General features: G+C 53.8%; 118 protein-coding genes, 1 tRNA gene and 1 CRISPR repeat array (2 of these 120 only partly in view). Of the genes, 52 read left to right on the top strand and 67 right to left on the bottom strand.

Translation table 11 applies throughout. The features are described 5' to 3' along the window. Positions 1–432: the 5' portion of a DUF4197 domain-containing protein gene (locus DTHIO_RS11535; protein WP_244156356.1), read on the bottom strand. 285 nt of this gene lie to the left of the window's left edge; only the first 432 of its 717 coding nucleotides appear in the window; it begins with the start codon at positions 430–432; its stop codon lies beyond the left edge, outside the window. A gap of 264 nt (positions 433–696) precedes the next feature. Here DTHIO_RS11535 and DTHIO_RS21440 point away from each other — a divergent pair, with 264 nt between their 5' ends. Then, positions 697–867: a hypothetical protein gene (locus DTHIO_RS21440; RefSeq protein ID WP_008870476.1), complete on the top strand. Its 171-nt coding sequence runs from the start codon at positions 697–699 to the stop codon at positions 865–867. A 64-nt stretch (positions 868–931) separates the two neighbouring features. Here the strand turns inward: DTHIO_RS21440 and DTHIO_RS11530 are convergent, their stop codons facing one another. Continuing rightward, entirely contained in the window at positions 932–1,687 is a 756-nt protein-coding gene (locus DTHIO_RS11530) for a class I SAM-dependent methyltransferase (protein WP_008870475.1), read from the bottom strand. A 290-nt stretch (positions 1,688–1,977) separates the two neighbouring features. Between DTHIO_RS11530 and rarD the strand changes: the two genes are divergently transcribed. Then, positions 1,978–2,913, top strand: a complete 936-nt coding sequence (gene rarD / locus DTHIO_RS11525; RefSeq protein ID WP_008870474.1) for an EamA family transporter RarD — start codon at positions 1,978–1,980, stop codon at positions 2,911–2,913. Positions 2,914–3,235: 322 nt separating this feature from the next. Here rarD and DTHIO_RS11520 read toward each other — a convergent pair whose 3' ends face one another. The 13 genes from DTHIO_RS11520 to DTHIO_RS21855 form a co-directional block, all read right to left on the bottom strand. Beyond that, the gene (locus DTHIO_RS11520; protein WP_244156368.1) at positions 3,236–3,457 is read right to left on the bottom strand and encodes a type II toxin-antitoxin system RelE family toxin; all 222 of its coding nucleotides are present in this window, start codon (positions 3,455–3,457) and stop codon (positions 3,236–3,238) included. 34 nt (positions 3,458–3,491) lie between these two features. Next, positions 3,492–3,731, bottom strand: a complete 240-nt coding sequence (gene relB / locus DTHIO_RS11515) for a type II toxin-antitoxin system RelB family antitoxin (RefSeq protein WP_008870472.1) — start codon at positions 3,729–3,731, stop codon at positions 3,492–3,494. Positions 3,732–4,290: 559 nt separating this feature from the next. After that, complete coding sequence (locus tag DTHIO_RS11510; protein ID WP_208596405.1) at positions 4,291–4,581, bottom strand: virulence RhuM family protein; 291 nt, start codon at positions 4,579–4,581, stop codon at positions 4,291–4,293. A 348-nt stretch (positions 4,582–4,929) separates the two neighbouring features. Next, positions 4,930–5,034: a type I-E CRISPR-associated protein Cas6/Cse3/CasE gene (locus tag DTHIO_RS22980; protein ID WP_083803977.1), complete on the bottom strand. Its 105-nt coding sequence runs from the start codon at positions 5,032–5,034 to the stop codon at positions 4,930–4,932. A gap of 38 nt (positions 5,035–5,072) precedes the next feature. Continuing rightward, a CRISPR array of direct repeats spans positions 5,073–7,690; the repeat unit is 32 nt; unit sequence GTTTCAATCCACGCCCCCGCGCAGGGGGCGAC. 179 nt (positions 7,691–7,869) lie between these two features. Then, on the bottom strand, positions 7,870–8,163 hold the full coding sequence (gene cas2, locus DTHIO_RS11500; RefSeq protein ID WP_008870471.1) for a CRISPR-associated endonuclease Cas2: 294 nt from the start codon (positions 8,161–8,163) through the stop codon (positions 7,870–7,872). A gap of 3 nt (positions 8,164–8,166) precedes the next feature. Further along, positions 8,167–9,198, bottom strand: coding sequence for a type I-C CRISPR-associated endonuclease Cas1c (gene cas1c / locus DTHIO_RS11495; protein ID WP_008870470.1), 1,032 nt, complete (start codon positions 9,196–9,198; stop codon positions 8,167–8,169). Beyond that, a complete protein-coding gene (gene cas4, locus DTHIO_RS11490; RefSeq protein ID WP_008870469.1) occupies positions 9,195–9,818 on the bottom strand; it encodes a CRISPR-associated protein Cas4 in 624 nt (207 codons plus the stop codon). Before cas4 ends, cas1c begins: the two co-directional genes overlap by 4 nt. Positions 9,819–9,822: 4 nt before the next feature. Continuing rightward, on the bottom strand, positions 9,823–10,392 hold the full coding sequence (locus tag DTHIO_RS11485; protein WP_008870468.1) for a four helix bundle suffix domain-containing protein: 570 nt from the start codon (positions 10,390–10,392) through the stop codon (positions 9,823–9,825). Between the two features lie 21 nt (positions 10,393–10,413). Next, positions 10,414–11,289, bottom strand: coding sequence for a type I-C CRISPR-associated protein Cas7/Csd2 (gene cas7c / locus DTHIO_RS11480; RefSeq protein ID WP_008870467.1), 876 nt, complete (start codon positions 11,287–11,289; stop codon positions 10,414–10,416). Positions 11,290–11,292: 3 nt separating this feature from the next. Further along, positions 11,293–13,032: a type I-C CRISPR-associated protein Cas8c/Csd1 gene (gene cas8c / locus DTHIO_RS11475; RefSeq protein ID WP_008870466.1), complete on the bottom strand. Its 1,740-nt coding sequence runs from the start codon at positions 13,030–13,032 to the stop codon at positions 11,293–11,295. Continuing rightward, positions 13,029–13,685: a type I-C CRISPR-associated protein Cas5c gene (gene cas5c / locus DTHIO_RS11470; RefSeq protein WP_008870465.1), complete on the bottom strand. Its 657-nt coding sequence runs from the start codon at positions 13,683–13,685 to the stop codon at positions 13,029–13,031. Before cas5c ends, cas8c begins: the two co-directional genes overlap by 4 nt. Before the next feature lie 27 nt (positions 13,686–13,712). After that, positions 13,713–15,878, bottom strand: a complete 2,166-nt coding sequence (locus DTHIO_RS11465; RefSeq protein ID WP_008870464.1) for a CRISPR-associated helicase/endonuclease Cas3 — start codon at positions 15,876–15,878, stop codon at positions 13,713–13,715. A gap of 149 nt (positions 15,879–16,027) precedes the next feature. After that, positions 16,028–16,171, bottom strand: coding sequence for a hypothetical protein (locus tag DTHIO_RS21855; protein ID WP_008870463.1), 144 nt, complete (start codon positions 16,169–16,171; stop codon positions 16,028–16,030). 215 nt (positions 16,172–16,386) lie between these two features. Between DTHIO_RS21855 and DTHIO_RS22705 the strand changes: the two genes are divergently transcribed. Together DTHIO_RS22705 and DTHIO_RS11455 are read left to right on the top strand one after the other, a co-directional pair. After that, complete coding sequence (locus DTHIO_RS22705; RefSeq protein WP_279614622.1) at positions 16,387–16,509, top strand: hypothetical protein; 123 nt, start codon at positions 16,387–16,389, stop codon at positions 16,507–16,509. Then, positions 16,509–16,838 (top strand): helix-turn-helix domain-containing protein, encoded by a 330-nt coding sequence (locus DTHIO_RS11455; protein WP_008870462.1) that lies wholly within the window; start codon positions 16,509–16,511, stop codon positions 16,836–16,838. Before DTHIO_RS22705 ends, DTHIO_RS11455 begins: the two co-directional genes overlap by 1 nt. A 62-nt stretch (positions 16,839–16,900) precedes the next feature. Here the strand turns inward: DTHIO_RS11455 and DTHIO_RS11450 are convergent, their stop codons facing one another. Together DTHIO_RS11450 and cbiB are read right to left on the bottom strand one after the other, a co-directional pair. Continuing rightward, complete coding sequence (locus DTHIO_RS11450) at positions 16,901–17,614, bottom strand: helix-turn-helix transcriptional regulator (RefSeq protein WP_144311508.1); 714 nt, start codon at positions 17,612–17,614, stop codon at positions 16,901–16,903. A gap of 278 nt (positions 17,615–17,892) precedes the next feature. Further along, complete coding sequence (gene cbiB / locus DTHIO_RS11445) at positions 17,893–18,882, bottom strand: adenosylcobinamide-phosphate synthase CbiB (protein WP_008870460.1); 990 nt, start codon at positions 18,880–18,882, stop codon at positions 17,893–17,895. Positions 18,883–19,036: 154 nt separating this feature from the next. On the opposite strand from cbiB, the gene fliS reads away from it, so the two are divergent. From fliS to ahbA, 6 genes are all read left to right on the top strand, one after another. Beyond that, on the top strand, positions 19,037–19,420 hold the full coding sequence (gene fliS / locus DTHIO_RS11440) for a flagellar export chaperone FliS (protein WP_008870459.1): 384 nt from the start codon (positions 19,037–19,039) through the stop codon (positions 19,418–19,420). Positions 19,421–19,604: 184 nt separating this feature from the next. Then, the gene (locus DTHIO_RS11435) at positions 19,605–20,537 is read left to right on the top strand and encodes a YIP1 family protein (protein WP_008870458.1); all 933 of its coding nucleotides are present in this window, start codon (positions 19,605–19,607) and stop codon (positions 20,535–20,537) included. Between the two features lie 32 nt (positions 20,538–20,569). After that, positions 20,570–21,754 carry a 12,18-didecarboxysiroheme deacetylase gene (ahbC, locus tag DTHIO_RS11430; protein ID WP_008870457.1) on the top strand — a complete coding sequence of 395 codons (1,185 nt, stop codon included), beginning with the start codon at positions 20,570–20,572 and terminating at the stop codon, positions 21,752–21,754. Then, complete coding sequence (gene hemB / locus DTHIO_RS11425) at positions 21,751–22,740, top strand: porphobilinogen synthase (protein WP_008870456.1); 990 nt, start codon at positions 21,751–21,753, stop codon at positions 22,738–22,740. The genes ahbC and hemB overlap by 4 nt, the downstream gene beginning before the upstream one ends. Further along, positions 22,733–23,815, top strand: a complete 1,083-nt coding sequence (gene ahbD / locus DTHIO_RS11420; RefSeq protein ID WP_008870455.1) for a heme b synthase — start codon at positions 22,733–22,735, stop codon at positions 23,813–23,815. The genes hemB and ahbD overlap by 8 nt, the downstream gene beginning before the upstream one ends. A 20-nt stretch (positions 23,816–23,835) precedes the next feature. Next, positions 23,836–24,282 carry a siroheme decarboxylase subunit alpha gene (gene ahbA, locus DTHIO_RS11415; protein WP_040418570.1) on the top strand — a complete coding sequence of 149 codons (447 nt, stop codon included), beginning with the start codon at positions 23,836–23,838 and terminating at the stop codon, positions 24,280–24,282. A 47-nt stretch (positions 24,283–24,329) separates the two neighbouring features. On the opposite strand, the gene rpiB is transcribed toward ahbA, so the two are convergent. From rpiB to DTHIO_RS11385, 6 genes are read right to left on the bottom strand one after another with little or no spacing between them, the layout of a single operon-like run. Next, positions 24,330–24,764, bottom strand: coding sequence for a ribose 5-phosphate isomerase B (rpiB, locus tag DTHIO_RS11410; protein WP_008870453.1), 435 nt, complete (start codon positions 24,762–24,764; stop codon positions 24,330–24,332). A 26-nt stretch (positions 24,765–24,790) separates the two neighbouring features. Further along, positions 24,791–25,162 (bottom strand): hypothetical protein, encoded by a 372-nt coding sequence (locus DTHIO_RS11405; protein ID WP_008870452.1) that lies wholly within the window; start codon positions 25,160–25,162, stop codon positions 24,791–24,793. A gap of 29 nt (positions 25,163–25,191) precedes the next feature. Continuing rightward, on the bottom strand, positions 25,192–25,947 hold the full coding sequence (locus tag DTHIO_RS11400; protein ID WP_008870451.1) for a hypothetical protein: 756 nt from the start codon (positions 25,945–25,947) through the stop codon (positions 25,192–25,194). Then, on the bottom strand, positions 25,944–27,650 hold the full coding sequence (locus DTHIO_RS11395) for a tetratricopeptide repeat protein (RefSeq protein WP_008870450.1): 1,707 nt from the start codon (positions 27,648–27,650) through the stop codon (positions 25,944–25,946). Before DTHIO_RS11395 ends, DTHIO_RS11400 begins: the two co-directional genes overlap by 4 nt. 3 nt (positions 27,651–27,653) lie before the next feature. Then, positions 27,654–28,427 carry an HD domain-containing protein gene (locus DTHIO_RS11390; protein WP_008870449.1) on the bottom strand — a complete coding sequence of 258 codons (774 nt, stop codon included), beginning with the start codon at positions 28,425–28,427 and terminating at the stop codon, positions 27,654–27,656. Continuing rightward, entirely contained in the window at positions 28,420–29,409 is a 990-nt protein-coding gene (locus tag DTHIO_RS11385; protein WP_040418569.1) for a sigma-70 family RNA polymerase sigma factor, read from the bottom strand. The genes DTHIO_RS11390 and DTHIO_RS11385 overlap by 8 nt, the downstream gene beginning before the upstream one ends. 468 nt (positions 29,410–29,877) lie before the next feature. Between DTHIO_RS11385 and DTHIO_RS11380 the strand changes: the two genes are divergently transcribed. From DTHIO_RS11380 to radA, 7 genes are read left to right on the top strand one after another with little or no spacing between them, the layout of a single operon-like run. After that, positions 29,878–31,779: a homocysteine S-methyltransferase family protein gene (locus DTHIO_RS11380; protein ID WP_337833164.1), complete on the top strand. Its 1,902-nt coding sequence runs from the start codon at positions 29,878–29,880 to the stop codon at positions 31,777–31,779. Next, positions 31,697–32,272 (top strand): cobalamin-dependent protein, encoded by a 576-nt coding sequence (locus DTHIO_RS22800; protein WP_337833166.1) that lies wholly within the window; start codon positions 31,697–31,699, stop codon positions 32,270–32,272. Before DTHIO_RS11380 ends, DTHIO_RS22800 begins: the two co-directional genes overlap by 83 nt. Before the next feature lie 3 nt (positions 32,273–32,275). After that, entirely contained in the window at positions 32,276–32,791 is a 516-nt protein-coding gene (locus DTHIO_RS11375) for a TlpA family protein disulfide reductase (protein WP_008870446.1), read from the top strand. A 1-nt stretch (position 32,792) separates the two neighbouring features. After that, entirely contained in the window at positions 32,793–33,260 is a 468-nt protein-coding gene (locus tag DTHIO_RS11370; protein WP_008870445.1) for an N-acetyltransferase, read from the top strand. Positions 33,261–33,274: 14 nt separating this feature from the next. Then, the gene (gene hpt, locus DTHIO_RS11365) at positions 33,275–33,799 is read left to right on the top strand and encodes a hypoxanthine phosphoribosyltransferase (protein ID WP_008870444.1); all 525 of its coding nucleotides are present in this window, start codon (positions 33,275–33,277) and stop codon (positions 33,797–33,799) included. A gap of 27 nt (positions 33,800–33,826) precedes the next feature. After that, positions 33,827–34,639, top strand: a complete 813-nt coding sequence (locus DTHIO_RS11360; RefSeq protein ID WP_008870443.1) for a DUF3426 domain-containing protein — start codon at positions 33,827–33,829, stop codon at positions 34,637–34,639. A 5-nt stretch (positions 34,640–34,644) separates the two neighbouring features. Next, positions 34,645–35,991 (top strand): DNA repair protein RadA, encoded by a 1,347-nt coding sequence (gene radA / locus DTHIO_RS11355; protein WP_008870442.1) that lies wholly within the window; start codon positions 34,645–34,647, stop codon positions 35,989–35,991. Here radA and DTHIO_RS11350 read toward each other — a convergent pair. Continuing rightward, a complete protein-coding gene (locus tag DTHIO_RS11350) occupies positions 35,952–37,613 on the bottom strand; it encodes an HIT family protein (protein WP_008870441.1) in 1,662 nt (553 codons plus the stop codon). The genes radA and DTHIO_RS11350 overlap by 40 nt on opposite strands. 329 nt (positions 37,614–37,942) lie before the next feature. Between DTHIO_RS11350 and DTHIO_RS11340 the strand changes: the two genes are divergently transcribed. Further along, positions 37,943–39,226, top strand: a complete 1,284-nt coding sequence (locus DTHIO_RS11340; RefSeq protein ID WP_008870440.1) for a response regulator — start codon at positions 37,943–37,945, stop codon at positions 39,224–39,226. Between the two features lie 36 nt (positions 39,227–39,262). Here DTHIO_RS11340 and DTHIO_RS11335 read toward each other — a convergent pair whose 3' ends face one another. The 7 genes from DTHIO_RS11335 to DTHIO_RS11305 all read right to left on the bottom strand — a co-directional run bounded on the left by DTHIO_RS11335 (position 39,263) and on the right by DTHIO_RS11305 (position 46,993). After that, complete coding sequence (locus tag DTHIO_RS11335; protein WP_008870439.1) at positions 39,263–40,465, bottom strand: replication-associated recombination protein A; 1,203 nt, start codon at positions 40,463–40,465, stop codon at positions 39,263–39,265. Between the two features lie 86 nt (positions 40,466–40,551). Next, positions 40,552–42,177: a citramalate synthase gene (gene cimA, locus DTHIO_RS11330; protein WP_008870438.1), complete on the bottom strand. Its 1,626-nt coding sequence runs from the start codon at positions 42,175–42,177 to the stop codon at positions 40,552–40,554. A 153-nt stretch (positions 42,178–42,330) separates the two neighbouring features. Continuing rightward, positions 42,331–43,599, bottom strand: coding sequence for an aspartate kinase (locus DTHIO_RS11325; RefSeq protein WP_008870437.1), 1,269 nt, complete (start codon positions 43,597–43,599; stop codon positions 42,331–42,333). Next, a complete protein-coding gene (gene tsaE, locus DTHIO_RS11320) occupies positions 43,590–44,066 on the bottom strand; it encodes a tRNA (adenosine(37)-N6)-threonylcarbamoyltransferase complex ATPase subunit type 1 TsaE (protein ID WP_208596404.1) in 477 nt (158 codons plus the stop codon). The genes DTHIO_RS11325 and tsaE overlap by 10 nt, the downstream gene beginning before the upstream one ends. Positions 44,067–44,075: 9 nt before the next feature. Continuing rightward, positions 44,076–44,549, bottom strand: coding sequence for a CBS domain-containing protein (locus tag DTHIO_RS11315; protein WP_008870435.1), 474 nt, complete (start codon positions 44,547–44,549; stop codon positions 44,076–44,078). A gap of 27 nt (positions 44,550–44,576) precedes the next feature. Then, positions 44,577–46,154, bottom strand: a complete 1,578-nt coding sequence (locus DTHIO_RS11310; RefSeq protein WP_008870434.1) for a bifunctional ADP-dependent NAD(P)H-hydrate dehydratase/NAD(P)H-hydrate epimerase — start codon at positions 46,152–46,154, stop codon at positions 44,577–44,579. A 113-nt stretch (positions 46,155–46,267) separates the two neighbouring features. After that, positions 46,268–46,993, bottom strand: a complete 726-nt coding sequence (locus DTHIO_RS11305; protein ID WP_008870433.1) for a pyridoxine 5'-phosphate synthase — start codon at positions 46,991–46,993, stop codon at positions 46,268–46,270. A gap of 298 nt (positions 46,994–47,291) precedes the next feature. Between DTHIO_RS11305 and DTHIO_RS11300 the strand changes: the two genes are divergently transcribed. Both DTHIO_RS11300 and DTHIO_RS11295 read left to right on the top strand, forming a co-directional pair. Beyond that, positions 47,292–47,492, top strand: a complete 201-nt coding sequence (locus DTHIO_RS11300; RefSeq protein WP_008870432.1) for a heavy-metal-associated domain-containing protein — start codon at positions 47,292–47,294, stop codon at positions 47,490–47,492. A 69-nt stretch (positions 47,493–47,561) separates the two neighbouring features. After that, positions 47,562–48,068 (top strand): hypothetical protein, encoded by a 507-nt coding sequence (locus DTHIO_RS11295; RefSeq protein ID WP_008870431.1) that lies wholly within the window; start codon positions 47,562–47,564, stop codon positions 48,066–48,068. Between the two features lie 207 nt (positions 48,069–48,275). On the opposite strand, the gene DTHIO_RS11290 is transcribed toward DTHIO_RS11295, so the two are convergent. The 10 genes from DTHIO_RS11290 to DTHIO_RS11245 form a co-directional block, all read right to left on the bottom strand. Beyond that, positions 48,276–48,821 (bottom strand): tetratricopeptide repeat protein, encoded by a 546-nt coding sequence (locus tag DTHIO_RS11290; RefSeq protein ID WP_008870430.1) that lies wholly within the window; start codon positions 48,819–48,821, stop codon positions 48,276–48,278. A gap of 6 nt (positions 48,822–48,827) precedes the next feature. After that, positions 48,828–51,605: a chemotaxis protein CheA gene (locus DTHIO_RS11285; RefSeq protein ID WP_008870429.1), complete on the bottom strand. Its 2,778-nt coding sequence runs from the start codon at positions 51,603–51,605 to the stop codon at positions 48,828–48,830. A gap of 57 nt (positions 51,606–51,662) precedes the next feature. Next, positions 51,663–52,031, bottom strand: coding sequence for a response regulator (locus DTHIO_RS11280; RefSeq protein WP_008870428.1), 369 nt, complete (start codon positions 52,029–52,031; stop codon positions 51,663–51,665). 20 nt (positions 52,032–52,051) lie between these two features. Next, positions 52,052–52,777 carry a chemotaxis protein CheW gene (locus tag DTHIO_RS11275; protein ID WP_008870427.1) on the bottom strand — a complete coding sequence of 242 codons (726 nt, stop codon included), beginning with the start codon at positions 52,775–52,777 and terminating at the stop codon, positions 52,052–52,054. Further along, positions 52,774–53,550: a ParA family protein gene (locus DTHIO_RS11270; RefSeq protein ID WP_008870426.1), complete on the bottom strand. Its 777-nt coding sequence runs from the start codon at positions 53,548–53,550 to the stop codon at positions 52,774–52,776. Before DTHIO_RS11270 ends, DTHIO_RS11275 begins: the two co-directional genes overlap by 4 nt. Positions 53,551–53,592: 42 nt before the next feature. Then, the gene (locus tag DTHIO_RS11265; protein ID WP_008870425.1) at positions 53,593–53,988 is read right to left on the bottom strand and encodes a PilZ domain-containing protein; all 396 of its coding nucleotides are present in this window, start codon (positions 53,986–53,988) and stop codon (positions 53,593–53,595) included. Positions 53,989–54,017: 29 nt separating this feature from the next. Further along, complete coding sequence (locus DTHIO_RS11260) at positions 54,018–54,899, bottom strand: CheR family methyltransferase (RefSeq protein WP_008870424.1); 882 nt, start codon at positions 54,897–54,899, stop codon at positions 54,018–54,020. After that, positions 54,896–56,833, bottom strand: a complete 1,938-nt coding sequence (locus DTHIO_RS11255; protein WP_008870423.1) for a HEAT repeat domain-containing protein — start codon at positions 56,831–56,833, stop codon at positions 54,896–54,898. Before DTHIO_RS11255 ends, DTHIO_RS11260 begins: the two co-directional genes overlap by 4 nt. A 156-nt stretch (positions 56,834–56,989) precedes the next feature. Continuing rightward, positions 56,990–58,051: a protein-glutamate methylesterase/protein-glutamine glutaminase gene (locus DTHIO_RS11250; protein WP_040418555.1), complete on the bottom strand. Its 1,062-nt coding sequence runs from the start codon at positions 58,049–58,051 to the stop codon at positions 56,990–56,992. A gap of 90 nt (positions 58,052–58,141) precedes the next feature. Beyond that, entirely contained in the window at positions 58,142–59,650 is a 1,509-nt protein-coding gene (locus DTHIO_RS11245; RefSeq protein WP_008870421.1) for an HD domain-containing phosphohydrolase, read from the bottom strand. Between the two features lie 143 nt (positions 59,651–59,793). On the opposite strand from DTHIO_RS11245, the gene DTHIO_RS11240 reads away from it, so the two are divergent. After that, positions 59,794–59,871: transfer RNA gene (locus DTHIO_RS11240), tRNA-Pro, on the top strand. Positions 59,872–59,993: 122 nt separating this feature from the next. Here DTHIO_RS11240 and DTHIO_RS11235 read toward each other — a convergent pair. Further along, the gene (locus DTHIO_RS11235; RefSeq protein WP_008870420.1) at positions 59,994–61,373 is read right to left on the bottom strand and encodes a UDP-glucose dehydrogenase family protein; all 1,380 of its coding nucleotides are present in this window, start codon (positions 61,371–61,373) and stop codon (positions 59,994–59,996) included. A gap of 494 nt (positions 61,374–61,867) precedes the next feature. Between DTHIO_RS11235 and bioF the strand changes: the two genes are divergently transcribed. The 3 genes from bioF to DTHIO_RS11220 all read left to right on the top strand — a co-directional run bounded on the left by bioF (position 61,868) and on the right by DTHIO_RS11220 (position 64,236). Continuing rightward, positions 61,868–62,998: an 8-amino-7-oxononanoate synthase gene (gene bioF / locus DTHIO_RS11230; protein WP_144311523.1), complete on the top strand. Its 1,131-nt coding sequence runs from the start codon at positions 61,868–61,870 to the stop codon at positions 62,996–62,998. Then, on the top strand, positions 62,995–63,654 hold the full coding sequence (locus tag DTHIO_RS11225) for a class I SAM-dependent methyltransferase (RefSeq protein ID WP_008870418.1): 660 nt from the start codon (positions 62,995–62,997) through the stop codon (positions 63,652–63,654). Before bioF ends, DTHIO_RS11225 begins: the two co-directional genes overlap by 4 nt. A gap of 63 nt (positions 63,655–63,717) precedes the next feature. Then, complete coding sequence (locus tag DTHIO_RS11220) at positions 63,718–64,236, top strand: ferritin (protein WP_008870417.1); 519 nt, start codon at positions 63,718–63,720, stop codon at positions 64,234–64,236. Positions 64,237–64,807: 571 nt separating this feature from the next. On the opposite strand, the gene DTHIO_RS11215 is transcribed toward DTHIO_RS11220, so the two are convergent. Further along, a complete protein-coding gene (locus DTHIO_RS11215) occupies positions 64,808–65,710 on the bottom strand; it encodes a sensor histidine kinase (protein ID WP_008870416.1) in 903 nt (300 codons plus the stop codon). Positions 65,711–65,988: 278 nt separating this feature from the next. Here DTHIO_RS11215 and DTHIO_RS19825 point away from each other — a divergent pair, with 278 nt between their 5' ends. Both DTHIO_RS19825 and DTHIO_RS11205 read left to right on the top strand, forming a co-directional pair. Next, positions 65,989–67,857, top strand: a complete 1,869-nt coding sequence (locus DTHIO_RS19825) for a response regulator (protein WP_008870415.1) — start codon at positions 65,989–65,991, stop codon at positions 67,855–67,857. Positions 67,858–68,049: 192 nt separating this feature from the next. After that, positions 68,050–68,904 carry a PilZ domain-containing protein gene (locus tag DTHIO_RS11205; RefSeq protein WP_008870414.1) on the top strand — a complete coding sequence of 285 codons (855 nt, stop codon included), beginning with the start codon at positions 68,050–68,052 and terminating at the stop codon, positions 68,902–68,904. 165 nt (positions 68,905–69,069) lie between these two features. Here the strand turns inward: DTHIO_RS11205 and DTHIO_RS11200 are convergent, their stop codons facing one another. Both DTHIO_RS11200 and rpmB read right to left on the bottom strand, forming a co-directional pair. After that, positions 69,070–69,900, bottom strand: a complete 831-nt coding sequence (locus DTHIO_RS11200; RefSeq protein WP_008870413.1) for a DUF169 domain-containing protein — start codon at positions 69,898–69,900, stop codon at positions 69,070–69,072. Positions 69,901–69,911: 11 nt separating this feature from the next. Next, positions 69,912–70,118, bottom strand: a complete 207-nt coding sequence (rpmB, locus tag DTHIO_RS11195) for a 50S ribosomal protein L28 (protein WP_008870412.1) — start codon at positions 70,116–70,118, stop codon at positions 69,912–69,914. 217 nt (positions 70,119–70,335) lie between these two features. On the opposite strand from rpmB, the gene DTHIO_RS11190 reads away from it, so the two are divergent. From DTHIO_RS11190 to lon, 21 genes are all read left to right on the top strand, one after another. Next, complete coding sequence (locus tag DTHIO_RS11190; protein ID WP_008870411.1) at positions 70,336–70,863, top strand: YceD family protein; 528 nt, start codon at positions 70,336–70,338, stop codon at positions 70,861–70,863. 11 nt (positions 70,864–70,874) lie between these two features. Then, positions 70,875–71,063 carry a 50S ribosomal protein L32 gene (gene rpmF / locus DTHIO_RS11185; protein WP_008870410.1) on the top strand — a complete coding sequence of 63 codons (189 nt, stop codon included), beginning with the start codon at positions 70,875–70,877 and terminating at the stop codon, positions 71,061–71,063. Then, the gene (gene plsX, locus DTHIO_RS11180; RefSeq protein WP_008870409.1) at positions 71,050–72,108 is read left to right on the top strand and encodes a phosphate acyltransferase PlsX; all 1,059 of its coding nucleotides are present in this window, start codon (positions 71,050–71,052) and stop codon (positions 72,106–72,108) included. The genes rpmF and plsX overlap by 14 nt, the downstream gene beginning before the upstream one ends. 186 nt (positions 72,109–72,294) lie before the next feature. Then, positions 72,295–73,290 (top strand): beta-ketoacyl-ACP synthase III, encoded by a 996-nt coding sequence (locus DTHIO_RS11175; protein WP_008870408.1) that lies wholly within the window; start codon positions 72,295–72,297, stop codon positions 73,288–73,290. A gap of 19 nt (positions 73,291–73,309) precedes the next feature. Then, positions 73,310–74,053, top strand: coding sequence for a 3-oxoacyl-[acyl-carrier-protein] reductase (fabG, locus tag DTHIO_RS11170; RefSeq protein WP_008870407.1), 744 nt, complete (start codon positions 73,310–73,312; stop codon positions 74,051–74,053). A gap of 315 nt (positions 74,054–74,368) precedes the next feature. After that, entirely contained in the window at positions 74,369–74,599 is a 231-nt protein-coding gene (acpP, locus tag DTHIO_RS11165; protein WP_008870406.1) for an acyl carrier protein, read from the top strand. A gap of 146 nt (positions 74,600–74,745) precedes the next feature. Further along, complete coding sequence (gene fabF / locus DTHIO_RS11160) at positions 74,746–75,984, top strand: beta-ketoacyl-ACP synthase II (RefSeq protein WP_008870405.1); 1,239 nt, start codon at positions 74,746–74,748, stop codon at positions 75,982–75,984. Positions 75,985–76,028: 44 nt separating this feature from the next. Then, a complete protein-coding gene (glyA, locus tag DTHIO_RS11155; protein WP_040418540.1) occupies positions 76,029–77,267 on the top strand; it encodes a serine hydroxymethyltransferase in 1,239 nt (412 codons plus the stop codon). Between the two features lie 107 nt (positions 77,268–77,374). Further along, on the top strand, positions 77,375–77,833 hold the full coding sequence (locus DTHIO_RS11150; RefSeq protein WP_008870403.1) for a deoxycytidylate deaminase: 459 nt from the start codon (positions 77,375–77,377) through the stop codon (positions 77,831–77,833). Positions 77,834–77,853: 20 nt separating this feature from the next. Beyond that, positions 77,854–78,969, top strand: a complete 1,116-nt coding sequence (ribD, locus tag DTHIO_RS11145) for a bifunctional diaminohydroxyphosphoribosylaminopyrimidine deaminase/5-amino-6-(5-phosphoribosylamino)uracil reductase RibD (RefSeq protein ID WP_008870402.1) — start codon at positions 77,854–77,856, stop codon at positions 78,967–78,969. 41 nt (positions 78,970–79,010) lie between these two features. Beyond that, positions 79,011–79,667, top strand: a complete 657-nt coding sequence (locus tag DTHIO_RS11140; RefSeq protein ID WP_008870401.1) for a riboflavin synthase — start codon at positions 79,011–79,013, stop codon at positions 79,665–79,667. A gap of 46 nt (positions 79,668–79,713) precedes the next feature. Next, on the top strand, positions 79,714–80,925 hold the full coding sequence (locus DTHIO_RS11135) for a bifunctional 3,4-dihydroxy-2-butanone-4-phosphate synthase/GTP cyclohydrolase II (RefSeq protein WP_008870400.1): 1,212 nt from the start codon (positions 79,714–79,716) through the stop codon (positions 80,923–80,925). A gap of 23 nt (positions 80,926–80,948) precedes the next feature. Continuing rightward, the gene (gene ribH / locus DTHIO_RS11130) at positions 80,949–81,422 is read left to right on the top strand and encodes a 6,7-dimethyl-8-ribityllumazine synthase (protein ID WP_008870399.1); all 474 of its coding nucleotides are present in this window, start codon (positions 80,949–80,951) and stop codon (positions 81,420–81,422) included. 16 nt (positions 81,423–81,438) lie between these two features. After that, positions 81,439–81,912 (top strand): transcription antitermination factor NusB, encoded by a 474-nt coding sequence (gene nusB, locus DTHIO_RS11125; protein ID WP_008870398.1) that lies wholly within the window; start codon positions 81,439–81,441, stop codon positions 81,910–81,912. Next, a complete protein-coding gene (locus DTHIO_RS11120) occupies positions 81,881–82,426 on the top strand; it encodes a hypothetical protein (protein ID WP_008870397.1) in 546 nt (181 codons plus the stop codon). The genes nusB and DTHIO_RS11120 overlap by 32 nt, the downstream gene beginning before the upstream one ends. Positions 82,427–82,439: 13 nt before the next feature. Next, the gene (gene leuS, locus DTHIO_RS11115; RefSeq protein WP_008870396.1) at positions 82,440–84,944 is read left to right on the top strand and encodes a leucine--tRNA ligase; all 2,505 of its coding nucleotides are present in this window, start codon (positions 82,440–82,442) and stop codon (positions 84,942–84,944) included. 2 nt (positions 84,945–84,946) lie between these two features. Beyond that, positions 84,947–85,471 (top strand): LPS assembly lipoprotein LptE, encoded by a 525-nt coding sequence (lptE, locus tag DTHIO_RS19820; RefSeq protein WP_008870395.1) that lies wholly within the window; start codon positions 84,947–84,949, stop codon positions 85,469–85,471. Between the two features lie 13 nt (positions 85,472–85,484). After that, positions 85,485–86,456: a DNA polymerase III subunit delta gene (holA, locus tag DTHIO_RS11105; protein ID WP_008870394.1), complete on the top strand. Its 972-nt coding sequence runs from the start codon at positions 85,485–85,487 to the stop codon at positions 86,454–86,456. Positions 86,457–86,470: 14 nt separating this feature from the next. Next, on the top strand, positions 86,471–87,169 hold the full coding sequence (gene radC / locus DTHIO_RS11100) for a RadC family protein (protein ID WP_244156355.1): 699 nt from the start codon (positions 86,471–86,473) through the stop codon (positions 87,167–87,169). An 84-nt stretch (positions 87,170–87,253) separates the two neighbouring features. After that, positions 87,254–87,523: an acylphosphatase gene (locus DTHIO_RS11095; RefSeq protein ID WP_008870392.1), complete on the top strand. Its 270-nt coding sequence runs from the start codon at positions 87,254–87,256 to the stop codon at positions 87,521–87,523. 201 nt (positions 87,524–87,724) lie between these two features. Then, positions 87,725–90,142: an endopeptidase La gene (gene lon, locus DTHIO_RS11090; protein ID WP_008870391.1), complete on the top strand. Its 2,418-nt coding sequence runs from the start codon at positions 87,725–87,727 to the stop codon at positions 90,140–90,142. Positions 90,143–90,491: 349 nt separating this feature from the next. Here the strand turns inward: lon and DTHIO_RS11085 are convergent, their stop codons facing one another. From DTHIO_RS11085 to DTHIO_RS11060, 6 genes are all read right to left on the bottom strand, one after another. Continuing rightward, positions 90,492–91,748, bottom strand: coding sequence for an HD domain-containing protein (locus DTHIO_RS11085; protein ID WP_008870390.1), 1,257 nt, complete (start codon positions 91,746–91,748; stop codon positions 90,492–90,494). An 11-nt stretch (positions 91,749–91,759) separates the two neighbouring features. Beyond that, entirely contained in the window at positions 91,760–92,695 is a 936-nt protein-coding gene (locus DTHIO_RS11080) for a DMT family transporter (RefSeq protein WP_008870389.1), read from the bottom strand. 3 nt (positions 92,696–92,698) lie between these two features. Then, a complete protein-coding gene (locus DTHIO_RS11075) occupies positions 92,699–93,388 on the bottom strand; it encodes an ABC transporter permease (RefSeq protein ID WP_008870388.1) in 690 nt (229 codons plus the stop codon). Between the two features lie 7 nt (positions 93,389–93,395). Further along, positions 93,396–94,091, bottom strand: coding sequence for an ABC transporter permease (locus DTHIO_RS11070; protein ID WP_008870387.1), 696 nt, complete (start codon positions 94,089–94,091; stop codon positions 93,396–93,398). A gap of 83 nt (positions 94,092–94,174) precedes the next feature. Then, on the bottom strand, positions 94,175–94,957 hold the full coding sequence (locus tag DTHIO_RS11065; protein ID WP_008870386.1) for an ABC transporter substrate-binding protein: 783 nt from the start codon (positions 94,955–94,957) through the stop codon (positions 94,175–94,177). A gap of 42 nt (positions 94,958–94,999) precedes the next feature. Next, positions 95,000–95,791 (bottom strand): ABC transporter ATP-binding protein, encoded by a 792-nt coding sequence (locus DTHIO_RS11060; protein WP_008870385.1) that lies wholly within the window; start codon positions 95,789–95,791, stop codon positions 95,000–95,002. A 243-nt stretch (positions 95,792–96,034) separates the two neighbouring features. On the opposite strand from DTHIO_RS11060, the gene rplM reads away from it, so the two are divergent. The 5 genes from rplM (at position 96,035) to DTHIO_RS11030 (ending at position 99,619) form a co-directional block, all read left to right on the top strand. Then, on the top strand, positions 96,035–96,463 hold the full coding sequence (rplM, locus tag DTHIO_RS11050; RefSeq protein WP_008870384.1) for a 50S ribosomal protein L13: 429 nt from the start codon (positions 96,035–96,037) through the stop codon (positions 96,461–96,463). Between the two features lie 20 nt (positions 96,464–96,483). Next, on the top strand, positions 96,484–96,876 hold the full coding sequence (rpsI, locus tag DTHIO_RS11045) for a 30S ribosomal protein S9 (RefSeq protein ID WP_008870383.1): 393 nt from the start codon (positions 96,484–96,486) through the stop codon (positions 96,874–96,876). 187 nt (positions 96,877–97,063) lie between these two features. Beyond that, positions 97,064–97,618: a pyruvoyl-dependent arginine decarboxylase gene (locus tag DTHIO_RS11040; RefSeq protein WP_008870382.1), complete on the top strand. Its 555-nt coding sequence runs from the start codon at positions 97,064–97,066 to the stop codon at positions 97,616–97,618. 10 nt (positions 97,619–97,628) lie between these two features. Beyond that, positions 97,629–98,495, top strand: a complete 867-nt coding sequence (gene speB, locus DTHIO_RS11035; protein ID WP_008870381.1) for an agmatinase — start codon at positions 97,629–97,631, stop codon at positions 98,493–98,495. Positions 98,496–98,527: 32 nt separating this feature from the next. Continuing rightward, the gene (locus DTHIO_RS11030) at positions 98,528–99,619 is read left to right on the top strand and encodes a deoxyhypusine synthase family protein (protein ID WP_008870380.1); all 1,092 of its coding nucleotides are present in this window, start codon (positions 98,528–98,530) and stop codon (positions 99,617–99,619) included. Positions 99,620–99,634: 15 nt separating this feature from the next. Here the strand turns inward: DTHIO_RS11030 and hisA are convergent, their stop codons facing one another. The 16 genes from hisA to DTHIO_RS10955 form a co-directional block, all read right to left on the bottom strand. Further along, positions 99,635–100,369, bottom strand: a complete 735-nt coding sequence (gene hisA / locus DTHIO_RS11025; protein WP_008870379.1) for a 1-(5-phosphoribosyl)-5-[(5-phosphoribosylamino)methylideneamino]imidazole-4-carboxamide isomerase — start codon at positions 100,367–100,369, stop codon at positions 99,635–99,637. Further along, complete coding sequence (locus tag DTHIO_RS19815) at positions 100,366–100,998, bottom strand: hypothetical protein (protein WP_008870378.1); 633 nt, start codon at positions 100,996–100,998, stop codon at positions 100,366–100,368. Before DTHIO_RS19815 ends, hisA begins: the two co-directional genes overlap by 4 nt. After that, positions 100,995–101,585, bottom strand: coding sequence for an imidazoleglycerol-phosphate dehydratase HisB (hisB, locus tag DTHIO_RS11015; protein ID WP_008870377.1), 591 nt, complete (start codon positions 101,583–101,585; stop codon positions 100,995–100,997). Before hisB ends, DTHIO_RS19815 begins: the two co-directional genes overlap by 4 nt. A 19-nt stretch (positions 101,586–101,604) precedes the next feature. Next, positions 101,605–102,357, bottom strand: a complete 753-nt coding sequence (gene tatC / locus DTHIO_RS11010; RefSeq protein ID WP_040418535.1) for a twin-arginine translocase subunit TatC — start codon at positions 102,355–102,357, stop codon at positions 101,605–101,607. 53 nt (positions 102,358–102,410) lie between these two features. Then, positions 102,411–102,821 carry a Sec-independent protein translocase protein TatB gene (tatB, locus tag DTHIO_RS11005; protein WP_008870375.1) on the bottom strand — a complete coding sequence of 137 codons (411 nt, stop codon included), beginning with the start codon at positions 102,819–102,821 and terminating at the stop codon, positions 102,411–102,413. A 19-nt stretch (positions 102,822–102,840) separates the two neighbouring features. Beyond that, complete coding sequence (guaA, locus tag DTHIO_RS11000) at positions 102,841–104,391, bottom strand: glutamine-hydrolyzing GMP synthase (RefSeq protein WP_008870374.1); 1,551 nt, start codon at positions 104,389–104,391, stop codon at positions 102,841–102,843. Between the two features lie 75 nt (positions 104,392–104,466). Beyond that, a complete protein-coding gene (gene guaB / locus DTHIO_RS10995) occupies positions 104,467–105,924 on the bottom strand; it encodes an IMP dehydrogenase (protein WP_008870373.1) in 1,458 nt (485 codons plus the stop codon). Between the two features lie 135 nt (positions 105,925–106,059). Next, positions 106,060–106,641 (bottom strand): tetratricopeptide repeat protein, encoded by a 582-nt coding sequence (locus tag DTHIO_RS10990; protein ID WP_008870372.1) that lies wholly within the window; start codon positions 106,639–106,641, stop codon positions 106,060–106,062. Beyond that, on the bottom strand, positions 106,634–106,762 hold the full coding sequence (locus DTHIO_RS20515) for a CcmD family protein (RefSeq protein WP_008870371.1): 129 nt from the start codon (positions 106,760–106,762) through the stop codon (positions 106,634–106,636). Before DTHIO_RS20515 ends, DTHIO_RS10990 begins: the two co-directional genes overlap by 8 nt. A gap of 495 nt (positions 106,763–107,257) precedes the next feature. Further along, positions 107,258–107,944 (bottom strand): cytochrome c biogenesis protein CcsA, encoded by a 687-nt coding sequence (ccsA, locus tag DTHIO_RS10985; RefSeq protein ID WP_008870370.1) that lies wholly within the window; start codon positions 107,942–107,944, stop codon positions 107,258–107,260. A 133-nt stretch (positions 107,945–108,077) separates the two neighbouring features. After that, positions 108,078–108,752, bottom strand: coding sequence for a heme exporter protein CcmB (locus DTHIO_RS10980; protein WP_008870369.1), 675 nt, complete (start codon positions 108,750–108,752; stop codon positions 108,078–108,080). Then, entirely contained in the window at positions 108,749–109,429 is a 681-nt protein-coding gene (locus tag DTHIO_RS10975; RefSeq protein WP_008870368.1) for an ABC transporter ATP-binding protein, read from the bottom strand. The genes DTHIO_RS10980 and DTHIO_RS10975 overlap by 4 nt, the downstream gene beginning before the upstream one ends. A gap of 99 nt (positions 109,430–109,528) precedes the next feature. Continuing rightward, positions 109,529–111,433 (bottom strand): heme lyase CcmF/NrfE family subunit, encoded by a 1,905-nt coding sequence (locus DTHIO_RS10970; protein ID WP_008870367.1) that lies wholly within the window; start codon positions 111,431–111,433, stop codon positions 109,529–109,531. Positions 111,434–111,537: 104 nt separating this feature from the next. Beyond that, entirely contained in the window at positions 111,538–111,948 is a 411-nt protein-coding gene (locus DTHIO_RS10965; RefSeq protein ID WP_008870366.1) for a cytochrome c maturation protein CcmE, read from the bottom strand. 286 nt (positions 111,949–112,234) lie between these two features. Beyond that, positions 112,235–113,299 (bottom strand): hemolysin family protein, encoded by a 1,065-nt coding sequence (locus DTHIO_RS10960; RefSeq protein ID WP_008870365.1) that lies wholly within the window; start codon positions 113,297–113,299, stop codon positions 112,235–112,237. An 81-nt stretch (positions 113,300–113,380) separates the two neighbouring features. Further along, positions 113,381–113,395 carry the 3' end of a BaiN/RdsA family NAD(P)/FAD-dependent oxidoreductase gene (locus DTHIO_RS10955; protein WP_008870364.1) on the bottom strand. 1,260 nt of this gene lie beyond the right edge of the window, so only the last 15 of its 1,275 coding nucleotides appear in the window; its start codon lies beyond the right edge, outside the window — the gene reads right to left on this strand; it ends in the stop codon at positions 113,381–113,383.

The following is a 113,395-nucleotide window of genomic DNA, read 5'->3' as shown; positions in this document are numbered from 1 at the left end:
GGCTGCGTCATCAGGACCGTTGTATATCCCGCGGACATCATCCAGGGTCATCTCGGAAATGGCCTGCACAAACATCTCCCTGGCCCTGGGAGTGGCCTGTTCAGCGGCGCGGTTCATGCGCAGCTCCAGGTCATCAAGCATATGTCCCATCCCGGCCCTCTCCAGAATGTTTTGCACGTTCTGCAGACTTACAGGCAAAGGGATATGGGCTTTAGGGTCCTGGTAATATCCATCCTCCCGGCCCAGGTGACTGATTACGTTTTCACTGCCGATGCGCAGGGCCTCTCTTAAACCTTCGGCAATCTCCGAATCCGCAAGCCCTGATTTTTCTGTTGCATCAGGCTGATCGCGCAAGGCGTCCATACCGCGCTGCAGCCAGTCCTGAGCCCTCAGTTCAGAACCCCCCAGCAAAACAGCCACAAAAAAAGCCATGAACAACCAATACTTTCCCATGTTTTCCCTTTGCGATTTTTTTAATTATTATTTGGGCTCACTTCTTTATACCCGCAAGCAAAGTCAGCGGATATGAACCTGCATCAATAATATACATTTCTTATGCACCGTCCAGTATTTTTTCCTGTATGTCCAGACCGGCATCCCTGAAAGCCTGGCCCCACACTCCTTTGAACATTGTTGTTGATTATTTGGCAGGTACATGTCATACAAAAAGTAAACAGGATTAAAAAGGAGTAAACAATGAAAGAGCTTAAAATAGAGCAGGCTGGAGAGTTCTGGGCGGTATATCGATATTCTAAATCCAAGGGGGAATGGATAATCCTCGGGGAGTGGCCCGAAAAAGACCACGCCCTGCAGGACATGGAGACCTGGAGAAAGTACCTTGAGCGTTGCTCCACGGATGAAAAGTGATGAGATCTTAAGCGCTAATTCAGCTTATCCGGCTGATTAAATGCAAAATCGTAACAGTTTAGAGTCACTTCTTTATACCCGCAAACACGGTCAGCGGATATGAGCCCCCGTCAATAATATACCTTTCGTAGACACCGTGCAGTTTTTTTTCCTGCATGTCCAGACCGGCATCCCTGAAAGCCTGTTCCCAGGTCCTTTTGGAAAAAAGCCCCAGGACATGGTGATCCGTATGTATGGTCAGCTCCCCCTGCTGCCGGATCAGATACACGAACACGGCTTCATAGGTATCATGCCGGTATGGATTTATGTAGTTATTCTCCAGCAGGGTCAGGTGCAGGCCGTCTTTTTCTCCGGTGTAGGAGAAGTTGTTGTTTTGAAAGGTTTCTTTGGGTTTAGCGGTAACCAGCAAGACACCACCTGCTTTGAGATGCTCTACAGCGGTGTTTACGGCCCGGTATAGATCATCCCGGGTAACCAGGTAGTCTGTACTGTCCGGAATGGCCACGGCATCGAACTTCTGGCCCAGGCGAATGCTGCGCATGTCTCCTTTATGATATTGCACATCAGGATTTTTGGCGCGGGCTTTCTCCAGCATGCCCGGACTCAGGTCCACCCCGGTGACCGTGAAATGCCTCTTGAATACGCAGTCGTGCATGCCTGCACCGCTGCCCAGGTGCAGCAGGGTCCGGGGGGTATCACCTTTGGCTGTGCCTTTTATAAGCTCCACGTAGAACCCGGCTTCGTATTCATATTCAGCCGGATCGGCCAGGAGTTCCTCGGTCCAGGCCAGTTCGTTATATGCCGGCCAGTAAAAGCTCATTATTACCTCCATAACACTACGGGACGGATTAATTTCCGGAATTGACTCAAGTCAGTGGGGTGACCCATCAAGGTCCCGCCTGAGTACTGCATATTCACGCCACAATACCTGCCACATCCAAAAGCAACATACAAGCAGAGTTAAATTTATGGCCACAGGACAGACCCAGTTTATTTATTTGACAAAATGCAATTGAACTGCTTCCATTGATACCGGCCTTTCACGGAGTCTTCCAGTCTATAAAAAATATCCGGCCCATATTTTGTTCAATAAAACGAATACCAGTTACCATGCACAAGACTGTATCTTCAGCACCCCTTGCAAACAGACCTGACAATTCCTTCTCGAACAGCTGGGGCGGGCTGCTGGCAGGAATGGGAGCCTTTACCCTCTGGGGAATTCTGCCGGTCTACTGGAAAGGCCTGTCCACCGTTCCAGCCGCGGAAATCCTGTGCCACCGCATTTTATGGTCGTTTGTTTTTGTAGCTGTGTTTTTGACCCTGAGCAGAAGATGGCCGGAAGTTTCCAGCCTGCTGCGCTCCAGAAAGAGCGTGCTCCTGCTGGGGCTCAGCAGCCTTATGCTGTCCATAAACTGGCTCACCTATATCTGGGGGGTCAATGCGGGCTTCGTCATTGAAGCCAGCCTGGGCTATTACATCAATCCCCTGGTCAATGTCCTGCTGGGCTGTCTGGTCTTCAGGGACAGATTGCGTCCTTTGCAGGTCATGGCCATATTACTGGCTGCGGCAGGTGTGTTGAACATTGTCTTCAATTACGGACAGGTACCCTGGATTGCCCTGGTGCTGGCCTTTACCTTCGCCGCTTACGGTCTGATCCGCAAGGTGGTCCGCACCGAGTCCCTGCCCGGTCTCTGGCTGGAAACCGCAATCATAAGCGGTCCCGCTTTGATATTTTTGCTGCTCAGCCCTGGCCGGGGCAGCTTTGCGGCCATGGGGCTGCAGATCGACATACTGCTCATTGGTGCAGGACTGATCACTTCCCTTCCCCTGCTCCTTTTCGCCTTCAGCGCCAGGAGGCTTCGGCTGGTGGAGGTAGGGATACTTCAGTATATCGCCCCCACCATGATGTTTCTTCTGGGGCTGCTGGTATTTAAGGAGCCATTTTCTCCGGCCAGACTGATTTCATTCATCTTCATCTGGGCCGGAATCATAATCTATATGTGCGAAAGCATCTGGTTCCTGAAGAAGTTTAGCCCAAAAATATGAGCATGCCTCAGCACATTGGGGAGCTCGGCCCCGGACAAAGCTCAGGGTGAGGCATATCCGGTTCATCCCCACCGCATGTAAGCGCCAACCTGTATATGTCTTAATTGTGCCGGTTTGAAATTGTTTATATCTTATTCTTGTATCTTCTTTTCTGTCCTTCTTCCTCTTCTTCTGTCTTGCCGTTACTGCCTTCTTTGCCTGTCTGAGGCAAAGAAGGGTAAGTTCTTGGGCCGCAAACAAAGCCAACAACTTGTCTGCCTGCAAGTATAAAGTATTAGCTATGAATATATACAATAACTATTAAATGCTCAGGTTGTCATGATTATGGATCGACAGCAAAATAACTTTTACTTCGATGTACTCTATGGATAACAAGGATAAGCAACTTTTCGTCTTGGATTTTCACCAACACACGGTAATCCTCAACCCGGTACCGCCAAAACTCCCGCAGCTGTCCCTTAAGGACTGTGCCCAACGCTCTGGGGTCCTGAGTTACACGCTCTTTAAGGTATCGAGTAATCCTTTGTGATTCTTGTTTCCCCAACTTCTTAAGTTCTTTTTCCGCCCCTGGAGTAAAGCTAATCTGCCAAGTCAATGTCTCGCTCCACGTCTTCAAGAGATATGGCTTTCTCTTTGCTCTTCAAATACTCTTCGTAGGCGGTTTCAGCCAAATATGCGTCCTCCAGGTCCTCAAGCGTCCTTTCCAAAGCCTCTCGTATGAAGTGGGACTTTGTGCGTTTTGTAGCCTTGGATAAAAGTTTCAGCCTTTGAGATAGACCGACAGGGAGTCTAACAGTGTGCATTTTTGTATTTTCCATAATCTCCCCCCCTTTTGTATTTTTTGTAATACTGCCATGTATCTTAAATTTAGTCAAGTGCAAACATCAGAGTAAAAGACCGTTGACCATGGAACACAAACCTTCTGGCCCTGAACGGAGTAAGGGAAAAGTCTGGCAGCTGCTTAGTTCTTCTCCTATCGCCCCAAGCAGTTTACCAAACCAACACCAAGTGACGACCAACAGCATGGAGTTGGCAAAACCTCCCCTTTCGACAGCTTCTTAAGACAGCTTGCCACCCAGGCACTATGTCCGGATCGGACACCGAGTTTTTATCGCAGTAAAGCAGGGGGGCGGGTGCGGCTCTACTTTTACATCTTTACTTTTCTACTCTTTCCTACTCTTTTCGGCTATCGTAACGGTTCATCCCCACAGGCGTGGGGAACGCTAGCCTGCCGCACATCTTCTGTTTTCAGGCTGACCCTGACCCCATGTCGTGATTCGGGAACAGACAGGCGCTCTTCATCATATTGAAGAAGAAGCTGCCAGGCGCGGGCATAGCGACCGAGCACCTCCTGCACAGCCTGGCCCTTATCAGGGTTTAGCCCCGCACCAGGTGCTCCTTCAAAACCTGCGTGGCCCAGATTCGGAACTGGGTACCGCGTTTGGCGTTCACCCTGTAGCCCACAGCAATGATGACATCCAGGTTATAAAAAGTTGTCCGGTAGGTTTTGCCGACCTCGGCAGTATGTGCAAACTTTGCACATACTGCCTCCCTGTCCAGCTCTCCGCTACGAAAAATGTTGCCAATGTGCTTGGTGACAACACTTCTTTCAGCCTCGAAGAGGGCAGCGATCTGCTTTTGGGTCAACCAGACGGTTTCGTCCTTCAAATGCACATTCAGGTGGTTGTGACAATCGAAAATTGACCACCTCCGGGACGGGAGAACTGCACAAATCATTTGTGCTTCAATGAGGCCGTGGCAAAATGCCACGGATAACAGTTTTTGTCAGCGTCAGCGGCAGTTGTCCGGGATTTCCGGACAACTGCCTGCTCGCTCAACTCGCCCTCCTTGAATACATTTCGGATGTGTTCGGAAATTGTACGCTTGTCCCTCTGGAATAACTCCACCATCTGCGCCTAGGTAAGCCAGACTGTTTCATCCTTTAGAGATACATCAAGGGCGCATTTACCGTCTTCAGGCTGGTACAGAATACTTTCACCAAGATCTGGCTTCATCTTAGCACCTTCTGACCAGCATCAGCCCGCAACCAAATGCCCGGGACCGACCCAGCCCGTTGAACAGGGTTTCTTTAAAGCTATCCGGCTCAGTGACCTCCAGCATGGTGCTTAACGCCTTTCGGCATCAAAGATCCGGTCAGCTGCTCAATCCACGCCCCCGCGCAGGGGGCGACCTCTTATTCCGGCGCCTTTGGCCGATAGCTTAGCGTTTCAATCCACGCCCCCGCGCAGGGGGCGACGCAGGCGAAACGAGAGCCAGACCACGGGTGACCTGGTTTCAATCCACGCCCCCGCGCAGGGGGCGACTTGACGATATAGCCTCATTTCTTGGCATAGACGGTTTCAATCCACGCCCCCGCGCAGGGGGCGACGTGGATGCATCAAGCTCAGACCTGGCGCTGTTGCAGTTTCAATCCACGCCCCCGCGCAGGGGGCGACCTTATTCAGGATTGCTTTCCAAGCTATTCTGTACTGTTTCAATCCACGCCCCCGCGCAGGGGGCGACCTATGCAGGACATGCCCGTACACCATGATCTGCCAGTTTCAATCCACGCCCCCGCGCAGGGGGCGACATCATACGCAGCAGCAACTATTTCCTTTTCTGTTGTTTCAATCCACGCCCCCGCGCAGGGGGCGACCAAAAGTGCTTTAAAGCCTTTACAGCCTTATTCAGTTTCAATCCACGCCCCCGCGCAGGGGGCGACCTGTCCAGTTAGGCCTGTCGATGATAGATCTGTTGTTTCAATCCACGCCCCCGCGCAGGGGGCGACTTTGGGCCGTGCTGGTTGCATATTTTTTATACAGAGTTTCAATCCACGCCCCCGCGCAGGGGGCGACATCCTTCACCGGAACCCCGTTGGTAGAAGCATGAGTTTCAATCCACGCCCCCGCGCAGGGGGCGACCACTCCAGGACCCGAAGGCGGCGGCCAGTAGGCATGTTTCAATCCACGCCCCCGCGCAGGGGGCGACTTTAGAGGATTCTGACTGGTTTATGGCTGAGGCTGTTTCAATCCACGCCCCCGCGCAGGGGGCGACTCACAGCCACGGTGGTCTGTCCCAGAGAACCGGAGTTTCAATCCACGCCCCCGCGCAGGGGGCGACCTCGTCAGCCCGTGGATACGGCGCAACCTGGCAGTTTCAATCCACGCCCCCGCGCAGGGGGCGACCGAGGCGAGTATTGCGGACCTGCTAGCGCAGATGTTTCAATCCACGCCCCCGCGCAGGGGGCGACGCGACGAGTGTGGGAACTATTATATTGACTGGCAGGTTTCAATCCACGCCCCCGCGCAGGGGGCGACTTCTACAAACCGGCAACCTGGATCGGGCACAACGTGTTTCAATCCACGCCCCCGCGCAGGGGGCGACGATTATCAATCCCTCCAAGGGAACTGTGGTCCCTGTTTCAATCCACGCCCCCGCGCAGGGGGCGACTCCAGATAGCGAGGGATCTATGTGGCCTGGAAAGTTTCAATCCACGCCCCCGCGCAGGGGGCGACTCCGGGCGTCTGGACTGCCGATCCCTGGACACCTGTTTCAATCCACGCCCCCGCGCAGGGGGCGACTCGACCGACCAGCCCGGCGAATCCACCCTTGCCCAGTTTCAATCCACGCCCCCGCGCAGGGGGCGACTCCATAAACCGTACCTTTTCCATAGTCACTTTCATGTTTCAATCCACGCCCCCGCGCAGGGGGCGACAGATAAGGTATGGAATGTTTCAATTGCCTCATGGAGTTTCAATCCACGCCCCCGCGCAGGGGGCGACGTTGTTGCCGATTCAGCTTGTAACTCTTGTCCCTGTTTCAATCCACGCCCCCGCGCAGGGGGCGACGGGCACCGTCGCGGATACCTGTCCGGAAAAAATCGTTTCAATCCACGCCCCCGCGCAGGGGGCGACCCGCTGCTCCAGGTGCTCCCGGACTATCCCAGCCTGTTTCAATCCACGCCCCCGCGCAGGGGGCGACACCAGCAATCCAGCAGGCTGCAGCTGAACAATTTGTTTCAATCCACGCCCCCGCGCAGGGGGCGACCTGCAAGGAGCAGTTCTGCGGCAAGACGTATAACGTTTCAATCCACGCCCCCGCGCAGGGGGCGACGTCACGCTCTTTCCTGAGGTTCCTTATGTATTCTTGTTTCAATCCACGCCCCCGCGCAGGGGGCGACCTTGCAGCCGGCCTCTCATGAAACATTCTAGGCAGTTTCAATCCACGCCCCCGCGCAGGGGGCGACTGAGACCTATTGTGTTAATGATCTGAGATTAACCGTTTCAATCCACGCCCCCGCGCAGGGGGCGACATGTTCAGCTCAATTCCGCCCTGGGTACCGACCCCGTTTCAATCCACGCCCCCGCGCAGGGGGCGACGCCTGAATAACCTCCGGGACTCCCTCTTGGAATATGTTTCAATCCACGCCCCCGCGCAGGGGGCGACCAATAATTCTGCCACACTCAGAGTGCTAGAAAAGGTTTCAATCCACGCCCCCGCGCAGGGGGCGACACACAGTTACTGCTGATTCACTTAAGATATGCGTGTTTCAATCCACGCCCCCGCGCAGGGGGCGACGCAATACCTGCTCAGGCTGGCAAGCCGGGCAAAAGTTTCAATCCACGCCCCCGCGCAGGGGGCGACGGGCACCGTCGCGGATACCTGTCCGGAAAAAATCGTTTCAATCCACGCCCCCGCGCAGGGGGCGACCAGCATGAGCTGGGGGTTATCCTCAGCAAAAACTTGTTTCAATCCACGCCCCCGCGCAGGGGGCGACAGTGGCTCTCAAATGCCACGGGGTACATGGGTTCAAGGCCGTTTAGCCGCGAACCCATGATAAAGAATCCTGTTGATTTGAGTTTTGGTGATGCATGTGTTCAACAACTCTCAAAAATAAAAGATCAAAATACGAGTGCGAATACCCCGGCAAAATGCTGAGAGCTTTAGGTTCGCAACTCACAAAATCAGGGCATCATTTTCCGGATCATAGATCTCGCCAACTCCATGATGTTCCACTCTGCGCTGCCAGTTTTTACCCATGAAATAAAAACGAAGACTGTCCTTTTCTTCATCATATTCCTTGAGCAGTCGATCACGGAAGGCTGTCCACTGTACTGGGTCCACCACGCATTCAAACACAGAGTATTGAACTCGCTGCCCAAAGTTTTCGCAAACCTTGGCAATACGGCGCAATCTTTTCTTGCCGCTTGGATCTTCAAAACTCACGTCATAACTTACCAGCACCATCATAACTTACTTCCAGAAAAAAGGCGGATAACCCTCAAGATCCCCTCGAATATAGCGGGCCATCAACCTCGCCTGCAGGTGAAACGCAAGCCCCATGGAAATCCGCTCCTTCAAAAAAGGATGTACAACTTCGTCTGCTTTCCTTTTTTGCCATGCAACAAGGACAGCCTTTCTGGTGTCCTCATCCATAAAAACAGCTCCGCTTTCCTTGACCGTGAATCCTTTTTCACCCACTTCGCCACGATTAATCAGGGAAAGGACCAGGCGATCAGCCAAAAAGGACCGGAACTCCTCCATAATATCCAGGGCCAGTCCCGGCCTGCCCGGCCGATCACGGTGCAGAAACCCTGCCTGAGGGTCCAGGCCCACAGCCTCAATTGCTGAACGAATGTCATGCGCCAGAAGAGTATATACGAAAGAGAGCAGGCAATTCACATTATCTAGGGGCGGTCTGCGGGTTCGGCCCGTAAAGGAGAAGCCGGGGCCTTTCTTTAGAATCAGTTCGCCAAATACTCCGAAGTATGTATTAGCGGCCAGGCCTTCCAAACCCCTGGCCTCATCCAGGCTTACCGGGGTCTTTAAACGGTGGGCGCAACCATCCAGCACCCCGATGGCACCCTGCAAACGCTGTGCATCCACGCGTTCCGCATAATCCCGCAAGCAGCGCCTGAGCACCGCCCTGGAATTGGCAACTTTGCCGGCTACAATGCTCCTTGCGGTAGTTGCAGAACTTTCTTCATCATCCGCCTTGCGGTATTGTTCTCGGCGCAACAAAACATTTCCGCCCTGCGGCCCATGAACCGAAGCCAGATACCGCCCCCGTTCTGTCAAAAAAGACACTGCCAACCCCTTTTCAGCACAATGACCTAGCAGAAAAGGACTACATATGACATTGCCGAAACATACCACCCCGTCCAGGACATGAACCGGGAAACGTTTTTTTGACCCATCCTCAAGGCGAATAACGACACACTCGCCATCCTTGAACAGATAGCTGCCTTGTGAAGTCACATAGAGCGTATTAAGCAGTTTTTTCACTGTTCCAGCCCCTGCAACAAGTATTTTTCCACCTTACGTTGCTTACTCAATTTGGGCATACATACCCGTAGCAAAGAGCAGTTCTTACAATGTCGGCCGTGTTCCGGAGGAGGAGTGACCCCGCCTTCAATCAACGAATGCATTGCCCGGCAGCTCACTTCCACTTTTTCCCTGAGGACATCATCAAAGATAACTTTCTCACGACGACGGGGGCGGCCATAAAAAATAGCTCCCTCCCTTATTGTCAGTTCAAGCATCTCTTCCAGGCACATTGCCTGAGCACACAGTTGCCCCCGGTCCCAGTCCCCCACTTTGGGGCTGCCTCTTTTGTATTCCACCGGATAGGGGATACTGCTGCCTGATGCTCCAGTTCGCATCTCAAGCACATCAGCCACTCCATAAAGGCCCAAGCGTTCACTGCGCACCGGCACAGATCTCTCTTCATCGATACTGCCACGTCTGCCGGCCTCGCCTGCGTCAACCCGTTTATGCAGTAGTCGACCCTCGGCAGTAAACAAGTTTTCCTCCCAGACCATTTCCACATGAATAAGGGCACATTGTCTGGGACAGTACAAATAATGCTGCAATGCCGAGATGGGCAGAGATTCAGTGTCTCTCATACAATCAGCCCTTTCTGCGCGCCTGTGAACGGGTCCGGTAAAGCCGCTCGGTAAAGCCTCCCCCTTCCAGAAATTCTTTCTCCAAAGCCCTTAACTGCTGATCCAGAAGATAGTTGGTCTGATGGATCAGGCAGATCATGGTATTGGCTGCGACCTCCGGCGGGGCGTTTTCAATATATGTCCTATATGTCGCATAGGACCTATCCTTCTTGTAACAAAGCCCACGAACAGTTTTGGATAGTGGATGATCCTTGCCCCAGAGTGAATATCCTTTAAGACGCAGAAAGTCCTGAAAGTCCTGGAGCAGTTCCTCCAGGCTGGCCCTGGCAATCCCGACCAATTTCAATTCTGTCTTTTTGGAAGTACCGGAGGCCATACTGCCCTCAACGATATTCTGCTTGCCGCTTCGAGCGGCCTGGACCATCTGATCATGCGTCCGCGAACGAGGATTAACCAATCGCTGGCAAAACTTGACCGTGCCGTCATATACAAGCTCTGCCATCTGATACGATTTAAGATCCTGATATCCACCGTGAGCCGGGATAAGTTGGGGCGGTTCCTGTTTTGAGGTCACAAGGGGCCTCCTGATAATTTGTTACAGTCTTTGCTCCAAAGTGACCCCTTGGGGGATATTGGCCTGGTCTATTGCTATTGTGTAGTCGGAAAAGGAGCGGGGAGGCTTTTCAGGATCTGTGGCCCGCTCGACTTTGACTAGATCAAAGAGCTTGTGCGCTGGGGCGTTGCCCAACTTGGAGTCATGCTTGAAGATGATTAGCCTGCGAGCATTCATTTTACCTCGAGCGGCGGAATGATCATGATCGAACATATTTTCCATGGCCTGCCACAGAAGATTGAGGTCTGCTTCAGAAAACCCGGTCCCCTTATCACCATCTGCCAGATGTGCGGATATAAATCCTTCTGCACGATACAGAGCATATGGGATTATGTGCTTTCGTCCCATGGTACGCTCTTTTTCAAGATCTCTTTCATTAGTCACTGCCATCCGGGTTATGCTGACCTCTGCCGGGACAATCTCCTCTATGCTTCTGGCAAAAGTGAGTTGAACAGGGCCCCGCACCTGTCCGCAGTTGACTTCAGTGGTCATAACCGCTCCAAAGGTGCGCACATCATAAAAATTATCACACATCCAGCGAGTGACTTTACGGGCGTCCTCCCATTTTTTGGGCAATTTCTTTTTCTCTGGCTTTAAATCCAAGGCTTTGTAAGCCATCTCATTTGTTTGATTTAAAACGGCTTTCTCGGCAATATATATTTTGAATCCAGGCTCATTGTTTTTGACAATATCTACAAAATTTCGGACCTTGCGCTTAAGGCAGACATCAGTCACCAATCCGTACCCTGTTTCCGGGTCAATACGGGGCATATTGCCAGCGTCTGGATCGCCGTTGGGGTTTCCGTTTTCTACGTCAAAAAGATACACGAATTCATAGCGGTTTTGAATGGCTGTCATTGCTTACTCCTCCGTTTTGTCTTCTTGTTTGGTGTACAGGTCCTGCCGTTGATGATAATATCCAAGGACAAACATTCCCTGCTGTTCCAGGGTCATGGTCGCTGGAAAGCCTTTCCTGGGGTCAACATCGCCCAGAATTGTCTGTACTGATTTATCCAAGGTTATTGCCCAACCCGGTTTTTCTTTCCGGATTTTAGCCAGGCTGTGTTGAGCATTTTTCAATATAACTGGAAAGATCCGCCGCGGTGTAGCAGCAGCCGCACCAAAGAAGCGATCGCGAACTGTAACGTTTGCCCCTGGAGCAGCATCATTTTGAATGTAATCAACAACAGCAAATAGCCTCCCCAGCCTGTATCCAATGTTGGTATTCTCCTTGTCCACACCCATAGATATCTCCTTTTGTGCGTTTCGGGTAAGATATGCCTTGATAATACAAGCACGCAAATAGTTGACCTGCCTGTCGGCCCGGATACGTCCCATGACCGTGGTCAGCAGTGTTCTGGGGTAGGGTTGGTTATGCACTATGGCCCGGATGAACTGGCCGCCCAGAAGTGGAGGGATATGCCTGGAGTCCCTTTGGGGGGCCAGCTCCTTTAAAAGCCACCATGGACGGGGATATTCAGGTTCGTTTTCAAAACTGCGCTGCAGGCGAAGCGCCTTGTAGTGATTTCCTATGTTCTCAGCCATCTTGCCCACAGTACCTACATGCCAGAAGCGAACTGAAAGACGGGCGGCGTTCGGGGACAGACCCAGGACATAAAAAGGGGTATCCCTTTTTCCCAGTTCATGAGGGTAATATCCTTTAACAACAGCTCGCAAGTATTGATCTACCTCCTGGGCCATCTCATGGTCTTCTGCTTCTTTTACGCCCACAGACAGGCCGAAAAACTCCTCTGCTACCCCTGGAATATCCGTCCAAAATACTACAGTGGTTTCCCCGAGCTGAACCTTGCGGCGACTGCCTGGAGCTAGCAAGACGTTCAAGGCCGTAGTGTATCCGAAAGCAGCCCGTTCGGAAACCGGGGCATTGTGATTAGAAGTGCCTTTTCCATATGAGCCAAATGCAGGAGCATTGAAAGATACTAATGCAGCCCCAGCAGGTTGTGCTCCGGGTACATTTTTCATTTGTGGATGGGTACTTGGTATTGAACAATCGTGTTGGCCTGTTATAAGACACTGTCCTCTAATTTCAGACTGATTTTTCCTGAGATATTCTTGCCAAGCATTTCTTATTGCCGATCTTTCATGTAAAAAGCCTCTTTGCCCATCAAGCTCAAAACATATAAAGCCAGTACTGAGTAGCTCTTTCGTGGCCCATTCCGGAACCTGTCCAAAGATACGCTGGTCAATAAAATTTAACAGAGCTTTGGCACCGGAGTCCTTATTATCGCCCAGTATTTCACGATGCACTTCTGCAAAGCTATCAAATTGATTTTTAAAGAAAATTTCATTTCCATCACTGTCTAATTCGCATCCCAACACATATTTTGACTTATCCCACATAAAGTAAGAAGGGGCATTTGTCCCTGAACGTTCTTTTGGAAGCTTTGGTACTACAGCTGGTTTTGGAAAAGATCTTTTTCCCTCAAATTGCCTCAAGTCCCTTAACTGCACGACTGAGCCCTGTTCTGACAAAACCAAGGAAAAAGCCAGTTTTTCCTGGCTGAACCCAAAATCAGAAACTTCTGTTTCAGGATCAGCCCGCAATCTTTCATAATAATCATTGAGTGCTTGCAGAATCATTTGGCCACCACCCTTTGATTACGACATTCAATTATGCCGTTTTTCATCACAGGCCGAAAAAAGGTCGTGGTCATGTCAGCCTGGTAATCAATATCAAAAAGCATCCATCCCAGATCCTTTTCGCCGGTCAGCGCAGACTGCGGAATTTCGCCTTGCACAGGTTCAAAAAAGGCGGCAAATTCCCGGCATCCCAGGTAAGGACGATGAAAACACTGTCCCTTGGCTGCACGCCGATTAAATATGTCCAGATGCTTCCCGTCGTTGCGGTCTTCCCCGTTGGTATATTCAAAATGTGCTTCAATGATGTACTCTACATCCCTGAGTACCATGGCTGCCCGTTGTTGACGACTGTCCTCAATATACAGCCTCAAAGGCGTCTTGCTATCCTTCATGGCAGCATTCACCCCTGTTGCGCCCTTTACCGGGATCTTGGACTCCACTTCGTTTCGCCGCACATTGTCGAAAAGAATGGGCTTCATGACGTGGATTCTGTCAACTTTCCAGCAGATGGACGGCTTCCAGTAAATGGCCTCCAGTACTCCCCGAGCAGCAGAAGGCGTCATAACGTCATAACTGACGCGCTCCACCTTCATCTCGGGGCGAGTAAAACAGGCATAATCTCCCCACACCCGCAACTGTACTCCCTGTGCCACGACATACCTCCTTGCCGAATAAAAACGTCAACAAACAAAACCATCAGGTGTCTTTGGTTCTCTTGGAACCTTGAGTCCTTGCTTTGCACTATATAGCTCTTTGTCAATCAATACAGGATACTGCCCGTCCACATATTCAATAGCTCCTGCCTCATCCAGGGCTGCAAGTTCATGCGTATAGATCTGGACAATATAGTGCTGTAGTTTCCTGAGGGTCCCTCCGGCAGCGACAGCAAAGCGTAACCGCTCGATCAGGTTCTCCGCCTCCTCGTTGAAAGAAATAATGACGGGGGACATGAAATTTTCTATCAAGTTGAACCGCTTGGCCACATCCCGAAAGGCCCATTTGGGAGCCGGAGCCCTGAACTCATCCAGAATCTGCTTTTCGTCCAAACGTTGTGCCTGAAGCCAATAAGTTTCAGAAAAAAAATATTCCACAGCATCGGGCGCAAAAGGATCATGTCCGTAATGGCGAAGAGTACTATGTGCGCTGCCGGCGGCTTGACTGAAGGCTGGTGCCAAACCTTCCGATGGGGTAAAGACCGTCACTTTGCCCAGATCATCCAGTTCACCTTCCCGGTTGCAGCGTCCTGCAGCCTGAGCCATGGAATCCAATCCAGCCATTTCCCGAATCACCTCGGGAAAACTTACATCCACGCCGGCTTCCACCAATTGCGTGCTTACAACCCGGCATGGAGCACCATCCATTAAAACTTCCCTGATCTTTTTCAACTCCAGTGAGCGGTGAGCCGGGCACATCAGGGCACTTAAATGCCGCGCTCCAGGCTCATTTTGCACCAGGTCAAACAAGTTTCCAGCACGGGCTCTGGTGTTGACGACACACAATACCTGCTCTTTATCCCGTATAAGATTGGCCACCTCTTCAAGATCAAGCCTTCCGGCATCCTTCAGACGAGTCCGCAAAAATTCCCTATGCATTCGCTTTGGCTCTGGAGCTATTTCCCGCACTCCATCCAGTCCATGTTTAAAATCATCACGTTTGCGGAGTGCCGGCTGTGTGGCTGTACAAAGAACGATGCTGGCCTGATAATTTTCCGCCAGTTCCTCAAGGGCACGCAGACAGGGATTAAGATACTTAACCGGCAACATTTGTGCTTCGTCCAAGATAATAACCGAGCCTGCCAGATTATGCAGCTTGCGGCACCTGGAGGGCTTGGATGCATACAAAGACTCAAAGAACTGGACATTGGTGGTCACCACCACTGGTGCACCCCAGTTTTCACAGGCCAGACGATGGCGAAGGCCCGGACCGAACTGGTCTGCTTCTTCGGGCAGCGATCTTTCATCAAAATTACTGTGATGTTCAATAATTGAGTCAGGCGGGAAAATTTCCCTGAAAACCTGGGCATTTTGTTCAATAATAGATGTATAGGGTATGACGTATATGATGCGGCGGTGCCCATACTTTTGAGAATGCTCCAGGGCAAAGGCCATGGAAGCCAGTGTCTTGCCGCCTCCTGTGGGAACGGTAAGAGTGAATAACCCAGGTTCAAGAGATGCATTTTCCCTGCACCGCTCTAATATCTCCCGGCGCAACAGATTGATTCGTCCTTCGTTGGAAAATCCGGCAAGCTTGGCGTTCAAAGGCTGAAGCAAGTCTGCAAGCGCTGGCCCGGGATTCCTTGCAGCATACTTTTCCGGCTCCATAAACCTTTCAGTATCCAGAAAGTCGGCGTCCACCAAGGCGGAAAAAAGCATGCGTGTGAAAAAGGCGAGCTGAAACGCGGATCTGGGCTGAAAAGGTAAGGACGGCAGTGAAATGTCAGACACAGGATCTGGTGCATGATCCGGCAATACACCAGCCTGTTGCAGGAGGTCCATAAGTGATGTGCTGGTGTCTGTTTGAGAATGGCCGTAGTTGGGAAGCCCGCCATGATGCCCGGCTATACAGTAGCTGACAAGTTTGCCGGGCTGTCCCAGATATTCCCAGGCCAGCCTGGCACCAACACCCTTATGGTCCACCCTGCGGCTGGATTGTTTTTCCAATTTATCCTGAAATTCCTGCCTGTACTTCCCGATATCATGTAATCTACCCAGGATATACCCCCAATCAGAGGCAGAAAATACCCGAGCATGTTTAGCAGTCATCTCTGCAACCTGACGCAAATGCACCTCAAGAAGCTGCCATTCTCTTTGCGGTTTATTTTCAAGCGTATGAGCATAATACTGCATTTTTGCTCCTTGAATTAGTTGCCTCTTAGTACAGCATAACTATCCAGCTTTACTAGACTTCACTAATTTTCCTTCAATAGACAGTAAAAGTTCTGTTTTAATTTTTCTTAAAATATATTTTGGTTAACTTCAATCCCAAATCTAACCCCTCACTTAAAAATCCCCCGAAAGATCCTTCCGGTGGCCTTGCCTGCGGCTCTGCGGCCGATGCGGCGGCCTATGCGGTTTTTGCGCACCGCGTTTATATCCCCCAGAATGCGGGCAAGGAAATACAATATGCTGCGCACTCCCATTTCCGGACCTCCTTGGATTTTGGTTGCAGGTCATGGATAGCACACCCACAACGTCATTTCGTGTCGTTGTGGATAAAAAATTATCATTTTTTATAGATTTTCTTCACCTTCTGGATCTTGGCGGCCACTTTCGATCTTAATTCCTCCTGCTTACCAATTCCACTTCTGCAACGCAGTGTTGACAAGTGGTGACAAATTTGTCATCATCAGTTCTGATGAGCAGCAATACAAGAAAAATCTCTTGGATCAAGGCGGCGCGGAAGGATTTTGAAAAGTTTCCACAGGAAGCGCAGATTGAAATTATGCGGGCGCTGACCGTGGCAGCCGAAGGACACTAATGAACGAAGATATTGAAGTTGTCCGTGGCAGTGGAAATGTATTTCGCGACTTTGGATACCAGGGCTCCGATGTCGAACAGACCAAATCCATTCTGGCCGCCAGAATCATTGGGGTGCTGAATGATATGGAGCTTTCAACCCGCAAGGCTGAAACCCTGACAGGGATCAATCACAGCGAGTTTGCGCGGATACGCCGGGTAAAACTTGACCGTTTTACCATTGACCGACTGATAACAATCCTGAACCGGCTAAATCAACGCGTCGAATTCGACATTAAGCTTTTTCCCCGGGAAAATGCAAACTCCGGGTTTTCTCTTGTAGCCGAGTAAGCAGGGAAGGTTTCTTTGTTTCTTGGGTTGCGGGCATGGCCCGCGTTAGAAAATAAAGTTTTCTATTTCTGATAGATTTTCTTCATCTTCTGGATCTCGGCAGCCACCTCCCGGCGCAGGGATTCCGGCCTTATCACCTCCACATCCGCACCAAAGGAGAGGATCTTGAGCTTGATCTCCCGGAAGTCGGCCACGGGAATTTCCAGTTCCAGGGAGCCATCCTCAAGTTCGCGCATTTTCTGGTCCGGGTGCCAGACCTGCTCCCTGATCCAGCGCGCCCGGAAAGGGCTGAAGCGCAAAACAACAGGCCGGCTTGTCCGGTCCTGGAAAATCCCGAAACTGGACTCCACCTGGTAGCTCCACTCGGATTCCGGCCTGGGCTGAAACCAGTCCTGAGTCTGCGTTACCCGCGCCATGCGGGAGAGGTAGAATTTGCGCCAGTCATATTTTTCCAAACAGAAGGCGATGAGCACCCATGAGCCCATGTAGTGCTGGAGGTGATGAGGTTCTGCTTTTCTGGTAGTGGGTTCTGCGGTGGCTGGAGAGGTATAGTCAAAGGCGAGAATGCGACAGTTCAGAAGGCTTTGGGAAACGATATCGAACACCTGGGCCTGGGCCGGGGAATACTGGTTCCAGACTGCTGAAAAAGCCTTGTCCATCATGTCCTGGCCAAAGCCCAAAAGCGAGGTCATATTCATCAGCCTGCGGCTGAATTTTTTGATGATCCGGCTTACGTATCCACCTGTACTTTTGTCCAAGAGGCTTCTGGCCAGCACAACCGCCAGGATCTCCTCCTGACTGACCCGGGCCGGGGAAAATTCGTAATCTTTGTCTGTATAATAATAGCCTTTCCTGGCCCGATCATACTCAATGGGCGCTCCGAGCCGGTCCCGGAAGTTGGCTATGGTCCTTTGGGCCGTTCTTTCGGAAAGCTCGAACTCCCTGGCCAGATCTCCGGCACTGGGGTATTCATCTGCCCTGATCCTGACATGAAGCCAGATAATCCTTTCAAAAAAAACAAAATTTCGAATCTTTTACCTCCCTTCGCAGGTGCTTACAAACCACCTGCAGCAAGCACCGCCACGGCCAGGGCCAGGCTGATCCAGGCTGCGGCCTGGATGACTTTCAGGGCGGCCTGGATATGCTCCCATGCGGCATCCTGTCCCTTCTCCCCCATCCAGGGCTTTTCCACCAGGGCGAAAGCATACTGCACAGGCCCGCCCAGGCGGATATTCAAGGCACCGGCCATGGCCGCCTCGCTGTGCCCGGCATTGGGTGATGCGTGCTTTAACCGGTCCCTCAGGCCCGTGCCCAGAGAGCCTTTCCAGTCATAGCCGCAGGCAAGCGCAGCCAGACTGATGAATAAAATGCTCAGCCTGGCCGGGACATGGTTTAAAACATCGTCCAGCCTGGCTGCAAAACGCCCGAACTGCATGTACCTGCTGCTTCGGTAACCCACCATGGCATCCAGGGTATTGACCATGCGATAGTTTGCAGCCAGAAGAACACCTGCAAAGGCCGGTTCCACTCCCAGAACCTGCCCCAGGATGCAGCCGGCCACAAACCAGAAGGCCAGCGCCAGGAAGCCATCCACAAAATTCTCGGCCACGCTCTCCACCGCAGCCCTGGCCACCCCGGAAGAATCCAGGGCACTCGGGTCCCGGCCCACGATCATCTGCAGCTTCTGCCTGGCTCTGCCCAGGTCACCCTCCTCTAGGGCCCGGGCTATGGGACGGGTATGACCCACCAGGTCTTTCAGGCCCATGCAGGAATAGACCAGAAAGACCATGAAAATAAATTCAAGTCCCGGAACCATGGAAGCCAGAAAAATGCCTGCAGCCGCCAGGATACTCACCCCGCTCAGCATGGCCGCCGTCAAGATCATCCCGCCGCCGCGGCCCCTGAGCCCCTGGGAAAAAAACAGTCTCTCCACCCGGGAGACAGCTGCGCCCATGAGGCGTACCGGATGCAGGCGGTACACCGGGTCTCCCAGGAGCAGGTCCATAGCGAAGGCCAGTACAAGTATGATCAGAGCTTCAGTCATTTGGTTTTCCTGAAAGTTAAAGCCCGGCGAGCGTGCCCCTTCCGGAGCAGTTCAATAGACTTGCAAAAAACTGCTAAAGTTATTCCATCCCCAGGCCGATAGTATAGTTAATTAAGGCAGACAAAAGCATCAAGCATAAAAACAGGGGGGATATATGTACTCCAACGCAGCCAGAGCTTACTTCCAGACCAAAGTCAAAACCACCACCAAAGAAGACCTGGTTGTCCAGTTGTATGAAGCAGCCATCAAGTTTCTGGAACAGGCCAAAGAAAGAATCCGGGAAAAGGACTATATTGCCAAAGGAGAACGGATTGACCGCGCTCTTATGATAATCGGAGAACTTAATTCCAGCCTGAACGCGGAAAAAGGCGGCGAAGTCGCCAAAAATCTGCACGCCTTCTACGCCAGTTGCCAGGCCAGGCTTCTTATGGCCAGCCTGAAGCTGGACATCGAGAAAATCGATGAAGTAATCAATATGCTTAGACAGGTCTCCTCTGCTTTTGCCGAGGTAAGCCGAAATCAGAAGCACCTGCAGTAAGATCTTTGCTGCTCCCCCTTCAAGCAGCACCTCGCGGGGCCTGGATTCCAGGCCCCTTTTTTTATCCTTTTCCAGACTTGATTTAGGACGCTTATATGGATAGAGTTCAGGCTTATGCAGGTGATTTGATTATCACCCCGGACTTTGAATAAATTCAATACTTCGAACTCATCAAGGACCATATATGCGCATAACCTGTCCCAAATGCATGTTCCAGCAGGACGTGCCCGACGAAAAAATACCGCCGCACGCTAAAAAAGCCACATGTCCCAAGTGCAAGGAAAAGTTCCAGTTCCGCGACCTGGAAGAACCAGAGGAGTTTACCCTGGAAGATGAGCCTGCAGCTGAAGAAGAGGCTTCTTCTGATTCCCGGGAGCATGACTTCGCCACTTACCAGGATGAAAAACCCGCCCAGGAAAAAAGCCGGGAAGAAGACCAGGAAGAGAGTCTGTGGAGCAAGCTGGAAGATCTGGGCGGCCCTGCCGAAGAACCGCAAAGAGATCAGGCAGCCCCCGGCGAAAGTTCTGCCTCGCCATGGGAAAATTTGCAGCAGTACGGATTTTTCCCCGGATTTTTTGAAACCGTCAAGAGGGTCATGCTCGCCCCGGGACCTTTTTTCCGCAAGATGCAGCCCGGAGGACTGGGCATGCCCCTGGCTTTTTTCATCCTGGTCTCGGTTATTCAGGTGCTGGCCTCATTTCTCTGGAACATGACCGGCATGTTCCCTGCTGCTGCAGAACACGGCGCACCCGGCATGGGCATCGGCATGGTTGGGGCAGGGTCCATTCTCATTTTGCTTGTGTATCCCCTGTTCATGGTCGCCTGGATATTTATCGCCTCCGGTGTTACCCACCTGTTTCTCATGGCTTTTCAGGCGGGAAGATCCGGATTTGAAGGCACCTTCAGGGCTACGGCCTACGGCAGCGCCCCCATGCTCCTGGGTGTCCTGCCCATACTTGGACCGTTCATCGGCGCCCTGTGGTCCCTGGTGGTCACAGTCATGGGCTACAGATACATCCACGGCACGACCTATCCCCGGGTCATCCTGGCGCTCATTGCACCCATCATGATCATCGTGCTCCTGGCCACCATGATGATGGGTGGCCCTGGAATGTAATTTTTAAACTTTTAGAAATCCAAGGATATTAAATGATAGGAATTTCAAAGCTTTACTGCGGGGCGGTGGAGGCTGCCGACGCCTTGCGCTATGGTCGCCAGGCAGGAAAAATGCCCTCTCATCTTCTGCAGTTTTCCAAGGATAAAAAGCCGGTTGTAGTCTGGAACATGACCAGGCGCTGCAACCTGAAATGCGTTCACTGTTATGCCCAGGCCCTGGACGAGCAGGGTACCGACGAGATCGACACCCCTGCGGCCAAAGAGATAATCAACGATCTGGCTGACTACGGTGCGCCTGTAATGCTCTTTTCCGGGGGCGAACCCCTGGTACGCCGGGACCTGGTGGAACTGGCCAGCCACGCAGTAGGCCGCGGCATGCGGGCGGTGATCTCCACCAACGGCACCCTCATCACCAGGGACAAGGCCAGGGAGCTAAAAGATGTCGGACTTTCCTACGTGGGCATCTCTATAGACGGCGGCCCGGAAGTACATGACCGGTTCCGGGGAGTGCCCGGATCCTTTGACAAGGCCATGCAGGGCGTGAAAAACTGCCAGGAGCAGGGTCTCAAAGTGGGACTTCGCTTTACTGTCAACAAGAGAAACGTCACGGAAGTCCCAAAGATATTTCAACTCCTGAAAGACATGGATATACCCAGGGTATGTTTTTATCACCTTGTTTACTCCGGACGTGGTTCCGAGCTCATCAATGAAGACCTGGGACACCAGGGTACCCGGGAGCTGGTGGATCTGATACTGGATGAAACCAGAGCCCTTTTTGACGCAGGCATGCCCAAGGAAGTCCTTACCGTGGACAATCATGCAGACGGTCCCTATATTTATCTGCGCCTGCTCAAGGAAGACCCGCAGCGGGCCAGGGAAGTTCTGGAGCTTCTGCAGTTCAACGAGGGCAACAATTCCGGGCGGGGTATCGGCTGCATATCCTGGGACGGCAGCGTTCATCCAGACCAGTTCTGGCGGCAGCATGTCGTGGGCAATGTACTTGAGCGGCCCTTTTCCCGGATCTGGGAGGACGAGTCCATAGAGCTTCTGCAAAAGCTAAAGGACAAGAAAAAATACGTGGGCGGCAGGTGCGCCGGGTGCAGGTTTTTAAATGTCTGCGCCGGCAACTTCCGGGCCAGGGCCGAGGCCTTCTACGGGGACATCTGGGCCCAGGACCCGGCCTGCTACCTGACTGACGAGGAAATAAAGGCAATATGAGCAGCTCAAATTTCTACCGCGGCAGAAGACTTCGCTCTTCAAAGGCCATTCGGGACATGGTCCGGGAAACGGATCTTTTGCCCCGCAACCTGGTCCAGCCCTTTTTTGTCCTGGAATCCCAGGACCCCAAAGAATCCCGGCCCATTGCCTCCATGCCCGGGCAGAGCCAGCTGGCTCCGGCCGCTCTGGAGGAAGAGGTGTCCCGGGCGGTGGACCTGGGACTTCAAAGCGTCATCCTCTTTGGCATCCCCGTACACAAGGACCAAAAGGCCAGTCAGGCCTATGCACAGGATGGAATAATCCAGCAGACGGTTCAAAGACTCAAGAAGCGTTTTCCATCCCTGGTGGTCATAACCGACGTCTGCCTGTGTGAATACACCGATCACGGGCATTGCGGCCTTATCCAGGATAAAAAGGTCCAAAATGATCCCACCCTGGAGCTTCTGGCCAAAACAGCCCTGTCTCATGCCCAGGCCGGTGCGGATATTGTGGCCCCGTCAGACATGATGGACGGCCGGGTCCAGGCCATCCGTGACATGCTGGACAACCAGGGCTTCAAGGAACTGCCCATTATGTCCTATGCAGTCAAGTATGCCTCGGCCTATTACGGCCCGTTCCGGGAAGCGGCCCAGAGCTCACCATCATTTGGAGACCGCAAAACCTACCAGATGGATCCCGGCAACGCCAGGGAGGCCCTGCGCGAGGCAGAAGCCGACATAATCCAGGGCGCTGACATGCTCATGGTCAAACCGGCCCTGCCTTATCTGGACATTATAAGCGCCCTGCAAAGCTCCTTTGACCTGCCGGTGGCGGCCTACCAGGTAAGCGGGGAATACAGCCAGATCAAGGCCGCAGCACAGTTAGGCTGGCTGGATGAAAAAAGCGTTGCCCTGGAATCGGTAACCGCAATAAAAAGGGCCGGGGCAGAAATCATTCTTACTTATTTCGCCCGGGAAATCCTGGGATGGATGGCCGGCAATGAATAGTCAAAATCATGATGCCACAAGCCCTGCAAAGGCCCCTGATCTCAGGCTGGTGGCCTGGGAGGTTACCAGGTCCTGCAACCTGGCCTGCAGCCATTGCCGGGCCGAGGCCCACCCGGAGCCCTACCCCGGAGAGCTGGATACAGCTCAGGCCAGGTCGCTCATCGACACCTTTCCCCAGGTGGGCAATCCGGTGGTCATCTTTACCGGGGGCGAGCCCTTGCTTCGCCCGGATATTTTTGAACTCATCTCCTACGCCGATTCCCAGGGACTTCGCTGCGTCATGGCCCCCAACGGAACGCTTATCACCCCGGAAAATGCAAAAGAAATAAAGTCCTCAGGGATCCAGCGCTGCAGCATTTCCATTGACGGACCAACTGCTCAGGAACACGACCTGCTCCGCGGGGTACCGGGTGCCTTTGAGCAGTCCATGGCCGGCATCGAGTACCTCAAATCCGCCGGGGTGGAGTTTCAGATCAATACTACAGTCACTAAGGACAACCTGGACAAGTTCAAGGATATATTCAATCTGGCCAGAGACCTGGGTGCAGTGGCCTGGCATATATTTATGCTGGTTCCCACCGGCAGGGGCGCTGATCTTCGGGACCAGTTCATAAGCGCCCGGCAGTACGAAGATGTCCTGAACTGGTTCTATGACTTTAGAAAGACCACGGACATGCACCTCAAGGCCACCTGCGCCCCGCATTACTACCGCATCATGCGCCAGCGGGCCCGGGAGGAGAACGTGGATGTCACCAGGGAAAACTTCGGCCTGGACGCCATGTCCAGGGGGTGCCTGGGCGGCATCGGATTCTGCTTTATCTCCCATGTGGGCCAGGTACAGCCCTGCGGCTACCTGGAACTGGACTGCGGCAACATCAAGACCACGCCCTTTCCTGAAATATGGCAAAGCTCGCAGCATTTCAACGCCCTGCGCGACATAAGCGCCTACAAAGGCAAGTGCGGCAAGTGTGAATTCCACCGTGTCTGCGGGGGATGCCGGGCCAGAGCCTATACCATGAGCGGGGACTACCTGGCTCAGGAACCTCTTTGCTCCTATGAGCCGGTAAAAAGCTAAAAAAGAGAGGCCCCTTGGAACTGAGCGCGACGGACAAAAAAATCCTGGATATAATCCAGACGGATTTTCCCATAGATCCCAGCCCCTATGCCACAGTGGGCCGGATGGTCGGGCTTACCCAGGCCGAGACCCTGGCCAGGGTCAGGAGCCTGAAGCAAAAAGGGGTGATAAGAAGAATAGGCGGAAACTTCAATTCCAGGCAGCTGGGCTGGCACAGCACCCTGTGCGCCGCTGCGGTTCCGGAAGAAAAGCTGCAGGAGTTCATAACCGAGGTAAACCAGCATCCCGGGGTTACCCACAACTACCTGCGCAGACACAGAAATAATGTCTGGTTTACTTATATAGGGCCGTCTAAGGAAAAGGTACAGGAATCCTTACAGCAGATCACCGCCGTTACCGGCATAGAAATCCTGAACCTGCCCGCCAGGAACATGTTCAAGATCAAGGTGGATTTTCCCATGGAATAGAAATGGGACTATGCACCCCCTGCGCATAAAGATCCAGGGTCCGGGGATCAGGCAATTTCCTCAATAATATCCAGGCGCTTTGCATGCCTGCCCCCCTCAAATCCGGTCTCCAGGAAGACATCCAGGATGCTGCCGGCCAGATCCACTCCAATGACCCTTTCGCCCATGCACAGGACATTGGCGTTATTGTGCTTTCTGGCCATCCTGGCCATGTATTCGTTGCAGCAAAGAGCTGCCCGGATTCCCCGGAAACGGTTGGCTGTCATGGACATGCCCAGGCCGGAACCGCAGATGAGAACACCCAGGCACTGAAGCTCCAGGACTTTTTCACACAGCCTGCCTGCGTAAACAGGGTAATCGCAGCTGGAATCATCTTCGGTCCCCACGTCTATTGTCTGCCGGTCATTACTTAGACGGTCCATCAGGACCCTTTTCAGCCACAGCCCTGCATGGTCCGAACCAAAGACCACGGTTTTATTCATGATTCTTTCGCCTTTATGCAAGCGGTCTAATCCTGCCGGCCCAGGTATCTGGACATGCGGTTTTCCAGAAAGGCTCTGCGCCGGGCCTGGAGTTCGTTTTCCAGGTGGGATATTTCCTCTTCCAGAAAGCTCACCTGACCCAGGACCAGATCGAGATCCGAATCTTTCAGGTTCAGGGCCTCCTGCCGGCCTGAGGTACCGGAAACCACCGCCTCAGCCAGCTTGAGCTTCTCCTGGTCCAGCCTTTTTTTCATCTGCCGGATCTCCCACTGCCTGAACATACGGGTGAAATTCCAGCGTATCTCGCTTAGAATAAGACGCCAGCCCACCAGAAAGAGTTGCCAGGGATTAAGCTCGAAGCTGCGCACCAGACGATCCATTTGTTCCCGAAAGCTCATGTGATTACTCCGTGTGTTTTGGAAGTTGACTAATGCAGGAATATAGTCCGTGTCCCATCTGGAGGGTCCAGGCTCATCTGCTCTTGATCCCAGGTTCTGTCCACATCCACAGACCTGATGCGGATTACGGCCTCCTTGTCCTCGGACAGATGCATATCCAGCCTGGAGAAATAAAACAGGTCGTTTTCCTGCTCAATACCCTTGAACTCCACATGCCATCCATCACCCTTGATCATGTTCAGACTGCCGTCCTGCTCCAGTACAACGCTCGTGATGTTTTCGTCTTCAAAGTAATACTTCCACATATTCTCATGGGATTCAACCCGGTGATACTCCCGGGGGACAAGATGCTGGAAATCCCCCAGAAGTACAAGGCTGGTCTCCCTCAGGCCCATGGGTGTGGGAAAACCCAGGAGGGTCGCCCCCCTGCTTCCGTCGTGATGTATGTAGCGGGTGTTTTCTCCGGGATTATAGGCTTGCCACCTCAGTTCATCCTCCAGCCACATGGAAACTGTCTGGCCGAAACCGGCAGAGATGTCCATGCGTACCGGATAACCTGCAAAACCCCATATCGCCGCCTGCACCCTGCGCTGCTGGTCCGGGGTGGAATAGTTCACGCTGGTCTGGATATAAAACTCCTGGTCTTCCTGGAAACTGGAGCTTTGCTCCCAGAAATCCTGCCATACCACCTCCGGGGGCCTCTCCACGGGGATGCGCTTGGGGGCGCAGGAAAAAACAAGAAATGTGGATAGCAGAAGGCACAAAATGCCGCAGTAAAATTTCATGGACCGGCCTTTGCTGACTCGTTTTCAGGCATATCCTTGACTTTTGCCCTTTGTTCCCTGAGGTGTTCGGGGTTTTCCGGGTCCAGTTCCAGGGCCTTTTCATAACCATGCAGGGCATGTTCGCGTTTTCCCAGGGCCTTGGCTATATCCCCGTAATGCTCCCAGATCACCGCCTCGTCATCCACCTGTTCCACTGCAGCCAGAATCTCCTCCCAGGCCTTTTCATAGCTTCCCTGCCGGTAATATACCCAGGCCAGTGAATCAATATAGTAGCCATTTCCAGGATCCAGCTCCAGCGCCCTCTTGATAAGGATCATGGCCCGGTCCAGGTCCCTGTCCTGGTCGGCCAGAGTGTAGCCCACGTAGTTGAGGGCCTCGTGATGCTCCTGGTCCAGGGCGATGATCTCTTCCATTATCTGCAGAGACTTTTCTGTTTTGCCGCTTTTATCCAGCACTACACCCTTGCGGAACAGGAAATCAGTCTGCCCGGGCCATTTTTCCAGGGCTTTTTCCAGAACTTTCCTGGCTTCCTGGTATTCTTCCATGGCTTCCAGGACAATGGCTTCAAAGAGGTGAACCCTGTCCTCCCCGGGATGAAGCTCCTGGCCCTTGCGGGACAATTCAAGGGCTTCCTGGTAGTTCTTTTCATGAAAAAGGATCTGGACCCTGAAGGAAAGGGCCTGCAGATGATAAGAATCCTCTTTGGAAATCCTGGAAAGATAGTCCAGGGCCAGCTGTGGATCGTTTCGGCCCTCGTAGGCTATGAGAGCAAAGTAAAAATACATGGTGTCCGGGTAATCACTCTCAGCAGCGATGTCCTGCAGTAAAATATCTGCATGCTCGTAAAACTCATTGCGGATAAACTGGTTCACCATATCCAGCTGAAAACGGACTTCATCCGGGCCTTTGCCGAACATGGCCACGGCCCTTTCAGGATCATTCAAAAGCAGGTTCAGCTCCACAATTCGAAGAATCAGGTCCGGGCTTCTCTCGCCCATCTTGAGCAGCTGCTGATAAATTCTCTCGGCCTGGAGGTAATCCCTTTCCTGCTCATATATAAAGGCCTTTTCAGCCCAGGCCTGCATAAATCCCGGTCGGGCCTGCACCGCTTTATCCAGGTAAGCCACCGCGTCTGTCTTCTCGCCGAGTTCGCTTTTGGCCCGGCCCATATAGTAATGCATCTCCGGGGTCATTTCATCCGGGGGGATTTCCTGCAAAAGATCCACTGCTCCGGCATAATCACGCATTTCGATATAAAATGCAGCCAGGTCCTCGTAAACGTCAAGATCCTCCGGCACCAGATCCTTGTATTTTTCCAGGGCCTTTACAGCCCCGGACCTGTCACCTTTGACCAGGTAAAATTCAGCCATCTGAAAATACAGTTCAGGGGTACGGGGATAAATCCCGGTGGCATCCTGCAGAATATCCACGGCCTTTTGTTTTTCCCCCTGACGCAGATACTCCCTGGCCAGATCCTGATACAGGCGCACAGACGGACCCAGAACCAGAGCCTTTTCCAGGGCAAGGGCGGCCTTTTCGTGGTCCCCTGCGGCCTGATAGTCCAGGGACTTCAGGTAATGGTAGGTAACCTGGGCCTGGGGAGTCAGCTCCCGGCCTGTTTTCGCCGTCTCGGGCTGCTGGGTTTTAGGGGCGCAGCCCAGGACCACAGCCGCAATCATGATAACCAGAATTTTTTTACCCATTCTTCAATCCCTGAGCAGATTATGCTCCAGGCTGTCACTGTACTGATCCCTCAGGTTCCTGTACAGGGCCCTGCCCATTTCCAGGCCGCACTGGATGAATTCCGGGCCGTAAAGGCGTCCAGTGGAAGTCCTGAAGGTTTCCTGCACCTTTTCAATGTATGACAGTCCCTTTGGGAACCTGTCTATGATATCTTCCAGGGACCATTCCTCGCAGGAGCATATCTCCCAGAGGGTGGTGACGAAATTGTCCGGTCCCCATCTGAACTTGTCCGCGTCATAAAGTACGTCGCTTAAAACCGCCTGCCTTTGATCTGCAGGTTCGAGAACCTCTCTGAACGCTTCGTGGTTGCGCACGGCAAATGCCAGTCCATCCAGCTCTTCCGGTCCGAGAGGGTAATACTGCAGGATTATCCTTGAAAATTCCGCCCCCTTCCGGGCATGATCCCTTTCATGCCGGCTGATGTCATGCAGAAGGCCGGCCATCTGGGCCAGAAGGGTGATGCGCTTGCCGGCCTTGACATCCAGCCACGACCTGGTTTCGATGAGTGCAAGTGTGCCGGCGTCAATACTGACCTTCTTGCAGTGCTCTATCCCGTGCCCGAATCCATCATTGAGAAAGGGCACAACGTCCTCGCGCAGGCGCTGTATAAGCGGGTGACTGAAGAAGATTTCTTTGGAGCGGGCATGCTCCCTGCTGTAGCGGGTGTAAAAGCCCAGACTGTACTTCCCTGCCATGACCCGGGCCTGCTCCTGAACGCTTTTCAGTTCCTCAAGCATCCTCGATCCACTCCCTGGAAAAATCATCGATGTTTTCCTGGATATGGGCCTTGATCTTGCCAAGCAGCCTGGATTCTATCTGGCGGACCCTTTCCCTGGTTATGCCGTATTTTTCACCGATCTCTCGAAGGGTGACCGGGCTTTCCGCCAGCAGCCGCATTTCAATAATATCTTTTTCCTTGTCGCTGAGCTTCGGCATCAGCTCCTTTATGTTCTGCTGCAGAAGCTGGGCCGTTTCTCCCTGCAGAAGTATCTCTTCGGCCCCGTCGCCCAGGGCCGGGATTACATTCATGGGAGTCACATCAGAATCTTCGTTGTAAGGCATGTCCAGGGAGAGGTCATGCTGGCCCAGGCGCTGGCCCATTTCCACCACGTCTGTTTCGGAAACATCCAGGCTCTGGGATATGGCATCCGCGTCCGCAGTTATGCCCATGGACTCCAGCCTCTGCTTCTCCTTGCTCAGATTGTAGAAGAGCTTGCGCTGGGCCTGAGTGGTGCCTACTTTGACCATACGCCAGTTGTCCATGATGAATTTCAGGATATAGGCCCGGATCCAGAAAGAGGCATAATAGGAAAACTTGATTCCCTTGTCCGGATCGAATTTTTTCAGGGCCTTCATCAAGCCTACATTGCCTTCCTGGATCAGGTCCAGGACGTTTTTCATCCATTTTCGCTGAAATTCCATGGCGATCTTGACCACCAGGCGCAGGTTGGAGGTAATGAGCATGAACGCAGCATCCTGGTTGCCCTCATCCCTGAACTTCCTGGCCAGCTCGAATTCCTCTTCAGCGGACATGGTGGGGAAATTGCCCACCTGGCGCAGGTAAATGCGCAGGGCGTCCATGGGCATGGGAGTATTGCCCGGCAACGGACTGACCTCTTTGCCCACGGCACTCTCCAGCTTCTCAGCCACCTTCTTTTCATCCAGCTGACCTTCTTCAGGTGCTTTTATATCCTGTCTTTCTTTTTTTCTTTGAGTCATATTATCCTTGTCTATGGTCATAAGACCCTTTAATCGTATTATATTTCAAAAATTATTTGAGTGACCGCCTTTGTTTGTTGTTTATGTCCATACAACTTATATACCCCAATGCGTGGAGATTTTAAAATCAAAACATACTCAGCTCTGGTTCAGAAATAATTTTATAAATCTTTTATCATCCATTATCAATGTTTTTCAACAGGTAAATATCAAGAGAAGACCTGACCCCGCTTAATCCCTGTTTTCGTTGCGCCTGTTTGACTTCTGGTGTTCAATGTGGTTAGCGTGCCAGCCTAATTTAAAAAAGTAGCAATCGAAGATGATAGTGTTTTATACTGTATTGATTTTGCCAAGAAGTTCAGGGCCAAGATGGATGCTTACAACCAGCTCGAGGGAAAGGACGTGCTGGCCGGCAGACCAGCAAAACTTCCCTTTACCTTGAGCCGGATTAGGTATATAGACATTTGAATGCAATTCACAAAATTTTTATCCAACAACGAAATCGGGATATTTGACGGAGGCATGGGCACCCTGTTGCAGTCAAAGGGGCTCAAGGCAGGGTACTCCCCTGAAAAATTCGGGCAGGAAAACCCGGAAGCCATCCGCGAAGTACACTCTCTTTATCTCCAGGCAGGGGCAGGGGTTATCACCACCAATACCTTCGGCGGCAGCACCTTCAAGCTGGACCCCGGGGTGGATGCGGAAAAATTCAACGAAAAAATGGCCGGGATAGCCAGGCAGGCTGCCGGTGACCACGGCTTCGTGGCTGGAAGCATCGGCCCCACCGGCAAAATGCTCCCTCCCTTGGGAGACATGACCTTTGACAAAGTTCTGGAGGCATACAGGCAGCAGGTGCGCGGGCTGGCCCGTGGAGGCGCGGACCTGATCCTTGGGGAAACCCACCTGGACCTGGCAGAGGCCCGGGCAGTGGTCATGGCTGCCCGCTTTGAATCCAGCCTGCCCGTGGCCATCTCCATGACCTTTGAAAAAGGGACCAGCCTTACCGGGACCTCCCCGGAAGTCTTTGTGGACACAATGCAGAACCTGGGTGCGGACATAATCGCCATCAACTGCAGCTGTGGACCCGAAGAATTCGTCCCCCTGGTTCAGGCCATGCAGCCAAGGCTTTGCACACCTCTTCTTATTCAGCCCAATGCCGGCATACCTGTACTGGAGGACGGGGAAACAGTTTTCAAAGTAGGCCCGGAGGAATTCGCGGACAAGCTGCGGGTCTTCCTGGACATGGGGGCCAAGTTCCTGGGCGGATGCTGCGGGACTACTCCGGAGCACATCAAGGCCCTGAAAAACATGGCCGCCAGTGCTTCTTACAAGCCCAATACACCCACAGAGCAGCCGGGAATAGTTCTTACCTCCAGAAGCAGGACCCTGCCCTTTGGCCATCAGTTTGCACCTGTCCTTATCGGGGAAAAGATAAATCCCACGGGCAAGGAGGACCTGGCTGCCCAGCTGCAGGGATTTCAGCTTACCCGGGCCCTGGAGATCGCCGAAGAACAGTTTACTTCCGGCGCCCGGATCATGGACGTCAATGTGGGTGCGCCCATGGTGGAAGAAGAAAAGGTACTGCCGGCCCTTTGCCGTGAACTGGTATCCAGGTTCGACTCTCCCCTGGCCATAGATTCAAGCAATGTACAGGCCATTCACAATGCCCTCCTGGAATACCCGGGCAGCGCCCTGGTCAATTCCATAAGCGGAGAAAAGGACAAGATGGAGCGCCTGGGGCCCATCTGCCGCGACTTCGGCGCTCCTTTCATCCTGCTGCCTTTAAGCGGAGGCAGGATGCCGAAAAGCACCGCCGAACGTCTCCAGATCATCGAAGACCTCCTGGAAAGGGCAGACAGGCTGAACATTCCCCGCAGGCTGATCATCGTTGACGTACTCATCATGACCGTCTCATCACACCCCATGGCGGCCATGGACTGCCTGGAGACCATAAGACACTGCCGGGAAAAATGGGGGCTGGCCACTCTGGCCGGTCTTTCCAACATATCCTTTGGACTTCCGGCCAGGGAACTCATTAACGCACACTTCTTCAGCATGTGCGCCGGGGCTGGGCTCAACGCCTTCATCGGCGACCCCCGCTCCACCCGCATGAAGGAAGCCATGGATGCCTGTAGCGCCCTGCTGGGACATGACAGCCAGGCCCAGGAATTCACCATGCGCTACGCCGGTTGGGAATCCGGGGAAATGCATGCACCCGGGGAGCAGGACGGCCAGGAGTTTGAATCCCCGATCCAGGAAGCCGTCATCCGGGGCAAAAAAAGACAATATAGTCCCACTTCTGGAAAAGGAAATCCAGGACGGGCAACAGGCCTTCCAGCTTGTGGACGGCGAGATGATCCCGGCCATTAACATCGTCGGGGAAAAATACGAAAAACGCGAACTGTTTCTGCCTCAGCTGATCTTAAGCGCCGAGACCATGAAAAAGGGCTTTGAATACCTGCAGCCCCTTTTGCAGCAGGACGAGCAGGAGCAGGGCCCCACGGTCCTCATGGCCACAGTGGAGGGGGACATCCACGACATAGGCAAAAACATCGTCTGCCTGATGCTCAAGAACTACGGATTCAACGTGGTGGATCTGGGCATAGACATCCCGGCGGAAGAAATAGTAAAAAAGGCCAGGGAGGAAAAAGCCAGCGTCATCGGCCTGTCAGCCCTCATGACCACTACCATGGTCAAAATGCAGGACTGCGTGGAGCTTCTGCACAAAGAGGGACTGAAGTGCAAGGTAATGATAGGCGGTGCCGTGGTCACCCAGGCTTATGCCGAAAGAATCGGGGCGCACGGATTTGCCCGGGATGCCGTGTCCGCGGTTAAACTCGCCCGCAAGCTTTGTTCGGAGTAGATCATGCACAAAAAATACTGCCGGGGAACCTTCCAGAACCTTCATGCAGCGGCCCTTTCTGCATGTATCTGCCTGGCTCTGCTGCTTGCCCTGCCTCTGGCAGCCACTGCAGATGACAGCTCTGTACCGGAAGAGGTGGACCCGGAGGAAATTGAAAAACTCGTTGAAGATGAAAAAGGCAAGGTGCTTATCCTCAACTTCTGGGCAACCTGGTGTGCGCCGTGCAGGGCGGAAATTCGAGACCTGGTAAGAATCAGGCAGGACTACAGCCCGGATCGGGTGAGCATCATAGGCATTTCACTTGATTTTAACCCCCGGGCTGTTCCTGACTTCATGGAAAGAAAAAACATGAACTACCCGGTGTATATATCATCCCAGGATGTTATGGATGCCTACGATATCACCGGCATTCCTTACACCTTGATATATGACGCAGAAGGAAACCTGGCCGAAGTCCATGAAAGCCTCGTGGACTATGAAATCCTGCAGGAAGAACTGGACCGGCTGCTGGCGGATTAAATTGGACAAGCTTTACTTACGCAAAGCCAGAATCGGGGACGTCAAGTCCATTCACGGGATCCTCATGAACTGCTCGAGGCAGGACCTGCTCCTGCCCAGGTCCTACAGCGACCTTTACAGTCATTTGAGGGACTATTTCGTGGTGTGCGATGATCCCGGCAACAATATAATGGGGTGCTGCGCCCTGAGCATTGTCTGGGACAACCTGGCCGAAATCCGTTCCCTGGCCATAGTTTCCAGCATACGGCACATGGGCTGGGGGGGCAGGCTGGTGGAGGCCTGCCTAAGCGAAGCTTTGACCCTGGGGATATACAGGGTCTTTACCCTGACTTACCAGACGGAGTTTTTCGCCAGGCAGGGTTTCAGGGAAATCTCCAAGGACATGCTGCCCCAGAAGGTGTGGGCCGATTGCCTCAATTGCCCCAAGTTCCCCGATTGCGACGAAATTGCCATGCTTATGGAAATGTAAAAAAGGACTTTGCCTTGAATTTAAGAGAGGTCTTTGCCCGGGATGAAATAAAAAAACGAGTGCAGGATCTCGGCCGGGAAATCTCCATTTTTTACGGCCGGGAAAAAGTCCTGGGAGTGTGCGTGCTCAAGGGGGCTTTTGTTTTTTTTGCAGACCTGGTGAGAAGCCTGGAAATAGACATGGAGATTGATTTTGTCCGTCTGTCCAGCTATGGGGACGATACGGTCACCTCAGGCGAGGTGACCGTCAAAAACGATCTGGAGACCGATGTCTGGGAAAAAAACGTGCTGGTGGTGGAAGATATAGTTGATACCGGGGTTTCTTTGTATTACTTCAGACAGATGCTCCTTTCCAGAGGGGCTAGCTCTGTTCGGATCTGTGCCCTGATAGACAAGCATGAGCGCAGGCAGCTTCCAGTCAGTGTGGATTTCTGCGGCTTTCGTGTGCAAAAAGGCTTCCTGGTGGGCTACGGCCTGGATATGGCTCAAAAATACAGAAACCTTCCAGGCATTTATGCCATTGACCCATCGCAAGAATAATCAGCCAAAAATGCATGAGAACCAGCTATGACAGTTCAGTGCCCAAACTGCAGCACCAAGTACCGCTTTGACGACTCCAGGCTCAAAGAGGATCAAAAAGTCCGGTGTACCCGCTGCAAGCATGTCTTCACCCTTTCATTCCTAAACGATGAAGACCAGGCTTACCAGCAGCCGCCGGACCCCGGCGATTCTCTCCGGGAAAGCGCAGACACTGCCCCGGAAAAACCCTCCCGGGACGACATGCATGTTGAGATCACCCCGGAGGAAAAAACCGGCAAAGCAGGCAGGCCCAGGCTGAAAAAGATCGGGGCGGTCCTGGCGCTTTTTTTAATCGTCGCCGCCAGTCTTTACGTAGCCCTGCCCAAAATCGCCCAGCACGTCTATATTCCCTTTGTCAGCTCTGAAAGAGACGCTGAAGAAGTTCCCCGCAAAGAGGTGTTTACAGAAGAGGACGTCCGGGATATTTCCCTGGAGAATGTCCGGCAGTACTTTGTAAACAACGAGGAAACAGGGCAGCTTTTCGTGGTGGAGGGCCGGGCCGTGAACGAATTCGACTCGCCCCGCGCCCGCATCAAACTCCGGGCGGCCCTGTACGATAATCAGGAACAGGTGGTCCAGGAAAAGGAGTTTCTGGCCGGAAATGCCGCCTCACTTTTCCAGCTGCAGGTTTCCTCGAGAGACGAGCTTGAGTCCACTCTGACCTCCCAGCTGGGCATCCTGACCAACAATAAGCATATTGAGCCGGGGGAATCCACTCCCTTTATGACCGTTTTTTTCAATCCCCCTGAAGAAGTCCAGGAATTCGGCCTGGAGGTAATAGAGGCCCACATTCCGGAATAGGCCGCATGAAAACCAGAACTATACATGTGTGCACCTCCTGCGGGTCCAGTGCCATGCGCTGGCAGGGGCAATGCCCGGGCTGCGGCGAGTGGAACACCCTGGAGGCCAGGTCCGGTTCCACGCAGGGCAAGACACAAAACGTCTCCCCCGCCAGCCGCCCAAGCAGACTCTCCAGTGTGGACCTCACCCGGGCGGACCATATGCCCACCGGCATGCAGGAACTGGACGACGTACTGGGAGGAGGGCTGGTCCCGGGGGGTGTCGTACTTCTGGGAGGTGAGCCGGGTATCGGTAAATCCACACTACTTTTACAGCTTCTAAGCCTTGCAGGGACAAAGGATGGTCACACTCTTTACATAAGCGGCGAAGAATCCCTGCCCCAGATCAGATCCCGGGCCCAGAGGCTCGGCCTGGACCAGGAGAACCTCCAGGCCATGGCCACCGGTTCCCTGGAGGATATTCTGGCCGCCCTCTCGTCCCACGGCCCGTATCAACTGGTGATAATCGATTCAGTGCAGACCATAAGCAGTTCTGAATCCGATTCCATGCCCGGGGCCCCCACACAGATCCGACAGGTCTCATCCAGCCTCATCAAAGCCGCCAAGGAATCCGGAACCTGCATCTTCCTGGTGGGACACGTGACCAAGGAAGGCCAGATTGCCGGTCCCAAGCTCCTGGAACACATGGTGGACACGGTCATTTACCTGGAAGGGGACAAGGAGCATCTTTTCCGTATTCTGCGGGTCATTAAAAACAGGTTCGGACCCACCGACGAGCTGGTCATGTTTCAGATGGGCGCTCTGGGACTGGAAGTAATCCAGGACCCCTCGACCTTTTTCCTGCAGGCCAGGGACCCGGCCCTCAGCGGGACAGCAGTGGTCATGGCCGTGGACGGGCACAAGCCCTTTGCAGTGGAAGTCCAGGCCCTGGCCACGCCCAGTTTTCTGAGCATCCCCAGGCGCACAGCCCTGGGTTTTGACCTGAACCGCCTGCACCTTCTCCTGGCGGTCATGGAAAAGAAACTGCAGCGCAGCCTGGCCCAGTCGGATATATACACCAAGATAGGGGGCGGGCTTAAACTGGTGGATCCGGGTCTTGATCTGGGCCTTGTGGCGGCGGTTCTCTCCTCGTTTCACAACCAGAGCCTGCCCGAAAGGGCCATTTTCTGGGGGGAGGTGGATTTAAACGGTCAGATCAGGCCGGTACTGGGGCAGGATATCCGCCTAAAACAGGCCTTCAGGCTGGGTTATAAACCCGTCTTCTGCCCCAGAAGCCCCGAGTCGGACACCGGCATATCCACCATCATGGAGCTTCAGGATATGCTCTTTGGCTCAAATAATCCCGGATCCTGAAGAATTTCAGCAGCCTGGTTCCTGCAGGCCGCTGCAAAATCCTCGGGGTAATGCCCGCAGATAAACCGGTGTTGAGCCTCGCTGAAGGACCCTGGCGACCAGGGCAGTTTGGGCAGAAAAGAGTACATGAGGCGCTGCAGGCCGGGACTGGTGAATCTGCCGGAATATTCTATACTCGTAACCATCCTGGCTCCCAGCCCCTCGAGTATCTGCAGGGCCAGCAGCATGGCCCGGTCCAGAGACCGCCTGCACTCGTCATCCGCCTCCAGGATGCTTCCCACCTGCTCTTGGGGCAAAAGCTGCAGCTCCCACTGGGAGACCTGGGCCTTGGGAACAAAGAGCAGGACGTGTTTGTCCTCGTGCACAACAAGGCTTTCCTCGCCTTTGCCTCCGTCCAGGCGGGTATTGTTGCGCAGACAACGGATATAGTCCCGGAAAAAATCCTGTCCGGTTTCTTCCAGATACTCCTTTACGGTCTCCGCGATCATATCCCCGGCACTGAATCCCTGAAACTCTTCTCCTGTCAAACGACCCTGCTCTGCCTGCGGCACACGCTGCGGCACCATGGCATGCTGCTGATGAACCTGCTGGTGAGAGCCATGCAGCCTGTACCTGGTGGGTGCAAAATCAAAACCGAAATTCCAGCCCCACAAGGTGCTGGTAAAAGATACCTGCTCCGGCTTTTTTTCAATCTGTGCAAGGATGGCCTGCCTCAGCTGTTCCATTTCCTGGGGGGACATGGGCCCTGCTGCCGGTTCAAGGCCCAGCTCCCGGGCCAGGCGTACGTAGGTTCTTTGATAATACAGGTGCCTGAGCCCCTGCATATCCTTTAAAGAGAGGTCTGCGGCCCGGTAGCGCACCTCCTGGTGGCTCATGTTGGAGGCGTAGTGCCCCCAGGGTATGTAACTGTTGCGGCGCAGATACTCAAAGACCCGCGTGCTCTGCTCCCCTTCACAGACATCTCCCACGATCTCGCTTCTGCCCTGTACCCCGGGACGAAGCAGCATGATTTCTTTATATATATCCGGTAGAAAGGGGTTGTTACCCACAGCCTCGAACAGATCACGGTCATGTATCACCGGCAACGGGGAGCCGTCTTCCCGGCGGGAGTATGCAAGCCCGACTGGTTCCGCCCTTTGGCTGTCTTTTATAAAATCACACGACAAATGGGCCAGCCGGACAAGGTCCTGCGGATCAGTGGACGTGGTGGCCAGGGCCAGAAGCAGAGAATGAGGCAACTCCTGGAAAAGCCCCTGCACTGACTGGCTGGACATATTTTCCTTAGCTGCCCAGGAGTCAAGACTCTTTAACAGGGATACTTCACCTGGAGGGGAAATGCGGATGGATAAAGGGTCTTTGGCCCTGGAGGCAGCCCAGCCGGAATCGATAAATGTGCTTCCCCGGAAGCTGAAGGCATTGGGTATTTCGTAAACAGTAAAAGCCCCGTTTACCTGGAGATCCCCTTCCGGGAAATTGTCCTGGTTATGGACCATGGTTTCATCCGGCAGCCTGCCCAGGCAGAAGTGATGGTCCTTCTGCCTGAGATTACATACCTGATAAGAGGGGTGGTGCACCCCGTAGCGAAACTTCCCTTCCGGGGTCACGCAGGTTCGCATTTTCATCTAAAGCCCTCCTGGAGCCTTTTGAATTTAAAAAACTCTCACGCTCCCGGCATTACAAAGCCGGCTTTTGCAGACGCGTTGCACATGATCCTAAAACAGCAGGTTCAAATTATCAATTCGCCTTTCCCGCTTTTGTGGCCCGGTTTTTTTGTTCCGCCGCCGCGCTAAAAAACCGGCCGGGAAAGGAGCCACCCGGGGCGGGCAATGCTTCATCTGCGGCCCGGAAATAAAACACACAAGGGTGCAGGTGGGGATATGTGACAAAAATTTTGACTTTCGGGGCTCCATTGTTTAAAAGCAGGAAAAAAACACCTTCACAGGAAACCTTCATGCGCAACATTTCTTCATCGCCAGCTGCTGCTAAAGAAAAAACCATCCTCATTGTCGAGGACAGCAAGATATTTTCCCACGTATTGAGTAACGCGGTAAAAAAAGAACTGGGCCTGGAAGCCGTGGTCTGTTCATGCTATCAGGAGGCCCGGGACTACCTGGAGCACGGTTCGCAGGACCTTTTTGCCGCACTTCTCGACCTCAACCTCCCCGACGCACCCTATGGCCAAGTGGTGGACCTGGTGGTTGGAAAAGGCATAGCATCCATAGTCTTTACCGGGGAAATATCCGACGATCTGCGCGATCGAATGTGGTCCAAGCATATTGTGGATTATATATTAAAGGACAACAGGCACAACGTCCAGCAGGTGGTGGATATTGTAAAGCGGCTCCAGCTGAATACCGGGATAAAAGTACTGGTGGCGGACGACTCTTCCGTCAGCAGAAAGATAATCAGGGATCTTTTGGAGGTATGGAACTTTACCGTCCTGGAGGCCGGAGACGGCCGGGAAGCACTGGACATTCTCAATAGGCAGGACAGGATAGGAATCGTTCTGGCAGATTACAACATGCCCGAAATGGACGGCATGGAACTGGTCAAGGAACTCCGCCGCACATTTTCAAAGACCCGGCTGCCCATAATCGGCCTGTCGGGTGCAGGGGGCGCAACCACCTCGGCTCATTTTCTCAAGGCCGGGGCAAACGATTACATGCACAAGCCTTTCCTGGCTGAAGAATTGTACTGCCGCGTAAGGCACAACCTGGAAACCACCGAGTACATCCTGACCATAAGGGAGTTGGCTGAAAAGGATTTTCTCACCGGGCTTTTAAACCGGCGTTCTTTTTTCAATTCTGGTGAAAAGCTGTTTGCCAATGCCCTGCGGGGAAACCTGAATCTTGTTGTATCCATGATGGATATCGATCATTTCAAGAAATGCAATGATAAGTACGGCCATGATGCCGGGGACGAGGTCATTTGTTTTGTAGCAGACAGGCTCAAGTCCAGCCTGAGACAGTCCGACCTGGTGGCCCGGTTTGGTGGTGAAGAATTCTGCGTTGTGGGTGTCAACATGCACTCTGAAAACATCACGGAAGTATTCGAGAAAATCCGTGCAGACATTGAAAACTCGGTAATCAGGTCCGGGGAGCATGAAATGCGGGTCACTGTAAGCATCGGAGTATGTTCCACCCTGAAAAGCAGCCTCGAGGAAATGATAACCTGCGCCGACGACATGCTCTACAAGGCCAAAAATCAGGGCCGCAACCAGGTTTGCGTTGAATAAGGCTTTTCCAGGGAAAGACACTTACTCTGAAGATGTCTATATCTTTTTTCTCTTTCTTAGCCAGGCCAGAAGCCTTGGCTCCTGGCCCTGGTCTTTGGGCTCGTAGAACCTGCGCCCGGCAAGCTCAGAAGGCAGGTATTCCTGCTCAATCCATGCTCCCGGATAGAGATGCGGATACTTGTAGCCCTGACCGTAGCCCCATTCCTTCTGCAGGGTGGTGGAGGCATTTCTCAGGTGCAGGGGAACCGGTCTGGGGCCGTGGTGCCGGATTTCCTTCTGAGCGGACAGATATGCGGCATAGGTGGAATTGGATTTGGGAGCCAGGGCCAGATAGACCGCAGCTTCGGCCAGGGGGATGAAACCTTCGGGCATGCCCACGAATTCCACGGCATGCTGACAGGATACAGCCAGGGGCAGGGCCATGGGATCGGCCAGGCCCACATCCTCGGAAGCAGACAGGATCAGCCTGCGGCAGACAAACCTGGGGTCCTCCCCCGCTTCCAGCAGGCAGGCCAGGTAGTACAGGGCTGCATCAGGATCACTGCCGCGAATGGACTTGATCATGGCCGAGGCCAGTTCATAGTGCATGTCCCCGTCCCGGTCGCCCTTTATCACCGCTTCCGGTAGAACGGTCTTGAGCTTGTCCGGTTCCAGGTTCTCCTGGTCAAGCTCGCGCACATACTCCATGAGATTCAGAAAGGTGCGGGCGTCTCCTCCAGAAAGGGAGGCCAGCAGATCCAGGCTCTTCTCCGGAATGCTCACATCCAGCTCTTTGACTGCGCGTTCCCCGATCTGCCTTAGCTCAGGCATACTAAGAGATCTGAGGCGCAAAACATTCATTCTGGATAAAAGCTGGCGGGTGACGCTGAAGGACGGATTTTCCGTGGTTGTAGCCAGAAGGATGATTTCCCCGGTTTCAAGCAGGGGCAGAAAGAAGTCCTGCTGCGCCTTGGAGAAGCGGTGCAGCTCATCCAGGATAAGTATCTCCAGGCCCTCGAGCTTTTTGCGAAGCTCGGCCAGCCCGATCTCGGGAGCGCTGAGCCTTAGGTGGGACTTGCCCTGGTTTCCGGCAATGATCAGGGCCAGGGTGGATTTGCCGCACCCTGGAGGCCCGAAAAAAAGAGTGCTTTGAAGCCTCTGACTCTGGCCCATGGCCCTGAGCCTGGTCCTGAGATGGCTCTGACCAACAAAGTCCTCGATGCTCTGAGGCCTGATCTTTTCAGCCAGGGGTTTTTGCATGAATACTTATGCCCGCGGGGCAGTTGATTTTTGCCCCCGGGCCGTTTGCCTTGAAAAAATCCATTGATCCCGGCTTGAAAATACCCTCAAACCTGCTCCGCTTCCTTGATGGCCTTGGTCAGCTTGGCCTGGTCATCCTTGAACAGCTTGTAGTTCAGGGAATCCTCCAGGGCCTGACGGCTGGCCTCGATAATATTGAAGGATACCCCCACGGTGACCCACTGGGCATTGTGATCCGCGGACTCGATAAGCACCCTGACCCTGGAGGCTGTGCCGGAGTAGGTCCCGGAATCGTTTATGGCAAAGACACGGACCTTGAAATCCACCAGGTGCATCTCTGCAAGCGTGGGATAAAATTTCTCCAGAGCCTTGCGTAAAGCACTGTCCAGGGCATTCACCGGACCCTTGCCCGTGGCGGCGGTGTGTTCCTGCAGGCCGCCCACCCTGACCATGACCGTGGCTTCGGAAAAAGGCTGGTCCTTTTTATCGCTTTTGCTCTCCAGCACCCGGTATGAATCCAGGGTGAAATACTTGCGCGCCCGGCCCAGAGTGCGGTTTAAAAGCAGCTCGAAAGAGGCCTCGGCCACTGCATATTCATATCCCTGACTTTCCAGGTCCTTCAGCTTGGACAACAGGTCCAGCACAAAGGGATCGTCCTTGTCCAGCTGAAAACCGTACTGCCTGGCCTTGAACAGGATATTGCTCTGCCCGGCCAGATCCGAAAGCAGGATGCGCTGCTTGTTGCCCACCTCCTCCGGGACAATATGCTCGTATGTCCGGGGGTTCTTGCGCACTGCGCTTACATGCACTCCGCCCTTGTGAGCGAAGGCGGACTTGCCCACGAAAGGCTGACGGTGAAATGCCCCGATATTGGCTACCTCGGCCACGAAGTGCGAGGTGGAGGTCAAGAGGCTTAGGTTGTTTTCAGGCAGGCAGGTGTATCCCATTTTCAGTTCCAGACTGGGAATGATGGAGCACAGATTGGCGTTGCCGCACCTTTCTCCATACCCGTTGATGGTCCCCTGCACCTGAACAGCCCCCAGATCCACCGCCAGCAGGGAGTTGGCCACCGCTGTCTCGGAATCGTTGTGGGCATGGATGCCCAGCCTGGCCTCGGGCAGGCTTGCTTGAACCTCCTGGATGATCCGGCACAGTTCCATGGGTGTGGTGCCTCCGTTGGTATCACAAAGCACCAGGATATCCGCCCCGCCTTCCATGGCCCTGCCCAGGCAGGCCAGGGCGAATTCCTTGTTGGCCTTGAAGCCGTCAAAGAAATGCTCGGCATCGAAAAAGAGCTCCTCCACTCTGGGGCGCAGAAAGCCCACAGAATTGTAAATGATCTCCAGGTTGCGCTCCTGTGTGGTGCGCAGGGCGTCTTTTACATGCACATCCCAGGTCTTGCCGAATATGGTAATGGCTTTGGTCCTGGATTTGATCAAGGCATCCAGGTTGGGGTCATTCTCAGGGGTCTTCTTGGTGGAATGGGTACTGCCGAAAGACACCACCCGGGAATGATTCAGGGCATAATTCTGGATTTCCTGGAAAAAACGCTGGTCCGTGGGATTGGATCCCGGCCACCCGCCTTCTATATAATCTATGCCCAGGGTGTCCAGCTTGCGTGCGATGCGGACCTTGTCCTCGGTTGAAAGATGCACGTCTTCCGCCTGGGTGCCGTCTCTAAGGGTGGTGTCATATATCTGTATCTTTGACATAAATCACTCTACTACTGGTTTTAAAAAGGCCCTGTTCGTGATTGAACTTACATGCCCGGCAATACAAAAAGAGCCCGGGCAAACCCCGGTCCATTCTTGAGCATTCGCCTGACCACGCTTCTAAGCCGCGTTTACTAATGTGGCCAGCCTGGTCTACCGGTCCTCAACCTTGCACTGTGCCCTGTCCTCTACCGCGCCCTCCTGCATATCCGCCAGGCCGAAAGCCTCGTGCAGGGTACGGACGGCAAGCTCGGTATACTTTTCCTCGATAAGACAGGAGATCTTGATCTCGGAGGTACTGATGATCTTGATGTTGATATTTTCCCTTTTCAGGGCGGAAAAAGCGATGGCCGCCACCCCTGAGTGGTTGCGCATGCCCACGCCGATGACGGAAACCTTGGCCACCCCAGAATCATGCAGTATCTCCCTGGCCCCGATCTTGTCCTTGATCTTCTTGAGAATATTCAGAGTGTCTTCGCTGCTGCCCTTGGGCACGGTAAAGGTCATATCCGTACGGCCGCTTTCCCGGCTTGGGTTCTGCACTATCATGTCCACAACTATATTAGCCCTGGATATGGGCTCAAAAATCGCAGCCGCGCTGCCCGGGGCATCAACGACATCCACCAGGGTTATCCTGGCCTGATCCTTGTCATAAGCCACTCCGGAGACCATTGCAGCTTCCATGCTTTTATCCTCCTGTACGACTAAAGTTCCCGGGTTCTGCGTGAACGTGGAGCGTACATGCACCGGGACGTTGTATTTCTTGGCAAATTCCACGGAACGGATCTGCAGCACCTTGGCCCCCATACTGGCCATTTCCAGCATTTCATCATAGGCTATCTTTTTAAGCTTTCTGGCCTGGGAACAGATATTGGGATCAGTAGTGTACACCCCGTCCACGTCCGTATATATTTCGCAGACCTCGGCATCCAGGGCAGCGGCCAGGGCCACAGCCGAAGTGTCCGAACCTCCCCGGCCCAGAGTAGTGATGCGCTTTTCACAGTCGCAGCCCTGAAAGCCTGCTACCGCCAGCACATCGTAATCCTTGAGGATATCAAAAATATAATCCTTTTCAATATCCAGTATCCTGGCCTTGCCGAAACTGCGGTCTGTCTGAATGGGGATCTGAAACCCCAGAAAAGACCTTGCCTTTACCCCGCAGTCCTTGAGCAGCATGGAAAAAAGAGCCACCGAGGTCTGTTCCCCTGTGGAAAGAATTACATCCATCTCCGAAGGATCCGGACGCTTGGACCAGGTCCTGGCCAGGCTGAGTAGCCGATCGGTCTCCCCGGACATGGCCGAAAGAACCACCACCACCTTGTAGCCTTTGTCCAGGGCCTTGAGCACCCGCTCCCTGACCTTTAGCATACACTCCACATCAGCCACAGATGTGCCGCCGTATTTCTGTACTATCACCCGCATATACTGCTGCTCCTTAACTTTTCCCCTTCCCCGGAAAGAGTGATCAAAGCCTCTCTTGAACCGTTGCAAAATTTCAAAGAGATATCCACCCGGTCCCGGGGTCTTTGGCTCTCAGGCAGAAAATCCCCCCATTCCAACAGGATAAGCCGCTCCTGTCCAGCCAGGAGCTCCTCCACGTCCTGGTCGGGCTCCAGTCCCTGCAGCCTGTATAGATCCACATGCAAAGTCTCGGGGCGGGTGGGGTAGATATTGGCCAGGTTGAAGCTGGGACTGCTTACCTCTGCCTCATCGCCCCCGGGCAGGGCGGAAACAATGCCGCGGATCATGGTGGTCTTGCCCGTTCCCAGCTCCCCGCAAAAAAAGACCGCCGGGAAAAAACCCCGGCTGGTAAAAAAAAGGCCCAGCTTTCTGCCCAGTTCCAGAGTAGCCTCCTCGTCCGGGAGAAACAAAGGCTTAACGAAAGACAAATCAACCATCTATCCGGGCTGATTCGATTTTGCGGGACCCACCAGGGTCTTCAAAACGTCGGATTTGCCCACTACACCCACAAGCTTGCCCCCTTCCGTCACCGGCAGGGTGTGGTACTTTTTGTCCACCATTATTTCGGCCAGCTCTTCCAGGGGGGTATCTTTTTTTACCGCCACAGGCTCCGGGGTCATGGCATCTTCAACCCTGGTGGCCGCTATCTTCTTTATTTCCCTGTCCATTTTTGCTGTTGAGCCAAGGGGGAGGATGCTGTCCAGCACTGTGAACATGGAGGGCAAAGGGATCTTCTTCTGCATGGCCACCAGGTCGCTCTGGCAGATTATTCCCACCAGGTTGTCCTCCTGGTCCACCACCGGGACACCGTTGATATTTTTCTCCAGAAGAAGGTGAATGGCTTCGGATATGTCCGTTTCCGGATGCACCCTGATGGGATCACTGGTCATCAAGTCTTCAGCAGTTGTCATTATCACCCCGTTGATTAACACGTCATTTTAACAGAAGAAAAAAACCCTGTCCCCGACCTTCTTGCCCTTGTATCTGGCCAGCACCCCGGGCAGAATGTCCGCGATCTCCCTGGCCAGGTTACCCCTGAAGGGATAAGTATTTTCAAGATCCTTTCCAGCCAGGCCGTGCCAGTATACTCCCAGGCTGGCCGCATCCAGGGTGCTTAAGCTCTGGGCCATGAGACTGCCGATGATACCGGCCAGGACATCCCCTGACCCACCCACGGCCAGGTTTGAGGTAGCAAAAGGCGATATATAGAAATGCCTGTCCACCCCGGAAATAAGCGTGGATGCCCCTTTGAGCACCAGGTTGACGTTGTATTTTTCTGAGAATTCACGGACAAAACGGCTGCGTTCCTGGTTGATCTGGGCGGCAGAAACATGGAAAAATCTGGCCATTTCCCCGGGATGCGGAGTAAGGATCACCTCGCTGGAACGGGAGATCCGCTGCATGAGGGAATCGTCCCCGGCCAGAAAATAAAGGGCATCAGCATCAAAAAGTGTCCTTTGATGCACATTCTCCAGGTAGTCGCAAAAAAACGCCCTGGTATCGTCGTCACGGCCCATGCCCGGGCCCACCACCACAGAATCGAAACGGGGCAGCTCGTCCTTTAGCTGGCTGAACATTTCCCGGCGCCAATCAAATCCTTCACCCAGAGGGATTGTCATGATCTCGGGCCATCCGCATCTTATCTGCCGGGCAAGATCAGCCGGGCAGGCCAGGGTCACCAGGCCGGCACCCGCGCGCAGGGCACCCAGGCAGGTGAGCACAGCCGCACCCGAAAGGGCCTGGGACCCTCCCAGCACCAGCACGTGCCCTCCCTCTCCCTTGTGCATCGTCCGTCTGGGGATTACCAGCCTGTCCAGTATATCAACATCCAGGACATAATGTTCCGGGGGGCTGTCATGCTTGATGCTCTGAGGAATACCGATTTTTTTAATGCTCAGGCAACCCACGTACTCTCTGGCTTCCGGCTGCATAAGACCCAGCTTGGCCTCTTCAAAGGCCACGGTATCGTCGGCCCTTACAGCCACAGGGCTGGGCTCGCCGGTTATACCATCGATGCCTGAAGGAATATCCAGGGAGATGACGTAAGCCTTTTCTCCCATTTTGTTGATGGATTTTATCCAGTCCACGTAGTCCTGGCGCAGTTCCCCTGTAAAACCCGTGCCCAGGAGCCCATCCACGATAATGTCCACGTCTCTGATAAAATCAAAGTTGTATTCAGAAAGATGGGCATAGGGCACTTCCAGCTTGCGCAGTACTGAAAGGTGATAACCCGAAGCACCGTCATACTCCTTGAGCCTTTTGGAGTGCAGGGTCATGACCTTGACCCCGCTGATCCACAGGTGCCTGGCCAGGGCAAAGGCATCGCCGCCGTTATTGCCCGGACCTGCAAAGAGCAGGGCGGAACGCCCGGCAAGATCAGCAAACCTGTGCTTGATCTGGCTGAAGGCCTCGCGGCTGGCGTTCTCCATTAACAGTTCCGGCCTGAGATCGAAGTCGTCCATGCTTCTTTTGTCCCAGGCAGCCATTTCCTGCGGAGTGGGCAAGGGCAGATACATATTACCTTTCTCCTGCTGTTATTAGAACATTTTATCCAGAAATGCCTGTCAGTCGAAACTGTTTAAAGCTCTTCTGCTTTTGCCGGAAACCCTCTTACTGCCGGAAGCTTACCCTATCTGGCAAAGCCGCGGATGATTTCGTTCATCTGCTCCACGGCCCTGACCATGCCCACCATCACCGCCCTGGATATAATACTGTGGCCGATGGAGTATTCGCAGATATTTTCCACTGCAGCAAAAGCCAGAATGTTCTGATAGTTCAGACCATGGCCCAGATTGACCTTGAGGCCCAGCAAGTGGGCATATCTGATCCCGGCCAGTATTTTATCCAGCTCTGTCTTTTTGGACGGGGAATCCGGGGCATCGGCATAATGGCCTGTGTGAATCTCGATATATTCGGTACCGCTTGAAGCAGCAGCTTCTATCTGGTCCGGCTCTGCATCTATAAAAAGACTGGTATGGATATTTCTTTCTTTGAACGGTTCCAGATAATCCCTGATAAAGCCTTCGCGCCCCCTGCACTCCAGGCCTCCCTCGGTAGTGAGCTCCTCGCGTTTTTCCGGGACCAGGCAGACCATGTGCGGCAGCACATCTAAGGCTATGCCCTGCATCTCTTCTGTTGCAGCCATTTCCAGGTGCAGATTGGCTGTAAGAGTGGATTTTAAAAGCCTCAGATCCCGGTCCTGTATATGCCTGCGATCCTCACGCAGATGAACGATGATGCCACGGGCACCGCCAATTTCCGCCAGGTGGGCCGCTGTGACCGGCTCAGGCTCGCTCCCCATGCGGGCCTGCCTTAAAGTGGCAACGTGGTCGACATTAACTACCAGTACCGGCATACAAATCTCCTGCTTAAGCCCGGCTTTCTTGCGCAAACCAGACATGTAAAGTAAATAGAGGATATTCTCTTAAGGATTCAAAAAAGTCAAGCCTGCAGCTTACAGCTTTTACGCCCTGGCCCGTGACGTTTTCCTCTTGACCCGGGGGTTTATATCAAGGCAGTATGTATGGCACTCAGGATACAAACAGGGCCGAAACAGATACTGCTGTTTTGACTCTGTTTTCACTCCGGCGATTGGTATTTTTGACCCTGCAGCTCTGCCCGGCTGCCGAATTTAAACCCAAAGGGAGGTCACCATGGCCAGAATAAAAATAGAAGGCATGTCATGCGGACATTGTGTAAAAGCTGTAACCGATGCCCTGAACAAGATGCCCGGTGTGTCCGGTGTCCAGGTCAGCCTGGAAAGCGGGCATGCAGATATTGATGCCGGAGAGGACCTTGATATGGCAGCGGTGAAAAAGGCGGTTGAGGACGCGGGCTACAAGGTGATCGAATAAAATAATCAAGCTTAAATTGCAGCTGTTTAAAAACTTCAACAGATGAACCGGCTGTATACGGAGTATTGAATGCAGACCAGTGAAGAGAAAACCAAAGAGGCCATCAGGGACCTTACCCGTGTATTTCAGTTTGAGTTATGGCTCAGGTTTTACTTCATCAGTGATGATGAAGGCAGTCTTTCCATAAACCTGGACGAGGAACTGCTTGAGAAAATGCAGGAAAAATACGGCCACCTGGCTGATCTGGCCAGGACCCTGTGTGAAAAGGAAATAACCCCTGAAGTGTGCCGCCAGGCCATTGTGGAGCATATCATGCACCAGTTCGACGGAATAAAGTACGATGTGGGCTTTGTCCCCCGGATTATGGACCATGCTGTATTCAAGGGCGAGATCCAGCTCTTCAATACCTGGGCCGGGCTGCACGAAGAGCAGCTGGATCGCAAGGTCCTGGATTTCGACAGGTGGATTGAGATCTATGAAGAATGGAAGGCCAGTGAAAGCGCTCAGAAGGTAAACCTGGCCCTGAATATCCAGGATACTGAACACCATCATCCCGGATCAGACAAGACAAACTGAGTTTTCAGCCATCCAGCACTCAACTTGAGCTGCCGGTCCAGCCGGGCCCGGCCTCCGGCTCAGAGGAGCCTACGCCTACGGAGGGCAAAATCACTGCCTCAAGTTGAGTGCTGGCTGCCCCCTGACCTCTGCCTTCTGACATCTGCCTTCTGACCTCTGACTTCTGACTTCTGACTTCTGATCTCTGACTTCTGGCTTCTGCCCATTTCAGACATCTTTCTGCTTTTCCAGGGCCTCCTGAACCGAGTCCGCCATTTCCCGGGCGTCCAGCTCCTCACCTCTCTCCTGCCTGGCCAGAAAGAGATTTATCGCTCTTTGCACCGCGGGTTTGCGGATATCATAGTATAGCTTCCAGTTTTCCAGGGCTTCATGGACGTCCCCCTGCCTGGCGCAGGCAAGGCCTGTGTAGAGAAGGGCGAAGTTGTCCCTGGGGCGAAATCCCAGAAGCTTTTCCCAGGCCTCTCTGGCCCTGGAATAATCCCCCTGCATGAAATGGCAGTACCCCATGCTGCGCATGGCCTCCAGGTGCCTTGGTTCTTTCTTGAGCCTTCTGGAGTACAGGTGGGCGGCCTTTTCGTACTCTCCCTGCCTGATCAGCCTGTCCGCGTAAGCCATGTCCGGATCCAGCCCGCTTGATTCCCTTTCCGGGGCTTTGTTGCCCCGGACCTTATTGAATACCCCCTTGAACAGATCTCTGCGGGACATTTTGCGGTTTTTATCTGAACCGGACTCCTTTCTGCTGCCGGCGCTCATATGGGGTCAACTCCTGCTGGTGGCGATCCTGTAGATTTCGTTGGGATCAAGGATGAGTACCACACTTCCATCGCCCATGATAGTAGCTCCTGAAATTCCTGGCTGGTCCCCCAGGTATTCTCCCAGGGACTTGATGACCACCTCCTGCCTTTCCAGCAGGTCTTCCACAATGAAGCCCATCCTGCGGTCTCCGACCTTGATTATGACTAAGGGCAGCTCATCCCTGTCTGCCTGGTCCACAGGCAGTTCCAGCAGCTCCGCCAGATCGGAAATACCCAGAACCTCCCCGCGCAGGGTTATTACCTTGCGGTTGTTGATCTCATTTAGCCTGCCGGCTTGGATCTTGGTGGTCTCGGATACCGCGTCTAAGGGAATGGCGTAGACCTGCCCGTTCACCTTGACCATAAGGGCGTCTATTATGGCCAGGGTCAGAGGCAGGGCTATGGAGAACCTGGTCCCCTGGCCCACAGCAGAGGTCACGGATATATTGCCTTTCAGGCTCTTGATATTGTTTTTGACCACATCCATGCCCACACCGCGCCCGGATACATCAGTAATGGTCTCGGCCGTGGAAAAGCCCGGTGCGAAAATAAGATCCACCGCCTGATCTTCCTCCATGTTCCTGGCTTCCTCCCGGTCTATGATCCCTTTTTCCACTGCCTTGGCTTTCATCTTTTCCGGATCTATCCCCTTGCCGTCATCCTCTATCTCGATAACCACGGAGTTGCCTTTATGTGCTGCCCGCAGCCATACTGTCCCTTTTTCCTCCTTGCCCCGGTCTTTTCGCTCTTGCGGCAGTTCCAGGCCATGATCCACTGCATTGCGGATCAGATGCACCAGGGGATCGCCTATGAGCTCCACAACGCTTTTGTCCAGCTCGGTTTCCTCACCTTCAGTGATGAGCTGAATGTTCTTGTTGTTCTTGCGGCTCAGATCACGCACTAACCGGGGAAACTTGGTAAACACCGAACGTACGGGCACCATGCGCACATTCATTATGGTCACCTGCAGATCGTCGGAAATGCGGGCCATGGAGTTGGTGGTCTCATTAAGCTGCTGGGCCACCTCCATTACATCCTGCCCCTCTTCCAGGGACCTGGAGAGCATTGCGAACCTGTTGCGGTTTATAATCAGCTCCCCGATGAGGTTCATAAGCTCATCCAGCTTGCCGTGGTCCACCCTGATGGTGGATGTAGTGCTTCCCTGGCTTTTGGCCTGGGGCTCACTGCCCGCTCCCTGGTCTGCGCTTTTGCCGGCTCCTGATGGCTCTGCAGATTCCCCGGCCTGACTGGCTGCCTGGGCTTGCTGCTGCTCCGGGATATCCATTGCTGGTGCAAAGGGCTCTGCTTCTTCCTGTGGATCGGAGCTGACCCGGGAAGCCTCCGACGGCTTTTCTGCAGAGGTTTCCCTGTCAGGCTCCGGGGAGGGCTGTGCAGGAAGGTCCTGGACCGTTGAAGACAGCCCTGAGAGATGCCTGTTGATCATGGATTCCAGTATGTCCACTTCCTGCTTGAGGATACCGTGCATCAGGGAAAAGTCTGTATCCGTCTTCCGGCCCTGGTCCACAAGGTTGGCGGTATTGGAAGCATAATTCTTGAGTTCTTCAAATCCCATGTACCCGGTGGAATTCTGCACCGTCACCAGCGACCTGTAGAGACCGTCAACCAGTTCCTTGTCCGTGCCCTCCTTTTCTAATTTGTCCAGGGCGTGTTTCATATTGGAAAACTGCTGGTCCACAGTCTGCCTGAAAATCTGCAGGTCTTGGGGATCCACCTCCGGATCATTGTCTCCCTGTTGTTGCCCTGCAACCTCATTATCCGCCGGGGCTTGAGCAAAAATGTTTTCTGCCTCTTCCCGGGCCCCGTTGTCCTTTGCTTTGTCTTCTTCGTCCTGGTGCACCTGGAAACGCTTTTTCAATTCCTTTATGCGCGAGGTAATGCCGGATATGCTTTCCGGCTGCACTTCTCCAGTCTCCCTGTCGATATTGCCAAGCAGAGATTCCAGGACATCAACCGTCTCCAGGAGGACGTCCACAGCCTCCGGGTCCAGGACCTGTTCTCCGGAGCGGATGGTGTTTAAGAATGTCTCCACTTCATGGGCCAGTGCATTGAGTTCTATATACCCTATAATGCCGCTGTTGCCTTTGAGATTGTGAAAATTGCGGAACAGGTCGTTTATCCGGTCCTGGCTGCTGCCTTCACCTTTCTCCATTTCCAGGAGCAAGGAGTTTATGGCCGTCAGGTTTTCCTGGGCCTCTTCTATGAAGTCGCTCAAATGATCCAGGCTGACCATGTTCAGGAGATAGTTCTGTTCTGCTGCAGGATGGGAAAAGTCCTGCTCTTCCTTTTGAACTTCTTGAGCCGGAGCACCTGATGAGGCCTGCTCATCCTTGTTTTTTAAAATTTCGTCAATGTGCTCGATTATGTGCCCTACTTCCAGGCTGCCCTCGTGCCCCATGCTTTCCAGGTTGTCCACCATGGTGCGCAAGGCATCGGTGGCTTCCAGGATCAGGTCCATAATGGAGGAGTTGGCCTGGATGCGGCCCTGCCTCAGTTCGTCCAGGATATTTTCGCCCTTGTGGGCCAGGGCATTCATGTCCTTTAGACCTAAAAAGCCTGAAGCCCCCTTGAGGGAATGCATGGGCCGGAAGATATCGTTTAGAAGACTCAGGTTGCCGGGATTATTCTCCAGCTCCAAAAGCTTGGGCTCGATGGTCTCCAGGTGCTCCCTGGCTTCCACTACAAAGTCGGAATACACTTCCGGGTCGAAAAAGTCTTGGCTCATATATTACTCCGCGCCCGGTTTCTTACATGCCTGCGCCTTGAAAACGACACCTTTAAATTACCCCAGAAGCATCTTTACATTTTTCAAAAGCCATTCCGGCTGGGCCGGCTTGACCATGTACAGATTGGCCCCCAGGCTGAGACCCTGCTCCTTATCCTTTTCCTGCCCTTCCGTGGACAAAATGATTACGGGCACATCCCGGAATGCCTCCTGCTCTCTCAGGTTCTGCACGAAGGTAAAACCGTCCATGCGGGGCATGTTGATGTCCGTTATTATCAGGTCAACGTTTGAGGCGGCATAAAGCTTTTCCAGGGCGTCCAGGCCGTCTTCGGCAGTGGTCACATGAAACCCCTCCTTCTTGACGATAAAGGCAATGAGGTTTCGCACTGTCTTGGAATCATCCACCATGAGAATATGTTTGGCCATTTTCGGTGCTGCTCCATGGTTTATAGGTCTTTATGGTCCCCCAGCAGATGCTGGACTATCTTTTCAATGCTCAGTACGGAGATAATCCTCTCTCTATTCTTGATCAAAGCCTCCACCACACCTGAACCGCCACCCAGGGCACTGTCCACGTTCCACTCGATATCACTGTCGGATATGCGGTACATAGTAGCAATACGCTCCACCAAAAGAGCAACCTGGAACCCTGAGTGCCTGCAGACCACCATGAACCTGTGTTCATCTCTGTCAGACTTTTTTATACGCATAAAACCCGGCAGATCCACCACCGGGGTGATCTTGCGGCGCAGGTTTATCACTCCTTCCACATGCGCCGGGGCCGTGGGCAGCCTGGAGGGCTGGATATACTTGATCACCTCCTGGACCGCATCTATGGGCAGGGCATACTCCTGTTGCCCCATGAAAAAACTCACTAACTGCACTTCCTGACGCCGGCGCAGGTCCTCTGAGAGGCCTGCAGCCCCGTATTTTTCCTCCCGGCCCCCCTCAAACGTCTGCTCATCATCTCCTGCATCCACGCTTTCTTCTTTTGCCGGGGGAGGAAAAGCATGAGTCTGCCTGGCCTGGGGACCCACGTCAGGAAGATTTTCGGCGAGTTCTCCGAGGTATTTCTGGATAAACGCCTGTTCCTGGTCCGAAACCTCTTTTTGATCCAGGAGGGCATCAGAGTCAAACACCTGCTCCTGAAAGTACTGTTCTGGAGTTTTCATTTTTTAAGTATCTCCCGGGCCAGCTTGTAATACTCCAAAGCGCCCCTGGACCTCGGGGCATAGTCATGTATGACCCTGCCCCTGGCGCTTGCTTCCCTGAACTTGGTATCAGTGTTTATCACTGTCTCGAAAAGTCTTTCCGGCCCCATTTTCCTGTGCAGGGTATTTAGAACCCGGCGGCAGGCACTGGCCCTTCTGTCGTACATTGTAGCCAGCACTTTATATTTTATCGGCCTTTTCAGGGCTTTGTTTAACAGCCGCATGGTATCGAAAATGAGCTTGAACCCGTGCAGGGCGAGAAAATCGGTCTGCGTGGGAATAATCACCAGGTCGGCGGCCACCAGTGAATTCACCAGGATAATGCCCATCTGCGGAGGGCAGTCTATGATTATGACATCATAATCATTTCGTAGTCCGTCAATCCATTTTTTAAGAATCAGCCCTTTTCCGGAAACGTCCCGCAGATCCGCGTCCAGTTCCGAGAGCTGAATGCTGCTGGGGACAAAATCGAAAAGAAGGCCCTGCCTGTTTTTATACACACAGGTATTGTACGTGCCTTCAAAATCCGGGTATGCCTTAAAAATGTCAAGGGCGGAATGAGTCACCTGTTCCGGGTAAAAGGCCAGGTGAATGGAGGCGCAGGCATGGGGATCAAGATCCATGACCAGGACCTTTTTCTTGAGCCCGGCCAGAGACGAACCCAGATTCAGCGCTGTAGTCGTCTTGCCCACCCCGCCTTTCTGGTTGGCTATTGCAAGCACCTCTCCAGGCAATGAAACCCCTCCTGCACCGGGGTGCAAACCCGGCTTGAGCCTTTACTGCATCCTGTCCAGCATGGTCTTCAGGGCCTGCCAGTCGTCCTCGTAGACATCCACGAACTTAAGCCCCATCTCGTAGAGCTCAAAAGCAACCTTCTCCCGGACCCAGCTCACCTCTGACACCGCCTGAAGATACTGCCCGGCATCGCTTTCAAACACCTTGAAAAAACCGGGGTGATGTTTGTTCAGCCCGGAAATATATACCCGGACCTGGACTGTCTGGCCTTCACCGAACTTTTCATCGCAGCTGAGCCTGAGTCCCCCGGAACTTATATCCGCTGACTCCACCCTGATCTTTTTCTGGGCGGCCAGGGGAAATTCCAGAGGTTGAAGCTCCACCCTGTAGTTCTTTGGAATGCGCACATACTGCCTGCGCTCTTCTTGCTTCTGCATAAGCAGTCTCCCGGATCACAAACTTCGGTTTATTTTTCCTTGAGGTACACAATGGACCCCGGATAATGCAGGGGTTTGAAGGCCCGGCTGATGTTGTGCAAAGACTCGGAATGGCCGATAAAAAGGTATCCCCCCGGCAACAGGTTGTCATAAAATGAATTTATGACGTTCTTTTTCATTTCGTCGTCAAAATATATAATCACATTGCGGCAGAAAATCACGTCTGAGCGCTCCACCTTTTTGAGCTGAAAACGGTCGCTCAGGTTGATCTGGCCGAACTGCACCAGGTCCTTGACCCTGTCCTGGACTCTGAACTTGCCCTCGGATTCTTCAACAAAATACCTTTTGATGATTTCCGGCGGGGTGGTTCTCAGGGCATACTGCGTGTATATGCCCCGCCTGGCCGCCGAGAGAACCGCATTGGACAGGTCGTTGGCGATGATTTTTGGCTTCCAGGAGCCGAGCTCGTGCTGCAGGACCTCATGCAGCACTATGGACAGGGTATACGGCTCCTCTCCTGTGGAGCATCCGGCGGACCAAATGGTCAGCTTTTTTTCACCTCTGGCCTTTTTGGCCTTTATAATATCCTTGAGGATCTGGTCCTGAAAAATCTTTATCTGGGGCGGATTGCGGAAAAAGCTGGTCTCATTGGTGGTTATCACCTCGAAAAGCTTGGCCAGCTCCTCATTGCGCTGGGAATCATAGCGCAAAAAATAGGCATACTCTTTAAAGCTCTTGAGGTTGTGGGCCTTGAGCCTGTTGCCCAGCCTGTTTTCCAGAAGGTATTTCCTGTTGTCCCCGATATAGATGCCGCTTTTTTCATATATAAAGTCGCGCAGCTGCTTGAATTCCTGGTCATCGATCTTCAGTTCTTTCTTGAAGGTTATGCTTTGGGAAAATGGCGAATTCATTCTTGCCCCTGCTCCGTACCTTGTTCCTGAAGTTTATCCAGCGCTCTTTCCGCTGCATCCTGGATTTCCGGATCGCCATAGTCGAGAATGTCCAGAAGAGACCTGAATGCCGTCTGCCCACCAATACTGCCCAGGGCCTCCACGATCTTTATCTTCACCAGCTGGGAACTTCTCTCCCAGATGGACAGCATCTCCGGGATGTGCTCCTTGACCCGGTTTCTGCCCAGGGCCTCTATCACCCTGACTCTGACCCATTCATCGGGATCTTCCAGGGCCTTGAGCAGGTAAAAATGGGTATCCGGGTGAGGGCATTCATCCAGAAGCTCCACAACCCCCCGTCTGACTTCCCTGTTTTCATCCTGAAGGGCCTGGACCACCAGGGGCAGAACATTTCTGTCTTCGGGACAGATATGGCCCAGGGCCTCCAGGGCGATTTTTCTGACCTCGTAAGCCTCGTCACCCAGGGCCCTGGAAAGGCTCTCAAGGCTGCTGGCAGCGCCCAGCTTGCCCATGGCGTAAACCGCCATGACCCTGTGAATGATCTCCCGGCTGGTGAGCATATTCTGAAAGTGCTCCAGGACCTTGTCCCCGCCGATACTCAAAACTGCTTCCAGGGCGGTCTCCTTGACGTCGTCCCAGGGGTGCTCCAGAAACCCCATGAGAACAAAAACACTGTCTTCGTCCTGCAGTCTGTTTCCGATAAAGCCCAGTCCCGCCTTGAGCACATCCCCGTCCTGATGTTCCCGCAGAATCTGCACAAAAAAATCCCTGGCCTCCCAGCCGGCACAGTCATGAAGCACCCAGGCGATCTCCCTTTGCAGATCACGGTGTTTCCGGGGAAAAGCGCTCATGAGGTTTGTCACCGCCTCATTGCCGCCGATGCTGCCCAGAGCCTTTACCGCCAGTAAGGACAGGGTTTCGTCATCCGAGAAAAGGCCCTCCACCAGGGACTCATTGCAACCTATGGATACCAGGGACTGCTGGGCTCTGTTCAGCCTGTCCTCTTCATGCTCCGGATCCATCCGGGTCGCGCGCTCCAGAATCTTGCGGGTCGCCCTTTCCTGGCCCACGTAGCCAAGCCCCAGTATCGCCGCGTCCTGTATATCAGTCTCATCGTCGTTTACAGCCGCCAGCAGATATTCATGCAGTTTTTCCTTTTCCTTGTTGCTCAGGAATGTCAGGGCCTTGCCGCCCAGGATCTTGATCACTGCCTTGACTATCTTGTTGCGCAGGGCCGCCGGAGAATCCTCCATGCGCTTGAGCAGCATGGGCACGGATTTAATGTTGCCCATCTCCCCCAGGGCGTCGACTATCATGGAGCACACCAGTTCCGAACTGTTGCCCAGGGCCTGAATAAGCACCTTGACCGAAGACTCGTCCCGCAGCTTGGACAGGGCTTCCACCACTGCATACTGCACCCATTCCTCATCCATGAAGGCCCGGTTCAGACACTCCGTGGCCCCGGATCTGCCCAGATCCCCCAGGCTCACAGCAGCCTGGTAGCGGACATTGACCTCCGGGTCCTTGAGAAGAAGCTCGCACAGGGGGCTCACAGCCAGGTAGGATCTGGTGGAGCCCAGGATGTCCGCGGCAAAAATCCGCAGGTCCGGGTCTTCGTTCTTGAGCAGTCCCAGCAGGGCGTCCATGTCCTGGTGTCCGATATGCCTCAGGATATCCATGGCCAGATTGCGCACCGGGGGGGAATCGCTGGACAGAAGGGGGATGAGAGCGTTTACGCTTCCGGCACCGCCGATCTTGCGCAGGGCCATGTCCGAAGCCTCCTGCACCCCGATGCTTCGGCTTTGCAAAAGTTCCACCAGGTGGGGAACCGCCGCCGCCAGTTTTATATCCCGGGCCAGAAAGGCCCCTTCACGCTGGTCCGCCTGGTTTTCGCTCTGCAAGAGCCTTAGTATCTCCTGTTGGTCCTGATGCATTTTTGCTCCTGTTTATCTGCTGCAAAAGGCAGCTTCTGCATGCTTCTGCTTTTGACGGTTTTTCAAGATAAAAGCAGATACAAAACATGCCCGGCAGTTGCCTGAAGGCAAGTCAGCCAATGCCTCCCGCCATCCGACCCTGTGGCTGGAAAAAAGTCACGTCTCGTACAGGTGGTTTGTAATGGCCTGGGCCATGTCGTCAAGGCTTAGCACCTGGTCGGCCAGCCCCTCTTCTATGACCGCCCGGGGCATGCCGTATACCACACAGGTCTCTTCGCTCTGAGCCAGGAGCACACCCTTTTTCGCCTTGAGGTCCCTGGCCCCGAGCAGGCCGTCGCTGCCCATTCCGGTCATGACAACCCCAACCGTCCTGTGCCCCGGGCCGCTGGCCGCAGAACTGAAAAGCACATTGACCGAGGGTTTGTATATAACATCCTCGGGCTTGGCTGTTACGGACAGTTCGATCCTTGAAGCCCTGGGGTTTAGAATCAGGTGCCTGCCACCGGGGGCTATAAAGACCCGCCCCGGGGACAAGACATCCCCGTCTTCAGCCTCCTTTACCCAGAGGGAAGAAGCGTCGTTCAGACGTTTGGCAAAGGGACCCGTGAATGCACCCGGCATATGCTGGGCGATGAGGATCCCGGCGGGGAAATCCGGGGGGAGTTCGCAGAGCACCTTCTGCACCGCCGGAGGTCCTCCCGTGGAAACCCCTATAACCACTATGTCCCGGACCACTTTTCCCCTGGGCCTGTCCTGAATGGTTCTGGAAACCTCCTTAGCTGTTCTTGGTTTGCTCCTGGCCACGGCTCCGGCCTGACTCCCCTTTTTCTGAACCACTGTCTTGACCTTGGACTGCAGGGTCTTCTCGATCTTTACTATGTCCAGGCTGACCTTGGAGAGCTGCTTGGGGATAAAGTCCACCGCCCCGTATTCCATGGCCTTCAGGGTGGCCTCTCCGCCTTCGGTGGTCAGTGAGCTGACCATAATCACCGGCCTGGGCATTTCCATCATGATGTGTTTCAGGGCGGTAAGCCCGTCCATGACCGGCATCTCAATATCCAGAGTAACTACATCCGGATTCAGCTTGCGCACCATATCTAAGCCTTCCTGGCCGTTTCTGGCCACCCCCGCCACTTCGATCTCGGGGTCCTTCTGAAGCATGGTGCTGATTGCCTTGCGCATGAAGGCCGAATCGTCAACTACTACGACTCTGATCACTTTTGCCACCTTGGTTTCTCGCTGTACTCGATTGTCCGGGCCACATGGCTCCGGAAAAAAGATCCGCACCGGGCACTGGTCATCCGGCATTTACCCCTTGAAGGCTGCGGGACTTGATTGAATATCCTTCTGGATATTCTCCAGGCCTGTCTCCTGGACCAGCTTGATCCACTCCTGCACCAGCTCATCTTCCCACTGGGTTCCGCTTCCCTGTTCCAGGATATCTCTGGCCTTCTCCCAGGTCAGGGCGTCGCGGTAGGCCCGGTCAGAAGTCATGGCTTCAAAGGCATCCACAACGCTTATAAGTTTGGCCAGAAAGGGAATCTGGCCGTTGCTCAAACTTTCTGGATAACCTCCGCCATCCACACGTTCGTGATGATGATATACCACGGGCAGAATGTCGTTTAAGGACCAGAGCTGGGCCAGGATATCCCTGGCAATGCCGGGATGGCTCTGCATGACCCTGAACTCTTCATCTGTCAGCTGGGATGGTTTGTTCAGGATATGATCAGGGATTCCTATTTTCCCAATATCGTGCAGCACCCCTGCTGTGTACAGGTCTTCCAGTTCCTTGGAGTCAAGCTTGAGCCTGCTTCCGAGCTTCATGGCATAAACCGCCACCCGCTCGGAATGCCCCTTTGTATAATAATCCTTGGCTTCCACCGCCTTGGCGTAGGACCTGATGATGTCCAGGTTTTTATCCCGCATCTTGCCGTACATTCTGGCGTTTTGCATGGCTGTAGCCGCATGGGCGGCAAAAACTCCCAGAAGCTGGAGGTCTTCATTGGTGAACAGGTTGTCTTCCTCGCGCAGGAGAACCACGGCCCCAACCCTGTTGTGCTGGGAATAAAGGGGGGAGATCAAGATGGAATGCTGAAACTTTCCAGGATCAGCCTTGAGATATTCCCTGGCATTGCCCTTGTCCAGAAGGAAGGACCTGCTCTCCCGGACAGATTTTTCCCCAAGGCCTTTGAGTTCAGAGAAAAGTTTCGGATTCTCCCTTAATGTTCTGCCCCTGACCACATATTTGACCAGAGAATTCTTTTCCTCCTTGATTAGAAAAAGGACCACGCTGTCGGGCCGGAAATTCTTCTGGACCTGGGATACAAATTCGTAGCAGATGGATTTCAGGTCCAGCTGGGCGTTCAGGGCATTGCTGACATTTAGCATCCTGACGATATTGCTCAGGCGGTTGCGCTCCTGGCGGGACTGCCTGTTTCTGATGACCTTGTCCACTTTGACCAGCAGATGGCTGATATTGAAAGGCTTGGGCAGATAATCCGCTGCCCCGGTCTTGATGCACTCCACAGCGGTTTCAATACTGGCAAAACCGGTCATAACCAGAAAATCTATATCCAGATTGTGCTCGGCTGTATACTGCAGAAGCTCCAGGCCTCCCAGGCGGGGCATTCGAAGATCGGAAATAATCAGGTCAATATCCTGATGCCTGGCAATCTGCTCCTTTGCCTGCACGCCGTCTTCAGCCTGCAATACCTCGTATCCTTCATCCTTCAGGGCATCCTGGCAAATCTCGCGCAGGCTTTCTTCATCGTCCACCACCAGGACCGTAGCTTTTTTCCCCTGATCATATTTTTGCATAGTTCTTCCTTGATAACTCATTGCCTGACTTCAAACAAGCTGGCTGCGATTGACCAAAACAGACACCGAAAAACCCGGGCCTGGTTTTCAGAGTACAGGGTCTTGATTTTTTATCCGGCCTGCTTTATATTACTTTTTTATGTCGGGATGTGGCTCAGTCTGGCTAGAGCGCAGCGTTCGGGACGCTGAGGCCGCAGGTTCGAATCCTGCCATCCCGACCATCCACGCATCCCCCATCCGTTCTCAGCTCAGCTGCAGTGTTAGTGTTGGCATTTTTAAATACAAATAACCCCTGAACACTCAGTTGCAGGCAGAAAATCCATAAGCGGTCAAAAATCCGTGTTCAAGAGATTAAAGACTGGCCTTCTGCTTTACCAGCCAGACTGTTTAAAACCGGTTGTCTGCCCATGCAGAAATAGGAAAATCCCATCTCCTCCAGCATCCGTGGAGGATAAAGGTTGCGCCCGTCAAATATCACCGGGATCTCAAGTTCGGATTTTATGCGCTTTAGGTCCGGGTTTCTGAACTGGTTCCATTCCGTGACCACTGCAAGTGCGTGAGCCCCCTGGAGCACACTGTACTGGTCCTTAACCACCTCCACCCCCGGATTGTCCTGCAGCACCCGGGCGGCATTCTCACCCGCCTGAGGATCATATGCCTTTATCTGCATGCCACTGGCTGTGAGTTCCTTTATAATTTCCAGGGCCGGGGCCTCGCGCACGTCGTCGGTATTGGCCTTGAAGGCCAGCCCCCACATGGCCAGGGTTTTGCCCTGTACTCCTCCCAGTTCCGAAAAGTATTCCTGCACCTTGCGGGCCAGCACCTTCTTCTGAGAACGGTTGACATCCTCAACTGCCCTGAGCAGGCTGGGGGTGTATTCCTGTTCATGGGCGGTACTGATAAGGGCCGAGACATCCTTGGGAAAACATGAACCGCCAAAACCCACCCCCGGATAAATAAAGTGATACCCTATGCGGTGGTCTGAGCCTATCCCCCTGCGCACATCGCCTATGTCAGCCCCCACCTTTTCACATATGTTGGCTATCTCGTTGATGAAGGAAATTTTGGTGGCCAGCATGCAGTTGGCGGCATACTTGGTCATCTCGGCGCTGCGGACCCCCATGACCATCATCTTTTCCCGGCTGCGGGCAAAGGGCGAGTAAAGCACTCTTAAGAGTTCCGCTGTCCGGATATTGTCTGTACCCACGATAACTCTGTCGGGCTTCATGAAATCGGAAACCGCGTCACCTTCCTTGAGAAACTCCGGGTTGGAAACCACGTCGAATTCCAGTTCCAACCCCCTGCTGTCCAGCTCAGACTGAATAAGTTCACGCACCATGTCCGCAGTACCCACAGGCACCGTGGACTTGTCCACCACTATTTTATACTCCTGCATGCTGCGTCCCACATCCCTGGCCACCTGGCGGACAAAACCAAGATCCGCCCGGCCGTCTTCCCCGGGGGGAGTGCCCACGCAGATGAAAACAAACAGGCTGTTATCCAGGCCTTCGCGAATATCCGGGGTAAAATGAAGCCGGCCCTGGTCCCTGTTCCTGCGCACCAGCTCTTCAAGACCGGGCTCGAATATATGCACCCGGCCCTGGTTCAGGGTCTCAACCACATCCGGATTTACATCCACGCAATACACGTTGTTGCCCATCTCCGCAAAGCAGGCCGCACTCACCAGGCCGACATACCCCGTACCCACTATGCATATATCCATTCATCAACTCCTGATATAGTTTCTTGCTCCAGAAAAATGCCCCGCAGATACAAAAGAACCTGTCATCCGTTTTTGTTCTTAACTGAAAAACATCCGCCTGTAAAAGGTGTTTTGCAGGGCTCATCCCAAAAAAGTAACCATTCGGTAACCATTCAGGGGGCACTCAGTTGTAGTTCCTGGCGCAGGGCCTGGGGACTGTCCCCGCTAAGCACTTCTTTGAAGGTTCACACAACTTAGCGTTTGTCATATTTTAACTGTACAGGAAAGGTGTCGCCAAAGGCGTGAGGACCAGGAACCATCACTTAAGATCTCCTGAATGCTGACTCAAAAATATTGCAGCTCCCGAGAGGACCTTGCTTCGAGGGTGCTTTTCTCCTAAATGATGCTGAGCAGTTTTTTAAATCCACGGGCCTTTCCTTCCTTTTTTCCAGAACCTCTAAGCAGCCAGGCAGAGTAAAATGACCACAAAACACTATCCCCCACCCGGAAAAAAAATGCCGCAGTCCCACGAACGAAGCATTCCCGCTGTAGATCACGGTCCGGACCTGTACCTGGATTTTCAGGGACAAAGGCTTTTAAACCTGGCTTCCAACAACTACCTGGGACTGGCCGGTTCAAAAGAGATGAAAGAAGCATCCATCCGGGCCGTGGAAGAATTCGGCACGTCCAGCGGTGCATCCCGGCTTATTTCCGGAAACTACTCTCTTTACACCGCCCTGGAAGAAGAACTCTGCCGGTTCAAAGGCACTGACGCAGCCCTGGTATTCGGTTCCGGATACGCTGCCAACCTGGGGATATTAAGCACCCTGGCCCACAGAAAATGCCTGGTCTTTTCGGACAGGCTCAATCACGCCAGCATAATTGACGGCATCACCCTGTCCAGGGCGACTCACGTGCGCTACAGGCACGCCGATCCAGAACACCTGGAATATCTTCTGGCCCAAAAACCCGTCCAGGCTCCCAAGATCCTCATCACAGACACTGTTTTCAGCATGGACGGAGACAGAGCCCCTTTACCGGAAATATTAAACCTGTGCAAAAAGTACAGGGTGCTTACCATTGCAGACGAGGCCCATGCCACCGGCATACTGGGCAGAGGCCGAGGTCTGGTCCATGAACTGGATCTTGAGCAGGAAATGGACCTGCACATGGGGACCTTCAGCAAGGCCCTGGGGTCCTACGGCGGCTATGTGGCCGGGTCCAGAGAACTAATAGACCTTCTGGTAAACAGGGCGCGCAGCTTCATCTACTCCACCTCCCTGCCCCCTGCTGTTGTGGGTGCCTGCCTGGAGGCCCTGCGCCAGGTACAGGCCAGTCCGCAACAGGGGGAAAAGCTTTTGGACCTGTCCAGACAGATCAGGTCTTTTTTGCAAAGACTGGGATATGATACCGGCAAAAGCACCACTCAGATTATCCCGGTAATAATGAAAAAAAGCAGGGCAGTGCTGCAGGCCCGGGAGGATCTGGTCAGGGCCGGCATTTATGCAGGGGCCATCCGTCCGCCCACTGTCCCGGAAGATTCGGCAAGACTGAGGATCTGCCTTCGAGCGGACATGACCCACAAGGAGATAGAAGTTGTGCAAAAAGCCTTCAGCACCATCTCTGCCAGGCAATACCAGACATGAACAGACTTGATCCCTACTCAGCAATAGCCCCTCTTTACGACCTGGCGGTAACCCCTTTTCTACACCGCATAAGAAAGACAATATGCACCAGGCTAAAAACACTGCAGGCAGAAAAAGTGGTGGACCTGGGCTGCGGCACCGGCCGTCAGCTCCGGCTTTTAAGCAGGTACGGCTTTCAGGCCTGCGGGGTTGATTTTTCCGCTGCAATGCTTAAAAAAGCTGCTGGCTTTTCTCCCCGTACCGTCGTGGTTCAGGCGGACCTGACCAGTACGCCATTCTCCAGCCGGAGCTTTGATTGCGCCCTTCTCTGCCTGGCCCTGCATGAAAACCCATGGCCTGTGCAGAAGCAGATAATGGCAGAGGCCCTGCGCATAACCAGGCCTGCAGGACATGTGGTCATACTGGAACACGCTCTGCCCCTCGGTGTTTGCGGCAGAATAACAAGCCTTCCGGCACACATCCCGGAGCGCCTGGCAGGAAAAAAGCATTACCAGTATTACCAGGAATTCATTAAAAAAGGTGGACTGCACGGGCTCTTGATGTCCTGGCCTGGACTGCAGACGGTGGGGACTGAATATTTTTACCTGGGCAACCTGGTGCTTATAAAGGTCAAAAAAATTGAGACCAAGACTGCTGAAAAGCTTGCAGAATCATGAAAGAAAAAGGACCATTGTCCCCTGAAAACAGATCAACCAAACCTTAACCACAAGGAGTAAACCATGCTGACCCCGAAAATGCAGGAAGCCCTGAACCAGCAGGTAAACGCGGAAATGTATTCCTCTTATATGTACCTGTCCATGTCTGGCTGGTTCGAGGATAAAAGCCTGGCCGGATGCGCCAGGTGGATGCGCATGCAGGCCCAGGAGGAGCTGATGCACGCCATGAAGATTTACGACTTCATACATGAACGCGGAGGCCGGGCCCAGCTAAGGGCCATTGAAGAACCCCCCGGAAACTGGGATTCAGCCCTGGCTGTCTTTGAAAACGTGCTCTCTCACGAAAAAAAGGTCACCGGCCTGATAAATGAGCTGGTGGATCTGGCCATCCAGGAGAAGGACCATGCCTCCAACATCTTTTTACAGTGGTTTGTGACTGAACAGGTGGAAGAAGAGGCCAGTGCCGATGCAGTGCTGCAGAAGCTGAAGCTCACTGCTGACGCCCCGGGAGGTCTTTTCGCAATAGACCAGGAGCTTGGCCAGAGAACCATGGCCTGCCCCTGTGGCCAGGGCCAGGTATAAGCTGAACAGTCAACCGGGACGGTTTTTACGCCTGCAAAGAATTTTGCAGGCGTTTTTTTATGGGTTCTCGGTGGTGATTACTGGCACTCACGCCTCTGGCGTGACAGGGGACTGTCCCCCGCTAAGTACTAACGCGGGCCATGCCCGCAACCCAATAAAGGAAAGAGCTTTTTTGACAGGATTAACAGGATTAAGAGATTGATTAAGAGAAAAACATTTTTGTCCTGGCCGGAAGCCAGGCCAAAAGGTTATCACTCCAGCACTCACTTTTTTCCGGCACTCATGAAGAAGAAAGTGAGTGCTGGATGGCTAATGCAATCTGCGGCTTCCGGCTTGCCCTGTGAAATTCCGAAGGACAGCGCAGCTGATTTCACCGGGGCCGCTGATTGCTTATCCTGTCAATCCTGTTAATCCTGTCTAAGTTTCTTGTTTTTTATGACAGGGTTTTAGGAGTAAGTCTAACTGTGCATGCTCACAAAACTTCGCGTCTGTACTTTCTGTGTTTGTGCTGAAAAGGTATCGCGGGGACTGTCCCCAGGGCCGATCAAGGCATCCCCTGAATGGTTATGGGTTAAGGCCTGGGCAGAATCAGGGTTATGCGGGTCCCGCGGTCTTGTGCAGAATCTATCCACATCCTGCCTCCAAACTGCCTGACAACGCTGTAGGCCTTGGTCAGGCCGAATCCGCCCCCCATGGTCCGTTTTTCCTGCACGTTGCTGCCCCGGACGCCGAAATCCACTACATTCTCGATTTCATTTTCAGGAATGCCCCTGCCGGTGTCCTCCACTGCAAAGCGAATATCTTTACCGTCATCATAAAGACCGGCCAGGACCTTTCCCCCAGGCTCGGTGTATTTTCGGGCATTGGCCACCAGATCGCGCATGACGTCCTGCAGGACCGGGGGCATATTGATACTGTCCTGGCGGGTGCCCTGGAAATTGAGGTGGATAAAGTAATCCGTCGGACCCTGTCGGGCCAGGTTGTATACAAAGCGGTAGCGTCCCTTGCTGTTTTTTTCAATGGCGCTGAATACATCCAGAAAGTTCTGCATGAGCCGGCTTAAATCATGATCCTCCCATTTGTCCGGATTCTCCAGGCGGTTGACGATTTCCCCGGCCCGCACCCTGAGTATGTCCAGCACTGAGTCTATGTTGGCTCTGGATTCCCGGACCTCTGGATCATCTGTAAGCCCCGGGCGACTTTTTAAAAACTCCTGCAGGCGATCCTGGATAAATGCGGCATGCTTTTCCACGCTTCCTGCATATTCCAGTATGCTGTCCCTGCTGCTCATACCGTCCTTTATCCTGAAACAAAGGTCCACACAGTCCTGAAGTGCTCTCTCATCCCCGGACATCATTTCCAGGATCTGCAGTTCTCCGGAAATAATATTGATAATATTGTAAAAACTGTGCATATCCAGGAAGATGCTGTCCTCCGGGGTCAGACTTATATCTTTTTGGATCTCAACCTGCATGACTATCCTCCCTGTTTTTTCATAGGCATCCAACCGGCCAAATGTTCTGCTTTGTACCTTAAAGCAGGGCAACGGCCACACCCTGCCATAAAATCTGCTGGTTGTTTTTCTATCCCAGTTAAGATAAGAGGTCAATCAGACCCTTTTTGGCCGGGGCATTAGTCAAATTGTCAAAACACCCTGTTTTTGTTAACATATAAAAAATCTGCAGACGAACCTGAGATTTCTTCAAAACTGGAAAAACGTACAGGCGGCAAAAGACCGGAAGGAGACCTGTTATGCCCAGGGAAGTGTTTTCCAGGCCTTCATTTAAAAAAGCCGCAGGAGAGGACAGCTTTCCTGCTGCCGAAAAAAATCCTGCCAGGGATGCATTTATGCCCCCCTCCAGGAAAAGCTCCCGCAAGCTGCGTTCTCAGGTGGAAGAAATAGTATCCACCTACCAGGACAGCATGGCCGCTTTTCAGCGATTTAGAAAATGCTGCTCCATTGTGCACTCCACAACCACCCTTGCCCGGCTTCCCGGACTGCTGCAGAGCCTGAAAAAAGAACTCAGGCTGGACGGAATACACCTGGTTCTGGCCAGTGAAGAGTACGACGGCCTTGTCCCCGATTCTGTAACCACCATGCCCCAGTCCGGACTGCATAAACTGCGGGCTGTACTGGACCTGGATCACTTTTCCGGATGCACCATACATTCTGCTGAAGACCTCAGGGCTTCGGGTCTGCTGGAGGATCTTGGCTTTACTCCTCAGGGATCGCTTCGCACCGGATCCGCCATTGTCTTTTCTTTGCATGACCGCTTCAGGTCCCAGAGACCCGTAGGGCTGCTCATGTTTTATGACCGGGATTCAAACCGCTATACCAGGGAAGTGGCCACAGACTTTGTTGAACACTTTGCCGAGACTTTTGCCTGGGCCATGGTCAGCCTGCGGGACCATGAAAAATTAAGGATACAGGAACAGAACCTGGCTGCAGCCAAAAACGAGGCAGAAGAGGCTACCAGCGCCAAGAGCATGTTTCTGGCCACCATGAGCCACGAAATAAGAACCCCCATGAATGGTGTCATGGGGCTCAGCCAGCTTCTCCTGGAAACCCCCCTGAACACCGAGCAGCGCCATCTTGCCGGACTGATCCGATCCAGCGGCGAAAACCTTCTGGACATCATCAACAATATCCTGGACTTTTCCAAAATTGAAGCAGACCGGCTTGTGTTGGAGCAGGTGGATTTCGACCTGCGCACGATGATGGACGAAATCACCCATATAATGAAGATTAATGCCGGGGAGAAGGATATTGACTTTGTCAGCCGGATAGACCCGGCCCTTGAAACCAGTCTTCAGGGTGACCCGGGAAGGCTTCGCCAGATACTTTTCAACCTGTCCGGCAATGCCGTCAAATTCACCGCTCAGGGCGGAGTCCGGCTGGAGGTTTCGCCACTGACCAAACTTGAGAAGAGTATCCAGATTCTTTTTGAAATTACAGACACCGGGCCTGGGATTGACCAGGAAACAAAGAACCGGCTTTTTACTGCTTACCAGCAGGCCGAGAGTTCCACCAGCCGTGAGTACGGGGGCAGTGGCCTGGGCCTGTCCATAAGTAAAAGCCTGGTGGAACTGATGCACGGAGAAATCGGGCTTGAGAGTTCACCGGGCACTGGTTCCACTTTCTGGTTTAAAGTATGGTTTGGCCTGCAGGAGAAAACCACCCACGATTCCTGGCAGCCAAAACAGGCTTCAGAAGATCCAGCCCCTGAAAATCCGGCAGTCAATACAGGTATCAGGATTCTCATCGCAGAAGACAATTCTGTAAACCAGTTGCTGGCCACAAAGGTCCTGGAAAAAAACGGTTTTCATGCAGATGTGGTCTCTGACGGCCGGCAGGCCCTTGAAGCCCTGCAGAAAAAACATTACCACCTGGTACTCATGGATGTGCAGATGCCGGTAATGGACGGAATTACTGCCATCAGAAGCTTGCGTACCGGACAGACCAGGGTGCTGAACCCCGAGATCCCTGTAATCGCCCTTACAGCCCATGCCGGAGAGGGAGACAGGGAGCGCTTTATTAAAGCGGGCATGAATGACTACCTGCCCAAACCCATCATGCCCGACAGCTTAAATCAAATCGTCCAGAAATGGGCGACTCCGTGAGCGTAGCCTGCAACCTGGCTCTGCCGGCGGTCCCCGGATATTTTCCCCGAATCCGCTGTTGAAATTCAGAAAATATCATTATAACTGAACGACTGACGCCTTGAGGCGGCAATCGTTTAAGCAACCGATCAAAATACTATTCTGCAGGAATGCCCTGCAGATAACCAAAGAAAAAACTTACGGCAACACTACATGATTACTTCTCCGGATAAACTTCAGGCCTGTTTTCAGGCGGCCCAGGACCAGCGCTCCAAGCTCATCATCGTCATGCCCCAGGAGGCAACAAGCATGGACAGTCTTGAGGCCTCCTTAGAAGACTTTGATGAAAATCACCTTTACCTGGAAATCTCCACCCTGGAAAATTACAGCAACAGCTGGCACGACCTGGAAATAATCTGTTACTTCCGTCTTACTCAGAAAAAAGGGCCTCAAAAAGAGATGTTCTTCAATTTCGGGGCAAGAATTGTGGAGCTGGCCAAAAAAGAAAAAATAGTCAAGATGGTCCTCCAACGGCCCCAAAAGCTGGATATCGGCCAGCGACGCTCCAGCATGCGCATTGAAATGGACCAGAATCTGATGGTGAACTTCTGCATATGGGAAGAACACCGCTTTATCCGCCCCAGGACCAAAGACACAAAGACCGGTCTCTACAGTCCCAGGATAAACCTGGATTATATCCAGGAAGGAAGCTTTAGCGTGGTGGATCTTTCTGCAGGAGGGATGAAGGTAAGAGCGACTTCCAGGCTTATCAAGGAACTGGAACTGGACTGGAACAGGGGCCTGGTCCTGGTCATCTGGATGAACCTGGACGACCCGGAGAAAGCAAAAAGCCAGGATTTCTGGATCAAGGGCCGGATAAGGTACAGCATGGAGGATTTTTTTTCCAAGGATGTGGACATGGGAGTAGAGTTCACCCATTACGGCCAGATAAGCCCGGACAAAAAAATGAAATGGCAGGCTGTACGCGACCACAACATTGAGCCCCTGGGCAACTGGACCTACAGGCGCTACATGGAGAACTACCGCAAGGGAGTGGCTACGTCATAAGATTCTAAGCAACTGGTAATATTGTGTTTCCAGGCTCATGGCTCACATTCAGCACATTAAATGTCAAGTATGGACTGATCCCCTGCATCAGGTAATAAACTACGGCTGTACAGGGTTGTCTGTTTGTGGTTGTATAGAGGTTTTCGCCCGCATGCTGCGTTTCTTTTACTTTTTTTCTTTCCAGTCGCCGGTTATGGCCTGCCACGTATTCCTGAACAAAAAGCTGTCATCCACATTGTTTTCCATTTCCCTGAAAAGGGCCAGGGGCATGGAAAAGGACATGAGATTTCTGTCCAGCATCCTGCGCAGGTGTTTGCGGGCTGATGGGTCCATGAGCCCTACCACTGCCCTGGGCTCTTCCTTCAGGGCCTCGGCGTAAGGCAGAAGAGCAATGGCCTGACATCCGGCTACAAAGGGGATGCTTACATTTTCAAAACTGTGCCTGCCGTAATTGGCCAGGACCACTAAGGCGCACAACTGATCCGCATCCACCAGGAAAGTAACCACCTGCACGTTATCAGTTTCCTCCTGGATCTCCTGCAGAGGCTTGAGTACCACGTACTTTGCAGGTACCTCGGTAATGGGCAGGGACTCCACAAATGAGCGCACATGATCAGGGGTTTTGATGTAACGTTCCCCTTCCATAAAATCATCACCGAACTCGCCCAGGCCGGCTTCCCTGATCTTTTCGCCCACAGCTCTGCCCTGCTCTGAATTTTTGTTCCCGCTGGACAGAAAGTTGTAAAAGCATTCCTCGCCGCCGGGAAAATCCTGGTATTTGTTGCCGAAGCCAAGGCCCACGCCTCCGCCCCAGCATCCATAGGTCTGACGGCTGAATACCGCGGTTTTGCCCTTGACCACGCTGGCTAAGGAAAACATTACGCAGCCCCACCGATCCGCCTTGAACTCAATTGCCCCGGACGGCTTTTCATCGGACCAGGTCAGGGCTGCCGGCTGATATTTGAGCTTCAGGATGGATGCGATCCTGCTCTGCATAACCCCCTCCCTCAGGCGGAACCGGCTGCGGGCTTGACTACTGCACCGGAGCGCAGGCACCTGGTGCAGACCCGGATCTTTCTGACCCGGCCCTGGGGCAGTTGGGCCCTGACCCGGCGCAGGTTGGGCATAAACCTTCTTCTGGTATGGTTGTTGGCGTGGCTGACATTATTACCGGTTGCGGGCTTTTTGCCGCACACTTCACATTGCTTGGTCATAACACTATCTCCTTGGCATTAAAAAATATTTCAGGCCTGCTGTTTACACACCCTGCTCCATGACTTAATCATTTCTTTCGGCAGGAAGACGGATGCCATTTATTAAACAGCCGCAAGGCAAAAAAGATTACATTATCTGTTTGGTTTCAAAATGGCAAGAGTAAAATCTTGACATACTCCGGTATAACAGGATAATAAAATTTTTCTGGGTTAAAATATGTTGCTTTCAGACTGGCTGCCCTTATCAGAAATCCCGGACCAGGGGGTGAAATATTTTTTTCAGGACGATTCCAGGTGGATCCTGTTGTGGGAGAAATTCGGACTCGACTGTGGCATGGAAAAAAGCCTGGTGTCCAACCTGGAAGTCCTGCCCCAGCCCGATGGAGTCTATTTCCGGGGCCGGATCCAGGGACAGGTGGCCATGACCTGCTCTCGATGCCTGGAACCGGGCACCGTGGACATAGATTACAACATAGACGTGTACGAGAGCTTTGAAGCAGACCCTGAAGATCCACCCGGCTACAGCCCCCTCAAGTTCGAAGACGGTCAATGGTGGTTCAGCCCGGAACAACTGGCCTGGGAACATTTTGTCCTGGCCCTTCCGGACAAGCCGCTGTGCTCCGGGGACTGCAAAGGGATCTGCCCTGCCTGCGGGGAAAATATCAACACCGGCCTTTGCGCCTGCCCTGAAGAATCCTTCGATCCCAGGCTGGCCGTGTTCAGAAATCTTAAAATAAATCGATAGAGAGGTTCATAATGGCTTTACCCAAGAAGAAAACTTCCAGATCCAAAAAGGGGATGCGCCGGTCACACGACCACATTCCCGCACCCAATGTAATATACTGCGACTGCGGGGAAGCTTCCCTGTCCCACAGGGTTTGCCCTCAGTGCGGCACCTACAGAAGCCGGACATACATCAAATCCACCGCGGATGAAGCCGATTAAACCCTGGATCGCAGTAGATGCCATGGGCGGTGATTCCGGCCCGGATATAGTCATCCCCGGCAGCCTGGAAGCCGCCAGGCAGGACAACCTGGGCCTGGTTCTGGTGGGAGATCAGGAAAAGATCGAGCAGGCCCTTTCAAAACAGAAGACCGGCGATCTCCAGCTGGAAGTCCTGCATGCCCCTGAAGTGGTGGCCATGAATGACAAACCTTCAGAGGCCCTTCGCCGTAAGAAAAACTCCTCCATTCAGGCCGCCTTTAAGTCCGTGCGCGAAAAAACGGCCCATGGCGTGGTCAGCGCCGGCAATTCCGGGGCCACCCTGGCCTGCGGCATGTTTACTCTGGGCCGCATAAAAGGCATTGAACGTCCGGCTCTGGCTTCCATACTGCCCACGGAAAAAAAAGAACCCCTGGTCCTGGTGGATGTCGGGGCCAATGTTGAATGCAAGCCTTATCACCTCATTCAGTTCGGTCTTATGGCCGATGTCTTTGCCCGGGATGTCCTGCACATTAAAAACCCGCGAATCGGGGTCCTGACCATCGGTGAGGAAGAGGGCAAAGGCAACAAGCTGGTACTGGAAACCATAAAGCTCTTCAGGTCCTCATCCATGAACTTCATCGGCAATGTTGAAGGCAGAGACTTTTTTGCCGGTAAAGCCGATGTGGTTGTTTGCGACGGCTTCGTGGGCAATGTCTCCCTGAAGCTCATGGAAGGGCTGGCCATGTCTTTAAGCCGCATCCTCAAGGCGGAGGTAAAGAAAAGCCTGCTGGCCAGGCTTGGTTTTCTTCTGGGCATAAGGGCTCTTAAGAGATTCGGCAGGCACATTGATTACGCCGAGTACGGAGGCGCACCTCTGCTGGGCTTAAACGGCATCGGCATTGTTTGCCACGGTTCCTCCAACTCCAAGGCCATTACCAATGCAGTACTCATGGCCGGAGAATTCGTGCGCAACCGGGCAAATGAGCACCTGGCCGAAGGCCTGGGACAAAACCAGGAGATAAACATGTTCGGCAGACGCCCCCAGGCCAAAAACCACTCGGCTTAGCCAGGGTGAGCCGCCTTTATTTACGTGCAGAAGCAGAGGAAAGAACACGGAAATGTATTGTAAAAAACTTCAGATCCTGCTTCAGCATTAATCCATAATCCTTAATTCCCTGGTTTTCTTAATCCTCTAACAGTGCTCTGCTGGCGTCGATGGCCCTGCAAAAGACCTCGACCTGATACTTTTCAAATGAAAAAAAACTGCTGCCTGACAGGACTTGGCTATTACGTCCCGGAAAAAGTCATAACCAACCATGACTTCGAACTCCTGATGGATACCTCCGACGAATGGATCACCACCAGGACAGGGATAAAGCAGCGCCATATATGCACCGACCAGGCCTGTTCAGACCTTGCATACCATTCATCCATCCAGGCCCTGGAAGAAGCCGGAATTACTCCTCAGGATCTTACCCACATCATCGTGGCCACCTTTACCCCGGACGCCCTGATCCCCAATGCAGCCTGCGTGCTCCTGGAAAAGCTGGGGCACAAAGATATTGCCGCCCTGGACATCAACACCGCCTGCACCGGTTTTATCTACGGCCTGGAACTGGCCAGGGGACTTTGCATGCTGCCAGGCGATGCCAATGTGCTGGTCGTGGCCTCCGAGGCCCTGACCACCAGGGTCAATTTTTCCGACAGAAGCACCTGCGTTTTGTTCGGGGATGGAGCCGGTGCTGCAGTGGTATCCAACACCTGTCACAACCCGGCCGCAATGCCCGGCCGTCTTCTGGATGTAAGTCTCAAGGCTGACGGTGCGCTGGGCGAGCTTTTGACCATCAAGGGCGGAGGATCTGCCTATCCCCTGGCCCTTGGGGAAAAAGTCAGTGAAAACTTTTTTGTCCAGATGGAAGGCCGGGAAGTATTCAAGCACGCGGTTCGCTCCATGTACAATGTTGCCCTGGAAGTTATGGCGAGAAACAACGTCCGGCCCGGGGACATCGACCTTGTGGTCCCGCATCAGGCCAATATCCGCATTATCGAGGCCCTGGCCAAAAAAATGAATCTTGACCCGGCAAATTTATTTGTTAATGTTCAAAAATACGGCAACACTTCAGCTGCTTCAGTGCCCATCGCCCTTGCCGAAGCCAGGGAAAAGGGCCGCATCAGCCCGGGAGACCTGGTACTCATGGTGGCTTTCGGGGGAGGATTTACCTGGGGTGCGGCGCTGGTGCAGTTTTAAATCCTGAAGAGAGGTCAGCATGTCCGAGCTTTTAAAAACCGCCCTGGTCACCGGAGGCTCCCGCGGCATAGGCAGGGAATGCGCCCTGCGCCTGGCCCGGGATGGATACAATGTATACATCACCTACGTAAGCAAACCCCAGCAGGCCCGGGAAACCTGCACCGAGATTGAAAACCTGGGCGTACAGGCCGCTTCTTTTGAGCTTGACGTCGGAGACCAGGAAGCCATTGTTGATTTTTTCAAAAATGAAATAAAAGACAGAGTCGACCTTCAGGTACTGGTCAACAACGCCGGCCTGACCCAGGACGGCCTTCTGGTGCGCATGAAGCCCGAGCAATGGGAAAAAGTCATCCGGGTAAATCTCACGGGATCATTCATCTGCCTGCAGCAGGCAGCCAAAATCATGATGCGAAACCGCCGGGGGCGCATCATAAATCTGTCCTCTGTAACCGCACAGACCGGCAACCCCGGCCAGGCCAACTACACATCCGCCAAAGCAGGACTCATAGGTCTGACCAAAACAGCCGCCCAGGAACTGGCCCCCAGAAACATCACCGTGAACGCCGTGGCTCCAGGTTTCATCGACACGGATATGACCGACAAGCTGCCCGGAGATGTCCGGGACAGATTTTTGCAGATGATACCCCTGCAGCGTTTCGGCACCCCCGGGGACGTAGCTGAATGTGTGGCCTTTCTGGCCTCCGGGGAAGCAGGATACATAACCGGACAGGTCCTTGGAATTAACGGAGGACTGTATATGTAATCCGGGCCTGGCATGACCCTTTTATCACAACTTGAAACTTTGGCCGGCATGTAATATGGAGACATCTGGCTTTCAGCATACAATGCCTTCAAGGCAACTGTTGCAAATGGGAAGCATTCAGGGGGTCCTAGATGGTGATTACTGGCACTCACGCCTTTGGCGTGACTGGAGACTGTCCCGGACTTATTTTCTAACGCTTACATCTGTCAATTGTTCATCAAAAAATAAGTGCGGGGCTGTCCCCGGGCCGTTTCCGGCACCCCCTGAATGCTTACTGCAAATGTATCGTCAACTCAACCAATTAAGGAGAAAGCAATGTCAGTAGAACAAAAAGTAAAGGACATCGTTGTGGACCAGCTTGGAATTTCCGCCGAAGAAGTAAAGCCCGAGGCCAAATTTGTAGAGGACCTGGGTGCTGACTCCCTGGACCTGACAGAACTTATCATGGCCATGGAAGAAGAATTCGACATTGAAATCGACGATGAAAAGGCCCAGGAACTGCTTACCGTGCAGTCGGCCATAGAATTTATAAAGGCCAACCAGTAGCCTGTCAGGGCATCTGCATCCCCCCGCCGGCATGCTGATCAACCTTCTTTTTAACAAATGCCAGGACGCGGAATAATCCGCTGACTCTTTCCCGGTGCAAAGAAAAAGGAAAGAGCAAACCCAAAGCAATCGCAGGATAACAAGCAATGCCAAGAGTAGTTGTTACCGGCCTGTCAGCCCTTACTCCTATAGGCAACGACCTCGACAGCAGCTGGGAAAACCTTCTGGCCGGCAAAAGCGGCGTGGATCACCTGGCCCGTTTCGACTGTACAGGATATGCATCCAGGATTGCAGCCGAAGTCAGGGATTTTGATCCCACAGCCTACATGAGCGCCAAGGAAGCCAAACGGATGGACCGCTTCTGTCACCTGGGCGTGGCTGGAGCGCAGATGCTTATGCAGGATTCCGGCCTGACCCCGGACAATATGGACATGGAGCAGTGCGGAGTGCTGCTGGGATGCGGGCTGGGCGGCCTGGAAACCATCGAGGAGTTTCATTCCAAGCTGATCAAGTCCGGCCCCAAAAGGGTCTCCCCCTTTTATATTCCCCTTTTGATAGCCAACATGGTTGCCGGACAGATATCAATATCCACAGGGGCAAAGGGGCCCAATCTGGTGACCACCTCGGCATGCGCCTCGGGCATGCACGCCATCGGCTACGCCTATTCAGACATAAGGCTGGGCCGGGCCCAGGCCATGATCACCGGAGGAGTGGAATCCACCATAACCCCCATGGCCCTGTCCGGATTCAGCGCCATGAAGGCCCTGTCCACCAGAAACGACGACCCGCAGAAGGCCAGCCGCCCCTTTGACAAAGACCGGGACGGGTTCGTCATCGGCGAAGGCAGCGGACAGATGATCCTGGAGTCCCTGGACAGCGCCCTGGCAAGAGGGGCCAGAATTTACGCCGAAGTCGTCGGTTTCGGGGCTACAGCAGATGCATTTCATATAACCGCCCCGGATGATTCCGGAGAGGGCATGGCCAGCTGTATGAAACAGGCCCTGCGCGAAGCCGGAGTATCGCCCGAACAGGTGGATCACATAAATGCCCACGGGACTTCCACTTACTTAAATGACATAACCGAAACCAGGGCCATCAAGGAGGTCTTCGGCAAACATGCCTACGACATGCTGCTTACAGCCAACAAGTCCATGATCGGGCACACCCTGGGGGCGGCAGGGGGCATTGAAGGAGTATTCTGCGCCAAAAGTCTCTATCATGGACAGGTTCCGGGAACCATCAACCTGGACACCGCCGACCCCGACTGCGATCTGGACTATTGCTCCCGGGGCAGCGTAACCAGGAGCATCAATTTTGCCCTGTGCAACTCATTCGGCTTTGGCGGGACCAACGGCTGTATCCTGTTTAAAAGGTTTGAAGAATAAGGGTTATCCACCCTGCTTTATAAGGAGATAAATATAACATGAATATGGATGAAATCAGAAGAGTAGATCCGGAAATAGCCAGAAGCATCGACCTGGAGGAAAAACGCCAGTTGAACAAACTTGAGCTCATTGCCTCCGAGAACTTCACCTCCCTGGCGGTCAGGCAGGCCATGGGCACGGTCCTGACCCACAAATACGCCGAAGGTTATCCCGGAAAAAGATACTACGGCGGGTGCGAATACGTGGACATGGCCGAAGACCTGGCCCGGGACAGGGCGAGAGAGCTCTTTGAAGCCGAGTACGTCAATGTCCAGCCCCACTCCGGCTCCCAGGCCAATATGGGGGTTTTCTTCGGGATGCTCAAGCCCGGGGACACCATCATGGGCATGGACCTTTCCCACGGCGGGCACCTGACCCACGGCTGCCCGGCCAACTTTTCCGGCAAGCTTTACCAGACCGTTTTTTACGGCGTGGAAAAAGAAACCGGTTATATAAACTACGAACAGGTGGAAGAGCTTGCCCTCAAACACAGGCCCAGTATGATTATCGCCGGGGCCAGCGCTTACCCCCGGGAAATCGACTTCAAACGCTTCCGGGAAATCGCGGACAAGGTGGATGCCAAGCTCACAGTGGATATGGCCCATATCGCCGGAATAATTGCAGCAGGGCTTCATCAGTCGCCGGTGCCCCATGCTCATTTCACGACCACCACCACGCACAAGACCCTGCGCGGTCCCAGGGGAGGCATGATCCTCAGCCGTGACGAATACGCAAGGACCCTCAATTCCCAGATATTTCCAGGGATTCAGGGCGGCCCGCTCATGCACGTCATCGCGGCCAAGGCCATAGCCTTCAAAGAGGCACTTGCCCCGGAATTCAAGACCTACCAGCAGCTGGTCATCGACAATGCCCGCACCATGGGCAGGCTGCTTACGGACGCCGGATTCACCCTGGTCTCCAGAGGCACGGACAATCATATCCTCCTGGTGGACCTGACCAACAAGGATATTACCGGGAAGGATGCAGAGATCGCCCTGGATACAGCGGGCATGACCGTAAACAAAAACACTGTGCCCTTTGAAACCAGGTCGCCCTTTGTGACTTCCGGCATCAGGATAGGCAGTTCAGCCCTTACCACCCGGGGAATGCGTCCCGAACATATGGATCAGGTGGTCAACTGGATGATCGCTGCCCTGGAAAACGCCAGCAACCAGGAACGTCTAAACCAGATCAGCAAAGAGGTGGAAAAATTCGCCGGTGATTTTCCTCTTTTCGCATGGTAGAATTTATAGAGGCGGCAGGGGACTGGCTGTGCCGCAATAGCCGCACCGGGGCTCGGGCCCAGGTCTGGCTTAGTAGCCAGTCCCGCAGACGCCGGGAGGTGTAAGTGATGCAGCAAAGGCTTTCCTGGGACCAGTACTACATGCGCATCACCCATCTTGTGTCCCGGCGCTCCACATGCCTGAGACGGGTGGTGGGGGCCATGGCCGTCAAGGACAAGCGCATACTGGCCACCGGCTACAACGGAGCCCCGGCCGGACTGGAACATTGCCAGGATGTAGGATGTCTGCGCGACGAAATGGGCATTCCCTCCGGCGAAAGACACGAATTGTGCAGGGGTCTGCACGCGGAACAAAACGTTATTATCCAGGCTGCAATACACGGGGTGAGCATAACCGGCTCCTTTATCTACTGCACCACCCAGCCCTGTCTCATATGCTCCAAGATGCTCATCAACTGCGGAGTTAAAAAAATTTATTTCAGTCAGGGCTACCCTGACCCACTGGCCCAGGAAATGCTGACCATGGCCCAGGTGGAGTTCGAACTTTTGGAAATAGTCGGGGACTGACCGTAGCCGGGGATAAATCCATGAATCAGAGCGAATTTATGCTTAAAGCCCTTGGTCTGGCACGGCAGGCCAAAGGCTTTACCGCTCCCAATCCCTGCGTGGGGGCCCTGGTGACCTGCGGGGACAGGATCATGGGCAAAGGATGGCACAGGGCTCCCGGTGAAAACCATGCCGAGGTTGAGGCCATAGAAAACGCCAGGGAAAACGGGGCTGATCTTTCCTCCTGCAGGATGTACGTAACTCTGGAGCCATGCAACCACCACGGCCGGACCCCTCCCTGCACTGCCGCCGTTATCCAGGCAGGCATCCCGGAAATAATCATAGGAGCCAGGGACCCCAATTCCCAGGTCCAGGGCGGCGGGGCCGAGTTTCTAAGAAATCACGGATTGCGGGTGACTGTGGGCGTGGAGGAACAAAAATGCCTGGACCTCATAGCCGATTTTTCCCTTTGGCAGAATTCCGGCCGGCCATATGTCTACCTCAAGACCGCCTCCACTCTTGATGGACGGATAGCCACACGTACCGGGCATTCCAGGTGGGTGACATCGGCAAATGCCAGGCAGATGGTCCACCAGCTAAGATCCATTGTGGGCGCGGTCCTGGTGGGCGGCAACACGTTTTACCAGGACAATCCGGCCCTTACCTGCCGCATACAGGAAGTTAAAAACCAGCCCTGGGCAGTGGTTCTCACCTCCAGGCTCCCGGATCCTGACCAGGATTTTTACCTGTTGCAGAAAAGAGCCTCCCGGACCATTTTCTGGACCGACAAGAACTCTGCTGCTTCCCCCAGGGCCGCCGGCCTTGAGGCCCGGGGCTGCAGGGTTATGGGGCTGGACGCAGAAGGCCCCGGTCTGGACCTTAAGCTGGGCCTTGAAATGCTCAGGCGGGAGACGGGAATATATTACCTTTTGTGCGAAGGGGGCGGACAACTGGCCAGCAGTCTTTTGCAGCAGGGCCTGGCTGATGAAGTCTGGGCCTTTGTAGCCCTGAAGATCCTTGGAGACTCACTGGCGGTGCCGGTCACCAGCGGCAGGGAAGTGGAGCTTATGGACCAGACCCTGGACTTTCGCCCGGGAGAAATCCTGAACCTCGGCCCGGAAATCCTCTTAAGGCTTTTCCCCCTGCAGCGGGAATAATCCATTGACCATTTTTACATAATGGGTGATAATTTCAGGTTATGTTTACCGGCCTCATACAAGGCACAGGAAGAGTCGCCGCCACAGAGAAAAAGGGCCTGGAAACCAGGTTCACGATAAGACCGGGCTTTGTCCTGAGCGATCCCAGACCCGGGGAAAGCATTGCTGTCAACGGGGTCTGCCTCACTGCGGAAAATTTCAGCCGGGACGCTTTTCATGTATATGCCTCTGCCCAGACCATTTCGGTTACCAGTCTAAAAGACCTGGGCACGGGCAGCCATGTCAACCTGGAAAGGGCCCTGGCCCTGGGAGACAGACTCGGAGGACACATAGTGTCCGGGCATGTGGACTGCCTGGCCCGGGTGGAGGATATCCGGGCGGACGGCGAGTCCAGGCGGATCACCCTTGTTTTCCCTGAAGAATTAAGCCCCCAGGTTATAGATAAGGGTTCCGTGGCCCTGGATGGAGTAAGCCTGACCATAACCGGGTGCGGTCCAGGCTGGCTGCAGGTGAACATTATCCCGGCCACCTGGAAGGAAACCACCCTGGCCGGGTGGAAAAAAGGTACCCAGGTCAACATGGAGACCGACCTCATCGGCAAATACGTCCAGAACATGCTCGGCCCCTGGCTTGAGGGGCGCTCCCGTGACCAGGGCGGCAGGCTGGACATGGATTTCTTGAGACAGCACGGTTTTTAAGTCTTGATCCACCTTTATGGGAAAATTAATAAACACGAGGCAAAAAATGTCAGTCAGCAGCATTGAAGAAGCAATCGAAGACATCCGGCGGGGCAAAATGGTCATCCTGGTGGATGACGAGGACCGGGAAAACGAGGGCGACCTGACCATAGCCGCCGAGCACATAACTCCCGAGGTCATAAATTTCATGGCCAAGTACGGGCGCGGGCTCATATGTCTGGCCCTGGCCCCGGAATGGGTGGACAAACTCGGCCTGCCCATGATGGCCCCCAAAAACACCTCCAGGTTTGAAACCGCCTTCACCGTCTCCATAGAAGCAGCCCAGGGGGTAACCACCGGTATATCCGCCTATGACCGCTCCACCACCATCCTCACCGCCATCAAGGACAACGTGGTCCCGGAAGACATCGCCACTCCCGGCCACATCTTCCCCCTGCGGGCCAAAAAAGGCGGGGTGCTGGTCCGGGCCGGGCAGACCGAGGGCAGCATGGACCTTGCCCGTCTGGCAGGGCTCAAGCCCGCCGCTGTTATCTGCGAAATAATGCGTGACGACGGCGAAATGGCCCGCATGCCCGACCTGATTGAATTCGCCGGAAAACACGGTATCAAGATCTGCACCATTGAGGACCTTATCCGCTACCGCTCCAGGTTCGACTCCATGGTCAAGCGGGTGGCTGAAGCTGATCTGCCCACTGACTGCGGCAATTTCCGGGCTATAGCCTATGAAAACGAGGTGGATGATCATACCCACGTGGCCCTGGTCAAGGGCAAGCTCAAAAAACACGAGCCTGTACTGGTGCGGGTGCACAGCCAGTGCCTCACGGGTGACGTTTTCGGCTCCCTTCGCTGCGACTGCGGCAACCAGCTCAAGGCGGCCATGCGCATGGTGGATCAGGCCGGAAAAGGCGTAATTCTCTATATGAGCCAGGAAGGCCGGGGCATCGGCCTGGCCAACAAGATAAAGGCCTATGCTCTTCAGGATCAGGGCCGGGACACTGTGGAGGCCAACGAGGAACTGGGATTCGGCCCCGACCTGCGCAACTACGGCATAGGGGCCCAGATTCTGGTGGACCTGGGCATTACCAAAATGCGCCTTATGACCAACAATCCCAAGAAAATAATCGGCCTGGAAGGTTTCGCTCTGGAGGTTGTGGACAGGGTATCCATAGAAGTCCCTGCCTGCGAGCAGAACCAGTGCTACCTGCTGACCAAGAAGGAAAAAATGGGGCATATCCTCAGTATTTCCAGCAAGCAGTAAACAAGGACCATTGGAGAGAAAAAATGCTGCACATAAAAACCATAGAAGGCAGGCTGGATGCCAGGGGGCTTAAAATCGCCCTGGTGGCCTGCAGGTTCAACGACTTCATCGTGGACAAGCTCATAGGCGGGGCCGTGGACTACTTAGTGCGTCACGGAATGGAAAAAGAAAACCTGACCCTGTACCGGGTGCCCGGGGCTTTTGAGATGCCTGTCCTGGTCAAGCGCCTGGCCGGCAAAAAAGACATAGACGGGATAGTCTGCCTGGGTGCGGTCATCCGCGGGGCAACCCCGCATTTCGACTATGTCGCCTCCGAGGCCACCAAGGGTATCGCCCAGAGTTCCATTGAGAGCGGCATGCCTGTGGGTTTCGGCCTGCTGACCACCGACAGCTTGGAACAGGCCATTGAAAGGGCCGGGAGCAAGGCCGGCAACAAGGGAGTTGAGGCAGCAGCAGCCGTTCTGGAACTTATCCGGGTCATGGAGCAGGTGGATTAACATCTTATCACAGCAAATGACCAGACATAAACCCAGAACAAAAACGACCCATTCAAGGCACGCCCAGAGGGAGTTCGCCTTTCAGGTCCTTTACTCCCTGCACTTTGACCAGACGGGCACCCATATACTTGACACCTTCCATCATTTCAAAAATGACCAGGACACCGCTGTGCAGCAGGATATGTCATATGCTCTGCAGTTGATCAACGGTGTCCGGGAAAACCTGGAAGAGCTTGATGCCGCAATCGGCAGGCATTCCCAGAACTGGAAGGTCAAGCGCATCGCCATGGTTGAGCTGACCATAATGCGCCTGGCTGTTTACGAAATGATTTACAGGGAGGACATCCCGGTTAAAGTGGGCATCAACGAAGCCATTGAACTGGCCAAGACCTTTGGGGACAACAATTCGCGCAACTTTGTCAATGGCATCCTGGACGCCGTTGCCAGGGATATGAGACATGGTGAACCTGGGACTGACGCGGGAGCCTGATTCCTGCCCCATCCTTTTCGCCAGGCTTGGCTTTGCTCTGCCGGCCGGCGAAGACACCCGGGGACCTCTTTTAAGGTCCTGGCCCGTCCAGCAGGACCGGATCTGGGAACTGTTTTTCCCCTTACAGCAGGATCAGGACCATGCCGCATGGGCCCGGGATCTTGCCGCATGCCTCAAGGGCCTGGGACAGAGCAGGTGGTGCGTGGACACACATGGCCTGGTGCAGATTTTCAACCTCCCCCTGGAGAAGTCCCTGTCCAGGTGGGGAGAACTTTTCTGGCCGCATTTCCGGATGGACTCGGTGTTCGTCTTCGCCACCGGCAATGACGACCACATGGTGCGGGAGGTCCTGGAATCGTGGCACCGCAGGGAAACAAACATCTGCCTGCGCAGACATTATGATTTTACACTCCAGGAAATAAACGACCCGGCACTGGACACACCACAGAAAATAAAGTGGAGCCTGTTCCGCAGGGGTCTGTGGAACAGGCTCGGACTTAAAAGTAGTTATTAAAGGATGACATCAAATGCAGGAACGCAGGTACAGTCCCGAGGAGATAGAAAAAAAGTGGCAGCAGATATGGGAGGAGCACAAAACCTTTGAAGTCACTCACAGGGAGACTGACAGGCCCAGGTACTACGTCCTGGAAATGTTTCCCTATCCCTCCGGACGTATTCACATGGGCCACGTGCGCAACTATTCCATCGGCGACGTGGTGGCCAGGATGAAGATGATGCAGGGATACAACGTCCTGCACCCCATGGGCTGGGATGCTTTCGGCATGCCAGCGGAAAACGCGGCCATCAAGAACAACACCCATCCAGCCCACTGGACCTACCAGAACATCGACTACATGCGCAGCGAGCTCAAAAGGCTCGGATACTCCTACGACTGGAGCAGGGAGCTGGCCACCTGCCATCCTGGATATTACCAGTGGGAGCAGCTTTTTTTCCTCAAGTTCTATGAAAAGGGCCTGGTTTACCGCAAAAAGGCCCCGGTCAACTGGTGTCCCACCTGCGTTACCGTTCTGGCCAACGAGCAGGTGGAGGCCGGACAGTGCTGGCGCTGCGACTCCATGGTGGAAAAACGCGAACTCTCACAGTGGTTTCTGCGCATAACAGATTATGCAGAAGAGCTGCTAAAAGACCTGGACCAGCTTTCAGGCGGCTGGCCGGAACGGGTCATCAGCATGCAGAAGAACTGGATCGGGAAAAGCACCGGCATGGAGATAGACTTTCCGGTTCAGGGGCTGGATGAAAAGATCACGGTCTTTACCACCAGGCATGACACCCTGTTCGGGGCCACCTTCATGAGCCTGGCCCCGGAGCATGAAATGGTGCCCCGGCTTATCCGGGACAACCCCGACCAGGAAAAAATCCAGGAATTTATCTCCAGGACCACCTCCCAGGAACACGAAGAGCGCACCGCAGACGATACGGAAAAGGAAGGCATATTCACCGGAAGCTACTGCATCAACCCGGCCACCGGGAAAAAAATGCCCATTTACTTAGCCAACTTCGTCCTGGCCGAATACGGTACCGGTGCAGTCATGGCCGTGCCTGCACATGACCAGAGGGACCTGGAGTTTGCGCGCAAGTACAGTCTCCCGGTGCGGGTGGTGGTCAGACCCCGGGAGATGGACGAACCTCTGCCTGAAGAGCTGGACGAGGCCTTTGCCGATCCTGGGCTGGCTGTCAATTCCGGGCGGTTCAACAACAAGCCTACTTCGCAGGTGCAGGAGGAGATAGCCGACTACCTGGAAGGACTTCAGGCCGGACGCAGGGCCGTCAACTATCGCCTGCGGGACTGGAACATCTCCAGGCAGCGCTTCTGGGGTGCTCCCATTCCGGTAATCTACTGTGAAAAATGCGGCATCGTTCCCGTACCTGCCGGCGAGCTGCCCGTTGTTTTGCCCCAGGAGGCTGAGCTGCCCAGGGACGGACGCTCCCCCCTTCCGGAAATGGAAAGCTTTATCCGGGTGGACTGCCCTGAATGCGGCCAAGAGGCCAGGCGGGAAACAGACACCATGGACACCTTTGTTGAATCCTCCTGGTATTTCGCCAGGTTCACCTCGCCTCGAAAGGCAGACGGTGCCTTTGATTCAGAAGCCATAAAATACTGGCTTCCTGTGGACCAGTACATAGGCGGGATTGAACACGCCATTTTGCATCTTCTTTATGCCCGTTTTTTTGTCAAGGCCCTGCGCGACCTTGGATACTGGGACCTGAATGAGCCCTTTGCCAATCTTCTCACCCAGGGCATGGTCCTCAAAGACGGGGCCAAGATGTCCAAATCCAAGGGCAACGTGGTGGACCCGGATGAAATGATAAGGCGCTTCGGAGCCGATACCGTCCGCCTCTACTGCCTGTTCGCCTCTCCCCCGGAAAAGGACCTGGAATGGAGCGATTCCGCCATTGAAGGCTCCTACAGGTTTTTAAACCGTCTCTGGAGGACTGTACACGAGCTGTCGGGAGTTATCTCCCCGGTTGGACCATGCCTGGCCATGGAAGGCCAGGGCCTGACCCCGGAAGAAAAAGAACTGCGGGCTGCCGAACACGAGGCCATGCGCCGGGCCACTCGGGACATGCTGGACAGGTTTCAGTTCAATACCGCCATTGCCGCCTGCATGGAACTTTTAAACACCATCGGCCAGCACCGTGAGTCCCTCAGACAAAGCCCCAGCGGGCCGCAGGTGCTATCATCGGCCCTGTCCACGGTTCTGACCGTGCTTGCACCCATTACCCCGCATATCTGCGAGGAACTCTGGTCGCACATGGGCTATCAGCACAGCCTGGCCTGGAGCAGGTGGCCGGAGTATGACCCCCGGGCCGTGGTTCGCCAGGAGATCACCGTGGTCATCCAGGTCAACGGCAAGCTTCGTTCCAGCATTAATGTTCCAGCGGAAATGGATCAGGAAGAACTTAAAAACCTCTGCCTCGAAGATGAAAAAGTCAAAAAGCATATCCAGGGCAAAGACGTGGTCAAAGTCATTTCTGTGCCCAAGAAGCTGGTGAACATAGTGGTGCGTTAAACATGCGTCTTGCAGCATTACTTTTTATCTGTCTGACCCTTTGCGCCGGATGCGGCTACAACTTCGCCGGCATGACCCCGGTGGACATGCCGGAAGGGGTAAGCCGCCTGCACCTGGACCAGGTGAATAATCCCACCCAGGAGGCATGGCTTGAGCCTTACGTTCGCTCCAACTTCCGCGACGAGTTCTCCAGGCGGGCGGATATATCCTGGGTGGACCGGGAGCAGTCCCAGGCCTATATTGAGATAGACATTAAAAACTACAGGGTTTCCGATGATCTCACCGGCGCTGGAGACCTAACGGTTCGCTCCGACGTCAGGCTGGATCTGGAGGTGAACATGTACCATTCCCGGGACAACGAACTGCTGTGGTCCTCGGGCAGCGTCCGCGGCAGCAGTTCTTATTACCTGGCCCAGGATCAGGCCCCTGTACCCGGAGAAAGCACTCCAGGGGAAAGACAGGCTGCACAGGAAGCAGTTGAAGAAGCCCTGCGCCTGGCCACGGACCGGCTGGGCAGTGAATTTTGAGGCTGTTCACACCATGTCCAGACCCGGTTTTTACTTTTTTTTCTGCCCGGATGCGGGCCTTGTCAAAAGACAGATTCACAAAACCCTTGAACCATACGACCCGGACTCCTGGGAAATAAACACCCTCTGGAGCGATGACCCGGAGCTTGATCAGAAGCTGTGGAAGGCCCTGAACATGGCCAATATGATGGGACCTTCCAGAGTGGTTGTTGTCCGCAACTGCCAGGTCTTCAAAGATGCCCAGTGGAAAGCCCTGGCTCCGGCTCTCAAGGGATTCAAATCCGGAATCTGGCCTTTTTTCTGCCTGGAGGGCCAGTGGGATAAACAAAAACCCAAAATTCCAGCTGTCCTGGAAAATAAGAAGTTTTTCAAAATCGCCCGGGAAAGGGGCTGGATCTGGCAGTTTCCTGGAATTACCAGGCAGAACCTGCCCAGGTACCTGGAAAAAAGAGCCCGGGAAACCGGTCTTGTATTTGCTCCCGGTGTGCAGGAGAAACTGGTGAACATCCTGCCTCTTAACAGCCTGGGTGTGGACCAGGAACTGGAAAAGCTTCTTCTTCTGGCCAATGACCAGGGAAAAGTCGAGGCAGAGCACCTGGACATAGTCGAGCCCAGGGCCGACCTGGACATATTCGCCCAGATGCAGAGCATCCAGCAGGGGAAAAACATTACCCTGGTATGGCAAAAGTTTTTCAGGGATCAGCAGACAGGCCAGGAGGCCCTGTTCCCTTTTCTGGGGCTTCTTCTGCACGAGGCCCGTGTCCTGTGGCATCTGGCCGCCGGTGAAGAGGACAGGGTGTTTTTGTATCCCAGGACCAAAAACGAAAAAAAAAGGCTGGCCAGGCAGCTTGGCCCCCGAAATATCGCCCGGCTCTGGGACATGATCCTTGAAGCCGAAGCCGGAGTAAAATCAGGAACCATCCTTCAGGACCAGGCCCTGGAAAAGCTCACCGCCGATCTCTACCAGCTATTCAGGCAGAAGTGATCAGCCCCCTGGGCATGGAGAAGCGAGCGATTATGGATTCCCAGAAGCCGCACTATACAGGTCATCGCCAGAGACTGAAAAAGCGTCTCGACAACGATCCCTCCAGCCTGCAGGACTATGAAATCCTGGAGCTGGTCCTGGGGTACGCCCTGCCCAGGAAAGACACCAAACCCCTGGCCAAGGCCCTTCTCAACCGGTACCCCACCTTCAAGGACCTGCTGGCTGCAAGGCCCGGCGACCTGCAGGCTATTGACGGCATCGGTCCGGGTATTATTACATTTTTTAGACTCTGGGGAGAATTCTGGGCCAGGACGGACAGGTCCGGACTTAGTACCAGAAGCACCCTGGACTCCCCGGAAAAGGTGGCCCGCCTGGCCCGGTCCAGGCTTCAATTCAAGTCCATAGAAGAATTCTGGGCCATCATGGTGGACAATAAAAACCGGCTGATTGACTTTGAAAAAATGAGCCGGGGCACAGTGGATCAGGCTCCGGTCTTCCCCAGGGAAATCCTCACGGTTGCCCTGGAAAAAAGGGCCAGCGGGGTTATTCTGCTGCACAACCATCCCGGTGGCGACCCGCACCCCTCTTTTCAGGACCGGGAACTGACCAGAAAAATCAGGGAGGTATCAACAGCCCTGGGAGTAAGGCTTCTGGACCATGTGATTATTTCCGAGGACAGTTTTTTCAGTTTTCAGGAACACGGTTTTCTTTAATAACTCTCAATAGCCCGGGCCGGTCAGCAGACTGCTGCAGGCCCCTCAATTTGTCCAACGCCAAAAACCAACAGGAGAAAATCTATGAATTCCATGCATTGTATACTCAGCGGCAAGGTTCAAGGCGTTTTTTTCAGATCCTGGACCCAAGAACAGGCTCAAAGCCTGGGAGTAAAAGGCTGGGTAAGAAACCTGCACGATGGCCGGGTGGAAGTCCTGGCCCAGGGGGATGAGAATGCCCTGGCCGAATTCAAGAAAAGACTTATCCAGGGCTCTTCCATGAGCGAAGTAAAAGACATCAAGTGCGAGGACATGGAATACGACAAGACCTATTCCAAATTCGAGATCAGGTAAGCCTGCATCATCCTCGAGAAAAAAAGCTTCTTTGCATTGAAGCACGTCCAGTGCGATATTTGCGCTGACGAGCTTGACTAATGCCCGATACAGCTTACAATTGAAAATCAGGCCCGGCTGAGCGCCTGCAGGGCCTGATCACAGTTTTTTGCGTCCAGAAACCGGACACCCGGTATACATTTTTTCAGGAGAAAACTTGCCATGAGCGATGATAAGATATTTTTCGCCGAACCCGGGGAGATAGTTAATCCCGCGGAAGACAACCCAAAGTCTGAGAGCTCGGGCCAGGAGTCAGAGCTGGAGATACCCTCCAGCCTGCCGCTTCTGCCGGTGCGCGATATTGTGGTTTTCAACTACATGATCCTTCCCCTTTTCGTGGGGCGGGACAAAAGCATCCAGGCCATTGACCACGCCCTGAACAACAACCGCTACCTGCTTATCAGCACCCAGAAAGATGAACAGGTGGAAAATCCTGGTCCGGACGACCTGTACCAGACCGGTACCGTGGTCATGATCATGCGCATGCTGAAAATGCCCGACGGCCGCCTCAAGGTCCTGGTCCAGGGCATCAACAAGGCCAGGATCCGCAGATTCGTCCAGACGGATCCCATGGATATCGTGGAAATAGACGTGATCAAGGACAAGGAATTTACCGATCCCACTTCCGAGTCCGAAGCCCTTCTGCGGGCCGCCCGGGAGCAGAGTGAAAAGCTCCTGGGTCTTCGCGGTGTGGATGCTTCAGAGATCATGGCCGTTTTAAACAGTGTGGACGATCCGGGCCGCCTGGCCGACCTTGTGGCCTCCAACCTGAGGATGAAGCCCGCCGATGCCCAGCAGATCCTGGAGTGCGACGATCCTCTGCAGCGCCTGAAGATGGTCAACGAGCAGCTGGTGCGCGAGGTGGAGGTGGCCTCAATGCAGGCCAAGATCCAGAACATGGCCAAGGAGGGCATGGACAAGGCCCAGCGCGAATATTTCCTCCGGGAGCAGCTAAAAGCCATCCGCAAGGAACTGGGCGATGTCACCGAGAGCGGTGATGACCTGGAGCAGCTGCGCGAGTCCCTCAAAAAGGCCAGGCTCCCGGCCAAGGTGATGAAAGAGGCAGAAAAACAGCTCCAGAGGCTGGAAAACATGCACCCCGATTCAGCCGAGTCCACTGTGGCCAGGACATACCTGGAATGGCTGGTGGAAATCCCCTGGAAGAAGAAGACCAAGGACCGCCTGGATATAAAAGAGGCCCAGAAAATATTAAACGATGACCACTACGACCTGGAAAAGGTCAAGGAAAGGATCCTGGAATACTTGAGCGTGCGCAAGCTGAACCCCAGGATGAAGGGTCCCATCCTCTGCTTTGTGGGCCCCCCCGGCGTGGGCAAGACATCCCTGGGCCAGTCCATCGCCAGGTCCCTGAACAGAAAGTTCGTGCGCATGTCTCTGGGTGGAATGCGCGATGAGGCTGAGATTCGCGGCCACCGCAGGACCTACATAGGGTCCATGCCCGGACGTATCATCCAGAGCATGAAGGAAGCCGGCTCTGTCAACCCGGTCTTTATGCTGGACGAAATAGACAAGGTGGGCGCGGACTTCAGAGGCGACCCCTCCTCGGCCCTGCTGGAGGTTCTGGATCCGGAGCAGAACCACTCCTTCACCGACCATTACCTCAATGTCCCCTACGACCTGTCCAAGGTCATGTTCATCTGCACCTCCAATATCCTGGACACCATACCCTCGGCCCTTTTGGACCGCATGGAGGTTATCCGCATCCCCGGCTATACCGAACAGGAAAAGGTGCATATCGCCCGTAAATACCTCCTGCCCAGGCAGATAAAGGAAAGCGGGCTCAAGGAAAAGGACATCTCCCTTAGCGACGGCGTCTTAAAAGAGATTATCCGCAACTATACCCGGGAGGCGGGCCTCAGGAACCTGGAGCGCGAAATAGGCGCAGTATGCCGCAAAATCGCCAGACAGGTGGCTGAAGGCAAAAAAGGCCCCTTTCGCATCACCAGGAAAAAGGTGGACAAGCTCCTGGGCGTACCCAAGTATATGCCCGAGGACCGGGAAAAGGAACTGCCTGCAGGCGTGGCCATAGGCCTGGCCTGGACCGCTTACGGCGGGGAGATCCTGCATGTGGAGGTAAGCCTCATGCCGGGCAAGGGCAAGCTCATACTCACCGGCCAGATGGGCGAGGTCATGAAGGAAAGCGCCCAGGCGGCTCTAAGCTACGCCCGCAGTCGGGCCAAAACACTTGGTCTGGACGAAGACCTCCTGGACAAACGCGATATACACATTCACGTACCGGCCGGGGCCACCCCCAAGGACGGTCCTTCAGCCGGGCTGACCATGGTTTCCGCGCTTGTTTCGGCCCTGCTGGACAGGCCTTTGCCCGGGGATATAGGTATGACCGGGGAGATCACCCTTCGCGGCAGAGTGCTGCCTGTGGGGGGCATCAAGGAAAAAATCCTGGCTGCAGTGGCTTCCGGGGTCAAGACAGTGATTATTCCGGACTCCAACAAACGCGATTTCAATGAAATTCCTCCGGAGCTCAGGAAAACTATCCAGGTCAAAACAGTGGAAAATATGGACCAGATCTGGCCCATCCTGGATATAGCCAGGGATTAGGAAGAAAGGATACGTGTTGTCGCTTGAACAATTCACCACCTGATACAATTGGGCAAACCTCACTTCGGCTAATAGCCAGGGGCCGGGGGTTCGGCAAACTGGGCGTAAACTGTCTGAGCGACGTAGGCAGCGTTAATCAAAACCGTAAAACACCGAACTTGATTCAAAGCATAATAAAGAAAATATTCTGGATAAAAAAAACTTGTAGAGGTTTTGATTTACGCTGCCTTGGAGCGAGTTTTTACGTCCTGTTTGCCGAACCCCCGGACTACTGGCGCACCTTTCAGTGAATAACTTCTATTGTTCTTGCCACCAGAACGTATTAACTTTGTAAGTCACTCTGGCGGGTTCAATCAAAATCCGCCAGCAGGGCACCTATGTGCAGCCGTCCCAGCAGGTTTTCGCGCTGATAGCGGTTGCGTATCTTCCATTGCGCCTGCTGCAGCTGTTCATTGGTAATGCCGTTTCTGGTGGCGGTATAGGCCTCGATAAACGCCGCTAAATTATCGCACACCTTGAGCAGATGCCCGTCCCTGGGATCAAATTCGTCCCGGTTGTAGTTCTGGTGCAGTTCATCAGCATCCAGACTGAGCACCCTGCCTTTATCCACCACAGTGTTGTCGAACTCGGAATAATCCTGGTCCCCGAGGTAGTAACGCAGCCTGGCGGTGAGCTCGCTGTAGCCCGGTTCATCCAGGAGGCTGAAGACCCTCTGCTCCAGTTCCCTTTGTTCGTATTCCCGGATAAGGTCCTTGATCCTCTGCACCGACTGCTTGACAGGGGAAATAATGTCCCGGGTCAAAAGTTCCGGCAGGTCATGGATGAGACCTGCATAAAAATTATTCTGCCTGCGGCTGGAACAGGCACCTACGGACAAGCTGAAAAAATAGGCCAGGCAGGCTACGATGAACATATGCCCCAGAACCGATGTCTCCGGAATGCGCGGGGTCTGGGACCACCTCTTCTGGAATCTGAGCCTTCCGCAAAGATTCACCAGCCCTCCCAGGCCGTTTCGCGAACCCCCTGCGATTTCGCGCATGCCTGTTAAATCAAAGTGCTCTTTTAACAGCTCTTCAAAATTGGCCTCAATATCCTTTAGCTCATCATCACCGGGATTTACCCCCTTGATAAGGCCAAACTCCCAGCTGCTGGCAAAGATATGCGCGGCGCTGAGGATCTTGCCCGCCAGACCGGTGTCGTCAGGTTTTTGCAGGTATGCACAAAGTCCCTGCCAGAAATGGGCCCCCAAAGGCTGTACGCGGGGCTGCAACTGCTCCAGGACCCATTCTGTAAGCTGCTGATAGTGCTCAGGATTGGATTTTATACGGTAGAAAATGGGGGGCTTTATGTCGGTGATCACCAGCCGGTAAAGATATTCATAAATCCCTCCCTGGATAACCTCTTCGCCCAGGCGAAGCCTGTCATCAGCAGGCATGTCCCTGGAATTTAGAAGATAAAGAATGTAGGCCACAAACATCTTGTGCGCCTGCTTGTCCACCTCCACCAGTTCCACAGGACGCAGCTTGTCGTTCCAGCGTTTCATGAAGGACCCGGAAAAAATGAGCTGCAAAAGCCCCTTGCGCACGCTGGGATATTGTTCATGCATATTCGTACCTCTTAATGGGTCTGTTTAAAAAGCCTGCGTATTCTGTCCACCAGTACTTTTTTTACAGGATATACAGAATCCAGCTGGGCAGCAAGCATCCCGGCCAGCATCAGGGCACACCCGGCCCATCCCCTGGGGCTTAAGGCCTCTCCCAGGATGATCATCCCGGCGAAAACTGCAAAAACCGTCTCTAAGCTCAAAATCACTGCTGCATGCGTTGGCGGAGACCTTTTCTGGGCCACCACCTGCAGGGTAAAGGCCACGCCAACCGAAAGCACTCCTCCGTAAAGAATGGGCACTGCAGCACTTCTTACCATGTTCCAGGTAAGCTCTTCCAGGGCCAGGCCCACCAGAAGACTCAGCCCCGCACAGACCCAGAACTGCAGGGCCGCCAGACGCAGGACATCCATCCTGGGAGCCATCCAGCCTATGGCCAGGACATGCAGGGCGTACATGAAAGCACAGGCCAGCACCAGGCTGTCTCCCAGGCTGATGGTCAGACCATCGGTAATGGTCAGCAGATAAAGCCCGGTCACAGCCAGGACCGCCCCCACCCCGGCTCCGGCACCCGGCCTGAACCCCCACAGACAGCCTATCAGGGGGACTATGACCACGTAAAGCCCGGTGATGAATCCGGCCTTTCCAGCGGTGGTATAGATTATGCCCACCTGCTGCAGAATGCTGGCCACGAACAAAATAGTTCCGGACAAAAGACCGGCAAGGAGAATGGAAGGGCTCTTTTGCCCGGCGGCGGACGGCGGCCTGAGACTTCCGAAATAAAGAATCAGCGGGGTGAGGACCAGTGCCCCCAAGGCAAAGCGGATGCCCGTGTACATGAAAGGGCCCATGTGGTCCATGCCCACCTTCTGGGCCACAAAGGCCGAGCCCCAGATAAGGGCTGTCAAAAGGAGCAGCAGATCGCCCCGGAGATGATTTTTCCAGGACATGGACTAATGCTGACCCACTTGCAGGTAGGCGTTTATGCGGTTTTCAATTCTCTTGAATATCCACAGGATGCCATAGACCAGGACCAGGTATATTGCCGCAGCAGCCAGAAAGAGTTCGTAAAAGGCAAAGCTGCGTGCGGATATCTCCCTGGCCACTCCGGTGATATCCATGACCGTGATGATGGATACCAGGGAGGAGGCCTGAAGCAGAAAAATGACCTCGTTGGTGTAGGCCGGCCAGGCGATGCGCAGGGCCTTGGGAATGACAATGCGGCGGTAAAGAAGAAGCCCGGACATGCCGCAGGCCCGGGCAGCCTCCACCTCACCGCGGGGGACTCCCTGGATTCCGCCTCGGAAAATCTCCGCTGAATAGGCTGCAGTGTTCAGGGTAAGGGCCAGCACAGAGCAGAACCAGGGACTTTTGAAAAAATGCCACAGTCCCACCGAGTCCAGAAAGACCTGGAACTGCCCGCTTCCGTAATAGATGAGAAAAATCTGCACCAGCAGTGGAGTTCCCCTGAAGTAAAAAGTGAAGGCATAAACCGGCATCCACAGGCAGCGCAGCCTGGAGACCCGCATCACCGCCAGGGGGACGGCCAGGACGAATCCCAGCAGAACACTTAAGAAAGTGATTTCCAGGGTGATTACTGCACCGCCAAGGAGCCTGGGCAGACTTTCAATGATGATTTCCATGTCCGCCTCAGTCGGTAATTATGCCGCGGCTGGCGCGTTTTTCAGCCCATTGCTGGACCAGGTTGGAGCCTATGGTGATAAAGAGATAGATCAGGGAAGCCGCAAAAAAGAAGGTGAATGGCTCCCGCGTGGCCCTGGCTGCAATGTCTGCGTTGCGCATGAGTTCCGGCAGCTGGATAACGGAAATTAGGGCCGTGGCCTTTATCAGCACCATCCACACATTGCCCAGGCCCGGCAGGGCAAAGCGCATCATCTGGGGAAGGACAACCCGTCTGAAGGTCAGGGCCGGGCTCATACCGCAGGCCCGGGCCGCCTCCACCTGCCCCCTGGGCACGGCCAGGTAGGCCCCGCGAAAAACCTCGGTGGAAAAAGCCCCGTAAATAAACCCTATAGTGGCCACCCCGGCCACAAAGGGATCAAAGGAGATGTAAACCGGCTGGCCGAACTTGGCGGATACATCCTGAATCAGGGTGGGCACCCCGTAATAGACCAGCAGGATAAGGATAAGTTCCGGGATACCGCGGATAACCGTGGTGTAGGTGTCGGCTGCAAAGCGCACCAGAGAGGACCTTGAAAACTTGCACAGCACCCCGATAAGCCCAAGACCCATGGCCAGGACCATGGAACAGAGTCCCACGTAAAGGGTCAGCTTTGCCCCCTGGAGCAAAAGCCAGCCGTAACCATGCAGGTCAAAAAAGGACATACAAGCTATGATCCCTGGAAAAAACAGGCCGGCCCCAGGACAACTATCTCCTGGTACCGGCCCGGTCTGCTCATGTTGAGGAGTTATTCGTCACCGTAAACATCGAAGTCAAAGTAGCTGTCGTTTATTTCCTGGTAGGTTCCATCTTCCCGGATATCCTGAATGGCCTGGTTGAAGGTCTCGCGCAGATCATCATCTCCCTGGCGCAGCGCTATACCAATGCCTTCTCCGAACCATTCCTCATCTGTGTAGCTGGGTCCGACAAACTCGTAATTCTGACCTTCCTCGGAATCCAGAAAACCGGTCTGGAGTACCACAGCATCGGCAAAGAGCAGATCCACCCGCCCGGATACGATGTCCATGTTGGCTTCTTCCTGGGTGGCATAGGAACGGATGTCCAGGACATCATCAAAATTGTCATTGATGAAGTTGGCGCTGACTGTGGCTCTTTGAACGCCCACTGACAACCCTTCCAGATCATCCTTGCTGATCTCTATATCCCGGTCCTTGTGCTTAACGAACCTGGCCGGGGTCTGGTAGTATTTTTCGGTGAAGTCCACCCTTCTTTTGCGCTCCTCGGTAATGCTCATGGAGGCTATGATGGCATCGTAGTCCCTGGCCAGAAGGGCCGGGATAATGCCGTCCCAGCTCTGGGTCACGAACTCGCATTCCAGGTTGGCTGCTTCACACAGGGCCTTGGCGATATCAATGTCAAAACCCTTGAGGTTGCCCTGCGAATCCATGTAGTTGAAGGGGGGATAAGCACCCTCGGTACCGATGCGCACCTTGTCCCGGGCCAGGGACGTACCTGCCAGCAGCATGCATCCAAGCAAAACCAGAGCCGTGATGTAAAAAAACCTTCTCATGTCTCCTCCTGTTTTGTGTTTGATATTGATCATGATAAGCACTTAAAAAAATCTGGACAGAAATTGCTTGCACCGCTCAGAACGGGGACAGGTAAAAACCTCTCCCGGCGGTCCCTGTTCTTCAATGACCCCGGCATCCAGAAATATAACCTGGGAAGATACGTCCCGGGCAAAGCTCATTTCATGTGTGGCCAGAATCATGGTCCGGCCCTCCCGGGCCAGTTCCTGCAGCACCGAAAGCACCTCGCCCACCAGTTCCGGATCCAGGGCGGAAGTGGGCTCATCAAACAGCAGGGCCCTGGGCTCCATGGCCAGGGCCCTGGCTATGGCCGCTCTTTGCTGCTGCCCTCCAGAAAGCTGGGCCGGATAATAATGCGAGCGGTCGGCTATGCCCACTTTTTCCAGATAAGCCATCCCCCTCTCCCTGGCCTCCTTTCTGGGAACTCTCAGAACATGCACCGGGGCTTCCATGACATTGTCCAGAACGCTCATGTGGGTCCAGAGATTGAAATGCTGAAAGACCATTCCCAGCCTGGTCCGGATGCGGTCCACCTGTCTGCGGTCTGCCGGCACTGGTACTCCGTGCCGGTTGACCTGCATACGGATCTGTTCTCCGCCCACGAATATATCGCCGGATGTGGGTATTTCCAGCAGGTTGATACAGCGCAGAAGGGTACTCTTGCCGGATCCGCTGGAGCCGATCATGGAGATTACGTCCCCTTCACGGGCTGTTAAGGAAACACCCTTGAGTACGTGCAGGGAACCAAAGCTTTTGTGCAGGTTTCTCACGCCCAGGGCTGCCCGGGCTATTTCTGAAGAAGGCTCGTTTTCCACGTTGATCTGGTCCGAAAATGATTGGACAGGTTTTACAGACGCTCAGGAAAATTGTCTTTACGGCAGAAGATCCGGGTTCAACCCGGACATGTTTTTTTATGTAACCCCCTGCATGCGTGTCAAGATAAACTTGCAGAACCAGAAAAAAACCGGGATGGGAAATCTCAATTTTTACTGTTGACAGCAGGGGAAAAAATCGTCTAAGAATACTATTTTGCCAAAACGATTATGGAGCAGCAAACAATGAAGACTTACAGCCCCAAACCTGAAGATATCAAAAGAGACTGGTACGTGGTAGATGCCCAGGACAAGATTCTGGGCAGACTGGCCACCCGGATAGCCACCAAACTCAGAGGCAAGGACAAGCCCGAATTCGCCCCGCATATGGATATGGGCGATTTTGTGGTGGTGGTCAACGCCCAGCAGATCAAGGTAACCGGAGACAAGCTGGAACAGAAGAAATACTACTACCACACCGGTTATCCCGGCGGCATCAAGGAAAACTCACTGGACAGGATGCTGCAGAAAAAGCCGGAAGAAGTCATTAGAAAAGCAGTAGGCCGCATGCTGCCCAAGAACAAACTGGGCCGCAAGCTCCTTAAAAAGCTTAAAGTCTACTCCGGCCCCGAACACCCCCATGCCGCCCAGCAACCCAAAGTCATCCAGGATTAATACTTTTTGGAGCAAAAAAGATGAAGGAAGAATACTTTTACGGCAAAGGCAAGCGCAAGACTTCTACAGCCAGGACCAGGCTCTACAGCGGGTCCGGGCAGATACTGGTCAATGGAAGGCCCTACCAGGAGTATTTCCCCAGGGCCACACTGCAGATGGTCATCAATCAGCCCCTGAAGCTCACCCAGGCCACAGGCAAGTTCGATATCAAGATCAACGTCGATGGCGGCGGCCTGGCCGGGCAGGCCGAGGCAGTGCGCCACGGCATCAGCAGGGCCCTTCTGCAGGTGGACCAGGACAACCGGCCTGTACTCAAGAAAGCCGGCCTGCTTACCAGGGATGCCAGGGTCAAGGAAAGAAAGAAATACGGCCAGAGAGGCGCCAGGGCCAAATTCCAGTACTCCAAGCGCTAACCACAGCACCGGCCAGCAGAAGCTTCGCACTCAAAAAGGCAGGGTCAACGCCCTGCCTTTTTTATTGTCCAGTACAGTTCACAGCCAACATTCGCATTGACTTGCCGGCATGCTTTGAATATTTTTATAGGTTTGACGCATGGTTGAAACCTGACATTTCAGCCAATCAATCAGGAGGAATTTGCCTATGCTCCAAAGACCTTTTGTTCCTTCCCGCGCTTTTTTTACCCGCGGCATAGGAAGACACAAGAACAAGCTGCAATCCTTTGAGCTGGCCCTGCGCGATGCGGGTATCGAAAAACAGAACCTGGTTTATGTCTCCAGTATATATCCGCCTTACTGTAAAATGATCTCTGTACAGGAGGGCATAAGCGAACTTCTGCCCGGGGAACTGACTTTTTGCGTCATGGCCAGAAACGCAACCAATGAAAAAGGACGCCTGGTAGGGTCTGCAGTGGGCATGGCCTTTCCGGCGGATGAAAGTCAGTACGGATATATTTCCGAGCATCACGCATTCGGGGCCGATGAAACAGAGATCGGCGACTTCGCCGAAGATCTGGCCTCCACAATGCTGGCTACCACCCTGGGCATCGATTTCGACCCGGAAAAGGACTATGATGAAAGAAGGCAGATATACATGATGAGCGGGCAGATAGTTGACTCTGCCTCGGCCCCCTGTGTAACCACCGGTGTGGCCGGCCTGTGGACCACCACCATTTCTGTGGCTGTATTTCTGCCCTGAGGCGGACACCATGTTTGATGATTTTCTGGACCTTGAAGGCAGCGGCGGGGACAATATCGTCCACGTCTGGCCGGTACCCTACCAGGGCACGGTCAGTTTCGACACCGGCACCAAGGACGGGCCCGAGGCCCTGTTTAAGGCCAGCTACCAGATAGAGCCCTATGACCCGGAACTGGATGCCGACATAAGCGATTACTGCAGTTTCAAAACGCTTCCCTTTCAAAGGCCTGTGGTCTCCGGACCCGGTCAGCTGCAGCAGGAAATGGATTTTTTCCTGGAAAAATTTGATCCCTGTAGAGATTTTATTTTGACCCTGGGGGGAGAGCATTCCATAGCCTTCCCCCTGATCCGGTTTTATTCCAGGGCTTATCCGGACCTGACGGTTCTTCAGGTGGATGCCCATGCCGACCTGAGATCAGACTTTCAGGGCAGCCCTTATTCCCATGCCTGCGTCATGTCCCGGGTCAGGGACCTGGGCCTCAAGACCGCCTCCCTGGGCATTCGCAGTATGGACCGGGACCAGGCTCAAATCATAAAAAACAGTCCATGCCGGATCATGGCCATGCATCCCTGGAACCTGCCCTCGCCGGCACAGGCGGCTGAAGCAGTCAAGGACTTTATCGGCTCCGGCCCTGTATATCTCACCTTTGACGCAGACGGCCTTGACCCGTCCATCATGCCCGGTACGGGCACTCCTGAGCCTGGGGGGCTCGAGTACACCTGGATAAACGATTTCTGGAAACATTTCTGGCCCGGTCCCAGACTGGTGGGAATGGATTTTTGCGAGCTGGCTCCGCGGCCGGGCAGCGTTTTGTCCGAGTCCGTGGGGGTCAAGTGCATTTTGAGGGTCCTGCTTAGCTACTTCAGGACAATTTAATACCCCCAATATCTAACCTTGCGGAGTTGACCATGACCAAACACGACATCCGCCCCATTGACAAACTGCAGAACCCCGATGAGCTGGGGTTTAAAGCCCTTGAGCCCCTTGACCCGGACAACATCCAGGATTTTGACCAGCTCCTGCAGGCCATGGAAAAAACTGCCTTCAGCGGCCGCAGCCTGGGAGAGGCTTTAAATGTACTCCAGGAGATGGTTACGGATCCGGACTGCCTGGTGGTGGGAACCTTCTCCGGGGCCATGACCGTGGCCAAAATGGGCAAGCTCCTGTGCAAGATGATAGATGAGGGCTGGATCAATGTGGTCATTTCCACCGGGGCGCTTATGGCCCACGGCTTTATCGAATCCATTGGGCTAAAGCACTACAAGTATGAAAAGCACAGAATGAATGACCAGGAGCTTTTCAAAATGGGCTTCAACAGGGTTTACGATACCCTGGAGCCGGAAATAAATTTTATGCGGGCCGAAGACATCGTTCATCAGGTGATGCAGGGCATTGACAAAGAAGAGCAGCTAAGTTCTGAAATCCTCTGCCGCAAGATCGGGCGCTACCTGGATGAAAACATTCCCGGACCCGGCATACTCAAAAGCGCTTACCAGCAAAACACTCCGGTATACATACCAGCCTTTACCGACTCGGAGCTGGCCTTAGACATTGCCACCCATATCCTGCGCCAGCAGGAAAAAGGCCCCACCCTGGAGCCGGATACTTATCCGCCCTTTCCCTTCAATCCCTTTCTGGACCTGTTCAGCTACACCAAAAAGATTACTGAAAGCAAAAAGATAGGTCTGTTCACCATAGGCGGCGGCGTACCCAGGAACTGGGCCCAGCAGGTCAGTCCTTTCCTGGAGATTGCCAGCCAGCGCCTGGAAAACTTGGAACTGCCGCTGCGCAGGTTTCAATACGGAGTTCGCATCTGTCCGGAACCGGTGCACTGGGGGGGACTCTCCGGCTGTACCTACCAGGAAGGGGTATCCTGGGGCAAATTCACCCCCAGGGAACAGGGGGGCAAATACGCGGAAATCTATTCAGACGCCACCATTGCCTGGCCCATTCTCATCAAGGGCCTGCAGGACAGGCTGGCCAAAAAGGGGCAACTCTGATCACTGACCTCTGATTTATGTCTCCTGCTTTGCAATCCAGTCCACCGCAGTCTTGAAATCAAGGCTGCCGCTGTAGATGGCCCGGCCGGTGATGACTCCTTCCAGGCCCTTGGGCCCCAGGTGATGGATCTCCTGGATATCTTCCAGGGTGGAGATCCCTCCGGCAGCTATGACCGGCCTGTCTGTAAGCTTGAGTACATGTTCCAGGGCTGCAACATTCACCCCGGACTGCATGCCATCCCGGGCGATGTCCGTATAGATGAAAAACGAGGCTCCCATGGACTCCAGCTCCGGGATGACCTGGTCCACATCCAGGCCGGTATCCTCAACCCAGCCCCTGGATTTGAGTCTGCCGTCCCTGGCATCCAGGGAAACGCCAATCCGGCCCGGAAAACTGCTGCTAAGCTCCCTGAACCCATCCTTTTCCTCCAGGGCCATGGTCCCGATGATGAGCCTTTTCACTCCTGCATCAATGTAAGCCTGGGCCGTATCCAGATCCCTTATGCCTCCGCCCAGTTGAACCGGGATTTTGATCCTGGAGCAGATGTCCGCTATGAGATTTCTGTTGACTGGCTTCCCGGAAAAAGCCCCGTCCAGGTCCACCAGATGCAGCCACTTTGCCCCCAGCCTCTCCCAGTGCTCGGCCATGGCCCCCGGGTCTGCGGAAAAGACGGTCACCTCGTTTTCCAGACCCTGCCTCAGCCGCACACACTGGCCATTCTTGATATCTATCGCCGGAAAAATAATCATAGTCCAAGCTCCCTTACTCCTTGCTCCAGTCCCTCGTTGGCCAGCTGCCTGGCTGATATCCACTTGCCTCCACGCCTGAAAAACTTGCCCGCGCTGGAAAGATCCTCGAGAAGTGCAAACTGTCTTTCATCGAAAAAGAACCTCTGCAACTGCAGGTCCTGCAGGTCTATAAGATTCAGTTCCATCACCACCGCGGCCGGTTCCTGGACCCCCAGAGGTCCACCGATGCGCTCCCTCCACTCAAAAACAAAGGGCACCAGAATATAATCAGCAGGAATGCACTTGCCCACCTGGACCCAGAAATGAAAGGCCGAGCTTTCAGGGCGGGTGTCTGCAGCCACAAGCTCTTTGCACTGCTTGACCATTTCCGGGTAAACGATCTTCTGCCGGCTTTGCCTGAGCAAAGCGGCCAGATCACTGTCCAGCTTTTCTATGACGTCCTTGTCGATTTTTTTCTGGTCAACAGTAATATGGTTGGTGATCATCTCCCAGCGATGCTTGGGCTGGCTGAAACCGGCCACAGCCACTACTGCATCCTCAGGAGGGTAATGCACCGGCTCCCTGGGAGCACAGGCCGTAAGGGCCAGGATAATCACTCCTGTAATGAGGATTATGCATCTCTGAATCAATCCAGGACCCCCTTGGTACTTAGAAGCTCGGTCCTGTCCAGGGCAACCGCCTGACGCAGTGCCAGCCCCAGGGACTTGAAAGCTGCTTCCATGAGGTGGTGTCCGTTTTGTCCGTAATTAAAACACAGGTGCAGATTCATTGCACTGTTGCAGGCCAGGGACTTGAAAAACTCTCTGTATACATCTTTTTCCTCTCCAGCCACTATCGCCGGGAGTATCTGCTCCCCGTGATACACCAGGTATGGCCGCCCGGAAATGTCCAGCACGCACCGGCAAAGGGCTTCGTCCAGGGGCACACTGGCCTGGCCCACCCGGTTTATGCCCTTTTTGTCCCCCAGAGCCTTTGCCAGGGCCTGCCCCAGGCAGATTCCCACGTCTTCCAGGCTGTGATGGGCATCCACATGCAGATCGCCCCGGCACTGCACGCTCAGGCCGAACCCTGCCCAATGCGCCATTAGAGTCAACATATGGTCGAAAAAGCCCACCCCGGTCTGGACCTTGACGCCCTGCTTTTCCCCGGCATCAAGAACCAGATCCAGCTCTACATCAGTCTCCAGCGTTTTCCTGTGAATACTTGCCTGCCGCATATTATCTCTCTATTTTTTATCAGGGCTCATCATCGTCTTGGTCATCATCTTCTTTTTTACCCCGGAATTTTCGCTCCCGGCCCCAGATATAGGCCACCCAGATGCTCACCTCGTACAAAAGAATCAACGGGCCGGACATGAGCACCTGGCTGATGATATCCGGAGGGGTCAGAAAAGCCGCCGCCAGAAAAATGACCAGTACCGCGTACTTGCGCTGTTTGCGAAGCCCCTTGGAACTGACTATGCCCAGCCTGGCCAGAAAAAAGATGAACAGGGGCAGTTCAAAGGCGATGCCGAAGGCAAACAAAAGCTTCACTGCAAAGCTGAAATACTCCCGCAGAGAAGGCATGGGCTGGATCATTTCGTTGGCAAACCCGACGAAAAACTGAAAACCTATGGGAAAGACCACGAAATACCCGAAAAGCGCCCCCACCACAAAAAATAAAGCGGAAATAAAGGCAATGGGTATGATGAACTTGCGCTCCGTTTCATACATTCCCGGGCCCACAAAGCGCCAGATCTGGTAAAAAATGTACGGACTGGCCAGAAACACCCCGGCCACCAGGGACACCTTGAGGTAGGTAAAAAAAGCCTCTGGCAGGCCGGTAAAAATCATGGAGCTGGCTTCAGGCAGCACCTTGACCAGAGGCTGCATTAAAATATCAAAAAGCCTTTCCTTGAAGGCGTAACAGATAAGAAATCCCACAAAGGCCGCGATAATGATACGAAACAGTCGGTACCGCAGCTCTTCCAGGTGTTCGGTAAAGGTCATGCCCTCTTCTTCGGGCATTTCCTCTTCAGTGGTCTCTTGATCGTGCTCGGTTGTCATGACCTGGTTTCAGCCTCTTTATCATTTTCCTTGGCGGTTTTTTCCGGTTCTTCCTGCTCTTCACTGCCGGCTTTTTCCTCAGCCTGTTCTTTTTGTCCGGATTCTTCCGGATTCGGCTCCGGTGAAGGCTTTTCCTCGCTTTGATCCTTAATTTCTTCCTCTGGTTCGGCCTCCTTTTTCTTCGCCGCCTTTTTTTCCATTTTCTTTTTCAGCCTGGTCTGCCGATCCTTGTCCTCTTCCTCCTGGGCCTCCAGATCTATGGTCCTTTTAACGTCAGTAGTCACTCTTTTGAACTCGGCCAGGGTTTTTCCCAGGGATCTGGCTATTTCCGGAAGCTTCTTGGGCCCCAGGACCAGAAGGGCCACCACCAGAATCACCAGGATTTCTGTCGTTCCTATTCCAAACATGACGCATTACCCCTTGGGTCTATTCCCACTCTATGGTGCTTGGAGGCTTGGAGGAAATATCAAAGACCACCCTGTTTACTCCCTGCACCTCATTTATAATCCGGTTGGAGATCCTGGCCAGAATTTCCGGGGGAATCCTGCTCCAGTCGGCGGTCATGGCATCAATGCTGTCCACAATGCGCAGGGCCACCACGTGTTCGTAAGTCCTCTCGTCTCCCATGACCCCCACCGTCTTCAGGGGCAAAAGCACGGCAAACCCCTGCCACACCCGGGTATACCAGTTGGATGCGAAAAGCTCGTTTTGCACAATGCGGTCGGACTTGCGCAGTATTTCCAGCCTTTCCGGGGTGATGGTCCCGATGACCCTTATGGCCAGGCCGGGTCCGGGAAAGGGATGCCGCCAGACAATGGTGTCGGGTATGCCCAGCTCCACAGCCACCTTGCGCACCTCGTCCTTGAACAGCTCCCGCAGAGGCTCCACCAGCTTCAGGTCCATCTTTTCCGGCAGCCCGCCCACATTGTGATGGCTTTTTATCACCGCTGAAGGACCCTTAAAGGAGACGCTCTCGATAACATCCGGATACAGGGTACCCTGGGCCAGCCATTTGACATCCGGAATGGATTTGGCCTCTTTTTCAAAAACCTCGATAAATGTGTGCCCGATAATCTTTCTTTTTTCCTCCGGGTCCTTGACCCCGTGCAGCCGGGAAAGAAAAAGATCCTGGGCCTCTACGTGCTTCAGGTTCAAGTCAAAATGCTTGGTCAGGCTCTCCACCACTTCCAGAGCTTCATTGTGCCGAAGCACTCCATTGTCCACCAGGATACAGTGCAGCCTCTTGCCGATGGCCTTGTGCAGCAGAACAGCCACCACAGTGGAGTCAATACCTCCGCTCAGGCCGCAGACCACCTGCTCGTCATCAGGAATCATCTCCCGTATCTCCTGGATGCAGTCCTGGATAAAGGAGGTCATGGACCAGTCCGGAACCAGACCGGCCACTTTAAAAAGAAAATTGTGCAGAATTCGGTAGCCCTCTTCGGTGTGGGCCACCTCGGGATGAAACTGCAGACCGTATATCTTTTGTTGAGAATCGCCCACAGCGGCTATTTCCACGCTGGAGGTGCGCCCCAGCACTTCAAATCCCGGCGGAGGTGTGAGAACCGTGTCCCCGTGAGACATCCAGACCGTCAGTCCATCCTTGTCTCCCAGTCCCTCCCACAGGGGACAATCACTGACAAACTCAAAGCTCGCCCTGCCGTACTCCCGGTTGCGGGCCGGCTCTACCTGGCCCCCGAAAAGATGGGCCATGAGCTGCATCCCGTAACAGATGCCCAGGATGGGAAGACCCAGCTGAAAAACTCCCTGATCCACCTGAGGCGATTCCTCTCCAGCCACGCTCGAAGGCCCGCCGGACAACACCAGGGCCGAGGGCTGCATGGCTTTTAGATCTTCCAGGCTGACGGTACAGGGATGAATCTCTGAATATATCCCGGATTCCCGGATTCTTCTGGCAATAAGCTGGGTATACTGGGAACCGAAATCCAGAATAATGACTTTGTTTTGAACTTGCATGCCCTTTATGCCTCGTGAAGAAATTTTGTGACTGTCACGCCGGGAAAGCAGTCCCGGGGGACCGCCGCCTCCGGCTTAATAGTTCTCTATACGGTAGTTGGGGGCTTCCTTGGTGATGATTACGTCGTGGACGTGGCTTTCGCGGTAGCCGGCCGGGGTCATGGTCAGAAAACGCCCCTTTTCATGCAGTTCCTGAACCGTGGCGCATCCCAGATAGCCCATGCCGGACTGCACACCGCCTATGAGCTGGTACACGGTATCTCCGGCAGGACCCTTGAAAGGTACCCGTCCCACAATGCCTTCGGGTACCAGTTTGCTGCTTTTTTCCTGAAAATAGCGGTCGCTGCTGCCCTCGCGCATGGCGTCTATGGAACCCATGCCACGGTAAATCTTGTACGTACGTCCCTGGTAGAGAATTGTTTCTCCCGGGCTTTCCTGAGTCCCGGCCAGCATACTGCCCATCATCACTGTATCGGCTCCCGCCACCAGAGCCTTGATCACGTCCCCGGAGAACTTGACCCCGCCGTCGGCAATTACGCAGCAGCCCTTTTCCCGGCAGGCCCTGGTACACTCCATGATGGCAGTCACCTGGGGCACACCGACTCCTGCAACCACCCTGGTAGTGCAGATGGATCCCGGACCGATGCCCACCTTTACCGCATCCACTCCGGCATCCACCAAAGATTTTGCTCCTTCGTAGGTGGCCACATTTCCTGCGATGAGCTGACAGTCCGGATAAGAAGCCTTGATATCCCTGATGCCCTGAATGATATTTCTGGAATGACCATGCGCCGAATCAAGAACTATAAAATCCGAACCGGCCTTGATGAGAGCCTCCACCCTGGCCATCTTGTCCTCGCCTGTGCCTACGGCTGCTCCCACCCTGAGCCTGCCCATTTCATCCTTGCAGGCATTGGGATACTTCTTGATTTTCTCAATATCCTTTATGGTGATAAGGCCTTTAAGTCCGCCTCCTTTTTCCACCACCAGGAGCTTTTCAATCTTGTTTTTCTGCAGAATGTCCTTGGCTTCCAGCAGGGTCGTACCCACCGGGACAGTGACCAGATCGCCGCTGGTCATGACCTGGTCCACCCTGGTCCTGAGATCGCTTACAAAGCGTACGTCACGGTTGGTGACAATGCCCACCAGCCGGCCGTCTTCCTCTACAGGCAAACCGGAAATACGGTATTCGGACATGAGACGCAGAACTGTTTCCACATCATCGCCCGGATGTACAGTAACCGGGTCGACAATCATGCCGCTCTCGGATTTTTTTACCCGCTCCACCTCCTGACTCTGCTCCTCGATGCCCATGTTCTTATGCACCACGCCAACTCCGCCGGAACGGGCCATGGAGATAGCCATTTCAGCTTCGGTAACCGTATCCATGGCTGCGCTGAGCAAAGGGATATTGAGTTCTATCTTGGGGGTAAGCCGGGTCTTGAGGCTGGTTTCTTCAGGCAGGACCTCGGAATAATCCGGCACCAGCAAAACATCGTCAAAGGTTAATCCCTGGCCCCATATCTTTTCCATGACCCCTCCAGTAAGTTTGTAAAGACTGCCCTAGTATCTCGAAAAACTTATTCCTGTTAGCGGTAATCTCCTGTCCATGTCAAACGCCAAAACAACGCCTTTTAGCCGGAAAATCCCAGGACAAAAAAACACCTGTCATATTCCTTCGCCGGGAGCAGGTGTTTCCAGTTCCTGGCGTACTCTTTCCAGTAGCTCCGGGTGGTCAGGATCTATTTCAATAATTTTTTCCAGATGCTCCCGGGCCTTTTCCGGTTCATCAAGATAATACTTGTAAATGATGGCCAGATTGAAGTGTCCCTGATGGTTTTCGGGGTTTAGCTCAAGAAGCCTCTCAAACTTCTCCCTGGCTTCATCATGCCGCTGCATCTGAAACAGGGTAAACCCTGCCTGGTTCAGGGCCAGCTGGTTGTCTGGATCCACACTCAAAGCCCTTCTCCAGAATGAAAGAGCCTTATCCCAGTCCTGGTTCTGCATAAAAAAGCCGGCCAGCTCGGTTATGGCCTCCACATTTTCCGGGTTTTGCTCCACCTCCTGCATGAGCCCGGCTATACGCGCCATCATCTGCTGATCAGCCTGGCGGGTCTGTGTCTCTTCAACAAGTGAGGGTGAATCGATCCTGTACCAGATGGAGGACAGAAAAATGACGGCCAGCCCCAGCATGGCGAAGGCAACCACTGCCCTTCGAATACTTATGGATGATAAAAGGCCGCTACTCATGGTGCATCACCTCCAGCTGCCTTATCTTTTTCTCAAGCTTCTTCTGACCCATGGCCAGAAAGAACAAGTACCCCCCGATGCCCAACCATACAACCACGTTGCTGGCAATCAGATATGTCATAAAAAACCAACCTTTTGCTTATTTTAGTAACCAGGCTTTTTCCAATACCCTGCACGGAAAAAGAGGACCCTTCGAGGCAAATTTTAAAAAAGAAAAAGACTTCATACAACCACCCCCTGGGCCCTCTTCTTATTCCATCACTAACTTTTGAATACTATTTTTTCTGGTATTTCTTAATTGCCAAAAGTGAGTGCTGAATCGGGACCGGTAGAAGCCCTGTATGGTATCTGTTTAGCGCTTTTAAGGAAAGCAGGGGACAGGCACTCCGGGACCCACTTGAGCATCATTTTGTGCTTAAAATATCTCATTTTTTGGGACAAGTGGGTCCCGGAAGAGCCAGTCCCCATGCCACATGCAAAGCGCTAAACAGATACCCTGTATGCGTGGTATAGGGAATCAGTTGCCGGCATATTGCTCCAAAGTCCGTGTTAAGCACATGATGCTCCCCTCAATTCTTGAATCCCTGAATACCTAAATTCCTGAATTCCTCAATGCTCAATCCCTGTACATATACAGATTCCACAGCCGCTCCTGCAGGTTTTTCTGCCTGAAGCGCATCAGGACCAGGGCCGCAGTCACTAACCCCATGGCTATGACGCAGACCACTACAGTGGTCATCATTTCCGGTTCCAGGCCGCCGCCCTCAGAGGCGAACACAGCGGGATGAATGCTGCGCCACATGCGGGCCGACAAAAATACCAGGGGTACATTCAAAAAGGCCACCACACCCAGGACAGCAGCCACCATGCGCATCTTGCGCTGTCCCTCTATGGACTGGCGCAGCACCAGGTAACCGGCGTAAATAAACCACATGATAAGAGCTGTGGAGAGCCTGGGATCCCATGTCCACCATGTGTTCCAGGACACCCTGGCCCAGAGAGAGCCCGTGGCCAGGGCCAGCGTGCTGAGTAACAGTCCCACCTCGGCCGCCGCAACCGCCAGCTGGTCCATGACCGGACTTTTGCGCACGAGAAAAGCAATGCTGGCGCAAAACACAGTGAAAAAACATATCAGTCCCCACCAGGCCAACGGCAGATGCAGATAGAATATTTTCTGCACCAGGCCCATGGTGGCTTCCACAGGCGCGTAAAACCAGATAAAATACTGCGCCAGGGCCATGGCCGCCCCGCCGGCCAGGGCCAGGGGGACCAGCAGGGATGAAACGGTATCGCTGTATTTCATTTTGTACATTTACTCACGGCGTTAAAGTAACCATTCAGGGGTCCTCGGTAGTGATTGCTGGCACAGGCCTGGGGACTGTCCCCAGGCCGATTGAGGCATCCCCTGAATGGTTGCGCGTTAAAAGCACCTTTTATCAGTACTCTCCATAGATAAACGGAAAAAGAAGCAGAGCGGCGCCGGTAAACATTGCATTAAACGCCAGAACCAGCCCCATCCATGATCTTAAGTCGTCGCCTGATCCATCCCCGAGAAAATAGGACCCCATGCTGATCCCGGCCAGCAGAACAGGAATAAGCAATGGAAATATAACCACGCTTAAAAGGGAATCCCTGGCGCTGTGCCCCTGGGACATGGCCCCCAGAAGGGAGCCCACCGCCACCAGGCCCCAGTCCACCAGAAGGATGGAGCCGATTCCACCCGGCCAGGACACTACCTGGTCCTGTCCCAGGAAAACCACTATTGCCGGAAGAAAAACCGCCTGGGCCATTAACAGCAGCACCCCCCCGGCCAGGGCCTTGCCCATCCATATGTACTGTATGGGCATGGGCGCCAGAAGCAGCCCTATCCTGGACTGATTGGCCCCCTCGCTGCTGTACAGGGTGTTGAACACCAGGATCACTGCAAAGCTGGTGGCCAGCCAGAAAATAGCTGCGGCAGCCTGCGGTGATACATCCTCACCCACCGGGGTGGAAAGGCTGAAGACAAAAACCAGGATAAGACCCAGAAGCACCGGCTGAACAATGCCTGCTCCGTCGGCGAACACCAGCCGCAGATCCTTGGCCATGAGGGCCAGGGGCCTGGAGGTCACAGCTGGTTCTCCCTGCAGTGATCTCTGAAATCCTTGGCCGGGCCGAGGTAAGCCTGCTTTTTATTTTCCAGGTATAAAACAAAGTCTGCCAGATCCAGATCCTCTTCCAGGCTGTGACTGACCCAGACCATGGAAGCACCCCTTTGCCTGGCCTTGCCAATTTCCTCTCTTAACATGCGCCGGGACTGGGCGTCCATGCCGGTGGCCGGTTCATCCAGGAAAATAAGTTCAGGCTCAAGCATGAGCACCCTGGCCAGGCTCAGCCTCTGGGACATGCCCCTGGAAAATGTGCGCGCGTTTTCATAGGCAAAGCCCTTGAGCCCCACCAGGGCCAGCAGGTCTAAAAACTCTTTTTCGCTTCTGTCCAGGCTGTACATCCCGGCCCAGAACCGCAGGTTTTCCAGGGCACTGAGCCCGGGATAAATAAAGGTATGGTGCCCCAGGTAGGCTGTCTTCCCGCTGGGCACGCCGGCCTGGACAGTTCCGTGCACGGGCCGGATCAACCCGGTCATGATATTAACCAGGGTGGTCTTGCCCGCGCCGTTGGGGCCGGCCAGAAGCAGCACCTGGCCCTTGCCCAGGCTCAGGGTGATATCTTTGAACACTAACCGCTGGTCAAAAAAATGGCTGACCCGGTCCAGCTCCAGGAGCATATTCTGATTATTCTTTTCCTGCATGATATAACTGCAACCAGCTAAAAAACAGAATTTGTAACTTTTGCCATCTGATAAAAACAGACAGTCTACGCACACCACTGATGAACTGTTACCAGGATTTTAATTCTCCGGTGACCTGATCCTTACTCTGCCCATTATCAGAAAAATTGACAGGCAAAGGATGATGCTGCCTATCCAGATCCAGTTCACCAGGGGGCTTACACTGATTTTAAAGGTGACATTGAGCTCCTGGTCAAACCCCATTATGGTGGAATAAACCTCCTTGCCCAGGGAAAAGATGGTGGAGACCTCCGAGTAGGGCTGATCAAAGTTGCGGTGCAGGGTGCGCTGAGGAAGCATGGTGCCCACCTCTTTGCCGTCCCGGGTTACGTCCAGCCTGGCCTCGTAGATTGACACCCCGGGGTCGTGCTCTTCCCGGAAATCGGAATAGGTGACTTCAAAACCGCTGATCTCAGTGCTTTCACCCTGGCTCAGCCGCACCTGGATTTCCTCCTGGTACGGACCGGAAAAGGCCACCCCAAGCACAATCATGGCCACCCCGAAATGAACCAGGTAAAGCCCCCAGCCTTTACGGCTGCGGCGCAATTCCCGTCTGGACAGGATATAAAAGATCATGGACACCATTCCTGCCGTGCCTGCAGAAGCCGCAATCAGGGGCATAAAATCTCGCATGCCTCCGATCCAGAGACCGGCAACGGACACTGCAAAAACCAGAACCACCGCCAGCAGTCCCTGCATGTCCAGAATTCCCTGTCGCCAGTTGAACCAGGGGCAGACGCACATGACTAAGGCCATGGCAGTAAAAAGCGGCAGGCATACCCGGTTGTAAAAATCCGGCCCCAGTCCCATGGGGCTCTCGGTCCAGATATTGGAAATAACCGGCCACATGGTGCCCATGGCCACTATCACGGCCAGGGCCAGAAAAATCCAGGAGACCACTATGAGAAGCCCCTGCTTACTCCAAAGGCTGTCCATGGCGCTTTTCTGCTTCTGCCCGGCCATAGCCACGAAAAGAGTAAGGGCAAGGCCTGCCAGCATGAAAATCACCAGCGGACCCCCTACTCCCCGGCCGCCGAAAGTATGCAGGGATTCGATGACGTCGCTTCGCACCAGGTAGGTGGCGAAAAAGCAGGTAAGCAGGGAAAGACTGATAAGTATGAGGTTGGATCGGTGCAGTACGTTTCTCTGCTTGCCCACTATGGCTGTATGCAGAAAAGCCGTGCTTATAAGCCAGGGGATCAGCGAGGCGTTTTCCACCGGGTCCCAGGCCCAGTATCCGCCCCATCCCAGTTCCATATAGGCCCACCATCCGCCCAGAAGTATAGCGCCGCCGGTGAGCATGACCCAGGCAAAAAGCACCCAGTTGCGGCACTGGAAAATCCAGCTGCGCTGATCACCGCTCAGCCACCCGGCCAGAGCCAGGCAGGCCGGGATGGTAAAGCCGGCGTAACCCAGAAAAGTCATGGGCGGATGAAATATCATGCCCACGTTCTGCAGAAGAGGATTCAGCCCGCTTCCGCCCATGGGCTGGATATCATAAACGATAAAGGGATTGCTCGGTCCGGTAAGCATGAGCAGTAAAAAAGCCTGGACAATAAACATCATCCCCCAGAACCAGGCCTTGGTGTCCCTGGCCAGGGACTTGTACACAGGAGATAAAAGCCAGATGCCGGCCATGATGACCACCACCCACAGCCAGAAAAGAAGAGATCCTTCCTGACCGGCCCAGAAGGCTGAAACCTGATAATGCATGGGTAGAAACTCATCAGAATTCCTGTAAACGTACGAATATGTAAAATCCCGGGTTATAAAAGCCCAGAGAAGCACCAGAGAGCTAAGGGTAACCAACCCCGTAACCGCTGCCTGTCCCTTCTCCAGCCAGGGCACGATCTTTATATCCTCTCCGGTACTTCTGATACGCCATAATCCTGCAAAAGCAGCTGCAGCCAGGAGAATCATGATGATAAGCGAGGTCAGCAGTGCAAAAAAACCCAGATAGTGCATGAGAAAATCCTACTGTTTCAGGGTTGATTAATTCAAAAATAAAGGCCCGCCCCGGGATGCAGGCAGAGCCTTTGTGGGTTCAGCTGTTGAGACGGGGGAAGCCTTTATTGTTTGCTCTCGTATCGGGACGGACACTGGGTCATGAGATCGTGGGCCATGAAAATCCCTTCCTCGGGCCTGGCCTGACCTTCGACAATAACCCCGGCTCCGGGCCTGAAAGCATCGGGAACCGCTCCAGCATATCTTACCCGGATGACCTTGTCCTTGTCATCCTTGTCCTGAAGCATGAAGGTCACCCCCAGGGCATCACTGTCTCTTTCAAGTTCTTCCTCTGCCACCTTACCGAAAAGTCTGGCCCGGTCCAGCTTGTCCTGGTCCATGGCCAGGGCCTCGGAGACCTCAAGAAAGTAAGTGCTGCTCTGGGTCACACTGGTAACCACCAGGTATCCCACTCCGGAAAAAATCAGCAAAAAAGCCGCAAGATACATGAATTTTGATTTTTTTTGTGTGGACATACAGAAGTCCTCCTGTAAATCGTGTTCTATACCGGGTGACAAGCCCTTGAACATAATCCTGCAGATTTACTGCAGGCGACGCGGTCAGTAGTTCAAAAAAATACTACACCTTCTTTGTTCAGCATTCAAGCACAAATAAATTCCATACACTGTCTAAGTGCGGATACATATCCGCGCCAGCATGCTGCTTCCGCCAGCCCCAAACCGGGAAAGTTAATTTTATGTTAATATGTATGGATTAAAGACATTTTGTGTCAGCCCTTGCTTCTGATAACCGGGGTCTGTATCATTGGGAACCCTTTTCACCCACTCCTGATCTGCTCCGGCTTTTAAGCTCCGCCCTGCTCTGCCTGGCCATCTCACGCATATCAACCACCTCATCTGTCTCGTCAACAATTTCCTTGCCCAGAATCTCTTCCATGACATCCTCCAGGGTAACCAGTCCGGCAATACCGCCGTATTCATCCAGGACCATAAAAAGATGCACTCTGGAATTGAGGCATTTGATGAGCAGACGGTCCAGACTCATGGTCTCCACCACGAAGTCCACCCGACGCATAAGGTCTTCCAGTCTGATGTGGTCCTGATCTCTGGCCAGTGCATCCAGGATCTGGCTGCGGCTGACAATCCCCACCACATCCTCGGGATCATCCCCTTCATATACCGGTATGCGGCTGTGCGGCCAGAAGGTCTTGTACTCCCTGGCCTCTGAAACGGTCATTTTCGCCGGAAGGGAAAAAATCACCATCCTGGGGGTCATGATATCCCTGACCATCTTCTTGTCCAGGGATAAAATATTCTGGATGGTCAGTTCCTCATAAGGCTTTATGACCCCGGAACGGCGCGTCAGGCTGAGCATGGCCAGCAGGTCCTCCTCAGAAGTGGTTGGCCCAGCCTTTTTTCTTTCAATAAAGACCACCAGGTACCTGCACACCACTATTACCGGCTTTAACACCCACACCAGGGCCACCAGAGGCTTGGCCAGAATTGGTGCCACGCGCCTGTTGAACACTACGCCCATGGTTTTGGGGATGATTTCTGAGAATATAAGTATTGTCAGGGTAAAGACAATGGAAAAATAGATAAGATTCTGCGCACCGAACACACTGGCTGCGGCAGCTCCGGCTATGGCCGCGCCTGCTGTGTTGGCCAGGGTGTTCAGGGTCAAAATGGCGGTAATGGGCTGGTCGATCCTGGAGCGCAGTTTATACAGCAACTCCCCGCTTTTTTTCTTTTCCTTCTTAAGCCTTTCTATAAAGCTCCAGGGAACGGAGTAAAGCGCAGCCTCGGCGATGGAACAAAATGCGGATACAACCACCGCAAGGGAGAAGGCAATGATGAGCTCCCACATATATTCTCAAGAGTTAACAGAAGGCTGCACCAGAGGCAAGTATAACCTGAATAAAGCCTGCAATGGTTCACCACCCCCTGCTTAAGCTTTTTTTGC

This window comes from Desulfonatronospira thiodismutans ASO3-1, from assembly GCF_000174435.1.
GTDB classification, from domain to species: domain Bacteria; phylum Desulfobacterota; class Desulfovibrionia; order Desulfovibrionales; family Desulfonatronovibrionaceae; genus Desulfonatronospira; species Desulfonatronospira thiodismutans.
The sequence above is the reverse complement of the archived record's forward strand: the minus strand, read 5'-3'. Positions and strand labels throughout refer to the sequence as shown.

Coding starts and splice junctions, on each gene's coding strand:
- DTHIO_RS21440 (WP_008870476.1), top strand. CDS start 697: ATGAAAGAGCTTAAAATAGAGCAGGCTGGAGAGTTCTGGGCGGTATAT.
- DTHIO_RS11530 (WP_008870475.1), bottom strand. CDS start 1,687: ATGAGCTTTTACTGGCCGGCATATAACGAACTGGCCTGGACCGAGGAA.
- rarD (WP_008870474.1), top strand. CDS start 1,978: ATGCACAAGACTGTATCTTCAGCACCCCTTGCAAACAGACCTGACAAT.
- relB (WP_008870472.1), bottom strand. CDS start 3,731: ATGGAAAATACAAAAATGCACACTGTTAGACTCCCTGTCGGTCTATCT.
- DTHIO_RS22980 (WP_083803977.1), bottom strand. CDS start 5,034: ATGCTGGAGGTCACTGAGCCGGATAGCTTTAAAGAAACCCTGTTCAAC.
- cas2 (WP_008870471.1), bottom strand. CDS start 8,163: ATGATGGTGCTGGTAAGTTATGACGTGAGTTTTGAAGATCCAAGCGGC.
- cas4 (WP_008870469.1), bottom strand. CDS start 9,818: ATGAGAGACACTGAATCTCTGCCCATCTCGGCATTGCAGCATTATTTG.
- cas7c (WP_008870467.1), bottom strand. CDS start 11,289: ATGACAGCCATTCAAAACCGCTATGAATTCGTGTATCTTTTTGACGTA.
- cas8c (WP_008870466.1), bottom strand. CDS start 13,032: ATGATTCTGCAAGCACTCAATGATTATTATGAAAGATTGCGGGCTGAT.
- DTHIO_RS11465 (WP_008870464.1), bottom strand. CDS start 15,878: ATGCAGTATTATGCTCATACGCTTGAAAATAAACCGCAAAGAGAATGG.
- DTHIO_RS21855 (WP_008870463.1), bottom strand. CDS start 16,171: ATGGGAGTGCGCAGCATATTGTATTTCCTTGCCCGCATTCTGGGGGAT.
- DTHIO_RS22705 (WP_279614622.1), top strand. CDS start 16,387: ATGAGCAGCAATACAAGAAAAATCTCTTGGATCAAGGCGGCGCGGAAG.
- DTHIO_RS11455 (WP_008870462.1), top strand. CDS start 16,509: ATGAACGAAGATATTGAAGTTGTCCGTGGCAGTGGAAATGTATTTCGC.
- cbiB (WP_008870460.1), bottom strand. CDS start 18,882: ATGACTGAAGCTCTGATCATACTTGTACTGGCCTTCGCTATGGACCTG.
- fliS (WP_008870459.1), top strand. CDS start 19,037: ATGTACTCCAACGCAGCCAGAGCTTACTTCCAGACCAAAGTCAAAACC.
- DTHIO_RS11435 (WP_008870458.1), top strand. CDS start 19,605: ATGCGCATAACCTGTCCCAAATGCATGTTCCAGCAGGACGTGCCCGAC.
- ahbC (WP_008870457.1), top strand. CDS start 20,570: ATGATAGGAATTTCAAAGCTTTACTGCGGGGCGGTGGAGGCTGCCGAC.
- hemB (WP_008870456.1), top strand. CDS start 21,751: ATGAGCAGCTCAAATTTCTACCGCGGCAGAAGACTTCGCTCTTCAAAG.
- ahbD (WP_008870455.1), top strand. CDS start 22,733: ATGAATAGTCAAAATCATGATGCCACAAGCCCTGCAAAGGCCCCTGAT.
- rpiB (WP_008870453.1), bottom strand. CDS start 24,764: ATGAATAAAACCGTGGTCTTTGGTTCGGACCATGCAGGGCTGTGGCTG.
- DTHIO_RS11405 (WP_008870452.1), bottom strand. CDS start 25,162: ATGAGCTTTCGGGAACAAATGGATCGTCTGGTGCGCAGCTTCGAGCTT.
- DTHIO_RS11400 (WP_008870451.1), bottom strand. CDS start 25,947: ATGAAATTTTACTGCGGCATTTTGTGCCTTCTGCTATCCACATTTCTT.
- DTHIO_RS11395 (WP_008870450.1), bottom strand. CDS start 27,650: ATGGGTAAAAAAATTCTGGTTATCATGATTGCGGCTGTGGTCCTGGGC.
- DTHIO_RS11390 (WP_008870449.1), bottom strand. CDS start 28,427: ATGCTTGAGGAACTGAAAAGCGTTCAGGAGCAGGCCCGGGTCATGGCA.
- DTHIO_RS11385 (WP_040418569.1), bottom strand. CDS start 29,409: ATGACTCAAAGAAAAAAAGAAAGACAGGATATAAAAGCACCTGAAGAA.
- DTHIO_RS11380 (WP_337833164.1), top strand. CDS start 29,878: ATGCAATTCACAAAATTTTTATCCAACAACGAAATCGGGATATTTGAC.
- DTHIO_RS11375 (WP_008870446.1), top strand. CDS start 32,276: ATGCACAAAAAATACTGCCGGGGAACCTTCCAGAACCTTCATGCAGCG.
- DTHIO_RS11360 (WP_008870443.1), top strand. CDS start 33,827: ATGACAGTTCAGTGCCCAAACTGCAGCACCAAGTACCGCTTTGACGAC.
- radA (WP_008870442.1), top strand. CDS start 34,645: ATGAAAACCAGAACTATACATGTGTGCACCTCCTGCGGGTCCAGTGCC.
- DTHIO_RS11350 (WP_008870441.1), bottom strand. CDS start 37,613: ATGAAAATGCGAACCTGCGTGACCCCGGAAGGGAAGTTTCGCTACGGG.
- DTHIO_RS11340 (WP_008870440.1), top strand. CDS start 37,943: ATGCGCAACATTTCTTCATCGCCAGCTGCTGCTAAAGAAAAAACCATC.
- DTHIO_RS11335 (WP_008870439.1), bottom strand. CDS start 40,465: ATGCAAAAACCCCTGGCTGAAAAGATCAGGCCTCAGAGCATCGAGGAC.
- cimA (WP_008870438.1), bottom strand. CDS start 42,177: ATGTCAAAGATACAGATATATGACACCACCCTTAGAGACGGCACCCAG.
- DTHIO_RS11325 (WP_008870437.1), bottom strand. CDS start 43,599: ATGCGGGTGATAGTACAGAAATACGGCGGCACATCTGTGGCTGATGTG.
- DTHIO_RS11315 (WP_008870435.1), bottom strand. CDS start 44,549: ATGACAACTGCTGAAGACTTGATGACCAGTGATCCCATCAGGGTGCAT.
- DTHIO_RS11310 (WP_008870434.1), bottom strand. CDS start 46,154: ATGTATCTGCCCTTGCCCACTCCGCAGGAAATGGCTGCCTGGGACAAA.
- DTHIO_RS11305 (WP_008870433.1), bottom strand. CDS start 46,993: ATGCCGGTACTGGTAGTTAATGTCGACCACGTTGCCACTTTAAGGCAG.
- DTHIO_RS11300 (WP_008870432.1), top strand. CDS start 47,292: ATGGCCAGAATAAAAATAGAAGGCATGTCATGCGGACATTGTGTAAAA.
- DTHIO_RS11295 (WP_008870431.1), top strand. CDS start 47,562: ATGCAGACCAGTGAAGAGAAAACCAAAGAGGCCATCAGGGACCTTACC.
- DTHIO_RS11290 (WP_008870430.1), bottom strand. CDS start 48,821: ATGAGCGCCGGCAGCAGAAAGGAGTCCGGTTCAGATAAAAACCGCAAA.
- DTHIO_RS11285 (WP_008870429.1), bottom strand. CDS start 51,605: ATGAGCCAAGACTTTTTCGACCCGGAAGTGTATTCCGACTTTGTAGTG.
- DTHIO_RS11280 (WP_008870428.1), bottom strand. CDS start 52,031: ATGGCCAAACATATTCTCATGGTGGATGATTCCAAGACAGTGCGAAAC.
- DTHIO_RS11275 (WP_008870427.1), bottom strand. CDS start 52,777: ATGAAAACTCCAGAACAGTACTTTCAGGAGCAGGTGTTTGACTCTGAT.
- DTHIO_RS11265 (WP_008870425.1), bottom strand. CDS start 53,988: ATGCAGAAGCAAGAAGAGCGCAGGCAGTATGTGCGCATTCCAAAGAAC.
- DTHIO_RS11260 (WP_008870424.1), bottom strand. CDS start 54,899: ATGAATTCGCCATTTTCCCAAAGCATAACCTTCAAGAAAGAACTGAAG.
- DTHIO_RS11255 (WP_008870423.1), bottom strand. CDS start 56,833: ATGCATCAGGACCAACAGGAGATACTAAGGCTCTTGCAGAGCGAAAAC.
- DTHIO_RS11245 (WP_008870421.1), bottom strand. CDS start 59,650: ATGCAAAAATATGATCAGGGGAAAAAAGCTACGGTCCTGGTGGTGGAC.
- DTHIO_RS11235 (WP_008870420.1), bottom strand. CDS start 61,373: ATGGATATATGCATAGTGGGTACGGGGTATGTCGGCCTGGTGAGTGCG.
- bioF (WP_144311523.1), top strand. CDS start 61,868: ATGCCGCAGTCCCACGAACGAAGCATTCCCGCTGTAGATCACGGTCCG.
- DTHIO_RS11225 (WP_008870418.1), top strand. CDS start 62,995: ATGAACAGACTTGATCCCTACTCAGCAATAGCCCCTCTTTACGACCTG.
- DTHIO_RS11220 (WP_008870417.1), top strand. CDS start 63,718: ATGCTGACCCCGAAAATGCAGGAAGCCCTGAACCAGCAGGTAAACGCG.
- DTHIO_RS11215 (WP_008870416.1), bottom strand. CDS start 65,710: ATGCAGGTTGAGATCCAAAAAGATATAAGTCTGACCCCGGAGGACAGC.
- DTHIO_RS19825 (WP_008870415.1), top strand. CDS start 65,989: ATGCCCAGGGAAGTGTTTTCCAGGCCTTCATTTAAAAAAGCCGCAGGA.
- DTHIO_RS11205 (WP_008870414.1), top strand. CDS start 68,050: ATGATTACTTCTCCGGATAAACTTCAGGCCTGTTTTCAGGCGGCCCAG.
- DTHIO_RS11200 (WP_008870413.1), bottom strand. CDS start 69,900: ATGCAGAGCAGGATCGCATCCATCCTGAAGCTCAAATATCAGCCGGCA.
- rpmB (WP_008870412.1), bottom strand. CDS start 70,118: ATGACCAAGCAATGTGAAGTGTGCGGCAAAAAGCCCGCAACCGGTAAT.
- DTHIO_RS11190 (WP_008870411.1), top strand. CDS start 70,336: ATGTTGCTTTCAGACTGGCTGCCCTTATCAGAAATCCCGGACCAGGGG.
- rpmF (WP_008870410.1), top strand. CDS start 70,875: ATGGCTTTACCCAAGAAGAAAACTTCCAGATCCAAAAAGGGGATGCGC.
- plsX (WP_008870409.1), top strand. CDS start 71,050: ATGAAGCCGATTAAACCCTGGATCGCAGTAGATGCCATGGGCGGTGAT.
- DTHIO_RS11175 (WP_008870408.1), top strand. CDS start 72,295: ATGAAAAAAAACTGCTGCCTGACAGGACTTGGCTATTACGTCCCGGAA.
- fabG (WP_008870407.1), top strand. CDS start 73,310: ATGTCCGAGCTTTTAAAAACCGCCCTGGTCACCGGAGGCTCCCGCGGC.
- acpP (WP_008870406.1), top strand. CDS start 74,369: ATGTCAGTAGAACAAAAAGTAAAGGACATCGTTGTGGACCAGCTTGGA.
- fabF (WP_008870405.1), top strand. CDS start 74,746: ATGCCAAGAGTAGTTGTTACCGGCCTGTCAGCCCTTACTCCTATAGGC.
- glyA (WP_040418540.1), top strand. CDS start 76,029: ATGGATGAAATCAGAAGAGTAGATCCGGAAATAGCCAGAAGCATCGAC.
- DTHIO_RS11150 (WP_008870403.1), top strand. CDS start 77,375: ATGCAGCAAAGGCTTTCCTGGGACCAGTACTACATGCGCATCACCCAT.
- ribD (WP_008870402.1), top strand. CDS start 77,854: ATGAATCAGAGCGAATTTATGCTTAAAGCCCTTGGTCTGGCACGGCAG.
- DTHIO_RS11140 (WP_008870401.1), top strand. CDS start 79,011: ATGTTTACCGGCCTCATACAAGGCACAGGAAGAGTCGCCGCCACAGAG.
- DTHIO_RS11135 (WP_008870400.1), top strand. CDS start 79,714: ATGTCAGTCAGCAGCATTGAAGAAGCAATCGAAGACATCCGGCGGGGC.
- ribH (WP_008870399.1), top strand. CDS start 80,949: ATGCTGCACATAAAAACCATAGAAGGCAGGCTGGATGCCAGGGGGCTT.
- nusB (WP_008870398.1), top strand. CDS start 81,439: ATGACCAGACATAAACCCAGAACAAAAACGACCCATTCAAGGCACGCC.
- DTHIO_RS11120 (WP_008870397.1), top strand. CDS start 81,881: ATGGTGAACCTGGGACTGACGCGGGAGCCTGATTCCTGCCCCATCCTT.
- leuS (WP_008870396.1), top strand. CDS start 82,440: ATGCAGGAACGCAGGTACAGTCCCGAGGAGATAGAAAAAAAGTGGCAG.
- lptE (WP_008870395.1), top strand. CDS start 84,947: ATGCGTCTTGCAGCATTACTTTTTATCTGTCTGACCCTTTGCGCCGGA.
- holA (WP_008870394.1), top strand. CDS start 85,485: ATGTCCAGACCCGGTTTTTACTTTTTTTTCTGCCCGGATGCGGGCCTT.
- radC (WP_244156355.1), top strand. CDS start 86,471: ATGGAGAAGCGAGCGATTATGGATTCCCAGAAGCCGCACTATACAGGT.
- DTHIO_RS11095 (WP_008870392.1), top strand. CDS start 87,254: ATGAATTCCATGCATTGTATACTCAGCGGCAAGGTTCAAGGCGTTTTT.
- lon (WP_008870391.1), top strand. CDS start 87,725: ATGAGCGATGATAAGATATTTTTCGCCGAACCCGGGGAGATAGTTAAT.
- DTHIO_RS11085 (WP_008870390.1), bottom strand. CDS start 91,748: ATGCATGAACAATATCCCAGCGTGCGCAAGGGGCTTTTGCAGCTCATT.
- DTHIO_RS11080 (WP_008870389.1), bottom strand. CDS start 92,695: ATGTCCTGGAAAAATCATCTCCGGGGCGATCTGCTGCTCCTTTTGACA.
- DTHIO_RS11075 (WP_008870388.1), bottom strand. CDS start 93,388: ATGGAAATCATCATTGAAAGTCTGCCCAGGCTCCTTGGCGGTGCAGTA.
- DTHIO_RS11070 (WP_008870387.1), bottom strand. CDS start 94,091: ATGTCCTTTTTTGACCTGCATGGTTACGGCTGGCTTTTGCTCCAGGGG.
- DTHIO_RS11065 (WP_008870386.1), bottom strand. CDS start 94,957: ATGAGAAGGTTTTTTTACATCACGGCTCTGGTTTTGCTTGGATGCATG.
- rplM (WP_008870384.1), top strand. CDS start 96,035: ATGAAGACTTACAGCCCCAAACCTGAAGATATCAAAAGAGACTGGTAC.
- rpsI (WP_008870383.1), top strand. CDS start 96,484: ATGAAGGAAGAATACTTTTACGGCAAAGGCAAGCGCAAGACTTCTACA.
- DTHIO_RS11040 (WP_008870382.1), top strand. CDS start 97,064: ATGCTCCAAAGACCTTTTGTTCCTTCCCGCGCTTTTTTTACCCGCGGC.
- speB (WP_008870381.1), top strand. CDS start 97,629: ATGTTTGATGATTTTCTGGACCTTGAAGGCAGCGGCGGGGACAATATC.
- DTHIO_RS11030 (WP_008870380.1), top strand. CDS start 98,528: ATGACCAAACACGACATCCGCCCCATTGACAAACTGCAGAACCCCGAT.
- hisA (WP_008870379.1), bottom strand. CDS start 100,369: ATGATTATTTTTCCGGCGATAGATATCAAGAATGGCCAGTGTGTGCGG.
- hisB (WP_008870377.1), bottom strand. CDS start 101,585: ATGCGGCAGGCAAGTATTCACAGGAAAACGCTGGAGACTGATGTAGAG.
- tatC (WP_040418535.1), bottom strand. CDS start 102,357: ATGACCTTTACCGAACACCTGGAAGAGCTGCGGTACCGACTGTTTCGT.
- tatB (WP_008870375.1), bottom strand. CDS start 102,821: ATGTTTGGAATAGGAACGACAGAAATCCTGGTGATTCTGGTGGTGGCC.
- guaA (WP_008870374.1), bottom strand. CDS start 104,391: ATGCAAGTTCAAAACAAAGTCATTATTCTGGATTTCGGTTCCCAGTAT.
- guaB (WP_008870373.1), bottom strand. CDS start 105,924: ATGGAAAAGATATGGGGCCAGGGATTAACCTTTGACGATGTTTTGCTG.
- DTHIO_RS10990 (WP_008870372.1), bottom strand. CDS start 106,641: ATGAGTAGCGGCCTTTTATCATCCATAAGTATTCGAAGGGCAGTGGTT.
- DTHIO_RS20515 (WP_008870371.1), bottom strand. CDS start 106,762: ATGACATATCTGATTGCCAGCAACGTGGTTGTATGGTTGGGCATCGGG.
- ccsA (WP_008870370.1), bottom strand. CDS start 107,944: ATGAAATACAGCGATACCGTTTCATCCCTGCTGGTCCCCCTGGCCCTG.
- DTHIO_RS10975 (WP_008870368.1), bottom strand. CDS start 109,429: ATGCAGGAAAAGAATAATCAGAATATGCTCCTGGAGCTGGACCGGGTC.
- DTHIO_RS10970 (WP_008870367.1), bottom strand. CDS start 111,433: ATGCACTATCTGGGTTTTTTTGCACTGCTGACCTCGCTTATCATCATG.
- DTHIO_RS10965 (WP_008870366.1), bottom strand. CDS start 111,948: ATGTCCACACAAAAAAAATCAAAATTCATGTATCTTGCGGCTTTTTTG.
- DTHIO_RS10960 (WP_008870365.1), bottom strand. CDS start 113,299: ATGTGGGAGCTCATCATTGCCTTCTCCCTTGCGGTGGTTGTATCCGCA.